93 protein-coding genes and 1 tRNA gene (1 of these 94 only partly in view) are annotated in these 94,608 nt (G+C 71.4%); 48 read left to right on the plus strand and 46 right to left on the minus strand.

Annotated features, from left to right (window positions below; translation table 11 throughout):
- The 4 genes from ACWEF6_RS11100 to ACWEF6_RS11115 all read right to left on the minus strand — a co-directional run.
- Positions 1 to 69: the 5' end (the start) of an ATP-binding cassette domain-containing protein gene (locus ACWEF6_RS11100; RefSeq protein ID WP_449682768.1), read on the minus strand. Its footprint begins 888 nt before the window's first position; the window shows 69 of its 957 coding nt (coding positions 1-69); the start codon lies at positions 67 to 69; its stop codon lies off the left edge, out of view.
- 26 nt (positions 70 to 95) lie between these two features.
- Positions 96 to 938, minus strand: a complete 843-nt coding sequence (locus ACWEF6_RS11105; protein ID WP_449682769.1) for a DUF4097 family beta strand repeat-containing protein — start codon at positions 936 to 938, stop codon at positions 96 to 98.
- 55 nt (positions 939 to 993) lie between these two features.
- Positions 994 to 1,482, minus strand: a complete 489-nt coding sequence (locus ACWEF6_RS11110) for a hypothetical protein (protein ID WP_449682770.1) — start codon at positions 1,480 to 1,482, stop codon at positions 994 to 996.
- Between the two features lie 81 nt (positions 1,483 to 1,563).
- Positions 1,564 to 2,247: a FadR/GntR family transcriptional regulator gene (locus ACWEF6_RS11115; protein ID WP_449682771.1), complete on the minus strand. Its 684-nt coding sequence runs from the start codon at positions 2,245 to 2,247 to the stop codon at positions 1,564 to 1,566.
- A gap of 47 nt (positions 2,248 to 2,294) precedes the next feature.
- Here ACWEF6_RS11115 and ACWEF6_RS11120 point away from each other — a divergent pair, with 47 nt between their 5' ends.
- The 3 genes from ACWEF6_RS11120 to ACWEF6_RS11130 all read left to right on the plus strand — a co-directional run bounded on the left by ACWEF6_RS11120 (position 2,295) and on the right by ACWEF6_RS11130 (position 6,069).
- Complete coding sequence (locus ACWEF6_RS11120; RefSeq protein WP_449682772.1) at positions 2,295 to 3,512, plus strand: CynX/NimT family MFS transporter; 1,218 nt, start codon at positions 2,295 to 2,297, stop codon at positions 3,510 to 3,512.
- 52 nt (positions 3,513 to 3,564) lie between these two features.
- On the plus strand, positions 3,565 to 4,464 hold the full coding sequence (locus ACWEF6_RS11125) for an XRE family transcriptional regulator (RefSeq protein WP_449682773.1): 900 nt from the start codon (positions 3,565 to 3,567) through the stop codon (positions 4,462 to 4,464).
- Between the two features lie 78 nt (positions 4,465 to 4,542).
- A complete protein-coding gene (locus ACWEF6_RS11130) occupies positions 4,543 to 6,069 on the plus strand; it encodes a proprotein convertase P-domain-containing protein (protein WP_449682774.1) in 1,527 nt (508 codons plus the stop codon).
- A gap of 38 nt (positions 6,070 to 6,107) precedes the next feature.
- Here ACWEF6_RS11130 and ACWEF6_RS11135 read toward each other — a convergent pair whose 3' ends face one another.
- Entirely contained in the window at positions 6,108 to 7,502 is a 1,395-nt protein-coding gene (locus tag ACWEF6_RS11135) for a mycothione reductase (protein WP_449682775.1), read from the minus strand.
- Positions 7,503 to 7,598: 96 nt separating this feature from the next.
- On the minus strand, positions 7,599 to 8,453 hold the full coding sequence (locus ACWEF6_RS11140; protein ID WP_449682776.1) for a M15 family metallopeptidase: 855 nt from the start codon (positions 8,451 to 8,453) through the stop codon (positions 7,599 to 7,601).
- Positions 8,454 to 8,615: 162 nt separating this feature from the next.
- On the opposite strand from ACWEF6_RS11140, the gene ACWEF6_RS11145 reads away from it, so the two are divergent.
- A complete protein-coding gene (locus ACWEF6_RS11145; protein ID WP_449682777.1) occupies positions 8,616 to 9,431 on the plus strand; it encodes a S1 family peptidase in 816 nt (271 codons plus the stop codon).
- Positions 9,432 to 9,448: 17 nt separating this feature from the next.
- Positions 9,449 to 9,880 (plus strand): GNAT family N-acetyltransferase, encoded by a 432-nt coding sequence (locus ACWEF6_RS11150; RefSeq protein WP_449682778.1) that lies wholly within the window; start codon positions 9,449 to 9,451, stop codon positions 9,878 to 9,880.
- A 7-nt stretch (positions 9,881 to 9,887) separates the two neighbouring features.
- Here ACWEF6_RS11150 and ACWEF6_RS11155 read toward each other — a convergent pair whose 3' ends face one another.
- From ACWEF6_RS11155 to ACWEF6_RS11165, 3 genes are all read right to left on the minus strand, one after another.
- Positions 9,888 to 11,063, minus strand: a complete 1,176-nt coding sequence (locus ACWEF6_RS11155; RefSeq protein ID WP_449682779.1) for an 8-amino-7-oxononanoate synthase — start codon at positions 11,061 to 11,063, stop codon at positions 9,888 to 9,890.
- Positions 11,064 to 11,163: 100 nt separating this feature from the next.
- Positions 11,164 to 12,747, minus strand: a complete 1,584-nt coding sequence (locus ACWEF6_RS11160; protein ID WP_449682780.1) for a DEAD/DEAH box helicase — start codon at positions 12,745 to 12,747, stop codon at positions 11,164 to 11,166.
- Between the two features lie 323 nt (positions 12,748 to 13,070).
- Positions 13,071 to 14,030, minus strand: a complete 960-nt coding sequence (locus tag ACWEF6_RS11165) for a serine protein kinase RIO (protein ID WP_449682781.1) — start codon at positions 14,028 to 14,030, stop codon at positions 13,071 to 13,073.
- 274 nt (positions 14,031 to 14,304) lie between these two features.
- On the opposite strand from ACWEF6_RS11165, the gene ACWEF6_RS11170 reads away from it, so the two are divergent.
- From ACWEF6_RS11170 to ACWEF6_RS11190, 5 genes are all read left to right on the plus strand, one after another.
- The gene (locus ACWEF6_RS11170; RefSeq protein ID WP_449682782.1) at positions 14,305 to 15,840 is read left to right on the plus strand and encodes a phytoene desaturase family protein; all 1,536 of its coding nucleotides are present in this window, start codon (positions 14,305 to 14,307) and stop codon (positions 15,838 to 15,840) included.
- Between the two features lie 165 nt (positions 15,841 to 16,005).
- Complete coding sequence (locus ACWEF6_RS11175) at positions 16,006 to 16,269, plus strand: hypothetical protein (protein ID WP_449682783.1); 264 nt, start codon at positions 16,006 to 16,008, stop codon at positions 16,267 to 16,269.
- Positions 16,253 to 16,402 carry a hypothetical protein gene (locus ACWEF6_RS11180; protein WP_449682784.1) on the plus strand — a complete coding sequence of 50 codons (150 nt, stop codon included), beginning with the start codon at positions 16,253 to 16,255 and terminating at the stop codon, positions 16,400 to 16,402. The genes ACWEF6_RS11175 and ACWEF6_RS11180 overlap by 17 nt, the downstream gene beginning before the upstream one ends.
- Entirely contained in the window at positions 16,399 to 17,172 is a 774-nt protein-coding gene (locus ACWEF6_RS11185; protein WP_449682785.1) for a hypothetical protein, read from the plus strand. Before ACWEF6_RS11180 ends, ACWEF6_RS11185 begins: the two co-directional genes overlap by 4 nt.
- Entirely contained in the window at positions 17,169 to 18,071 is a 903-nt protein-coding gene (locus ACWEF6_RS11190; RefSeq protein WP_449682786.1) for a hypothetical protein, read from the plus strand. Before ACWEF6_RS11185 ends, ACWEF6_RS11190 begins: the two co-directional genes overlap by 4 nt.
- Here ACWEF6_RS11190 and ACWEF6_RS11195 read toward each other — a convergent pair.
- Positions 18,061 to 18,951, minus strand: coding sequence for an MBL fold metallo-hydrolase (locus tag ACWEF6_RS11195; RefSeq protein WP_449682787.1), 891 nt, complete (start codon positions 18,949 to 18,951; stop codon positions 18,061 to 18,063). The two genes, ACWEF6_RS11190 and ACWEF6_RS11195, sit on opposite strands and share 11 nt — an antisense overlap.
- Before the next feature lie 82 nt (positions 18,952 to 19,033).
- Between ACWEF6_RS11195 and ACWEF6_RS11200 the strand changes: the two genes are divergently transcribed.
- The 3 genes from ACWEF6_RS11200 to ACWEF6_RS11210 are packed head-to-tail and all read left to right on the plus strand — an operon-like array spanning position 19,034 to position 21,276.
- Positions 19,034 to 19,885 carry a LysR family transcriptional regulator gene (locus ACWEF6_RS11200; protein ID WP_449682788.1) on the plus strand — a complete coding sequence of 284 codons (852 nt, stop codon included), beginning with the start codon at positions 19,034 to 19,036 and terminating at the stop codon, positions 19,883 to 19,885.
- A 56-nt stretch (positions 19,886 to 19,941) separates the two neighbouring features.
- Positions 19,942 to 20,745: a class I SAM-dependent methyltransferase gene (locus ACWEF6_RS11205; protein ID WP_449682789.1), complete on the plus strand. Its 804-nt coding sequence runs from the start codon at positions 19,942 to 19,944 to the stop codon at positions 20,743 to 20,745.
- On the plus strand, positions 20,746 to 21,276 hold the full coding sequence (locus ACWEF6_RS11210; RefSeq protein WP_449682790.1) for a TetR/AcrR family transcriptional regulator: 531 nt from the start codon (positions 20,746 to 20,748) through the stop codon (positions 21,274 to 21,276).
- Here ACWEF6_RS11210 and ACWEF6_RS11215 read toward each other — a convergent pair.
- The gene (locus ACWEF6_RS11215) at positions 21,273 to 21,827 is read right to left on the minus strand and encodes a suppressor of fused domain protein (protein ID WP_310974353.1); all 555 of its coding nucleotides are present in this window, start codon (positions 21,825 to 21,827) and stop codon (positions 21,273 to 21,275) included. The two genes, ACWEF6_RS11210 and ACWEF6_RS11215, sit on opposite strands and share 4 nt — an antisense overlap.
- An 83-nt stretch (positions 21,828 to 21,910) precedes the next feature.
- On the opposite strand from ACWEF6_RS11215, the gene ACWEF6_RS11220 reads away from it, so the two are divergent.
- Positions 21,911 to 22,999, plus strand: a complete 1,089-nt coding sequence (locus ACWEF6_RS11220; protein WP_449682791.1) for an NAD(P)/FAD-dependent oxidoreductase — start codon at positions 21,911 to 21,913, stop codon at positions 22,997 to 22,999.
- Here ACWEF6_RS11220 and yaaA read toward each other — a convergent pair.
- Complete coding sequence (yaaA, locus tag ACWEF6_RS11225) at positions 22,986 to 23,732, minus strand: peroxide stress protein YaaA (protein ID WP_449682792.1); 747 nt, start codon at positions 23,730 to 23,732, stop codon at positions 22,986 to 22,988. The two genes, ACWEF6_RS11220 and yaaA, sit on opposite strands and share 14 nt — an antisense overlap.
- Before the next feature lie 55 nt (positions 23,733 to 23,787).
- On the opposite strand from yaaA, the gene ACWEF6_RS11230 reads away from it, so the two are divergent.
- Positions 23,788 to 24,753 (plus strand): GNAT family N-acetyltransferase, encoded by a 966-nt coding sequence (locus ACWEF6_RS11230; RefSeq protein WP_449682793.1) that lies wholly within the window; start codon positions 23,788 to 23,790, stop codon positions 24,751 to 24,753.
- Here the strand turns inward: ACWEF6_RS11230 and ACWEF6_RS11235 are convergent.
- The 3 genes from ACWEF6_RS11235 to ACWEF6_RS11245 form a co-directional block, all read right to left on the minus strand.
- Entirely contained in the window at positions 24,734 to 25,636 is a 903-nt protein-coding gene (locus ACWEF6_RS11235) for a 2-hydroxyacid dehydrogenase (RefSeq protein WP_449682794.1), read from the minus strand. The genes ACWEF6_RS11230 and ACWEF6_RS11235 overlap by 20 nt on opposite strands.
- Positions 25,637 to 25,652: 16 nt before the next feature.
- Positions 25,653 to 27,455, minus strand: a complete 1,803-nt coding sequence (locus ACWEF6_RS11240) for a S1 family peptidase (protein ID WP_449682795.1) — start codon at positions 27,453 to 27,455, stop codon at positions 25,653 to 25,655.
- Positions 27,456 to 27,969: 514 nt separating this feature from the next.
- A complete protein-coding gene (locus ACWEF6_RS11245) occupies positions 27,970 to 28,320 on the minus strand; it encodes a VOC family protein (RefSeq protein ID WP_449682796.1) in 351 nt (116 codons plus the stop codon).
- 122 nt (positions 28,321 to 28,442) lie between these two features.
- Here ACWEF6_RS11245 and ACWEF6_RS11250 point away from each other — a divergent pair, with 122 nt between their 5' ends.
- Complete coding sequence (locus ACWEF6_RS11250; RefSeq protein WP_449682797.1) at positions 28,443 to 30,191, plus strand: proline--tRNA ligase; 1,749 nt, start codon at positions 28,443 to 28,445, stop codon at positions 30,189 to 30,191.
- Between the two features lies 1 nt (position 30,192).
- Positions 30,193 to 31,008 carry a hypothetical protein gene (locus ACWEF6_RS11255; RefSeq protein WP_449682798.1) on the plus strand — a complete coding sequence of 272 codons (816 nt, stop codon included), beginning with the start codon at positions 30,193 to 30,195 and terminating at the stop codon, positions 31,006 to 31,008.
- Here ACWEF6_RS11255 and ACWEF6_RS11260 read toward each other — a convergent pair.
- Positions 31,005 to 34,955, minus strand: a complete 3,951-nt coding sequence (locus ACWEF6_RS11260) for an NACHT domain-containing protein (protein WP_449682799.1) — start codon at positions 34,953 to 34,955, stop codon at positions 31,005 to 31,007. The genes ACWEF6_RS11255 and ACWEF6_RS11260 overlap by 4 nt on opposite strands.
- On the minus strand, positions 34,952 to 35,422 hold the full coding sequence (locus ACWEF6_RS11265; RefSeq protein ID WP_449682800.1) for a DUF4231 domain-containing protein: 471 nt from the start codon (positions 35,420 to 35,422) through the stop codon (positions 34,952 to 34,954). Before ACWEF6_RS11265 ends, ACWEF6_RS11260 begins: the two co-directional genes overlap by 4 nt.
- A gap of 76 nt (positions 35,423 to 35,498) precedes the next feature.
- Here ACWEF6_RS11265 and ACWEF6_RS11270 point away from each other — a divergent pair, with 76 nt between their 5' ends.
- A complete protein-coding gene (locus tag ACWEF6_RS11270; protein WP_449682801.1) occupies positions 35,499 to 36,173 on the plus strand; it encodes a hypothetical protein in 675 nt (224 codons plus the stop codon).
- Here the strand turns inward: ACWEF6_RS11270 and ACWEF6_RS11275 are convergent.
- Together ACWEF6_RS11275 and ACWEF6_RS11280 are read right to left on the minus strand one after the other, a co-directional pair.
- Positions 36,151 to 38,214, minus strand: a complete 2,064-nt coding sequence (locus ACWEF6_RS11275; RefSeq protein ID WP_449682802.1) for a bifunctional lysylphosphatidylglycerol flippase/synthetase MprF — start codon at positions 38,212 to 38,214, stop codon at positions 36,151 to 36,153. The two genes, ACWEF6_RS11270 and ACWEF6_RS11275, sit on opposite strands and share 23 nt — an antisense overlap.
- A gap of 174 nt (positions 38,215 to 38,388) precedes the next feature.
- Positions 38,389 to 39,084 (minus strand): HAD family hydrolase, encoded by a 696-nt coding sequence (locus ACWEF6_RS11280; RefSeq protein WP_449682848.1) that lies wholly within the window; start codon positions 39,082 to 39,084, stop codon positions 38,389 to 38,391.
- 159 nt (positions 39,085 to 39,243) lie between these two features.
- Between ACWEF6_RS11280 and ACWEF6_RS11285 the strand changes: the two genes are divergently transcribed.
- Positions 39,244 to 40,245: an ABC transporter permease gene (locus ACWEF6_RS11285; protein ID WP_449682803.1), complete on the plus strand. Its 1,002-nt coding sequence runs from the start codon at positions 39,244 to 39,246 to the stop codon at positions 40,243 to 40,245.
- Here ACWEF6_RS11285 and ACWEF6_RS11290 read toward each other — a convergent pair.
- Positions 40,183 to 40,593, minus strand: coding sequence for a secondary thiamine-phosphate synthase enzyme YjbQ (locus tag ACWEF6_RS11290; RefSeq protein ID WP_449682804.1), 411 nt, complete (start codon positions 40,591 to 40,593; stop codon positions 40,183 to 40,185). The two genes, ACWEF6_RS11285 and ACWEF6_RS11290, sit on opposite strands and share 63 nt — an antisense overlap.
- Before the next feature lie 10 nt (positions 40,594 to 40,603).
- The gene (locus tag ACWEF6_RS11295; RefSeq protein WP_449682805.1) at positions 40,604 to 41,815 is read right to left on the minus strand and encodes an MFS transporter; all 1,212 of its coding nucleotides are present in this window, start codon (positions 41,813 to 41,815) and stop codon (positions 40,604 to 40,606) included.
- 72 nt (positions 41,816 to 41,887) lie between these two features.
- On the opposite strand from ACWEF6_RS11295, the gene ACWEF6_RS11300 reads away from it, so the two are divergent.
- Complete coding sequence (locus tag ACWEF6_RS11300) at positions 41,888 to 42,547, plus strand: TetR/AcrR family transcriptional regulator (RefSeq protein WP_449682806.1); 660 nt, start codon at positions 41,888 to 41,890, stop codon at positions 42,545 to 42,547.
- Here the strand turns inward: ACWEF6_RS11300 and ACWEF6_RS11305 are convergent.
- Complete coding sequence (locus tag ACWEF6_RS11305; RefSeq protein ID WP_449682807.1) at positions 42,532 to 43,176, minus strand: response regulator transcription factor; 645 nt, start codon at positions 43,174 to 43,176, stop codon at positions 42,532 to 42,534. The genes ACWEF6_RS11300 and ACWEF6_RS11305 overlap by 16 nt on opposite strands.
- A gap of 9 nt (positions 43,177 to 43,185) precedes the next feature.
- The gene (locus ACWEF6_RS11310; protein ID WP_449682849.1) at positions 43,186 to 44,457 is read right to left on the minus strand and encodes a sensor histidine kinase; all 1,272 of its coding nucleotides are present in this window, start codon (positions 44,455 to 44,457) and stop codon (positions 43,186 to 43,188) included.
- 159 nt (positions 44,458 to 44,616) lie between these two features.
- On the opposite strand from ACWEF6_RS11310, the gene ACWEF6_RS11315 reads away from it, so the two are divergent.
- Together ACWEF6_RS11315 and ACWEF6_RS11320 are read left to right on the plus strand one after the other, a co-directional pair.
- Complete coding sequence (locus tag ACWEF6_RS11315) at positions 44,617 to 45,147, plus strand: hypothetical protein (RefSeq protein WP_449682808.1); 531 nt, start codon at positions 44,617 to 44,619, stop codon at positions 45,145 to 45,147.
- A 43-nt stretch (positions 45,148 to 45,190) separates the two neighbouring features.
- Positions 45,191 to 45,967 carry a hypothetical protein gene (locus ACWEF6_RS11320; RefSeq protein WP_449682809.1) on the plus strand — a complete coding sequence of 259 codons (777 nt, stop codon included), beginning with the start codon at positions 45,191 to 45,193 and terminating at the stop codon, positions 45,965 to 45,967.
- A 54-nt stretch (positions 45,968 to 46,021) separates the two neighbouring features.
- Here ACWEF6_RS11320 and ACWEF6_RS11325 read toward each other — a convergent pair whose 3' ends face one another.
- The 3 genes from ACWEF6_RS11325 to ACWEF6_RS11335 are packed head-to-tail and all read right to left on the minus strand — an operon-like array spanning position 46,022 to position 48,406.
- Entirely contained in the window at positions 46,022 to 46,222 is a 201-nt protein-coding gene (locus ACWEF6_RS11325; protein WP_310974321.1) for a hypothetical protein, read from the minus strand.
- A gap of 7 nt (positions 46,223 to 46,229) precedes the next feature.
- A complete protein-coding gene (locus tag ACWEF6_RS11330) occupies positions 46,230 to 47,336 on the minus strand; it encodes a fatty acid desaturase family protein (protein WP_449682810.1) in 1,107 nt (368 codons plus the stop codon).
- Between the two features lie 11 nt (positions 47,337 to 47,347).
- Positions 47,348 to 48,406 (minus strand): ferredoxin reductase, encoded by a 1,059-nt coding sequence (locus tag ACWEF6_RS11335; protein ID WP_449682811.1) that lies wholly within the window; start codon positions 48,404 to 48,406, stop codon positions 47,348 to 47,350.
- A gap of 94 nt (positions 48,407 to 48,500) precedes the next feature.
- Between ACWEF6_RS11335 and ACWEF6_RS11340 the strand changes: the two genes are divergently transcribed.
- The 5 genes from ACWEF6_RS11340 (at position 48,501) to ACWEF6_RS11360 (ending at position 52,817) form a co-directional block, all read left to right on the plus strand.
- Positions 48,501 to 49,160, plus strand: a complete 660-nt coding sequence (locus tag ACWEF6_RS11340; protein WP_310974317.1) for a TetR family transcriptional regulator — start codon at positions 48,501 to 48,503, stop codon at positions 49,158 to 49,160.
- A 123-nt stretch (positions 49,161 to 49,283) separates the two neighbouring features.
- On the plus strand, positions 49,284 to 50,396 hold the full coding sequence (locus tag ACWEF6_RS11345) for a Re/Si-specific NAD(P)(+) transhydrogenase subunit alpha (RefSeq protein WP_449682812.1): 1,113 nt from the start codon (positions 49,284 to 49,286) through the stop codon (positions 50,394 to 50,396).
- Positions 50,397 to 50,401: 5 nt separating this feature from the next.
- Positions 50,402 to 50,704, plus strand: coding sequence for an NAD(P) transhydrogenase subunit alpha (locus ACWEF6_RS11350; protein WP_449682850.1), 303 nt, complete (start codon positions 50,402 to 50,404; stop codon positions 50,702 to 50,704).
- On the plus strand, positions 50,701 to 52,089 hold the full coding sequence (locus ACWEF6_RS11355; RefSeq protein ID WP_449682813.1) for an NAD(P)(+) transhydrogenase (Re/Si-specific) subunit beta: 1,389 nt from the start codon (positions 50,701 to 50,703) through the stop codon (positions 52,087 to 52,089). Before ACWEF6_RS11350 ends, ACWEF6_RS11355 begins: the two co-directional genes overlap by 4 nt.
- Positions 52,086 to 52,817 carry a lipoate--protein ligase family protein gene (locus tag ACWEF6_RS11360; protein ID WP_310974312.1) on the plus strand — a complete coding sequence of 244 codons (732 nt, stop codon included), beginning with the start codon at positions 52,086 to 52,088 and terminating at the stop codon, positions 52,815 to 52,817. Before ACWEF6_RS11355 ends, ACWEF6_RS11360 begins: the two co-directional genes overlap by 4 nt.
- Positions 52,818 to 52,833: 16 nt before the next feature.
- Here the strand turns inward: ACWEF6_RS11360 and ACWEF6_RS11365 are convergent, their stop codons facing one another.
- Positions 52,834 to 53,202: a histone-like nucleoid-structuring protein Lsr2 gene (locus tag ACWEF6_RS11365; protein ID WP_449682814.1), complete on the minus strand. Its 369-nt coding sequence runs from the start codon at positions 53,200 to 53,202 to the stop codon at positions 52,834 to 52,836.
- 139 nt (positions 53,203 to 53,341) lie between these two features.
- Here ACWEF6_RS11365 and ACWEF6_RS11370 point away from each other — a divergent pair, with 139 nt between their 5' ends.
- Positions 53,342 to 54,730, plus strand: a complete 1,389-nt coding sequence (locus ACWEF6_RS11370) for a dihydrolipoyl dehydrogenase family protein (protein ID WP_449682815.1) — start codon at positions 53,342 to 53,344, stop codon at positions 54,728 to 54,730.
- Between the two features lie 3 nt (positions 54,731 to 54,733).
- Here the strand turns inward: ACWEF6_RS11370 and ACWEF6_RS11375 are convergent, their stop codons facing one another.
- Positions 54,734 to 56,722, minus strand: coding sequence for a hypothetical protein (locus tag ACWEF6_RS11375; RefSeq protein ID WP_449682816.1), 1,989 nt, complete (start codon positions 56,720 to 56,722; stop codon positions 54,734 to 54,736).
- 273 nt (positions 56,723 to 56,995) lie between these two features.
- Here ACWEF6_RS11375 and ACWEF6_RS11380 point away from each other — a divergent pair, with 273 nt between their 5' ends.
- Together ACWEF6_RS11380 and ACWEF6_RS11385 are read left to right on the plus strand one after the other, a co-directional pair.
- The gene (locus ACWEF6_RS11380) at positions 56,996 to 57,499 is read left to right on the plus strand and encodes a DUF3145 domain-containing protein (RefSeq protein ID WP_191315073.1); all 504 of its coding nucleotides are present in this window, start codon (positions 56,996 to 56,998) and stop codon (positions 57,497 to 57,499) included.
- A gap of 31 nt (positions 57,500 to 57,530) precedes the next feature.
- Entirely contained in the window at positions 57,531 to 58,127 is a 597-nt protein-coding gene (locus tag ACWEF6_RS11385; RefSeq protein WP_449682817.1) for a hypothetical protein, read from the plus strand.
- A gap of 51 nt (positions 58,128 to 58,178) precedes the next feature.
- Here ACWEF6_RS11385 and ACWEF6_RS11390 read toward each other — a convergent pair whose 3' ends face one another.
- From ACWEF6_RS11390 to ACWEF6_RS11420, 7 genes are all read right to left on the minus strand, one after another.
- Positions 58,179 to 59,429 (minus strand): beta-ketoacyl-[acyl-carrier-protein] synthase family protein, encoded by a 1,251-nt coding sequence (locus ACWEF6_RS11390; protein ID WP_310974303.1) that lies wholly within the window; start codon positions 59,427 to 59,429, stop codon positions 58,179 to 58,181.
- Between the two features lie 28 nt (positions 59,430 to 59,457).
- The gene (locus ACWEF6_RS11395; RefSeq protein WP_004559006.1) at positions 59,458 to 59,703 is read right to left on the minus strand and encodes an acyl carrier protein; all 246 of its coding nucleotides are present in this window, start codon (positions 59,701 to 59,703) and stop codon (positions 59,458 to 59,460) included.
- Between the two features lie 74 nt (positions 59,704 to 59,777).
- Positions 59,778 to 60,761, minus strand: coding sequence for a beta-ketoacyl-ACP synthase III (locus tag ACWEF6_RS11400; protein ID WP_449682818.1), 984 nt, complete (start codon positions 60,759 to 60,761; stop codon positions 59,778 to 59,780).
- Entirely contained in the window at positions 60,758 to 61,681 is a 924-nt protein-coding gene (locus ACWEF6_RS11405) for an ACP S-malonyltransferase (protein WP_449682819.1), read from the minus strand. The genes ACWEF6_RS11400 and ACWEF6_RS11405 overlap by 4 nt, the downstream gene beginning before the upstream one ends.
- Positions 61,682 to 61,863: 182 nt before the next feature.
- Positions 61,864 to 62,319: a nitroreductase family deazaflavin-dependent oxidoreductase gene (locus ACWEF6_RS11410; protein ID WP_449682820.1), complete on the minus strand. Its 456-nt coding sequence runs from the start codon at positions 62,317 to 62,319 to the stop codon at positions 61,864 to 61,866.
- 20 nt (positions 62,320 to 62,339) lie between these two features.
- Positions 62,340 to 62,777 (minus strand): VOC family protein, encoded by a 438-nt coding sequence (locus tag ACWEF6_RS11415; protein ID WP_449682821.1) that lies wholly within the window; start codon positions 62,775 to 62,777, stop codon positions 62,340 to 62,342.
- A 74-nt stretch (positions 62,778 to 62,851) separates the two neighbouring features.
- The gene (locus ACWEF6_RS11420; RefSeq protein WP_449682822.1) at positions 62,852 to 64,066 is read right to left on the minus strand and encodes a PucR family transcriptional regulator; all 1,215 of its coding nucleotides are present in this window, start codon (positions 64,064 to 64,066) and stop codon (positions 62,852 to 62,854) included.
- Positions 64,067 to 64,184: 118 nt separating this feature from the next.
- Between ACWEF6_RS11420 and ACWEF6_RS11425 the strand changes: the two genes are divergently transcribed.
- From ACWEF6_RS11425 to ACWEF6_RS11445, 5 genes are all read left to right on the plus strand, one after another.
- Positions 64,185 to 65,093 carry an ABC transporter ATP-binding protein gene (locus tag ACWEF6_RS11425; RefSeq protein ID WP_449682823.1) on the plus strand — a complete coding sequence of 303 codons (909 nt, stop codon included), beginning with the start codon at positions 64,185 to 64,187 and terminating at the stop codon, positions 65,091 to 65,093.
- Positions 65,090 to 66,307, plus strand: a complete 1,218-nt coding sequence (locus ACWEF6_RS11430; RefSeq protein ID WP_449682824.1) for an ABC transporter permease — start codon at positions 65,090 to 65,092, stop codon at positions 66,305 to 66,307. Before ACWEF6_RS11425 ends, ACWEF6_RS11430 begins: the two co-directional genes overlap by 4 nt.
- A 257-nt stretch (positions 66,308 to 66,564) precedes the next feature.
- Positions 66,565 to 67,341: a mechanosensitive ion channel family protein gene (locus tag ACWEF6_RS11435; RefSeq protein ID WP_310974269.1), complete on the plus strand. Its 777-nt coding sequence runs from the start codon at positions 66,565 to 66,567 to the stop codon at positions 67,339 to 67,341.
- Positions 67,342 to 67,521: 180 nt separating this feature from the next.
- On the plus strand, positions 67,522 to 68,226 hold the full coding sequence (locus tag ACWEF6_RS11440) for an MOSC domain-containing protein (RefSeq protein ID WP_449682825.1): 705 nt from the start codon (positions 67,522 to 67,524) through the stop codon (positions 68,224 to 68,226).
- Between the two features lie 54 nt (positions 68,227 to 68,280).
- On the plus strand, positions 68,281 to 68,919 hold the full coding sequence (locus ACWEF6_RS11445) for a nicotinamide mononucleotide transporter family protein (protein WP_449679364.1): 639 nt from the start codon (positions 68,281 to 68,283) through the stop codon (positions 68,917 to 68,919).
- On the opposite strand, the gene ACWEF6_RS11450 is transcribed toward ACWEF6_RS11445, so the two are convergent.
- Both ACWEF6_RS11450 and ACWEF6_RS11455 read right to left on the minus strand, forming a co-directional pair.
- Positions 68,900 to 70,510, minus strand: a complete 1,611-nt coding sequence (locus tag ACWEF6_RS11450; RefSeq protein ID WP_449682826.1) for an L-lactate permease — start codon at positions 70,508 to 70,510, stop codon at positions 68,900 to 68,902. The genes ACWEF6_RS11445 and ACWEF6_RS11450 overlap by 20 nt on opposite strands.
- A 118-nt stretch (positions 70,511 to 70,628) precedes the next feature.
- Positions 70,629 to 71,219 (minus strand): TetR/AcrR family transcriptional regulator, encoded by a 591-nt coding sequence (locus ACWEF6_RS11455; RefSeq protein WP_449682827.1) that lies wholly within the window; start codon positions 71,217 to 71,219, stop codon positions 70,629 to 70,631.
- A gap of 82 nt (positions 71,220 to 71,301) precedes the next feature.
- Here ACWEF6_RS11455 and ACWEF6_RS11460 point away from each other — a divergent pair, with 82 nt between their 5' ends.
- Positions 71,302 to 72,045 carry an SDR family oxidoreductase gene (locus ACWEF6_RS11460; RefSeq protein ID WP_449682828.1) on the plus strand — a complete coding sequence of 248 codons (744 nt, stop codon included), beginning with the start codon at positions 71,302 to 71,304 and terminating at the stop codon, positions 72,043 to 72,045.
- On the opposite strand, the gene ACWEF6_RS11465 is transcribed toward ACWEF6_RS11460, so the two are convergent.
- Together ACWEF6_RS11465 and aceE are read right to left on the minus strand one after the other, a co-directional pair.
- Positions 72,042 to 73,253 carry an alpha-hydroxy acid oxidase gene (locus ACWEF6_RS11465; RefSeq protein WP_449682829.1) on the minus strand — a complete coding sequence of 404 codons (1,212 nt, stop codon included), beginning with the start codon at positions 73,251 to 73,253 and terminating at the stop codon, positions 72,042 to 72,044. The genes ACWEF6_RS11460 and ACWEF6_RS11465 overlap by 4 nt on opposite strands.
- A 73-nt stretch (positions 73,254 to 73,326) precedes the next feature.
- The gene (gene aceE / locus ACWEF6_RS11470) at positions 73,327 to 76,122 is read right to left on the minus strand and encodes a pyruvate dehydrogenase (acetyl-transferring), homodimeric type (RefSeq protein WP_449682830.1); all 2,796 of its coding nucleotides are present in this window, start codon (positions 76,120 to 76,122) and stop codon (positions 73,327 to 73,329) included.
- 417 nt (positions 76,123 to 76,539) lie between these two features.
- Between aceE and ACWEF6_RS11475 the strand changes: the two genes are divergently transcribed.
- The 3 genes from ACWEF6_RS11475 to ACWEF6_RS11485 all read left to right on the plus strand — a co-directional run bounded on the left by ACWEF6_RS11475 (position 76,540) and on the right by ACWEF6_RS11485 (position 77,625).
- Positions 76,540 to 76,971: a DUF3052 domain-containing protein gene (locus ACWEF6_RS11475; RefSeq protein ID WP_003084504.1), complete on the plus strand. Its 432-nt coding sequence runs from the start codon at positions 76,540 to 76,542 to the stop codon at positions 76,969 to 76,971.
- 73 nt (positions 76,972 to 77,044) lie between these two features.
- Positions 77,045 to 77,509 (plus strand): peroxiredoxin, encoded by a 465-nt coding sequence (locus ACWEF6_RS11480; RefSeq protein WP_449682831.1) that lies wholly within the window; start codon positions 77,045 to 77,047, stop codon positions 77,507 to 77,509.
- Positions 77,510 to 77,550: 41 nt separating this feature from the next.
- Positions 77,551 to 77,625: transfer RNA gene (locus ACWEF6_RS11485), tRNA-Val, on the plus strand.
- A 53-nt stretch (positions 77,626 to 77,678) separates the two neighbouring features.
- On the opposite strand, the gene ACWEF6_RS11490 is transcribed toward ACWEF6_RS11485, so the two are convergent.
- Positions 77,679 to 78,083 carry a hypothetical protein gene (locus ACWEF6_RS11490; RefSeq protein ID WP_449682832.1) on the minus strand — a complete coding sequence of 135 codons (405 nt, stop codon included), beginning with the start codon at positions 78,081 to 78,083 and terminating at the stop codon, positions 77,679 to 77,681.
- A gap of 130 nt (positions 78,084 to 78,213) precedes the next feature.
- Between ACWEF6_RS11490 and ACWEF6_RS11495 the strand changes: the two genes are divergently transcribed.
- Entirely contained in the window at positions 78,214 to 79,092 is an 879-nt protein-coding gene (locus tag ACWEF6_RS11495; protein WP_449682833.1) for a class I SAM-dependent methyltransferase, read from the plus strand.
- Here ACWEF6_RS11495 and ACWEF6_RS11500 read toward each other — a convergent pair.
- Positions 79,064 to 80,524, minus strand: coding sequence for an MFS transporter (locus ACWEF6_RS11500; RefSeq protein ID WP_449682834.1), 1,461 nt, complete (start codon positions 80,522 to 80,524; stop codon positions 79,064 to 79,066). The genes ACWEF6_RS11495 and ACWEF6_RS11500 overlap by 29 nt on opposite strands.
- 263 nt (positions 80,525 to 80,787) lie before the next feature.
- Between ACWEF6_RS11500 and ACWEF6_RS11505 the strand changes: the two genes are divergently transcribed.
- Positions 80,788 to 81,654 (plus strand): hypothetical protein, encoded by an 867-nt coding sequence (locus ACWEF6_RS11505; protein WP_449682835.1) that lies wholly within the window; start codon positions 80,788 to 80,790, stop codon positions 81,652 to 81,654.
- A gap of 43 nt (positions 81,655 to 81,697) precedes the next feature.
- Here ACWEF6_RS11505 and ACWEF6_RS11510 read toward each other — a convergent pair whose 3' ends face one another.
- A complete protein-coding gene (locus ACWEF6_RS11510; RefSeq protein WP_449682851.1) occupies positions 81,698 to 82,192 on the minus strand; it encodes a carboxymuconolactone decarboxylase family protein in 495 nt (164 codons plus the stop codon).
- Positions 82,193 to 82,317: 125 nt separating this feature from the next.
- Between ACWEF6_RS11510 and ACWEF6_RS11515 the strand changes: the two genes are divergently transcribed.
- Positions 82,318 to 82,782 (plus strand): MarR family winged helix-turn-helix transcriptional regulator, encoded by a 465-nt coding sequence (locus ACWEF6_RS11515; protein ID WP_449682836.1) that lies wholly within the window; start codon positions 82,318 to 82,320, stop codon positions 82,780 to 82,782.
- 90 nt (positions 82,783 to 82,872) lie between these two features.
- Here ACWEF6_RS11515 and ACWEF6_RS11520 read toward each other — a convergent pair whose 3' ends face one another.
- Positions 82,873 to 87,180, minus strand: coding sequence for a wHTH domain-containing protein (locus ACWEF6_RS11520; protein WP_449682837.1), 4,308 nt, complete (start codon positions 87,178 to 87,180; stop codon positions 82,873 to 82,875).
- Between the two features lie 185 nt (positions 87,181 to 87,365).
- Between ACWEF6_RS11520 and ACWEF6_RS11525 the strand changes: the two genes are divergently transcribed.
- Complete coding sequence (locus ACWEF6_RS11525; RefSeq protein WP_449682838.1) at positions 87,366 to 87,521, plus strand: hypothetical protein; 156 nt, start codon at positions 87,366 to 87,368, stop codon at positions 87,519 to 87,521.
- On the opposite strand, the gene ACWEF6_RS11530 is transcribed toward ACWEF6_RS11525, so the two are convergent.
- Entirely contained in the window at positions 87,522 to 87,938 is a 417-nt protein-coding gene (locus tag ACWEF6_RS11530; RefSeq protein WP_449682839.1) for a cupin domain-containing protein, read from the minus strand.
- A gap of 63 nt (positions 87,939 to 88,001) precedes the next feature.
- Here ACWEF6_RS11530 and ACWEF6_RS11535 point away from each other — a divergent pair, with 63 nt between their 5' ends.
- The 3 genes from ACWEF6_RS11535 (at position 88,002) to ACWEF6_RS11545 (ending at position 91,097) form a co-directional block, all read left to right on the plus strand.
- The gene (locus ACWEF6_RS11535) at positions 88,002 to 89,138 is read left to right on the plus strand and encodes an acyl-CoA dehydrogenase family protein (protein WP_449682840.1); all 1,137 of its coding nucleotides are present in this window, start codon (positions 88,002 to 88,004) and stop codon (positions 89,136 to 89,138) included.
- A gap of 40 nt (positions 89,139 to 89,178) precedes the next feature.
- Complete coding sequence (locus ACWEF6_RS11540; protein ID WP_449682841.1) at positions 89,179 to 90,129, plus strand: SDR family NAD(P)-dependent oxidoreductase; 951 nt, start codon at positions 89,179 to 89,181, stop codon at positions 90,127 to 90,129.
- A 146-nt stretch (positions 90,130 to 90,275) separates the two neighbouring features.
- Entirely contained in the window at positions 90,276 to 91,097 is an 822-nt protein-coding gene (locus ACWEF6_RS11545) for a S1 family peptidase (protein ID WP_449682842.1), read from the plus strand.
- Here ACWEF6_RS11545 and ACWEF6_RS11550 read toward each other — a convergent pair.
- A complete protein-coding gene (locus ACWEF6_RS11550; RefSeq protein ID WP_449682843.1) occupies positions 91,094 to 92,263 on the minus strand; it encodes an aminotransferase class V-fold PLP-dependent enzyme in 1,170 nt (389 codons plus the stop codon). The two genes, ACWEF6_RS11545 and ACWEF6_RS11550, sit on opposite strands and share 4 nt — an antisense overlap.
- A gap of 46 nt (positions 92,264 to 92,309) precedes the next feature.
- Here ACWEF6_RS11550 and ACWEF6_RS11555 point away from each other — a divergent pair, with 46 nt between their 5' ends.
- Positions 92,310 to 92,936, plus strand: coding sequence for a GntR family transcriptional regulator (locus tag ACWEF6_RS11555; protein WP_449682844.1), 627 nt, complete (start codon positions 92,310 to 92,312; stop codon positions 92,934 to 92,936).
- Positions 92,933 to 93,685, plus strand: coding sequence for a metallophosphoesterase (locus tag ACWEF6_RS11560; protein ID WP_449682845.1), 753 nt, complete (start codon positions 92,933 to 92,935; stop codon positions 93,683 to 93,685). The genes ACWEF6_RS11555 and ACWEF6_RS11560 overlap by 4 nt, the downstream gene beginning before the upstream one ends.
- A 5-nt stretch (positions 93,686 to 93,690) precedes the next feature.
- Here the strand turns inward: ACWEF6_RS11560 and ACWEF6_RS11565 are convergent, their stop codons facing one another.
- The gene (locus ACWEF6_RS11565; RefSeq protein WP_449679380.1) at positions 93,691 to 94,413 is read right to left on the minus strand and encodes a hypothetical protein; all 723 of its coding nucleotides are present in this window, start codon (positions 94,411 to 94,413) and stop codon (positions 93,691 to 93,693) included.
- Positions 94,414 to 94,608: the final 195 nt, after the last annotated feature.

Below are 94,608 nucleotides of genomic sequence, written 5' to 3' on the forward strand. Positions count from 1 at the left end.
CATCCCGTCGAGCGCGGTGACCTTCCCGTACTTCTTGACCAATCCCTCGGCCACGATGGCGTCCGGCATGGATTTCCCCTGTCTGTGTGGAGTCTTCAGGCGCGTCGGATGACGATGTCGCCGGTGTAGGTGTGGGCCTTGACCTCGACGGTCTCGGTGGTGCCGCCCGGCCCGTCGGACGGCGTGAGGGTGTTGCGCACGGACCCGGTCAGCGAGTTCAGCTCGAGCCACGCGGCACTGCCTTCGCGGATGCCGACCTCGATCTCGCCGACGGCGGTCTCGAGGACGACCCGGTCGCGGATGACCTCGCCGAGCCGGATGTCGCCGGCGGCGGTCTTCGCGTTGACGGCGGCGTGGGCGACGTCGACCAGGATGTCGCCGTTGGCGGTGCTGACGCGCAGGTCGCCGGTCACCTCGCCGACACGGGTCTCGCCGTTGGAGTTCTTGAGGACCGCGGTGCCGTCGATCTCGCGGATCCGCAGCTCGCCGGAGCCGGTGCCGACCTCGGCGTGCCCGGTGGCCCGGTCGACGAAGACGTCACCGGTCGCGGTGTTCGCTTCGAGCCGCGAGGTTTCGTCGAGGTGGATGTTGCCCACGGACGTCTTGAGCCGGCTGTCGCCCAGGCGGCCGGTGACGTGGAAGTCGCCCATCGCCGACGTCGCCTTGACGCGGGAGCCGGCCGGCAGTTCGACCGTGACGTGCAGCGCGCCGCCCTTGCCCCACAGCTTCGTCGTGTACTTCGGGCCCTTGACCAGCAGCTCGCCGTCGGCGAACTCGACGCGGGTCTTGGCGGCGGCTTTGACGTCCTCGTTGTCGCCGGGGTCGGCCGGCTGGACCTCGACGGTGGTCTCGGTGCGGTCGCCGGCGACGATCCGGACGTCGGCCATGCTGACGTCCAGCGTGGCCGTGATCGGCTCGGGGGTGGCGAAAACTGGCATGGCTGCGCCCTCCTGGGGTGCTTTGGGAGTGTTTTGGCTGGTCAGAACGGGCGGGTCAGCGAACCCAGCCGGTGTACTTCTCGCCGTAGACGGACCGGCGGTGCGCGGGCCGGCTCGCGTCGGCGCCGAGTGCGGTGTTCGCGGCCCGGACGAGCCAGGCGTTGATGGAGAGCCGGTCGCGGCTCGCCGCCTCCTCCACTCGCTGTTTCAGCTGGTCGGGGAGCCGCAGGTTGATCCGGGAGACGGCGCCGTCGTCGGCCTCGGGCGGCGGCGGGGCCTCCGCCGGAGCCGGTTCGGGCGCCGTGGGCACGGAAACCGCGAACTCCGCTTCGCGGCGGCGAAGGCGTACTTCGACGGATCCGGGAGCGAGGTCGCGGGTGATCTCGTCGGCCGCGGCCGACAGCGCGTCGAGCAGGGTGAGCCGGATGGCGGACTCCAGCGGGGAGGCCAGCCGCTCGGCCAGGGTGACAGCGTCCTCGCCGGCCGCCTCGGCGGCTACCGCGAACTCGCGGCGGAGGCTGTCCACGAAGGGTGTCAGGTCCATGGCACAAATATGGCACCACGGTGGTGCCACAACAACCCTGAAATGGCACCCTTAGGGGTCATCGATCGATAAAAATGCAGGTCAGGCCCGTTCGACGCGCTCCAGAAGTTCGTCGAGGAACCCGCAGGCCTCGGCGGCCGCGCGGTCCGGGTCGCGGTCGGCGATGGCCTCGGCGAGACCTTCGTGCCCGATCTCCGGCACGTGGTCCGCGCCCGGCGCGATGCTGGACGTCGTCGCGATGCTCGCCGCGATGACCTCGGTCAGCCCGCGGTAGAGCTCGGTGAGCAGCCGGTTGTGCCCGGCGGCGACCACCGCGCAGTGGAACTCGGCGTCCGTGCGGGCGAAATCCTGCCACTGGCCGGCTCGCAGGTCGGTTTCGCGGCGCGCGAGCAGGGCACGCAGCTCGGCGACCTCGTCTTCGGTCCGCTCGACGGCCGCGAGCCGGGCGCCTTCGACTTCGAGGGTGCGCCGGACCTGCAGGACTTCACGCAGTTCCGTGCCGCAGAGCCGGCGGATCGCGCCGGACACCTCGCTCGTGGCGCGCACGTAGGTGCCGTCGCCCTGCCGGACCTCCAGGAGCCCGGTGTGCGCGAGCGCGCGCACGGCTTCGCGGACGGTGTTGCGTCCGACGCCGAGCTGCTCGACGAGCTCGGCCTCGGTCGGGATGCGTTCGCCGATCGGCCATTCGCCCTGCGTGACCGCGGTCCGCAGCTGGTCGATGACCTGGTCGACGAGGCCTGCTCGGCGCGTGGTGGCCAGAGGCACAGGATTATCCCTTCATCCAATCATCCTACGTATGCGATAGTAGCGCCATGCCCGTCGAACACCGTGAACCCGAACTGGACGGCGCCATCGAAGTCCGGACGCCCGGCGTGGTCGCCGCCGGCGCGCTGCTCGCGGTCGCGGTGGTGCTGACCGCCCTCAACTTGCGTCCGGCGATCACCGGCGTCGGGCCGATGCTCGCCGAAATGCGCCAGGACCTGGGCACTTCGGTCGTCTGGGCCGGGCTGCTCACGACGTTGCCGACGCTCTGCTTCGCCGGCGCCGGGCTCGCCGCGCCACTGCTGGCGCGCCGGGCCGGGATCGGCGCCGCCATCGCGATCGCGCTGGCCGCCCTCGCCGCCGGGCTCGTGCTGCGCGTGCTCGACGGCCCGGCCGTGGTGCTCGGCGGGACGCTGGTCGCGACCGCCGGGATCGCCCTGATCAACGTGCTGATCCCGGTCGTCATCAAGGACTCCTTCCCGGCTCGGATCGGCGTGCTGACCGGCGTCTACACCGCCGCGCTGCAGGGCGGCGGCGCGCTCGGGTCGGCGGTGACCCCGCGGCTGGGCGACACCCTCGGCGGCTGGCGCCCGGCGCTGGGTGGCTGGGCGGTGCTCGCCGTCGTCGCGCTGCTGGCCTGGATCTTCGCAGCCCGCGGCACCGGCCGGGCACCGCGGCCCGCCGAAGGCGCCGAGGGTGGCCGGTCGCTGCTGCGCAACCGGCTGGCCTGGATCGTCACCGGGTTCTTCGGCCTGCAGGCGTTCTACGCCTACGCGGCGATGGGCTGGTTCCCGCAGGTGCTGATGGACGCGGGCGTCCCGCGCGAGGACGCCGGGCTGCTGTTCGGCCTGGTTTCGCTGATCGCCGTGCCGATCAGCCTCGTCGTCGCGCCGATGGCGGCCCGGCAGCGCGGGCAGAGCCCGTGGATCGTCGGGCTCGGCGTCTTCGGTGTCGCCGGGACCATCGGGCTGATGCTCGCGCCGTCGTGGTCACCGCTGCTCTGGAGCATCCTCGTCGGGCTCGGGATGAGCACGTTCTCGCTGGCCCTGACCGTGATCGCGTTGCGCGCGCGGACCGGCGCCGACACCGCCCGGCTGTCCGGGATGGCGCAGGGCTTCGGCTACCTGTTCGCCGCGCTCGGGCCGTTCTTGTTCGGCCTGCTGCACGACCTCGCGGGCGGCTGGACCGTGCCGCTGGCGATGCTGCTCGGCCTGCTCGTGGTCCAGCTGGCGTTCGGCGCCCTCGCCGGCCGCCACCGCTTCGTCTGATTCTTGATTGTTAACGGCTTTCGCCCCGGTTGCCGCGACTTAAGATCACCGGGTGGCCGTGCCGGTGCCCGACCTCGGGACGTTGCTGCGCGAGGGCCCCTTCGACGCGGCTCTGCGCGCGGCCATCCGCGCCCGCGGGCTGAGCCTCGACCGGCTCCGCGAGCACCTGCGCACCCGCGGTGTCTCGGTCACGACGGCGACCTTGAGCTACTGGCAGTCCGGCCGCAGCCGTCCCCGGCGGCGTGACTCGGTGCACGGGCTGCGGCAGCTCGAAGCCGTCCTCGAGGTGCCGGCGGGCTCGCTGGTCGCGCTGCTCGGCCCGCCGCGGGCCGGCCGGTCCGCGCCCGCCGGGATCGGCCGGTTCTGGCCGGACGGGCCGCGCATCGAGGCCGCGGTGTCCGATGTGGACACCCGGTGGGACGAGCGGCTGACCCGGCTCAGCCAGCACGACGTCGTCCTCGTCGGCCCGGATCGCGAGGAGCTGGAGATCCGGTCGCGGCAGGTGCTGCGGGCCGAGGCCGACGGCCCGGACCGGTGGGTGGTGATCCTGCACCTCGACGAGCACGACCGGCCGCTGCCGGAGCTGCGTGCGCTGCGCGGCTGCCGAGCGGGCCGTAGCGTGCTGCAGCCCGAGGACGGCCTTCTCGTCGTCGAACTGCTCTTCGGCAGGCCGCTGCTGCGCGGCGAAACGGTGATCACCGAACACACGCTGGTGAATCGCGCGCCGCACCCGGTCGCGCTGAACTACGAACGGAAGTTCCGGCTCCCGGTCCGCGAGTACGTGCTCGAAATCCGGTTCTCCCCGGAGGCGGTGCCGCCGGTGTGCCGCCGGTTCGCCGAGCCCGGCGAAAACGCCGACGTCGTGCCGGAATCCGGTGCCGTGCACGGGGTCGCGCTCAACTTCGGGCCCGGCCGGTACGGCTTCGCGTGGGACTGGCCGGTTAACAGTTAAGGACTTGCGGATCTGCACCGCGGGCCGTCCGGCGGCTTACCGTCTGCGCACTCCACTCGCCGATCCGAGGAGAAACCGATGCGCAGATTCGTTTCCGCCGTCAGTGTGGCCGCGCTGGCCACGCTGGGACCGGGTGTGATGCCCGCCGAAGCGGCGCCGGGCCATCCGGACGCCGAAGTGGCGGGTGTCGCCGCGGCGTTCGGGCTGTCCGCAAACCAGGCCCGGACCCAGCTCGCCGCCCAGGATCGCGCGCACCGGCTGGCCGGGACCCTGCCCGCGGCCGTCCGTGCGCAGGCCGCGGGACAGTGGTTCGATGCCGCCGCCGGGAAGCTGACCATCGCCGTCACCACCCCGGAAGCGGCTGAGGAGGCCCGTGCCGCGGGGGCGGCGGCCCGGGTCGTGGCCCGAAGCCGGGCCGAGCTCGACCGCACCGCCTCGGCCGTCCGCGACCTCGTCGGCATGGGCGTCCCCGGCGTCTACGGCTGGGGCGTCGACGTCCGCGCCAACGACGTCGGGGTGGACGTCGACCGGACGAAGAAGACCGCCGCGACCGACAGCTTCCTTTCGCGCGTGCGGGAGCTGGGGGTCCGGATCACCGAGACCACGACGTCGCCGCGGCAGCAGTCGGGCACGATCCAGACCGGCAACCCGTGGTGGCCGGGCAGCGAGAGCAACTGCTCGGTCGGCTTCCCGGTGACGGATTCCGCCGGTGCGAAGCACTTCCTGACCGCGGGGCACTGCACGAACGACCGCGACCAAGCCGCCTACGGCGCTTCGGGGCAGCAGAACCGGATCGGCACGTCGAACGTCGGCGGCACGCACAGCGTCAACGCCCGCGAAGGCGACATGGGCGTTGTCGCGGTGACGGAGGCCGGGTGGAACCTCTCGGCGTCGGTGAACACCTGGGGCCGGCCGGCGATCACGCTGTCCGGCGCGGCCGAGGCGATGGTCGGCGACCGCGTCTGCCACTCCGGCAACACCTCGCACTGGCAGTGCGGCGAGGTGAAGTACACGCACAAGTCCGCCGACTACGGCGGCGGCCTGGTCATCGACGACCTGACCTGGACGACGGCGTGTTCCCTCGGCGGCGACTCCGGCGGCGGCTGGCTGCTCGGCGACAAGGCCACCGGCCTGCACGACGGCGGCCCGGCGCAGTGCGTCCAGAACCCTTCGGACGGGGATCTGTCCCTCTTCCAGCCGGTGGCCGAGGCGCTCGCCAAGTGGCGGCTCACCCTGGTGACCGGCAGCGGCCCGGCGCCGGGCGGCCGGACCCTGACCAACGACACCGACTACCCGATCCGCGACCACCAGCAGGTGTTCAGCCCGATCACGTCCACGCTGACCGGCCAAGCGGCGACGCCGCTTTCCGTCGCGGTGACGCTGCGGCACACGTGCGCCGAGGACCTCGGCGTCACCCTGCTCGACCCCGGCAGCAAGGCGTACCCGCTCAAGTACAGCGGTGGCGGCACGTGCACGGCGTGGAACGGCACCCGGACGTTCACGGTTCCGGCGTCCGCCCCGGCCGGCGGCCGCTGGCAGCTGCGCGTCACGGACTACGGGCCCGGCGACACCGGCACCCTCGACACCTGGTCGATCACCCTGTGAGCCGCCGCGGGCCGGGTGCGTCCCGGCCCGCGGACGCCTCAGTCCAGGGGCAGGTTCAGCAGCGCGTTTTCGATCAGCTCCGGCATCGCCGGGTGGATCCAGTACTGCCCGCGGGCCATGCTCCGCGCGTCGAGGCCGAAGCTCATCGCTTGGATGAGCGGCTGGATCACCGACGACGCCTGCGGGCCGATGATGTGCGCGCCGAGCAGCTGCCCGGTCGCCGGGTCGGCCAGGAGCTTCGCGAAGCCCGTGGTGTCCTCCATCGCCCAGCCGTACGCGATCCCGGCGTAGTCCTGCTTCGAGACCACGTAGGACACGCCCAGCTCGCGGGCCTTCTGCTCGGTCAGCCCGACCGAGGCCACCTGCGGGTGGGTGAAGACCGCGTGCGGCACGAACCGGTGGTCGGCGGTGATCCGCTCGTCCGGGTGCAGGAGGTTGTGCTGCACCACGCGGGCTTCGTGGTTCGCGACGTGCTTGAGCTCGTGCGGTGACGACAGGTCGCCGAGGGCGTAGATACCCTCGACCGCGGTCTGCTGGTAGTCGTCCACCACGACGTGCCCACTGTCCAATGTGGTCACCCCGGTGGCGGCGACGTCGAGCAGGTCGGAGTTCGGCTTGCGGCCGGTGGCGATCAGCAGGACGTCACCCTCGACGGTCTCGGCGCCCTGCGGCCCTTCGAGGTCCAGCGCGATGCCGCTCTCGGTCTGGCGCGCCCGCACGGTCTTGCGCTCGAGGCGGACGTCGAACCGCTCGGCCGCCAGCTCGGTGAAGCGTGCGCTGACGTCCTCGTCCTCCGAGCGCAGCAGCCGCCCGGACCGGTTGACCAGCGTGACCTGCACGCCGAAGGAAGCGAAGACGTGCGCGAACTCGGCCGCGATGTACCCGCCGCCGAGGATGACGATCCGCTCGGGCAGCTCGTCGAGCCGCATCACGGTGTCGGAGGTGTGGTAGTCGACGCCGTCCAGGCCCGGGATGTCCGGGATGACCGGACGGCCGCCCGCGGCGAGCACGAACTCGTCGGCGGTCAGCACCTCGTCGGGGCGCCCGTCGCCGAAGCTGACGCGCAGCTCCTTGTGGCCGGTGAAGCGGCCCGTGCCCTCGTAGACGTCGACGTTCGCGTTGTCCTCGTGGTGGCGCCGGTACTCCGCGCCGCCCTCGGCGATCGGATCGATGCGGCCGAAGATCCGGTCGCGGATGTCGCGCCAGCGCACGCCCTTCAGCTCTTCGTCGACGCCGTACTTGGCGCTGTGCGAAGGCGTGTACGCGACGTCGGCGGCGTACACGAACATCTTCGTCGGGATGCAGCCCACGTTGAGGCAGGTGCCGCCGAAGGTGCCCTTTTCGACGATCGCCGTCTTCTTGCCGGCGAAGTCCGGGCCGAGGATCGAGTTCCCCGATCCCGTCCCGACGATCACCAGGTCGTAGTGGGGCACTGCATCCTCCGCGGGTCCGGTTCCGGTCGTTTCACCCTAGCCAACCCTGCCGTGGAGGCTGGTGTTCCCCGTTGTGCTTAACGTCGTATTACGTGGTCAGTGGCCGGTCGCGGTGAAGTGCATCCGGTCTTTCGGGCTGGTCCAGGCGCCGCCCCAGCTCCACCCGATCGCCGCGAACGCGCGTACGGTCGCGTCGCCGGCCAGCACCATGCCGGCCCGCTTGCGCGAGCGCTCGACGTACGCCGAGGCCAGCTCGGGCAGCACGAGGTCACCCTGGGTGTAGGGGTTGCAGAACGGGTTGACGTCGACCGCGAGCCCGGAGGCGTGCGCCGACCAGGTCGTCTGCCCGCGCACCGGTCGGCAGACGAACGCGCTGGTCGAGTTGCCGTCCCCGGTCGGCGGCGCGGTGAGCTCGGCCGGGCCGGTCACGCGCATCTCTTCGAGCGGGAAGCGGGCGGCGAAGAGTTGTCCGAAGACTTTCGTGATGCCCGCCGCGCCGCGGGCGTTGACCAGCATTTCGCCGGTGTGGGCGCGGCCGTCGAAGCCCCAGAAGGACATCGTCAGGTAGCGGAGGTCGCCGGCCTTGACGGGGCAGGCGGGCTGCCACGTGCTGCGCGCGAGGACGTCGGCGGGCACAGCGCTGATCGTCGACGCGTAGGCGGTGCCGGCGGGCGGCGGGAGGAGGTCTTTTGTCGGAAGTGCCCGATTCACCAGTTCGGGTGGCGTCGGCTCGACCTCGCCGAAGCCGTCGGGACGGCGGGGGAGCGGCCGGGCACCCACCTGCCAGGTGACGGCGGGTGCGCTCGACGTCGGCGCCGGCTTCGCCACCGTGGTCGTCGCCGTTGCCACTGGTGTCGCCGCAGGTGCAGGCGGGGATGGTGGCGGTGCTTCCGCCGAGCATGCGCACAGGGTGAGGGCCAGTGCTGCCCATGCCGCCGCCGTCCGCCACATCCGGTCAGCTTGGCAGAGGCGGCCGGGCGCGGAGACCACCCGTTCCAGTGACACCGTTTTGGGCCCCCTCGGCTTAGGGTATTGAGCGCACGTCGTTCACGCACCGGAGTCGTCCGGATGCCGAGTGCTTAGCTCCGTGCTGCGCCGAAAAGGGGAAGACCCATGTCCGTGAAGTTCCGCCGATCCCTGCTGTTCGCGAGCGGCGCGCTCCTCGCGGTCGCCGCGGTCGCCGTCCCGGTCGTGGTGGGCACGGCGGTGGCCGGCCCGGCTTCGGCCAACCAGCCGCGGATCGTCGGCGGCGAAAAGGCGTCGCTGTCGGAGCACCCGTACGCGGTGTACCTGACCGACGCGGGCGGCAACCAGTTCTGCGGCGCGGTGATCGTGAGCTCGACGTCGGTCGCGACGGCGGCGCACTGCGCGAAAGCGGTGGCGAAGCAGGACATCCGCGTGGTGGCCGGCCGCGAGGACAAGCGCACGGGCGACGGCCAGGTCCTCGGCGTCTCGAAGGTCTGGGTCGCCCAGGGCTACAGCGACCCGACGAAGGGCGGCGACGTCGCGGTGCTGACCGTCCGCGGCCAATTCGACTACCGGCCCGCGAAGCTGCCGGACACCGGTGACGCGGGGCTGTACGCCAAGGGCACCCAGGCGACAGTGCTCGGCTGGGGCCGCATCGCCGACGGCGGTGCCCGCTCCGACTACCTGCGCAGCGCCGACGTGCCTGTGGTCTCGGACAGCGAGTGCCGCACCGACTACGACGTCTACGACCAGCGGACGATGGTGTGCGCGGGCTACGCCGAAGGCGGCGTCGACGCCTGCCAGGGCGACTCCGGCGGCCCGCTCGTGGTCGGCGACACGCTGATCGGCATCGTCTCCTTCGGCGACGGCTGCGCGAAGGCGAACAGGCCGGGTGTCTACACGCGCGTCTCGGCGTACGCCAACGACATCGAAGCCCAGGCCAGGCCCCGCCTCCTCGGCTGAGCGTGCTAAGCAGGGGTATGCCGACCCTGCACGACACGACCGGTCCCGAGCTGACCGCCGCCGAGCTGCACGACATCCTCCGCCTGCGCGTCGACGTGTTCGTCGTGGAACAGAAGGCCGCGTACCCGGAGCTCGACGGCCGCGACCTGCTCCCGGACACCCGCCACCTGTGGTTCGAGGACGACGGCGCGGTCCTGGCGTACCTGCGGGTCCTGCTCGACCCGGGTGGCGTCCGCCGCATCGGCCGCGTGGTGACGGCGGCGCACGCCCGGGGCGCCGGCCTGGCGGCCCGCCTGATGGACGCGGCCCTGACCGTCCCGGGCGAGTACGTCCTCGACGCCCAGACCTACGTCCAGGGCTTCTACGCGCGCTACGGCTTTGTCGCGGAAGGCGACGAATACACCGACGACGACGGGATCCCCCACATCAGGATGCGCCGCCGCCCGTGACACCCGCTCAGGCGAGCGCGCCCCGCGGGGCCGTCGCGGTGATCACCTTCACCGCACGGTCCACATCGGACTCCGTGAGGTCGGCCCGCGCGGTCAGCCGCAGCCGCGAAATCCCGTCCGGCACCGACGGCGGCCGGAAGCACCCGACGCGGATGCCCTGCTCGGCACACGCGCCGGCCCACGCCACCGCTGTCTCCGCGGACGGCGCCTGAACCGAGATCACGGCCGCATCCGGCACGCTCGCCTTCAACCCGTTCGCCTTCAGCGACATCGCCAGGTTGCCCGCGTTCTCCAGCACCTTCCCGGCCAGCCCCGGCTCTTCCTTCAGCGCGTGCAACGCCGCCAGCGCGGCCGCGGCGCTCGCAGGCGCCAGCGCGGTGTCGAAGATGAAGCTGCGTGCCGTGTCCACCAGGTGCTTGATCACCCGGCGCGGCCCCACCACGGCCCCGCCCTGCGCGCCGAGGGACTTCGAGAGCGTCAACGTCGTGACGACATCGGGCGCACCCGAAAGCCCAGCGGCGTGCACCGCCCCACGGCCGCCTTCGCCCAGGACGCCGAAGCCGTGCGCGTCGTCGACCAACAGCGCGGCGCTGTGCGAACGGCAGATCCCGGCCAGCTCGTCGAGCGGGGCGAGGTCGCCGTCGACCGAGAACACCGAGTCCGTCACCACCAGCGCCCGCGGCTTGCGCCGGGTCGCCAGCGCGTGCTTGATCGCCGACGGCGTCGAGTGCGCGACCGCGGCGACGTCGGCCCGCGAGAGCCGGCAGCCCTCGATCAGCGACGCGTGGATGTACTTGTCGGTGACGATCGCCGACTCGGCCCCGGACAGCGCCGTCACCGCACCGAGGTTCGCGGCGAAGCCGGAGGAGAACACGAGCGCCGCCTGCGCACCGCAGAACCGGGCGAGCTCCAGCTCCAGCTCGGTGTGCAGCTCGGTCGATCCGGTGACCAGCCGGGACCCGGTCGACCCGGCGCCCCAGCGCAGCGCGGCGGCCGCGGCGGCCCCGGCGACCCGCTTGTCGCGCGCCAGCCCGAGGTAGTCGTTGCCGGCCAGGTCCAGCTCGTCGGCCTGCGCGGGACGCGGCCGCAGCTGCCGCACGAGTCCCGCGTTCGCCCGCTTCTCCGCCTCGGCGTCGAGCCAGTCGAAAACCTCGTCGGGCGGGAGCGTCGGCGGCGTAGTCACGTCCCGCAGTCTCCCATCCGGGTCCCGGCGCCCGGCCAAGCGGGGCTGGAAACGCCGGAAGCCCCGGACCACGTGGTCCGGGGCTTCCGAAAGAGGACGATCAGCTGTCGTAGCCGCGACGCGGGCCACGGCTCGGGCGGCCGTAGCCACCGCCGTTGCCCGAGCGGGGCTGACGGCCGCGGCCGCCGAAGCCACCGGGACGGCCTTCGCGGTCGCCGCCGCGGTAACCACCACGGTCGCCGCCGCGCTCGCCGCCACGGTCACGGTCGCCGTAGCTGCGCTCGCCGCGGTAGGAACCGCCGCGCTCGCCGCCCCGGCCGCCGCCGAAGCCGCGGTCTCCGCGGAAGCCACCGCCGCCGCGGCGCGGGTTCTCGCGCCGCCGCTCGACGACCGGCTCACCGCTGGGCTCCTGGGCACCGGTGATGCGGGACAGCTCGGCGTCGCCCGGGCGGACCGTGGTCGACTCCGCGCGCACGCCGGCGCGGTCGGTCAGCCGGCGGACCATCCGGCGCTGGTCGTGCGTCGCCAGCGTGACGACCACACCGGACGCCCCGGCGCGGGCCGTGCGGCCGGCGCGGTGGAGGTAGTCCTTGTGGTCGGCGGCCGGGTCGACGTGCAGGACCAGCGAGATGTCGTCGACGTGGATGCCGCGCGCGGCGACGTCCGTGGCGACCAGCACCGGGGTGTGGCCGTCCTTGAAGTCGGCGAGGACGCGGTTGCGCTGCCCCTGGGTCTTGCCGCCGTGCAGCGCCGCCGCGTGCACACCCTGCTCGCGCAGCCGCTCGGTGAGGCGGTCGACGTGGTGCTTGGTGCGCACGAACATGATCGTGCGGCCTTCGCGGGCGCCGATCTGCGTGATGACGTCCTGCTTGTCCTGGTGCGAGACCTGGAGCACGTGGTGGTCCATGGTCGTCACGCTGGCGGTCGACGGCGCGACCGAGTGCGTGACCGGGTCGGTCAGGTACTGCTTGACCAGGCGGTTGACGTCACCGTCGAGGGTCGCGGAGAACAGCAGCCGCTGCCCACCCGGCGGGGTCAGGTCGAGGATCTCGCGGACCTGCGGCATGAAGCCCATGTCCGCCATCTGGTCGGCCTCGTCGAGTGCGATGAAGTTGCAGTCGCCCAGGTGCGCGGTGCCCTGCCGGACGTGGTCCGACAGCCGGCCCGGGGTGGCGATCAGCAGGTCGACGCCGCGGGACAGCGCGTCCGCCTGGCGGGCGAAGGCCATGCCGCCGACGGCCGTGCGGCACCACAGGCCGAGCGCCTTGGCCAGCGGGGTCAGCGAGTCGGCGACCTGCATGGCCAGCTCGCGGGTCGGGACCAGGATCAGCGCGCGGGGGCGCTTCGGGCGGGCCTTGCCGCCGTCGAGCCGGGCCAGCATGGCCAGGCCGAAGGCGAGGGTCTTGCCGGAGCCGGTCTGGGCGCGGCCCAGCACGTCGCGGCCGGCCAGCGCGTCCGGGATGGTCGCGGACTGGATCGGGAAGGGCTGGTTGATGCCCGCGTCGGCCAGCGCGCGGAGCAGCGGCTCCGGCAGGCCCAGCTGGGCGAACGTCTTGGTGACCACGGTCTCGACGGCGTCGTCGCGCAGCATGTCGCCGCCCGCAGGCCGCTGGCGCGGCTTGTGGTCGGGACGGCCCGCGCGGGCGGACGTCGAGGAGTGGCCGGAATTGAACGTGACTGTCACAAATGCCTCTCGGACGTGGTTCGTCGCAAGGGAGGCCCGGGCTGCCCGCGCGCAGGCAGGGCAAGATGGTGTGCGATGGGCGTTCACAGGGACGGACCCGGCACACCGTGTCATCGCTTGCCGACACTGCGCGCCGCTTGGGTTACGGATTACCGCGAGCCATTCGGTGGCTCTGGAGGCGACGGACACCAACTCATCCACGCCGCCGGTTGCGGTCTGTGTTCACTGTACCCGAGCCGGAGCTGGGACTACGCATCGAGGTCACCGGTTGTGGGCGGGGTCGCAGGCGTGTTCCACACCACACCTGCGACACCGCCCCGGAATCAGTCCATGCCGGCCGCGGAAACGAGCTCCGCCAGCAGTTCTCCGGTGTTCGTGACGTGCTCGCCGAGGCCCCGGCCGTGGAACCAGCCGGCCAGGTTGCGCACGTCCCGGACCAGGAACTCGACGCCGCCGGGGTTGGCGACGACGTCGACGACCTGGGGCAGGTCGATCACCATCAGCCTGCCCCGGTGCACCAGCAGGTTGTACGCCGAGAGGTCGCCGTGCGCGAGCCCTTCGGAGGCGAGCAGCTCGAGCGCCGCGGTGGCCTGGAACCACAGGTCCGTCAGCTCGTCCGGGTCCGGGCGGACCTGGGCCAGCCGGGGCGCGGCGGTGCCGTCGTCCTCGCCGAGGAACTCGAGCAGCAGTTCCGTCCCCTCCCGCTGCACCGGGTAGGGCACCGGCGCGCCGAGCGTCCACAGGCGACTCAGTGCGGCGAACTCGGCCGCCGCCCACTGCTCGGCGATGAGGTTGCGGCCGAACGCGCTGCGTTGGGCCATCGCGCGCATCTCGCGGGACCGGCGCATCCGCCGCCCTTCGAGGTAGCCCGCGTCGCGGTGGAACAGTTTGTGCTCGTCGCTGCGGTAGCGCTTCGCGGCGAGGAGCGTGCCCGGCGTGCCGGGCAGCCCGCGCCGCAGCAGGTGGACGTCGGCCTCCTTGCCGGTTTTGAGGACGCCGAGGTCGGTGTCGACCGCGGCGAGCTCGGTGACGACCCAGTCCGGCCGGGGGAGCGGGCCGTGCTCGGCGTCGTCCCAGGTGGACCAGCGGTCGGCGCCGTCGGGCAGCTGGTTTTCGGTGTAGGCGTCGTCGCGCAGCTTCGCGAGGCGGACGCGCTCGGCTTCGGTCAGCCGGCCGCTGCGGGTGGGTTCGGGTTCGTCGAACCGGCCGCGCCGCGGGCTTTTCCGGCGGCGGGTGGGCTGGTCGTCGAACAGGTCGAAGTCTTCGTAGTCGTGCTGGCGCACTGGTGGGTTTCTCCTTGATCAGGGATGCCCCACCGGGCGCGTGGTCAGCCTCGGGGGGCGGGTGGGTGAGGGCGCGAAAAGGCCCGGACAGTCCGCACGTCAGGCACCTCCCGTTCTCACCACACCGGCTCCCTGCCGGGTGCGCACAGGATGCCGGACTCCTCCGCCGCCGCGCAACCGAATAGCGCGAACGGTCCATTCGTGACGTTTCCTTGAATTCGCCCCGGCGCCGTGGTCACGATGAACGGGCAGGCCGAACTAGGAGGGGCGGCAGATGGACAGCTACGACGTGGTGATCGTCGGCGGTGGGCACAACGGCCTGGTGGCGGCCGCGTACCTGGCGCGGGCGGGCCGGTCGGTGCTCGTGCTCGAACGGCGGGAAGAGACCGGTGGCGCCGCCGTCTCGTTCCGCGCGTTCGAGGGCGTGGACGTCCGGCTTTCGCGCTACTCCTACCTGGTCAGCCTGCTGCCGAAGAAGATCGTGGCCGACCTCGGCCTCGACGTGGAACTGCGACGGCGCCGGATGTCGTCCTACACCCCGTCGGGCGGCTCCGGTCTCCTTGTCGACAACGACGACGCCGTCCGGACGGCGTCGTCGTTCCGGGCGGTCACCGGGTCCACTTCGGACTTCTCGGCCTGGCAGCGGTTCTACGAGCTGACCGAGCGCGTCGCCGGGCGTGCGTTCGGGACGCTCACCGAACCGCTGCTGTCCGAAGTGGACTTCCGCGAACGCGTCGGCGATGCCGAGGCGTGGTCCTTGCTGTTCGAACGGCCGATCGGCGAAGCGCTCAGGTCGTGGTTCGGCCACGACACGGTGCGCGGCGTGGTGCTCACCGACGCGCTGATCGGCACGTTCGCCCCGGCGGACGGCGAGGACCTGCGGCAGAACCGGTGCCTGCTCTACCACGTGATCGGCAACGGCACCGGCGACTGGGACGTCCCGGTCGGCGGCATGGGCGCGGTCACCCGTTCGCTCGCGGCGGTCGCCGCCGCGGCGGGCGCGCGCCTGGTGACCGGGGCCGAGGTGCTCGCGATCGACCCGGACGGCGAGGTGCGTTACCGGCGTGACGACACCGAGTTCGTCGTCCGGGGCGGGCACGTCCTCGCGAACGTCGCGCCGGCGACGCTCGCGCGGCTCCTGGCCGAGGATCCGGCGGAGCGTCCGGAAGGCGCACAGCTGAAGGTGAACATGGTGCTGACGCGGCTGCCGAGGCTGCGTGACCCGGACATCGATCCGGCCGAAGCGTTCGGGGGCACCTTCCACGTCAACGAGACCTTCAGCCAGCTGGAAACGGCGTACCGCGAGGCGGCGGCGGGCGGGATCCCCACGTTGCCGCCCTGCGAGATCTATTGCCACTCGCTGACGGATCCGTCGATCCTCGGCCCGGCCGAACGCGCGGCCGGCACGCACACCCTCACCCTGTTCGGCCTGCACATGCCGGCACGCCTCTTCCAGGGGCGCAACGAAGAGGCACGCGAAGCGGCGTTGCGCGCGACGCTCGCTTCGCTGAACAGCGTGCTGGCTGAGCCGATCGAGGACTGCCTGCTGATCGCACCGGACGGCAGGCCCTGTGTGGAAGCGAAGACCCCGCTGGACCTGGAAGCCGAGCTGGGCCTTCCGGCGGGACACATCTTCCACCGGGACCTGTCGTGGCCGTACGCGGAAGACCCGGCCCAGGCCGGCCGCTGGGGCGTCGAGACCGCCCACGAACGCATCCTGCTGTGTGGTGCGGGTGCCGCGAGAGGAGGTGGTGTCAGCGGCATCCCCGGCCACAACGCGGCAATGGCGGTGCTCGGCGCCCGAGCGTAATCGGTGACCCGGAATTGCGCACGGCCCACACCCGGTGAAAAAGAAACGGTTCCCGGGAATCGACGCTGCCCCATGCAGGTGCATCGCGCGGGGCAGCGTTGACACCCGCTTTCGCCGGGTGCTCCCATGGAAAGACCGGCGGCGGTGGGGCGTGGAGGGGTCAGGATGGGTGACGAAGCTGTGTTCACCGATTTCCCGGTCGAGATCAGAAGGCGCGCCGCGAGCTACCTCGGCGTGACTTCCGCGGCCGGAATTCCCGAAGTGTCCCGCATCGGGTCCGAAGGAACGGAGAGTTCCGAAAACACCGAGCGCTCCGAAGGAAAGGAAGGCACCGAAGGCAGCGAGACCACCGAGCGTTCCGAGATGACGGAAACCAGCGAGAACACCGAGACCAGCGAATCGATGGAGCGGTATGCCGGGTTCCGCTGACGACGACGAATCCGTCCCGATCGGCGACCCGTTCATCCCGGCCGAAGCGCGGCCCGCGGTGGTCGACGAGCTGGCGCGAACCGCTTGGCAGGTCGCGGCGGCCCTCGAAGTCTGGGAAACCAGCGGCCGATGACGTTCCTGGTCATCGCCGCGGACACGGACGAGACGGCGGCCCGGTTCGCCGCTTTCGCGACCTCGCAAGGGGTTGCGGCGGTCATCGCGCACGAGTTCGGCCGGGTCGGCGTCTCGGTGCGGTCGACTCGCGAGCGGATTTGCCGGGCGCGGCTGACGTTCGACGGCGCCGAAGTGGCCGGGATCCTCAACCGCGGGACCGGCGGCTGGGGTGACGAGCAGGATCCGGACCGCGCCTTCGCCGCGGCCGAGACCTACGCGGCGTTCTGGTCGGCGGTCGCCCTGTGGCCGGGGCCGGTGGTCAACCGGCCGTCGGAGCACGGGTTCTTCGCGCGCCTGGACCCACTCGAACTCGCGAGTGCCGGGGTGGTCGAGCCACCGCGCACGGTGATCCTCAACGACGGTACGGCGCCGGGACAGGAGGTGTACCGGATTCCCGAGTGGACAGTGCTGGACCCGGACGCCCCGCGCAGCCGGTTCGATGTCGTCCAGATCGGCGACCCGGGCCGCACCCGCCGGTTCGTCGTCGCCGGAGCCGAGACCTTCGAGGCGGGTGACGCGCGAGCACGGCCCGACGCGGAGACGGCGGATCGGGTGGCCCCGATCGTCGCCTGGATCCGAAGGCGGGGAACGATGTTCGCCGACTTCCGGGTGGACCTGGAGGTGGGAATCCCGCGGCTGGCCGACGTCTCGTGCTGGCCGGGGCACCACCTGTTCCCGGACTTCGAGGACCAGGTCTACGCGGCCCTGCTGGCCGGGCTAACCTCATGATCCTCTGCCTCGGTGTCGCCGCCGACCCGACCTTCACGGCCGGGCTGCGGGCGCTGCGCGGGGCCGGGGTCGCGTTCCGGCCGGTCGACCTGCCCTCGCTGGCCATGCGCGGCCGCATCCGGATTCCCTTGGACAGCCCGGCCGATACCCAGCTGTCGCTGGACGGCGAAACCCACCGCGCCGGTGATTTCGCCGCCGTCTGGTGCCGGCTCGTGGACGTCGCCTCCGCGGCTCCGACGCCCGAACTCGCCGCGGCCTCCGCGGGCCAGATCGAGGCGCTGGCGCGGATCCTCGAATTCCTGCCCGGCAAGGTGATGAACCCGCCGCTGCGCGAAGCGTCCGGGTTCACCAAGCTGCTGCACGCGGTGACCCTCGGCGAAGTCGGCGGGTGGCAGGTCCCGGAAACCTGCCTCACCTCGGACCCGCAGGAGGCGCTGGACTTCGTCCGCGGCTGCCGGGCCGGGGCGATCTTCAAGGGCGCCAGCGCCACGAAGACGTGGGCGACGGTCTTCGAGCCGCACCACGAGTCCCGGCTGCCGCGGCTCGTCGACTTGCCGGTGCTGTTCCAGGAGCGGATCACCGGGCCGGACGTGCGGATCCACGTCGTGGGCGACCGGTCGTTCGGCGAGCTGATCGACTCGCCGGTGCTCGACTACCGGACCGTCCGGGGCGTCAACGACTACCGGCCGCTTGTGCCGCCGCGAGAGATCGCCGAAGGCTGCGCGCGGCTGACCGCGCACTGCCGCGTCCCCCTGCTGGGCGTCGACTTCAAGATCGAGCGCGCCACCGGGGAATGGTTCTTCCTGGAGGCGAACTCGATGCCGTGCTTCGAGGGCTACGACGAGCGGGCCGGCGGCGCCATCTCGCGCGCGATCGTCGAGTGGCTCGTCACGCCGTGACGCCGTGCTCCGCGCAGAGGCACCCGATGCCCGGCTCGATCCACTCTCGGCCGGCCCACTCGGGGTGGCGCTCGACGAGCAAAGCGCGCACCTCGGTGGTGAGCTCGTCCACGCCCATCGCCGAATCCCGGCGGCGCCAGGTTTCGTCGCGGAGTTCGCGCAGGTAGTCGCGGACGTCGGTGAGCACCGGCAGCCCTCCGAGGGCGCCGTGGCCCGGTACGACCACTCGCGGTCCGGCCGCGATCAGCCGGTCCAGCACCGCGAGCCAGCCCACGCCCGAGACGTCCGTGTCGTGCGGCGGGAACCACGGGAAGATCGCGAACTGCCCGGTTTCGGCCAGGTCGCCGGTGAACAACACGCCGGCGTCCGGGACCTCGACGACCTGGTCGCCGGCGGTGTGACCCCGGCCCGTGGGCCGCAGCCGGACGGTCCGGCCGCCGAGGTCGAGCGTGTGCTCGTCGTAGACCACGTCGGGGGTGGGCACGCTGACGCCGTCGAGGCGGCGGGCGATCGTCTCGCCCAGGCCGCGGAACATCTCCAGGTAGCCGGGGCCCCGGGTGTCGAGGTCTTCGGCCTGGCCACGGTTGACGAGGTAGGTGGCTTCACCGGCGAACACCTGCGCGCCGAACGCGTGCTCGGGGTGGAAGTGGGTCGTGGTCAGATAAAGGCGACGGCCCTTCGCCACTTCGCGCGCGAAGGCCAGCACCTGCTCGGCGTTGGCGGTGCCGATGCCGGTGTCGACGACCAGGACGGCCTCGGTGCCGCCGACGACGCCGATGTTCGGCACCAAATCGACGTGGTCGTTCGGGATCACCAGCAGGTCGGGGGCGATCTCCCGGGCGCCGGCGACACGCACGGCGGGATCGTTCAGCTCGGTCATGCCCCGATTCCACCGCCGCTCGTCCGCCGCCGTCCAAGACCGGTTCGGTGGCGCCGATACCGGGCGCCTATCGTCGCCGGTCATGGAGTTGCGCACGCTGCGGTACTTCGTCGCGGTCGCCGAGGAACTCCACTTCGGCCGGGCCGCGGCGCGGCTGCACATGAGCCAGCCGCCGCTGAGCCGGGCGATCAAGCAACTGGAAACCGACGTCGGGGCCGTCCTGCTGCTGCGGTCCGCCGCGGGCGTCGCGCTCACCCCGGCGGGAACGGCGTTGCTGGCCGAAGCGCGGGCGCTGCTCGACCAGGCCGACCAGGCTCGCGTGCGCGTCGCCGCGGCGGCGGGCACACCGACCCTGACCGTCGGCATCCTCGGTGACGGGGCCGACCCCGCCGCGACCCGGCTCGCCGAGGCCCACCGGGCCCGGCACCCGGACGTCGAGGTCCGCGTCCGCGACGCCGACCTCACCGACCCGACCTGCGGCCTGCGCGCCGGGCTCGTCGATGTCGCGCTGACCCGCGGGCCGTTCGACCAGACCGGCCTGACGGTGCACGAGCTGCGCGCCGACCCGGTGGGCGCGGTGCTGCGGGCCGACGACCCGCTGGCCGGCCGCGATCACCTCGCGCTCGCCGACCTGGCCGGACGGCGCTGGTTCCGGTTCCCGGACGGCACCGACCCGGTCTGGCAGGCGTACTGGCACGGTGGCGAACCCCGCGAGGGGCCGGTGGTGCGGGCCGTCCAGGAATGTCTGCAGGCCGTGCTGTGGAACGGCACGGTCGGGCTGATGCCGCTCGGGCACCGGCCGCCGGGGGAGCTGGCCGTGGTGCCGTTGCCGGACATGGCCCCGAATCCGGTGGTCGTCGCTTGGCAAGACGGCGACGCGAACCCGCTGATCCGCTCGTTCGCCCGGATCGCGGCGGCCGCCTACCGGGCGTGAACGGCGACAGACTCGTGCCCGATGAAAAATGAACGTTCATTCGCTATGCTGGCCGCATGCGTTCCGCCAGCCGAACCGCCGAGCACGTCGCCCTGTTCCGCGCCCTGGAGACCCGGCGCCGCGACCGGCTCTTCGCCGACGACCTCGCCATCCGGTTCCTGCCGGCCCGCTACCGCTGGCTCGTGCGGGTCGCGGCCGTCCGGCCGCTCGGGCACGGCATCGCGCGCGCGATCGACCACTTCTACCCGGGCGGGCCGCGCATGTCGGCGGTCGCCCGCACCCGGCTGATCGACGACCTGCTCATCGAGGCCGAGCCGGACCAGGTGCTCCTGCTCGGGGCCGGGTACGACAGCCGCGCCCACCGCATCCCCGGCGGGTTGCCCACCTACGAGGTCGACCACCCTCTGACCCAGCGGGCCAAGCGGCAGCGCGTCGCGGACCGGCCGCACGTGCACTACGTCCCCGTCGACCTCGGTACCGACAGCCTCGTCACGGCCCTCGACGGCTTCCCGCGCAAGCGCACGGCCGTCGTCTGGGAAGGCGTCACCAACTACCTCACCGAGCAGGCCGTCGACTCGACGCTCCGCGACCTCGCCGCCATCACCGCGCCGGGCAGCACGATCATCTTCACCTACGTCGACCGGGCGGTGCTCGGCGCCGACGTCGCCTGGCAGCGGAAGGTCGCGCAGGTCGGTGAACCGTGGACGTTCGGCTTCCGGCCCGCCGACGTCCCCGGGTACCTGGCCGAACGAGGTCTGGACCTCAAGGGCGACCTGTCGGCGAAGGACGCGGCCGCCCGCTACCACCGGGGCGAGCCGGCCGCCGAGTTCTACCGGATCGCGTGGGCGGTGGTCCGGTAGATGCCCAAGGTCAGCGAGGAACACCTGGCGAGCCGCCGCCGTCAGATTCTCGACGCCGCGGCCGGCTGCTTCGCCCGCGCCGGGTTCCACCGCACTTCGATGCAGGACATCGTCAAGGAGTCCGGCCTGTCCGCCGGGCTGATCTACCGGTACTTCACCGGTAAGGAGGACATGATCCTCGCGATCGTCGGCGAATGGCACACGGCCCGGGCGACCGGCCTGGGCGACGCCGACGATCCCCTGGCCGGCTACCTCGGCCTGTTGCGGGAGATCGCCGGGCCGGACGCGGCACAGCAGCGGAACCTCGGGCTGCAGGCGTGGGCGGAAACCGTCCGCGAACCCCGGATCCGCGCCCTGGCCCGTCAAGGCGTCGACGACCAGCGGGAGGCGTTCGGCGACGTCGCACCGGACGCCGTGATCCGGGTGCTCGTGGCCATCTACCAGGGTTTGCTGCTGCAGGCTTCGTGGGACGACGAGCTGGACGCCGAGGCGTTCGTGGAGGCGGTCCGGGAGCTGGTGCAGCGTCGCTAGACCACCGGTGGGCGGCGGACGTCGTAGAGATCCCAGTCCAGCTGCCAGAACGCGTCGATGCCGTGCTCGCGGATGTACTTCCGCTCGGTGTCGTGCACCGGGTAGCAGCCCGCGATGCTGATCGGCGCGCCACCGATGTCGATCAGCGTGTACTGGTGCGCGTCGAGGCCCGCGGGCGCCGAAACCGCGAACGCCGTCATCGACGACTCCGGGGCGATCGGCTGGCCGAAGTCGATGGTGTCGCCGTAGACGAACGGGCACGTCCCGCGCAGCTGCTCGGCCAGGTAACCGATGGCCAGGGCCCAGACCGGGTCGTCGGACCGGACGCTGATCCACAGCTCGGGCCGGACGCCGTGCCAGTCCGGGTGGTCGGCCAGCGAGAGGCCGTAGGTCGCGCCGGTGAGGTAGCGCGGCTCGGGTTCGTCGGCGTAGACGAACGAGATGACGTCGTCGAGCCCGGGCTGCGTCGACGGGATGGGCTGCAGCCGGGGCGCGGCGGACCCGGTCAGGGTGTCGAGATGGGCGAAATACCGCTCGGCACGGCTCGGCATGGCGCGCAGCATACGACCGGCCGGGCGTCTGCGTGGGTTATCCCGTTGGCCCGGGCGCGGCAAGATCGGGCAGGGTGGGAAGCATGCGAGTGCTTGTGATCGGCAGCGGAATCGGCGGCGCGGCGACGGCCTGGCACCTGGCGGGCCGCGGCGCGGAAGTGATCGTCGCGGACGCGGCGCGCCCGGGGACGGCGACCGAAGCCGGCGCCGGCATCGTCAGCCCCTGGACATCGCGCTGGGACGACGCGGTCTACCCGCTCGCGGCGGCCGCGGGCCGGTACTACCGGGAGTTCACCGCGGAGCTCGAAGGTTCGTCGTTCGAGGTGGTCGGCGGAATGGTGGTCTCGGCCGACGACGCGGAACTGGCCGAAGCCCACGAGCGGCTGACGTCGCGGGCGGCGGACGCGCCCGAGATGGGCGAGGTCCGGCTTCTCGACCCGGCGCAGGCCCGCGAGCTGTTCCCGGCGCTGGCGCCCGGGCTGGGCGCGGTGCACCTGGCGGGCGCCGGGCGCGTCGACGGCCACTCGCTGCGCCGCGCCTTGCTGGCGGCCGCCGAGGCGAGAGGCGCGAAGTTCGTCGAGGGCGAGGTCGCGTTCCGCGCGGACGGCACGGTGGCGACCCCGGACGGCCCCCTGGACGCGGACAGCGTGGTGGTGGCGGCCGGCGCGTGGAGCCGCGAACTGCTGGCCCCGCTGGGAATCGACCTGCCGGTGACGCCGCACCGCGGCCAGATCAGCCACTTCGACCTGCCGGGCACGGAAACCGCGGCCTGGCCGGTGGTCCTGCCCCGCACCAGCCACTACCTCCTGGCCTTCGGCGGCGGCCGGGTGGTGGCGGGCGCGACACGCGAGGCGGAGGCGGGCTTCGACTACCGCGTCACGGCGGCCGGGCAGCGCGAGGTGCTGGAGAACGCCCTGACAGTGGCACCGGGTCTCGCGGACGCCACCCTCGCGGAGACCCGGGTCGGTTTCCGCCCGGGAACACCCGACGGCCTGCCGATCCTGGGGACGATCCGGCCGGGCCTGGCGGTGTCGACGGGTTTCGGCGCCGGTGGGCTGACGAACGCGCCGTTCGCGGGCAAGCTCGTGGCGGCCCTGGCCCTGGGGGAGGACCCGGGCTTCGACCTGAGCCCGTTCGCCCCGGACCGGTTCGCGGGCCTCAGCCCTCGGTGACCAGCTCCAGCGCGTGCTCGCCGGTGCGCTCGACCACCAGGCCCGCCTTGGTGATCACCTTCACCAGCTGGTCCACAGTGGACGGATCCGCGCGCGTGGCCGCCAGCACGTGCGCCAGGCGGCCCTTGTACGCCTTGTTGAAGTGGCTCACCGTCACGCGCTCGCCGCGGGCGTTCTCCGTCACCACCCGGACGGTCACCGCGTCCGGGCGCAGCTTGGCGAACGCCGAGTACGTGCCCGAGCGCAGGTCGACGACCAGGCCTTCGACCGCCTGCAGCACCGGCTCGAGGACCGGCTTCCACAGCCCGCGGACCGTGCCCAGCGCCGGCAGCGAGTTCCCGCCCGAGAGGCGGTACGCCGGGATCGGATCGGTGGCCGACACCACGCCGAACAGCGACGACGTCACCGCCAGCCGCCGGTGGGCCTTCTCCAGCCCCGCCCTCGTGAAGCTCTTCACGTCCAGCGCGTCGTACAGGACGCCGGTGTAGCGGCGCAGCGCCGGCATCGTCGGGGACGTCCACAGCTGCGCGTTGCGCGCGACCTCGCCCGCCTGCCGCTCGGTGAGGCTTAGGGCCGCGATGCTCGCCGGGACGTCGGCGGCCAGCTCCACCAGCGCGTCGGCCAGCTTCGTGCGCGTCGGGTTCAGCTCGGGGAACGACAGCCCGTCGAGGTGGAGCGGGCCGCCGCGGCCGCCGTCGGCCTTGGTCTCGGAAGGGGGGAGGAGCACCAGCACGCCCCGAGCGTAAATCGGGGTGCGTGGGCGCCGCTGCCCGGCCTAGCCTCCCGGCATGGACCTGACCTGGCGACCGTTGGCCCTCGACGACGCTTCCGCCCTCGCCCGGCTGTACGCGGCGGCCGAGGAGGTCGACCGGACGGGTGAGCACTTCAGCGCGGAGGACCTCCGCGAAGAGCTGGCGGGCCCCAACGTCGACCTGGCCCGCGCCACCGTCGGCGCCTGGGCCGGCGACCGGCTGATGGGTTACGGCCTGGTCCGCCGCCGCGACGCCGCCGACCCCGTGCACATGATCCGGCTCCAATCGATCGTGCACCCGGACCACCGGACCGACGCCGTCGGCGCTCACCTGGTCGAGTGGTTCGCGCGCACCAGCCGCGAGGTCCACGAGCGCGTCTTCCCGGGCGCGCCTCTCGAACTGCACTACGGCAGTCACGAGAACGAGCGCTGGATCGCGGGTGTCCTCACCCGCGCGGGCTACACGAACAGCCGGACGATGGTCACCATGCGCGTCGGCCTCGCCGACCTGCCGCCGCAGCCTCCGCTACCCGACGGGTTCGCGGCGGTGCCGTTCGACTTCAAGTACGACCTCGCCGCGCTCGACGCCCGCAACGACACCTTCGCCGACCACTGGGGCAGCACGAGCTACGAGCCGGACGCCTGGCGCCACCTGGTCACCGGCTCGAAGGACTTCCGCCCGGAGCTGTCGTTCCTCGTCCTGGACGGCGACAAAGTGCTGGCGTTCGTGCTGAGCCACCACTACGTGTCCGAAACCGAGGCGACCGGCATCCGCGAGCTCTACGCGACCTGGGTGGGCACCCGGTCGGCCCTGCGCGGCCGCGGCATCGCGTCCGGCCTGCTGGGACACACCCTCCTGGCGGCGAAGGAGGCGGGATTCGACCGGTCGGCCCTCAACGTCGACGTCGACAACGCCCACCGCGCGCTGGGTGTCTACGAACGCTGCGGATATCGCGTCGTCGACGAATGGCACGTGTACGTGCTCAAGCCTGGACGAGGTTGAGCAGCTCCTCGCCCTGCGCGTACCGCCGCAGCTGCTCCGCAGCGAGCTTTTTCGCGCGCGGGTAGAACGACGCCGACCCGCCCGCGATGTGCGGGGTGATGACCACGCCGGGAACCGTCCACAGTGGATGGTCCGCGGGCAGGGGTTCGGGGTCCACGACGTCGAGACCGGCGCGGAGGCGCCCGGTGCGCGTCTCGGCGAGCAACGCGTCCGTGTCGATCGCCGTGCCGCGGCCGACGTTGACCACCAGGGCGTCGTCGGGGAGGGTGGCGAGCTCGGCGGCGCCGATGAGGCCGCGCGTCGCGGGGGTGTCCGGCAGGACCAGCACGACGATGTCGGCTTCGGGCAGCAGCGCGGGCAGCTCGGCGACGCCGTGGACGCCCTCGTCCGGGCGGGGACGGCTCGCCACCCGCGTCACCACGGCCTCGGCCGCGACGAGCTGGCGTTCGATGGCTTGCCCGATCGAGCCGTACCCGACGAGGAGGACCCGGCTGTCGGCCAGCGACCGCGTGTGCTCCCGCACCCACTCGCCGCGGGTCTGCTGCGCGAACCAGCGCGGCAGGTCCCGCTGCGCGGCGTGGATGAGCGCGAGGGCGTGCTCGGCGACGCTCAGGTCGTGCAGCCCGCGCCCGTTCGCGAGACGCACGCCCTCGGGCAGCAGCGGCACGATCGCCTCGACGCCGGCCGACAGCGACTGCACCACCCGCAGCGACGGCAGTTCCCGGATCAGTTTCGGCGGCTCCGATCCTCGGTCGTAGGGCAGCACGTAGAACTCGACGTCCCCGAGATCGGCCGGAGGAGCGCCGGCGCCGTCGTAGTACGCGGCGCCGAGCCCCTCCGGCACGTCGATGTCGGTCCACGGCAGCAGTACGCGAGCGCTCATGCCGCCTTTCTACCCGCTACCGCGTGTAGTAGCCCTGCAGGTCGACGACCAGGTGCGTCGAGCCTGCAGAGTTGAGCACGTCGAAGCGCGCTCCCGAGCCCAGCCGGACCGTCGCGGCGTTGGACGTGTTCTCGCCCGCCATGACGTTCACCGTCGAGGGCACGCCGCTGTAGGGCAGGTCGTGCGACCAAGCGGCCAGGAACGTCGTGGCGCTCGGCTGGACGCCGGTGACGTTCACCGCCGCGGCGGTCGCACCGGACGGCAGGCCGGCGGCCGGCACCGTGACGATCCCGCCCGGGCCCAGCGGCGCCGCCGTGCCGGTGCGGGTGTCGACCAGGCGGGTGGGCGTGCCCAGCGCCGCGTACCGGCTGCCCGCGTCACCGGGGACGAACGAGCCGACCAGGGACAACAGGACGTGGCTCTGGCCGTGGTGCAGGAAGATGCGGATGGCGCCGTCGTCGCCGATCCGCACCAGCGACTGGGTCGCGCGGTGCTCGTTCGGCACGATGTTCAGCGTCGACGGGCCGGGCGTGCCCTGGGCGAAGACGCTGAAGAAGGTGTCGGAGTCGCTTTCGGTCCCGGTGAGGTTGACGGCCACCGCGACGGCGTCGGCGGGGACGCCCGCGACGCCGCGGACCGGCACCGTCACGACCTCGCCCGGGGTCAGCCGGCCCGGGTGCCCGCCGAGCGACGTGCGGGTGTCGAGAACCAGGTCGGGCTTGTCCTTCGGCTGGTAGGTCGACTCGCCGGAGGCGCTGTAGTAGCCGAGGTAGTCGACGATGACGTCGATGTTCCCGGCGTTGTTGCGGACCTTGATCCGGCCGTCCGCACCGACCGGGACGATCGCCATGCCGGCGGCGGTGCGGCCGCCGGTGATGTTGACGTTGGACGTCGTGGGCAGGGCGTCGCCGTAGGCGGTCAGGAAGGTGCTCGCGGTGCCACCGGTGCCGACCAGGCTGACCGCGACCGCGCTCGCGGCGGCGGGCAGGCCGGGGACGGCGACGGACACGGATTCGCCGGCCGCGACGGGCTTCTTGTGGCCGCCGGTGTCGGTGCGGGTGTCGAGCACGCGCTGGGCGGCGGGCAGGGCGGTGTAGGCGTCGCCGCGGAGGCGGAGGCCGATCCAGCCGGCGATGTCGTCGACGCGGGTCTCGACGGTGCCCTGCCGGGTCTCGGTCGAGCCGAGGCAGCCGGCCTGCCAGGAGGCGTGGTGGATGCCGGCGAGCTCGACGACGCCGTTGCGCTCGCGCAGGAGGGGACCGCCGGCGTCGCCCTGGCAGGTGGTGGCGGCCGCCGGGTCGCCGAGGACGGCGAGGGTGGTTGCGGTGACGCTCTGCACGGAGGCGGGGACGGTGTGGAGCTGGTCGGGGACCCATTCGGTGGCGGTCCGGCCGTAGCCCGCGATGCGCAGGGTCTCGTTCGGCGCGGGGGCGGCGGTGCCGATGGCGACGGGTGTGACGCCGGTGACCGGCGCGGCCAGCTTGGCGAGGGCGAGGTTGCGGTCGGCCCGGAAGAGGAGGTCGACGACGGCGCGTTCGGTGCCGACGGCGCCCCGCTGCCCGACGATCGCCTTGGTGGCGAGCTTCGGCGCACCGGCTTGGCCGCCGTTCTCGGGGAAGCAGCCGGCGGCGGTGACGACCCACTGCGGCGCGACCAGGGCACCGCTGCACCCGTGCAGCCCGCCGACGTCGATCTTGGTGGCGAAGGTGTAGGCGCCCTCGGCGGCCGGGCTGCCCCCGGTGACGGCGGCCGAGGGAACGGCGGCGAGAAGGCCGGCCACCGCAACGGCGGCGAGCGTGACCCCGGCTCTTCCGGGCATGGCGAAGGCACCCCTGACGGGCGGCATGGATCCCCCTGTGATTCGGAAACTTCGTCGCGAACGGGAAATGTCGCGGTCACCCCGCACCAAGGACCCCCCGTTCCTGGTCGCGCCGATGCTAGCCGGTTGTGTTGGCGGCGGGCCAGTAGTCGGAAGACGGGTGGGGAGGGGGTTGGGCCGAACGGACGATCATGGGGCCGGCCGGGGCTCGGTGGGGCGGGAATCGGTGTGGGACAGGGGATTCCGGCACACGGCTCGCCCGGGGCAGTATCGGTCGGCGGGGGTGCGGTGGGCGCGGTGCGCGGGTCGCTTCGGGCCGGGTTGGGTGGGTGTGGCAGCTGGCGGCTGGCGGGGGTGCGGTGGGCGCGGTGCGCGGGCTGGTCGCTTCGGGCCGGGCTGGTTCGGTGCGGCAGCCGTCGGCCGCGCCGTCGCGGGGCCGGCCAGGCAGCGTCGGCCGGTGTGGGCTCGGTGAGCGGGCCGGTCGGTTCGACGCAACCCGCCCTCCCGGCCGAGCTCAGTGCGCGCCCGCCGATACGCAGAACTCGTTGCCCTCCGGGTCCACCAGGACCGTCCAGGCCAGGCCCGGGACCTCGTGCTCCGCCACCTCCTTCGCGCCCAGCCCCACCAGCCGGGCCACCTCGGCCTTGCGGTCTTCGCAGCCGAAGTCGACGTGGACGCGGTTCTTGCCCGCTCTCGGCTCCGGGACTCGCTGCAGCCCCACCGTCAGGCCGCCCTCCGGTGGGGCCAGCATCAGGAAGTCGCCGTGGTCCTGGGCCACCTTCGTGCCCAGCGCCGCCGTCCAGAACTCCGCCAGGCTCTTCGGGTCGGCGCAGTCGATCGTGATCATGCCCATTTGCATCGCCATGCCCCGAAGCTAGCGGCCACCACCGACAAAACCGGCCGCCGAGTAACCCGTTGGAGTCACGGCGGGGGGATTGACTACCCTGAGCGGGACTTTCACACCCGCCCGGCGCAGGGAGCCCCGCAGTGATCACCAGGACTTCGTCGTTGTTCCTTCGCACGTTGCGCGAGGATCCGGCGGACGCCGAGGTACCGAGCCACCGGCTCCTGGTACGTGCCGGCTATGTCCGCCGGGTCGCTCCGGGCGGGTACTCCTGGCTGCCGCTCGGCCTGCGGGTGCTGCGCCGCATCGAGGCCGTCGTGCGCGAGGAGATGAACGCCATCGGCGCGCAGGAGATCCAGTTCCCCGCGCTGCTGCCGAAGGAGCCCTACGAGGCCACCGGCCGCTGGACCGAGTACGGCGACGGCCTCTTCCGCCTCAAGGACCGCAAAGGCGCCGACTACCTCCTCGGCCCGACGCACGAGGAGCTCTTCGCCCTCACCGTCAAGGGCGAGTACAGCTCGTACCGCGACTACCCGGTCACGCTCTACCAGATCCAGACCAAGTACCGCGACGAAGCGCGCCCCCGGGCCGGCATCCTGCGCGGCCGCGAGTTCGTCATGAAGGACTCCTACTCCTTCGACCTCGACGACGACGGCCTCGCGCGCTCCTACCAGGCCCACCGGGACGCCTACACGAAGCTGTTCGACCGGCTGGGCCTCGAATACGTCGTCGTGAAGGCGACGTCGGGGGCCATGGGCGGCTCGGCGTCCGAGGAGTTCCTCGCGGTCGCCGAGACGGGCGAGGACACCTACGTCCGCAGCACCGAGTCCGGCTACGCGGCGAACGTCGAAGCCGTCGTCACGCCGGTGCCCGCCGCGCAGCCGATCGAGGGCCGGCCCGAGGCGCAGGTGCACCACACGCCGAACACGCCGACCATCGAGACGCTCGTCGACTTCCTCAACAACGCGGGCCTGGGCCGCACGTTCACCGCCGCGGACACGCTGAAGAACGTCATGCTCAAGACGCGTCAGCCGGGCTCGGCCGAGTGGCAGCTCGTCTGCGTCGCCGTCCCGGGCGACCGCGAAGTGGACATGAAGCGCCTCGAAGCGTCGCTGGAGCCGGCCGAGGTCGCGCTGCTCGACGAGGCCGACTTCGCGAAGAACCCGTTCCTCGTCAAGGGCTACATCGGCCCGAAGGCGCTGCAGGACAACGGCGTGCGCTACCTCGCCGACCCGCGGATCGTCCCCGGCACCGCCTGGGTCACCGGGGCCGACAAGGTCGACCACCACGTCGTCGACCTGCTCGCCGGGCGCGACTTCACCCCGGACGGCACCATCGAGGCCGCCGAGGTCCGCGAGGGCGACGCGTCGCCGGACGGGCACGGCACCCTGGTCGCCGCGCGCGGCATCGAGATCGGGCACATCTTCCAGCTGGGCCGCAAGTACACCGACGCCTTCGAGGTCGACGCGCTCGGCCCCGACTCGAAGCCGATCCGGATCACCATGGGGTCCTACGGCGTCGGCGTCTCGCGGCTGGTCGGCGTGCTCGCCGAGCAGAACCACGACGACCTCGGCCTGATCTGGCCGCGCGTGGTCTCGCCGTTCGACGTGCACATCGTCATCGCGGGCAAGGACGAGGCGGTCGCGGCCGGCGCCGAGAAGATCGCCGCCGAGCTGGACGCGGCCGGCGTCGAGGTCATCCTCGACGACCGGAAGGCCACCCCGGGCGTCAAGTTCGCCGACGCCGAGCTGGTCGGTGTCCCGACCATCCTGGTCGTCGGGCGCGGCCTGGCCAACGGCGTCGTCGAGGTCAAGGACCGGCGTTCCGGCGAGCGCGAGGAGATCGCGGTCGACGCCGTCGTCGAGCACCTGGTCAAGCTCGTCCGGAGCTGAGATGAACCGGCGCTCCGACGATGAGACGCCGGGGTACGAGGACAACGCGGCGCTCCGCGGGTTCGGCGGTTACGAACCCGCGGACGCCCCGCGCGCGCAGCCGAAGCGGATCCGGCCGAAGCTGAAACCGCTGAAGTGGCGGCGGGCGCCGTGGTTCGGCCTGGTGTTCATCGCCCTGGTCGCCGGCGTGCTGAACGCGCTGGGCGTCGGCAAACCGCACCCGGCCTCGTCCTCGCCGTCACCCGCGCCGCTGGTGGTGACACCCTCGCCGCGTGCGGTGGTGCCGGCGGCGGTCGAGGGCTGGCAGTCCGTGGCCGGTCGCGACGGCGCGTACGCCTACGACGTCCCGCCGAGCTGGCAGCCGGCGCCCGACACCCAGCACGGCTGGGCCGGGATCAGGCTGATCACCAGCGCCTTCCCGGGCAAGTGCGGCGGGGGCGCCGGCCTCACCACGGAGCCGCTGGCCGACCTCGATGCGGCAGCCCGCAAGGCGGCGACGGACCTGGCGAACGGCGCGTATGGTGCGGTGCCGGAGATCGGGCCCGGCGCGGACGCGCAGGTTCCCCGGGCCGACGGCGCGGCGGTTCCCGCCCGGGTGCTGGTCGCTTCGGTGACCCCGGCGCAGACGGGGGAGTGCGCCGTCCCGCACGCGCAGCTGGCGGTGCTGGCGTTCGGTGGGGATTCGGGGACGTCCGGCGTGCTGGTGGCGTACGGGGAATCGGCGCCCGACGACTTGGTGCGGATCGTGCGGAGCTACCGGTTCGTCCCGGCGGCGGACCGGGCGACGACGACCCCGCCGCCGACGACCGTCCGCTAGAGCGGCCGGCTTTCGTACGCTTCGAGGTCCCCGACGATCCAGCCGTGCGTGAATTCGTCTTCCGCGGCGGTCGCGCCGACCACCGAGCGGACGAAGAAGTCCTCCTGGGTCACGTCGAGGTCGTCGTCGAGCATGGCGATCGAGTCCGGCCAGGCGTCGGGGACGTGCTCGGTGAGGATCTGCATCGGGGCGTTGCGGAGATTTGCGTCGATGCTGGAGCCGGCGATGTCGAGGTCGATCTCGCGGGGGAGCTCCTCGATGATGCCGAGGGCTTCGTCTTCCAGGGCGATGCAGTTGGTGAAGTCGACGTGTTCGAGAGCTTTGAGCCAGGGTAGCTGGCTGATTTCGATGAGGGAGACGCAGCCGCCAAGGGCGATGCTGCGCAGGCCGGTCATGGCGCCGACGCCGTGGAGGCTTTCGAGTTCGGAGTCCGGGGCGTCGAGGACTTCGAGGTTGCTGCAGCCCGCAAAGGTTTCGAGGTCGGTCAGTGGCCACTCGGGGATGCGGAGCCAGCGCAGCGCGGGCAAGGACAGCTGAACGGTCTCGCTGTTCGACAGCCGGAAGTTTTCGATCTCCAGGATTTCGAGTTCGTCGAGCGAGCTGAGCGCGGCGAGGTTGGTGAGCTCGACTTCTCCTACGGCGCTGATGCGCAGGTCGGTCAGGTTGGGGGTGGCCAGGAAGAAGGCGCAGTCCAGCAGCAAGGGATCGATCGGATTCCAGAACTGCAGGTCGAGGGTCGTGATGCTCTCGTTGCGCGGCAGTGAGCTCGGGTCGGTCGGCTCATCGAACAAGATGTCCGCGAAGAGGGTTTGCAGACCTGGTAGGCCCAGGAGATCGGCGAAGTCGGCGACGTAGATGTCGGATTCGATGCTCACCCCGGTCAGCCGTACCGTCGCGTCCAGCCCGTCGGCCATCCACTGCATATCCGGGGAAATCACGTGCACCAGGTAGTCCCGCCCGAGCTGTCCTGTGAACGGAATCCGGGTGGTGTCGAGCAGGTGCACCGCGGTCGGGGCGTGCAGCTCGGTCAGCACCTGCGCCGCGTACTCCGCGGGCGGGAAAAAGGACCATGCCTCGATCAGGCTCTGGGCGAGTGACCGCCGGAGCGTCGCCGGAAGATCGATCAGGACGCCGAGCGCGCGGGTGGTGCCAATCCGGCCCAGCGCCTCGACGCACCGCTCGAGGGCGAGGTCGTCGGCATCGAGCAGGAATCGCTCGATCAGGCCGACACTCGTGTCCCCGCCGGCGACGAGCTTCAGCATCGCGTCGCTGTTGAGCGGCGGGACCAGCGACTCGAGGTACGACTCCAGCCTGCGGGTCACGCTCTCGTCCACCCGCAGGCACGCGTCGACGCAGTTCATCACCAGGCTGTAGGCGTACTCCTGGTCCCCGCCCGAGGCGGTTTCCGCGCGCGAGAGCAGGTTCCCGAGCAAGCCGGTCGCTTCGCCGGGGCGGGCCATCCCGACCGCCAGGGCGATGACTCCACCGTAGGACGGGTCGCCGGACCACTTCAGCAGCGCGCCGAAGTCCCCTTGGTCGCTCATCCAGCGCGCCCCGAGGAACTCCAGGAAGGTCCGGTGGGCGAAGTCGATGACGTCCGTCGCGGGTTCGCGCAGGATGGACCGCTCGACGAGGTCCTGCAGCGCCGCTTCGGCGGTGATGGTGTCCTGGCGGAGCGTCCGGAGCGTCTGCCGGACGTGGCTGAGGGCCTTCTCCTTCGCGATCTCCGACTGGTCGTTGCGGATCAGCCACTGGGCCAGGTCTTCGAGCAGGGCCAGCCGTTCCTCGGGGTCGAGTGGCGAGCCCGCGATACTGCGTTCGGTGTCCCGCCGCCCGGCCAGCATGACGAGCGCCGTTTCGTACAGCTCGAGACGTCGGCGCGGGAGGCTGCTGACGCCCTTCCTCGCGTACGCCAGCGCACACAGCGCCGCGCAGAGCAGCGGCGTGCGGGCCAGGTCGAGCAGGGCCGGACTGGTCAGGATGTGCTCGGCGACGAGCTTTCCCTTGGCGCGGTGGCTTTCCTGCTGTTCCTTCGGCAGGGTGGTGCTCGTCGACAGGTGCCAGTGCCGCACCAGGGCCGAAATCTGGTCCGGCCCCATCGGTTCGAGCTGGGCCATGCTGTACCGCCCCAGCCGGAAACCCGGGTGCCGGAGCGCCGCCGGGCGTCCGCTGATGATGAACACGTTCTCGGGGAAGGCACTCAGCAGTTCGTCGAGCCAGTTCTGCACCGCCGGGCGGCGGGAGACCGGCAGCTCGTCGAGGCCGTCGATCAGCACGATCGCCCGGCCACTGGCCAGCAGGGCCGTGCACCAGCGGGACGGCTTCCGGGCGCTGAGGCTCGGCGCCAGCTCGTCGGTGAGCGACTCGACATCCGGCAGTGGCTGCTCCACGTAGCGGCGGAGCCACACCATGAGCGGGATCCGGCCTTTCCAGTGCTCCAGCTTCGGCGGCAGCTGGTCGCGAGCGGCGGTCACGGCGATCCACTGCAGCAACGTCGTCTTGCCCGAGCCGGCCTCGCCGATCAGCACCTGGCGCGTGGCCGACGCGAGAACGTTGACCACGTCGTTGCGGCGGCCGCCCGACCACGTGCGGTCGTCGTCCCACTGGCCGCTGGCCGCCGACAACGCCACGAACGCCGGGGTCAGGGCGTACCGCTCCACCGAGCGGGCCAGGTCGATGCCGAGAATTTCCAGGTGGTCGAGGCGGTTGCTGATCGCGCGCAGGTAGTCCGTCGTGTAGGCGGCGGCCGAGAGCTGGTCGTGCTCCGTCTCGTCGCGGGCTCGCTGCTGCCGGGGAACGCTGCTCAGCGCCGTTTCCAGCGCCTTCGGCAGGTCCGTCTCGCGCTCGAGCGCCCCGGACAACGCTTCGCGGCGCAGGTCCGGGACGCCCAGGTACGCCCCGACCAGGAACGCCGTGACGTCGGACAGGAAGTAGCCCTCGGCCGGGGTGCTCGCGTCGCCGAGGAGTGGCCGGAGGGTCGCCGCTTCGACCGCGTGGGACCTGGCGACCAGCCGGAGGCGGGACGTCACCAGCCGGAAGAACCCGGCATCGTCGATCCCGTAGGCGTCAGCGGCTCGTTCGAGGTGCTCCAGCAGCACCTCCTCGAGGTCCTCCAGGAGCCGCTGTGCCTTCCGCTTCTCCTTGCGATCCCGGCCCAGCGCGAGGACTTCCTCACGAGAATCCCACCGGTGGAGCCGGAGCAGGGCCGACAGCAGGGCATCGGCGACGTGCTCCGGGGAGTACGTCGTCCGGTCGATCGCGTCGAGCAGCGCGAACGCGAACTCGGCCGCGTGACCCGCGGCGGCCTCCTGCCAGCCGGCCCGATCCGACTCCGCCTTGCCCGACAACAGGTCGCTGATCCCGCGGATGACCCCGACCGCCACCCCGGACCGGGCCGACGCCGCTTTGACGAACCCCAGCCCCTCCTGTTCCGTCGCCACCACCTGGCTGTAGTGGCGTTTGATGACCTCCGCGGTGGGGGCCGAGGCGTCCGCGACCACCTTGCCGCCCGCGGCGATCGGCTCGACGACGACCGCGAAACCGGTCAGCTCGTGCCGCAGGTACCGGGCCGCCTGCACGAGCTCGTAGGACGCCGTGCCGACCTGGCCGCGCGGGACGAACGCGTCGAAGACTTCCTTGCCGTACTCGTAACCGTGCACTTCGGTGGCGAACACGACGTCGCCCAGCGAGACGTCCTTGACGCCGCCCGCCACGCCGACGAACAGCGCGACCTCGGGGGAGAAGTGCTGGAGCGCGCGTTCCGTCGAATAGCTCGCCTCTTCGTTGCCGCGGCCGATTTCCGCGACCGCCACCGTCCAGGCGCCGGAACTCCCGACGAGGTAACGGCTGCCCTGATCGTGCGTCTGCCAGGTTTGGCCCGCCAACCGGTCGGCGACCGCTGCGAACTCGACCGGCAGGGCGGTGAGGACGACCGCCGTCCGGGTCATTCCTTGGAATCCGTGCCGGAAGGTGCGCGCAGGCGGTCCCAGTTCCTGCTGTCGCGCTCGATGGCGCGGTTGAGTTCGCCGTAGATCCGCTCGACGTCCTGCTTCAGTTCCTCCGGCGAAAGGTCCTTGCTGGTGCAGTACCGCAGCTCCCGCGAGATGTTTTCGAGGTCGCGGACGGTCTGCGTGCGCAGGATCCACAGTTCGCGGTGGGAGAAGAAGGCATCCGCCGCCGCGAGGACGGTGATCAGCGCGCCCAGCCCGAGCGCGATGTTGGCGAACAGATCGGCGTGGCCGTCGACGTTGCGCAGCCCGAGCAGGACGCTGATCGTCGCGGACAGCAGCACCGTCGACAGCCGCAGCCCGAACGCCTTCCGCTTGTCGCGCTTGCGGCGCTTCGAGTACCGCCGCAGCTGCTGGTCGAGTTCGGAGCGCAGGAAGGCCAGCTCGCCGGTGGGCTCTTCGGACACGACGTCGAATGTAGCACCGGCGCCGAGGGGGTTTTGCCGCTTCCGTTGAGCGCGGGAATTCGGCAGGCTGCGGGGCATGAGTGGGGATGCGGGCAGACGGCTGGGCCGGATCCGGGCCGTCGCGTTCGGGGTGCTGGCCGTCTCGGGGGTGCTGCTCCTTTTCGGACCGCTGCTGGCCAAGGCCTGGAGCTGGCTCGTCGAGCCGCGGGATCCGGACTGGTGGGGCGCCTCCGGCCAGTGGGTCGGGGGCATCGGCACGATCGCGGCCGTCGTGGTCGCGCTGTGGATCGCCATCCGCGACGGCCGGCTCGCGCGGGCCGACCGCCGGGAGCGGGACCTGCGCGAACGGCAGGAGCAGGCCGCGAAGGTCACCGCGTGGATCGAGTACGCCGGCGGCCAGGGCTTCATGGTCGTCTCCAACGCGAACGCCGAAGCGGTCAACCACGTCGTCGTCTCGTTCGACCTCGTGCACAACCTGCCGATGACCGGGTCGACCCTGCACCGCGGCCCGGAGATCGAGGACGACGAATACCTCTACGCCATCCTGCCGCCCGGGAAGTGGCGGATGCCGTTCCGCGAGGAGTGGCAGCGCCCGGACATGACGCCCGGGGTGATGCTCGCCTTCACCGACTCGCGGAACGGCCACTGGCTCCGCCTGACCGACGGACGCCTGATCCCGAAGGACCAGAACGTCGTCACCCGGCGCAAGATCCGCTTCCCGCAGCGGATCAGCGTGCCCGAGAGCTACTGACCAGCTTCGCCAGCTGCCGCAGCCGGACGTCCGGCAGGTAGGCCCGGCTCAGCGCCAGCCCGACGCGCGGGAGGTCGGCCTCGTCGCGGAAAGCCAGGTACAGCGGGACGTGCCGCGGCTGGAACTTCGCCTTGAACGCGTGCAGGGAACGGAATCCGTAGTACGGCTCCATCACGCGGCCCAGCGACTCCAGGGCCCGGTCCACCGGCCGCGCCGCGAACCCGTCGCCGCTGCGGGCCAGCGGCGCACCCGACAGCGAGACGAACCGCGCGCCTTCCTCGCGGAAGGCCAGGCACGCCGAGGCGATGAGGAACTCCATCACCGGGCGGAAGCCGTGGGCGCTGCGGCGCATGACGTCCAGTGTCCAGCCGCCGATCTTGCCCGCGCCGGTGTGGACCGGCAGCCACGACGTCACGCCGTGGACCGTGCCCTCCGCGTCGACCGCCAGGCCGACCCGGGTCGCCGGGTCCATCGCCTCGTCGAGGCCGCCGAGGGTGAAGCCCATCTCCGGCATGGCCTTGCCGGACATCCACTCCTCCGACAGCGCCCGGACCTGGGCCAGGATCGGCTCGGGCTGGTCGGCCAGGCGGACCAGCCGGAATTCGATGTCCTGCTTGGCCGCCTTGTTCAGCGCCGAGCGGACGTCCTGCCACGCCTTGCCGCGGAACTCGAGGCCGTCGAGGTCGAGCACGTTGTCCTCGGCCACCTGGACGTGCTGCCAGCCCAGCTCGCGCGTCGCCGCGACGGTGGCTTCCGTCGCCGAGAACACGCACGGCACCAGCCCGGAGTTCTCGCACATCGCCGCGAATTCGGTGACCGTGGCGGCCGCCGTGTCGTCCGGCGCGATCGGGTCGCCCAGCGCCACCGCGACCCCCGCGTGGCGGCGGTAGGCGAGGTAGGACAGGCCGTCCTCGCGGACGAAGTAGGTGTTGCGCGGCCAGGTCGTCATCCACGACAGCGTGCTGCCGCCGTGGCGCCCCAGCAGGTTGCGCGCCAGCGCCGGCCCCGGGCCCTGCGCGTGCCGCCGCAGCCGGCGCCGCGAAGGCACCCGGAAGGCGTGGCGGGCCGCGATCAGGACGGCCAGTTCGACCGTCCACAAGAGATTGTCCACGAAGAACAGCGGCAGGCCCGTGACGTCGTAGTCGCCGCCGAAGATGTCGGCCACTCCGAGCAGCGTCGCGACGGCCAGCCCCTGGACCGTGACGAACGCCGACAGCCCGGCCGCCCAGCGCCACGCGACGCGGCTGCCCTTGCGCAGCCCGTTGAGCATCGGCACCACCACCAGCACCAGGATGCCGAGCTCCGGCGCCGACAGCGAGACGCCGTCGTCGGACCCGAACGGGCCGTCGCCGGGCACCAGGAACATCACGATCTCGGCGATGGTGAGCAGCAGCAGGCCGGCCACGGCCAGCACCCGCCACTCCCGCAGGTTCGGGGCCGCCTGGGCGCCGATCCGGCGGGTGCCGACCAGGCGCTTGCCGAGCGGAAGGGCCAGCAGCAGCGCGAAGAAGTGCACGAGGTCGGCCAGCGTGCCGACGTAGACGATCGCGACCCCGGCGTACACGCACAGCCCGGCCCGCAGCCGCAGCGCCCACGGCGGCCGCAGCGTCGCGCTGGCGATGGCCACCGCGGCGAGCGCGCCGCCGGAGAAGCCGACGTCGAGGCTGCCCGCGACCCGCTCGGCCCACAGCCAGCCGGAGTTGCGGGACAGCGCGAGGAACTGGGTCGCGGCGAGCACCGCGACGAGCTGGCCGCCGATGGTCACCGCCATCGCGCGCCGCGTCCCCAGCTTCCACTCGGCGAAGCCGGCGAAGAGCGCGAAGCTGCCGACCATCGGGAGGTAATACCAAGGGATGACGGCAAAGAACGGCCCGGTGAGCATCGTCCACCACCGGCCCGCCTCCAGCGACGGCAGCCCGTAGGCGACGAACGGGTAGACCGCGCGGTCTTCGGCGGCGTTCCACAACGCCCCGGTCGCGACGGCCAGCACCAGCATCGCGAGCGTGACACCGCTGGTGAACGGCAGTCGCTGTCTCAACACCGCAACCGTGCTCCGGATGCGGCCCCCTCCGGCGGTTCCGGCCGCCGCCCCTGCGTCAGTCATGGGGAGAAGTCTGTCGAGTTCCCGCCACCGCCAACATCGGGCAAGGGAACGAGATTTCCCCTAGGGGTGTCGTCCTTTCGGCTGAGGGATGTCCCCCTCTGCAGGACGACGTCAGCCGAGGACGGCGCGCCGGACCGCGTCGGTGTCGGTCAGGTCGGGCAGCACCGTGTGGGCGCCCTCGGCCTGCAGTTCTTCGGCGGAGTAGTGCCCGGTGGCCACCGCGACGGAGACCGCGCCGTTGGCCACCGCGGCCCGGACGTCGTTCGGCGTGTCGCCGATGACGACCACCGAGCCGGCGTCGAATTCCGTGCCGTGCTTGGCCGCCGCCAGCGCCATCGCGTGCGGGACCAGGTCCGGGCGGTGCACCGAGAGCGTGCCGTAGCCGCCGATCTCGAGGTCGAGGTGCTCGTCCAGGCCGAACGGGGCGAGCTTGTGCCGGGAGATCTCCGGCAGGTTGCCGGTGACGAGCGTCTGGACGACGTCGCCGCCGGCGGCGAACGCGGTCAGCGCCTCGGCCGCGCCCGGCAGCGCGCGGGCCGTCTCCGCGAAGGTGTGCCGGTGGCGTTCGGACTCCGCCACCAGGGCCTTGAACAGCGCCTGGATCGTCTCTTCGGCGGCCTCGAAGCCGTTCGCGGTGAGCAGGTCGGTCGTCGTCGCCCGTTCCGTGCGGCCGCCGAACACCGGGTGCACGCGCAGGGGCGCGCCGGTCGCCGCGGTGAACGCGGTCCCGTACCAGACCGCGCCCAGTTCGGAGAAGTCCACGAGCGTGTGGTCGATGTCCCAGAGCACCAGCCGCTTCTTCTCCATCCATGCCCCCGCCGCCACCCTCAACGGAGGCGCTTCGCGCCCATTCTTTCCCATGGGTCCGAGGCTACCGGGACCGCTATTCAACGCGCGTTGACTTTCGGGTGGCGAGGTCGTACCTTGAGGCGTAATTCAACGAGTGACGAATAAGTGGAGGCAGTGATGACCCGTCCCGCAGGGGCGCTCGCCCTGGTCGCCGCCCTGGCCGGCGCGCTGGTGGCGGTGGTGCTCGGATTCCTCACCTTCGGCGCGCAGGCCACCGTCGCGCCCGACGGCGTCCCGGTCGCCGTCGCCGCACCGCCGGAGATCGCGCAGCGCATCGCCGCCCACGGCGGCGGCCAGCTCGCCTGGACCGTCGCGACCCCGGCCGAAGCGCGGCAGCTGCTGGAGGACAAGAAGGTCTACGGCGTGCTCGAGCTCGGGCCGGGACCGTCCGCGACCGTCGTGACGTCGGGCGCGGTCAACCCGGCCGGCACCCAGGTCGCGCAGCAGGCGCTGACCGGCGCCGCGACCGCGCTGGCCGGCCCGCCGAAGCAGGAGGTCCTGCACCCGGCCGGGCTCGCGGGCCGGGTCGCGCCGCTGGCCGCGAGTGCGCTGGCGTGGATCGGCGCGCTCATCGCGGGTCTCGCGCTGACGCAGCTCGCGAAGCGGACCGGCCGGAGCGTCGGGGCCGGCGCCCGGGTCCTCCAGGTCGTCGGCGCGGGTGTGCTGATCACGGCGGTCGTGGCCGGGTTCTTCGCGCTGTGGGACGCGATGCTGCCGCTGACCGCGGGCGTCCTCGGCTTCGTCTTCCTGGCCGCGACGGCGTTCGCGGCCCTGCAGGCCGGGCTGCTGCGCCTGCTGGGCCTGCGCGCGATGGCCGTCCTCGCGCCGCTGTACCTGGTCGCGCCCGCGGTGGCCGGGCAGGTGCCGGAGCTGCTGAACCCGGCCTACCGTGCGCTGCTGTGGTCGTGGACGCCGTTCCGGTTCTCCACCGAAGGCCTGCGCAGCCTGCTGCAGGGCGTCCCGGGCGCGCCCGACGTGACGACCGCGCTGTGGGTGCTCGGTGCCCTGCTGGCCGCGGGCCTGCTGGTGACGCTGTGGCCGGCCCGCTCCGCCCGCTCAGCCGGCGAGGAGGCTGAACCGCACCTTGCGGACGGGGTTGTCGAGGTTGGTGTCCACTAGGCAGATCGACTGCCAGGTGCCCAGCGCGAGGACCCCGCCGAGCACCGGGATCGTCGCGTAGGGCGGCACCAGCGCCGGGAGCACGTGGTCACGGCCGTGACCCGGGCTCCCGTGCCGGTGCCGCCAGCGGCCGTCGCGGGGCAGCAGCTCGTCGAGCGCGGCCAGCAGGTCCTCGTCGCTGCCGGCGCCGGTTTCCAGGACGGCCAGCCCGGCGGTGGCGTGCGGGACCCAGACGTGCAGCAGCCCGTCGGTCGCGTCGGCGTCGCGCAGGAACGCCTCGGCTTCGTGGGTGAGGTCGTGGACGACGGCTTCGGCGCCGGTGCGGACCTCGATCTCGGTGGAATACATGCGGCCCAGCCTAGGGAGCGACGGGCTCCTTCGCGGGGCGGCCGGTGCGGGTGAACGCGAACGCCGTCAGGGCCGCCAGGAGCACCGCGCCGGTGAGGTAGGGGACGACCGGGTCGATCTCGTACAGGCCGGTGCCCAGCAGCGGCCCGCCCATGAACGCCAGCGCGCTGCTCGACCCCATCAGCCCGGCGACCGCGCCCTGCTCCTCCCGGGTGGCCAGCAGGGTCGGCGCCGACATGAACCCCGGCGTCGCGAACCCCATCCCCGCACCGAGCACGCCCACGCCGGCGCCGAGCAGGAGCCCGTCCGAGCCGGTGGCCACCACGAGCATCCCGGCGGTCATGACGACCGCACCCACTCGGATCAGCCGCAGCGGCGTCCAGTCCAGCCGCGGGACGGCGAGCACCTGGACCAGGATGATCATCCCCGCCCCGGCCAGCATGACCAGGCTCGTCACCCGCCCGGTGTCCTGCGCGGCCAGGTGCAGGCGGTCCTGCACCAGGAAGCCGATGGTCATCAGGACGATCGCCAGCGCGAGGTAGAGGCCGAAGCCGAGGGTCAGGAACGGCCACAGGCGCTTGTCGAACGGGCTGACCTTCACCGTCTCCGGGCGCGTGACGCGCTTCGGGGGCTTCGGCAGCGCGAAGGTGATCACGACGGCGATCGCGGCGAGGACGACCGGTGCGGCGTAGACCGGGACGAGCAGGTTCCCGGTGAGGCTCAGCAGCCCGCCCAGCGCGGGCCCGACGGCGAGCGCGAGGCCCTGGGCCGCACCGAAGACCGCCATGCCCCGCACCCGGGCGGCCGGGCCGTCGGTGACGTCGGCGATGTAGGACTGCGCGGTCACCGGCGTCGCGGCCCAGGCCAGCCCGAACGCGACGCCGCGGGTGAGCAGGACGGCCGTGAACAGCACCGGCACGGCGAGCGCCTTCGCCAGGCCGAGCTGGGCGACGAAGGCGAAGCCGAGCAGGCTCGCCATCGCGCCCAGCAGCGAAAGCAGCAGGACCGGCCGGTGTCCCCAGCGCGCGGTCCGGCGGCCCCAGAACGGGCTGGCCAGCACGACACCGGCCCCGCCGATCGCCCACACCGAGCCGAGCGCGAACTCGCTGAACCCGAATTCGCGGGCCAGCGGCGGCAGGAGCGGGTTGAGCATCTGCTGGCCGGCCATCAGGCCGAAGACCGCCAGGCACACCACCAGCACGGGTCGTCTTTCCGTGGTCATGATCGTTCCCCAGTTCCGTCCGATGACTTTTCGAACATGTTCCGAAAGTAGCACGGCGGGCATGATGGGGGAATGCCACGACCCGCCGGCCGCATGGGACGGCCGCCGACGACGTCCCGCGAGCAGATCCTCGAAGCGGCGCGGGTGATCCTCGACCGGGACGGCGGGGAGAAGCTGACGATCCGCCGGCTCGCCGCGGAGCTGGGCGTCGGCGCGACGACGCTGTACCACCACGTGCGCGACAAGGACGACCTGCTGATCCAGCTGCTCGAGCACTACGCCGGCCGGCTGCCGCGGCCGGCCCTGCCGGACGACCCGCGCGACCGCATCGTCGCCGCGGCGACCGTGATGCACGACGCGCTGGCCGCCTGGCCGCAGGTCGTGGAGGTGCTGACGGCCGACGACCTGCTGGGCGAGCCGGCGCTGTGGATGGTCGAGGGCATCGTCGGCGGGGCGCTCGGCTGCGGCTGCGCGCCGGAGCGGGCCGTCGAGCTGTACCGGAACATCTGGTACTACACGGTGGGCGAGATCCTCGTCCGCGCTCGCGCCGGCCGGCGGGCCGCCGAGGGCCGGCCTCGCTACCGCGATGCGGTGTTCGCGAACCTCGACGAGGCCCGGTTCCCCGGCCTGGCCGGCATCGGGGAACGCTGGCCGGAGCTGGCCGCGCGCGACACCTACCGGGCCGGGCTGCGCGCCTTCGTCGACGGGCTGCTCGCTCAGGAATCCAAGTAGCGCAACACCGCGAGCACCCGGCGGTTGTCCCCTTCGGACGGTGGCAGGCCGAGCTTGCCGAAGATCGACGTCACGTACTTCTCCACCGAACCGGGGGAGAGGAACAGCTCCGCCGCGATCGCGGAGTTCGACCGGCCTTCCGCCATCAGGCCCAGCACCTCGCGTTCGCGCGGGGTGAGGCCGCCGAGCGCGTCGGTCTGGCGCGTCGCCGAGAACAGCTGGCTGACGACCTCGGGGTCGAGGACCGTTTCGCCGTCCGCGACCCGGCGCAGCGCATCGAGGAAGTCCGACACCTCCGCGACGCGATCCTTGAGCAGGTAGCCGACGCCGCCCGCGCGGTCGGCCAGCAGCTGGGCCGCGTACTTCGTCTCGACGTACTGGGAGAACAGCAGGATCGCGCAGCCGGGGAACTCGCGGCGCAGCGCGATCGCCGCCCGCAGGCCCTCGTCGGTGTGCGTCGGCGGCATCCTGATGTCCACAATGGATACGTCGGGAGTGTGGCCGTTGACCGCTTCGCGCAGAGCTTCGGCGTCCTTCACCGCGGCGACGACCTCGTGGCCGCGGAAGGTGAGCAGCTCGACGAGACCCTGGCGCAGGATGGTGGAGTCCTCCGCGATGACGATCCGCATGCCGCGACCCTAGCGGGGCAGCGGCACCCGCGCGGACACTTCGGTCGGACCGCCGGCCGGGCTGGTGACGGTCAGTTCGCCGTCGACCGTCCGCAGCCGCTCGGCGACGCCGGCCAGCCCGCCGCCCGGCACGATCCGGGCGCCGCCGGGGCCGGTGTCGCGCACCCGCAGTAGCAGCACGTCCGGGGTTTCGGTGACTTCGACGAGCGTCATCCCGCCGTGTTTTGCGGCGTTGGTGAGCAGTTCGGCGGCGCTGAAGTAGACGATCGTCTCCAGCGACGGCGGTGGGCGGCGTGGGAGGTCGACGGCGACCTGCGCGTCGATCCCGGAGGTGGCGACGAGCGTGGCGAGGGCGACGTCGAGGCCCGCGTCCAGGGCGGCCGGGTGGATGCCGCGGGCGAGGTCGCGCAGTTCGGTAAGGGCCTGCTTGGCGTTGGCGTGCGCGGCGGTGACCAGCTGCTTGACCTGCGGGAGGTCGACGTCGGCCAGTTCGTCCTTGGCCAGGCCGAGCTTCATGGCCAGCGCGACGAGCTGGGCCTGCGCGCCATCGTGCAGGTCGCGTTCGATGCGCCGCAGCCGCAGGGCGGCGTCCTCGACGGCGGTCGCGCGGCTCGCTTCGAGGTCGCGGACGCGGGCGGACAGGTCGCGCTCGCCGAGCAGCCCGACGACCAGCAGCCTGTCGAGCGCGACGAAGGCGTGCGTCACCCGCGGCAGCGCGATCAGCACGAGCAGCCCGGACGCCGACCAGGCCAGCGCACCCGCCCAGTGCTCGGCGCGGATGTCGAAGACGGGCAGCTGCCGTTCGCCCATCGGGAACCAGAAGAAGCAGTAGGTGGTGGCGGCGAAGCTGTAGAGGGTCGCGGTGAGGACGCTGGCGAGCCCGACGAGGGTCAGCGGCAGCCGCAGCAGCAGGTAGCCGACGGCCCGCCAGCCCGCGGGATCGCCGACGCGCGCCTTCACCCAGCTCCACAGCCCGGGTTTGAGCTCGGGCCGCCGTGGGGCGGGGACGCTGACACCGAGCAGGGCCTTCGCGAGCCTCCGGTGGGCGGCCCCGATGCCCCGGGCGTAGAAGACGGCCCCGGCGAGGACGAGGAACCCGAGCAGGACGGGGGTGAGCCAGAGGCCGACCGCCAGCACGACGAGGAAGGTGAGCAGGGCGAAGACGGTGAGCGGGGCGGCGAGCCAGAGCCAGAGGTACTCGGCCCGGAAGTCCCGCGTGGCCAGGGGGCCGAAGACGCGGCGCAGCGGGTGGGGTGGGTCGAGGGTGGTCACGGGATCCAGTGTTGCCCGCGGTCGGCGGGGTTGCCCATGGGGTTTTCCCCCGGCTTCGTTACGGAACACCGCAGGGGTACACCGTCGGCAACGATTTCGTCACCGGGTTAACGAATCGGACAGCCTCGGCGACCCCGTTGTACGCGGTGTCGAAAGGAGGCGGCCGCCATGACGATCTTCTTTCACTGGGCCTCAGTGCACTGCGTTCAAGTGGTCGGCTGGGTTCTTTTTGCCGGCCTCGGGTGCTTGCTGGTGTGCGTCCGCCGGATTCCGTTCAGTGCGGCATACGTGAAACATATTTCGCATATCCCGGTCCTGGATACGAGGATCGGGTTCGGTGTCGCTGAGCGTTCCGCGATGGTGACGGCACTCGGCGAGCAGGGGCGACGGCATCACGCGTACTTCCAGATCGCCGATATTGGGTTCATCCTGGTTTACGTAGTGGCCCTGCCCGGAGGTCTCTTCACCTTGTTCGGCAGCGCGATACCGGCGATGGTCCCGGTGGCCGGGGCGGTGGCCGACCTGGTGGAGGACTCCGCGATTCTCGTTGCACTGCAGAAGTTTCCCAAGCCTGCGCGGCCTGCCTTGGCGGTGGCCGGGGTGGCCGGCACCGTGAAACACCTTTGCTTCTGGCCGTCGCTGATCGTTGTGGTGGCAGGCGGAGGTTTCGTACTGATCCGGAGGCTTTTCGATGTCTGAAAACGATGACTACGCCAGGGGGACTTACTTCACCCTTCGCTTCATGCTGATCGTTCTGGTGCTGCTGCTCGCCGCCTCGATCGCTCTGCATCTGGTCGTGAACAACATGTGCCTGCAACACTCGATCAGCGGGTACTATTACACGTCTTCGCAAGCGACGTTCGTTGGCATGTTGTGCGCGATCGGCGCGTGCCTCATCATCTATCAGGGAGCCGAAGTCGAGAATGCCCTTCTCGACTTCTCCGGCTTCATGGCCTTCATCGTCGCCTTCGTTCCCACCGGGGTGGACAACACCTGCAAGGTGGGCAGCGTCGCGGACATCGAGACCACGCCCGAAGTGGTAACGACCTTGCCGCCCGTGCTCGCCGCCGCCGTCGGTGCCGGGATCTGGGCCTTCGTGAAGCGGCCGCAGGGCAAGGCGGCCGGACTCGCCAGAGTGGTGAAGGGCGTGACGCTGTTCGTAGTGGCCGCCATGGCCTTTTGGGCGGGGGTGTTCCCCGGAGAGTTCGGAGCGCGCGGACACCTGTTCGCTGCCGGGTCCATGTTCGCCGGGATGGTCCTGGTCGTGGGGTGGAACTACTGGGATACGTCGCGCGAGCGGTATGGCGTGGTCTTCTGGGGCATGGTGGGGGCCCTGGTCGCCTGGCTGGCCGCCTTGAAGTTCGTGCCCTTCCCCCATTTGACGCTCGGAGTGGAGGCGGCGCTGATCGCCGGGTTCGCCTGGTTCTGGATCTGGCAGACGGTAGAGCTCAAAGGACGTGCAGACCGCCCCGTGGCGGACTCCAAAACTCATGCGGCCGCGGAGGCGGCTGGTCGGTAGGGGGTGAACGGCCTCCTCTGCAGCTTCCCGAGGAGGCCGTTCACGAAACCCGCGTCACGGCGTGTCCGGGTCGTCCTCCCGGGCTCGCTGGGCCGCCTCGCGCATCTCGATCACGTCCGTGAGCCACTCGCCCGTCTCGCGGGCGACGTCGCGGATCGCTCCCGTGATGATCGACGCTATGTTGCCGACGTGCGTCGCCGCTGATTCGGTGATCACCTGCAGGGTGTCCTTCTCTCGTTCGAACTGGCCCACCATGTCACCCTCACGCTGCTCGGAGCTGCCGGTCGGGTTCCACGGTAGCCGGGGACTGCGGGGCGGGCAGGGCCAGCTTCACGATCTTCTTCGCCACCGACCAGAGCTGCCGGCGCAGCGGGCCCGTGTGGTACGGCAGCCCGTACTTCTCGCAGATCGCGCGCACTTCGCCGGCGATCTGCGGGTAGCGGCGCGCCGGGATGTCCGGGAACAGGTGGTGCTCGATCTGGTGGGACAGGTTGCCGCTGAGGATGTGGAACAGCGGCCCGCCCGTGATGTTCGCCGAACCCAGGATCTGGCGCAGGTACCACTGGCCGCGCGATTCCGAAGCGGTTTCCTCTTCGGTGAAGCTTTCGACGTCCGCCGGGAAGTGGCCGCAGAAGATGATCGCGAACGCCCACAGGTTGCGGGTCAGGTTCGCCGTCGCGTTGCCGAGGAACGTCAGCGGCGCCAGCGGTCCCGTCAGCAACGGGAACAGCACGTAGTCCTTGCCGATCTGCCGCGACGCCTTCCGCACGATCTTCCGCAGCACCGGCACGTTGTCCGCCCAGGTCCGCGTGCCCTTGACGACGTTCTCCACCTCGAGGTCGTGCAGCATCACGCCCCACTGGAAGAAGATCGCCAGCAGCGTCGCGTACACCGGGTTGCCCAGGTAGTACGGGTGCCACTTCTGGGCGGTGTCCATCCGCAGGATGCCGTAGCCGACGTCGCGGTCCTTGTCGACGATGTTCGTGTACGTGTGGTGGATGTAGTTGTGCGAGTGCCGCCAGTTCTCCGCCGGCGCCACCGTGTCCCACTCGAACCGCTGCGAGCTCAGCGCCGGGTCGCGCGTCCAGTCGTACTGGCCGTGCATGACGTTGTGGCCGATCTCCATGTTGTCGAGGATCTTCGCCAGCGACAGCGCGCCGACGCCGGCCAGCCACGCCGGCGGGAAGAACCCGGCGAACAGCAGCGCCCGCCCGGCGACCTCCAGGCCGCGCTGGGTCTTGATGACGTTGTGGATGTAGTCGACGTCCTCCTGGCCGAGGTCGTCGACGATCCGCTGCCGCAGCGCGTCGAGCTCGCGGCCGAACTCCTCGACCTGTGCCGGGGTCAGGCGGTCCTGCAGACCGGTCATGACAATCTCCTCTAAGCGTCGATCTCGACGTCCCCGACCGGGACGGAGATGCAGAGCTGGATTTCTTCGTCTTCGTCGCCGGAAACCTCGCCGGTGCGCGCGTTGCGGACGCGCCCGGCCGTCTTCAGCTGGGTGCAGGAGAAGCAGATGCCCATCCGGCAGCCGTGCTCCGGCGTCAGACCGGCTTCCTCGGCCTGCTCCAGCAACGGCTTCCCCGAGTTGGCGCATTCGCGGCCGCTGCGGCGGAACCGCACCCGGCCCTCGGCGTCCGCGGTGTCGAACGTCAACGCCGGCGGCGTGAACTCTTCGGTGTGCACGCGTTCACCGAGCTCCGCGCGCACGGCGTCCATGAGTGGCTTCGGGCCGCAGACGAACGTCTCCGCGTCGCGGAACCGCGGCTCGATGTGCTCGACCGAGAAGAACCCGGTCAGGTCGCCGCCCTTCGAGTGCGTGTAGGCGTGCACGACCCGCAGTCCCGGGTGCCGGGCGGCGAGTTCGGCCAGTTCGGTGCGGTACAGCGCGTCGGCCGGGCCGTTCGAGTACTGCACGAACACGATCTCGCCGGGGTGACCTTCGTCGACCAGGGTGCGCGCCATCGCGAGCACCGGCGTGATCCCGCTGCCGCCCGCGATCAGCAGCACGCGGTCCGGCCGGGTGGCCGGCAGCGTGAAGCCGCCGTCCGGAGTGGACAGGTTGACGACCGAGCCGACACCGATCGCCCGGTTCAGGTGCCCGGAGACCAGGCCCTGCTCCTTGACCGTGAACTCCAGTTCGCCGTCGTACTGCGAACCGGACGGCGAATAGCAGCGCGTGCGCCGGACGCCGTCGATCTCCACCTGCACGCGGACGTACTGGCCGGCGGTGAACCCGGGCCACGCGCGGCTCGGCCGGACGGTGAGGGTGACGCTGTCCGGCGTCTGCTTGCGCACCGCCGTGACCAGCCCGCGGATCTCGCGGCGGACCAGCATCGGGTCGACGAGCTCCAGGTACCGGTCCATCCCGTGCGGCGTCAGCAGCGCCTCGGCCAGCGAGGCGAGGCCGCGCACCCGCCGGGGGATGAGCGCCGTCATCTCCGAACCTCCTCGGTTACAGTGAACGACTGTGCACTCAATAGTGCACTGCAGGAGTGGACGCCCTGTCAACGCGAGACGCGAAGGATGTGACGTGAGCAACGCGGTGGACACCCGTACGCTGGAACCCGTGTCCGAACCACTGACGCCGGTGAGCCGCCAGGAGCGCAAACTGCGCACCCGCCAGGCGTTGCTGGACACCGCCCTCGAGCTGCTGGCCGACCGCCCGTTCGCCACGCTGTCCCTGCGCGAGGTCGCGAAGGGCGCCGGCATCGTCCCGACGGCCTTCTACCGGCACTTCGCCACGATGGAGGACCTCGGCGTCGCGCTCGTCGAGGAGGCGACGCGCACGCTGCGCGGCATGATGCGCTCCGCCCGCACCGATCCGGACACCTACCAGGGGATGATCAGCGCCTCGGTGGCCACGGTGCACCAATTCGTCCGGGCGAACGAGGACCATTTCCGGTTCCTCACCCGCGAGCGGTACGCCGGCGGCCCGCTCGCCCAGGCGATCGGCGTCGAACTGCGGATGTTCTCCGGCGACCTCGCGATCGACCTCGCGCGGTTCGCGCCGCTGCGGTCGTGGAGCACCGAAGACCTGCACATGCTGGCCGACTTGATCGTTTCCGTGATGCTGACGACCATTGTCGAACTGCTGGAAGCCCGCCCCGGTGAAGACGCGAAAATCACCGGAACGGCGGAAAAACGGCTGCGCCTGGTCCTGCTGGGCGTCCCGCACTGGAAAACGACCTGAACGTTTCCCGCACGACACTCGTATTTCCCGGCACAACCGGCGGACTTGCGACCCAGGTCACTGGGGACTGTCGGTCCGGCGTGGTACAACCCTCGGATCGTGCCTCGCCGATGAGGAGGTCGTGTGACGGACAGCGAACAGAGTCAGCAGCTCACCGTGGGTGTGGTGGCCGAATCACGCCCCGGGGAGCGGCGGGTGGCGATGGTGCCCAAGCTCGTCGGGCGGCTGGCGCAGCGCGGGCTGCGCGTCGTCGTCGAGCCGGGCGCCGGATCCGGCGCGCACCTGAGTGACGATGCGTACACCCAGGCCGGCGCCGAACTCGGCGACGCCTGGGGCGCGCCGATCGTCGTGAAGGTCAACCCGCCTTCGCCGGGGGAAGTCGCGAAACTGAGCCGGGGCGCCGTGCTCGTCGGTTTCCTCGATCCGCGCGGCAACCCGGAAGGGCTCGCGAAGCTCGAAGAAGCGGGGTTGCGCGCCTTCGCGATGGAGGCGGTCCCGCGGATCTCGCGGGCGCAGGCGATGGACGCGCTGTCGTCGCAGGCCAGCATCGGCGGTTACCGCGCGGTGCTGCTCGCCGCGCAGAAACTCCCGCGGTTCTTCCCGATGCTCACCACCGCGGCCGGCACCGTCCCGCCGGCCAAGGTGCTCGTCCTCGGCGCCGGCGTCGCCGGCCTGCAGGCGCTCGCCACGGCGAAGCGGCTCGGCGCGCAGACCACCGGCTACGACGTCCGGCCCGAGGTCGCCGAGCAGGTCAAGTCGCTCGGCGCGCAGTTCCTCGACCTCGGCATCGAGGCCGTCGGCGAAGGCGGGTACGCCCGCGAGCTGACGCCGGAAGAGCGCGAGGAGCAGCAGCGGCGGCTCACCGAGGCCATCACGAAGTTCGACGTCGTGATCACCACCGCGCTGGTGCCGGGCCGCAAGGCGCCGACCCTGGTCACCGCGGACGCCGTCAAGGGCATGCCCGCCGGGTCCGTCGTGGTCGACCTCGCGGGCGAGACCGGCGGCAACTGCGAGCTGACCAAGCCGGGCGAGGACGTCGTGGAGCACGACGTCACCATCTCCTCCCCGCTGAACCTGCCCGCCGAAATGCCTTCGCACGCCAGCGAGCTCTACGCACGCAACGTCGTCGAGCTGCTGGAGCTGCTCGTGACGAAGGAAGGCGCGCTGGAGCTGAACTTCGAAGACGAGATCGTCGCCGGTGCCTGCGTGGCCGGGCGCGAAGGGAGCGCGTCGTGAGCCCACTGGTGCAGAACCTGGCGGTGCTCGTGCTCGCCGGGTTCGTCGGCTTCGCCGTCATCTCGAAAGTGCCCAACACCCTGCACACCCCGCTGATGTCGGGCACCAACGCCATCCACGGCATCGTGCTGCTGGGCGGCCTGGTCGTGCTCGGCCTCGGCGTCGACGGCGTGTTCAACAAGATCCTGCTGGTCATCGCGATCGCCTTCGGCACGATCAACGTCGTCGGCGGGTTCCTCGTCACCGACCGGATGCTGTCGATGTTCAAGGCGAAGAAGCCCGTACCCGGTGAGGAGGAGGAGAAGTGACCGACTTCATCGCGATCCTCTACATCATCGCGTTCGCCCTCTTCATCTACGGCCTGATGGGCCTGACCGGCCCGCGCACCGCCGTCCGCGGCAACTGGATCGCCGCGGTCGGCATGGGCATCGCCGTCGTCGCCACCCTGCTCACCCCGGGGATGGGCAACTGGGTGCTGATCGCGCTCGGCGTCGGGATCGGCGTCGTCGTCGGCGTGCCGTCGGCGCGCAAGGTCAAGATGACCGCGATGCCGCAGATGGTGGCGCTGTTCAACGGCGTCGGCGGCGGCGCGGTCGCGCTCATCGCGTGGGTCGAGTTCAACTCCACCGACGGGTACGCGCACGAACCGGCGTACATCGCGATCGCCTCGCTGTTCGCCGCCATCATCGGCTCGATCTCCTTCTGGGGCTCGAACGTCGCGTTCGGCAAGCTCCAGGAGCTGATCAGCGGCCGCCCGATCACCCTCGGCAAGCTCCAGCAGCCGGTCAACCTGCTGCTCCTGGCGATCGCGGTCGTCTGCGCGGTGCTCATCATCACCGGGAACGACAGCGAGCTGCTGATCATCGGGCTGCTGGTGGCGGCGGGCATCCTCGGCCTCACCGTCGTGCTGCCGATCGGCGGCGCGGACATGCCGGTGGTGATCTCGCTGCTCAACGCGTTCACCGGGCTGTCGGCCGCGGCGATGGGCCTGGCGCTGGACAACACGGCGCTGATCGTGGCGGGCATGATCGTCGGCGCGTCCGGCTCGATCCTGACGAACCTGATGGCCAAGGCGATGAACCGGTCCATCCCGGCGATCGTCGCGGGCGGCTTCGGCGGCGGCCCGGCGGTCGCGGCCGGCGGCGGCGCGAAGGAAGCCCGTCCGGTGCGCTCGACCAGCGCGGCCGACACCGCGATCCAGATGGCCTACGCCAGCAAGGTCGTCGTGGTGCCCGGCTACGGCATGGCCGTGGCGCAGGCGCAGCACACCGTCCGCGAGATGGCGAAGCTGCTGGAGAAGAAGGGCATCACGGTCGCGTACGCGATCCACCCGGTGGCCGGCCGGATGCCGGGGCACATGAACGTGCTGCTCGCCGAGGCCGACGTGCCGTACGAGCAGCTCAAGGAGATGGACGAAATCAACTCCGAGTTCGCCCAGACCGACGTCGCGCTGGTGATCGGCGCGAACGACGTCACGAACCCGGCCGCGCAGACCGACCCGAGCTCGCCGATCTACGGGATGCCGATCCTCAAGGTCAACGAGAGCCGGTCCGTGATCGTCTTGAAACGCGGGATGAGCTCGGGCTTCGCCGGGATCGACAACGACCTGTTCTACGATCCGAAGACCAGCATGCTCTTCGGGGACGCCAAGTCGTCGGTGGGCGAGATCGTGGAGGAACTCAAGGCGCTATGACGACCGGGTCGGATGTTCGTGCGGCGTTCACGGATCCGGCCGAGAATCTCGCTTTCGACGAAGCGCTCCTCCGGGTTGCGCCCGAGTCACCGGTGCTGTGGCTCTGGCGCAACCCGGTTTGCGTCGTGGTGGGGCGCGGGCAGCGGATCGCCCGCGAAGTGCGTGTCGACGAGTGCGTCCGCGACGGCGTCCCGGTGCTGCGGCGGGCCAGCGGCGGCGGCACCGTGTTCCACGATCCGGGCAACCTGAACGTCACGTTGGTCCTGCCCGGCCCGGCGGACCGGCCCCTGGAGGCGCTCGGCCAGGTGATGAGCGCCGCCGTCGACCAGCTCGGGCTGGTGCCGCGGATCGGCGACCGCGGGCTGTTCATCGGCGACGCGAAGCTGTGCGGGTTCGCGGTGTTCCGCACGAAGACCGGCCTGCTGGCCCACTCGACGCTGCTGGTCGAGACGGCGGCCGGGCTCGTCGGCCGCTACCTGACCAGCGCGCCGCCGGACCCGCGGCCGCTCGACTCGCACCGCAGCCCGGTGGCGTCGCTGGCCGAGCACGGCCTGCGGCCCGGGTTCCCGGCGGTCGAGGCGGCGGTGCGGGCGGCGGCGTCGCAGCTGCTCGGGACGTTCGTGCCCCGCCCGCCGTCGGCGGCCGAGCTGGCGCGGCAGCGGGCGCTGCTGCACACCCGCTACCGCTACCCGTCCTGGCACGCCGACGGCGCCCAGCGCGCGGCCTGAGCCGTCTACTGTGGACTTACTCGGCCGCCGAGAACATGACGGTCGGCACCTTGCGGCCGGTGGTCTTCGGCTCCGCGGCCTTCCTGGTGCGCGCGGGTTCGGCCTTCTTCTCCGGGGCGGCCTTCGGCTTGGTGGACTTCGGTTTCGGGGTGGTTCTCTCGGCTTCGGTCTTCTTCGCGCCGGGGACGGCCCGGGGCCGGTTCTTGCGGCCTCCCGTGCGGCGTCCGGCGTCGGCGTAACGCTGCAGGAGTTCGCGCAGCGCTTCGGCGTTGGCGAAGGAGAGGTCGATGTCGTAGTCGATGCCGTCCAGGCCGAACCCGACGGTCTCCGCCGCGGGCTCGCCGGTCAGATCATCCAGCACCTGCACAGCCGTGTTCCTGGCCACGACAAACCTCCCGTGCTCGAACTCGTGTGTTCGCGCGCACCGGGCCCGACGGCATCCGGTGCCGCCGACAACTTGCAGCTTCCTGACGGAGGATAGCCGCTGGCTTGCGTGATCCCGCGTAGTGGTGTGACCTGAACCCATGCCTGGAGAGACTTTTGACGTAGTGGTGATCGGCGCGGGTCCGGTGGGGGAGGTGGCCGCGGAACGGGCGGCTCGCGGAGGCCTGAAGGTCGCCCTCGTCGAGCACGAACGCTTCGGTGGCGAGTGCTCCTACTGGGCCTGCATCCCGAGCAAGGCGTTGCTGCGGCCGGGAAATCTGCTGGCCGCCGCCAAGCGGGTGCCGGGCGTGCCGGTCGGCGACCGGGTCGATCCGGCGGCGGTGTTCGCGCGCCGTGACTGGTTCACCGGCAAGGGCGACGACTCGGGACAGGTCGACTGGGCCCGCGGCGCGGGCATCGAGCCGATCCGCGGGCACGGCGAGATCACCGGTGAGCGGGAGGTGACGGTCGGCGGCGACCGCGTCCTGACCGCGCGGCACGCGGTGATCGTCTGCACCGGCAGCGTGCCCAGCACGCCGCCGATCCCGGGGCTCGACACGATCCGGCCGTGGGGTTCGCGGGAAGCGACGTCGGCGTCCTCGGCGCCCGGGCGCCTCGGCGTCCTGGGTGGCGGCGTGGTCGGCGTCGAGATGGCGCAGGCGTTCGCGTCGCTGGGTTCGGAGGTCCACCTGGTGATCAGCGGTCCGCGTCCGCTGCCGCGCAACGCCTCCTTCGCCGGTGACCTGGTGCTGGCGGGGCTGCGCGAAGCCGGCGTGCAGGTGCACACGGATTCGGGGGTGTCCTCGGTGGCCGCGGGTGACGCCGGGACGACGTTGACGCTGAAGGACGGTTCGACGCTCGTCGTCGACGAGTTCCTGGTGGCGACCGGCCGCCGTCCGGCGACCGCCGGGCTCGAGCGCTTCGGTATCGAGCCCGGGCACCCGCTGGAGACCGACGACACCGGCCGCGTGTCCGCAGTGGACGGTGGCTGGCTGTTCGCGGCGGGCGACGTCACCGGCCGGGCGCCGCTGACCCACCAGGGCAAGTACGGCGCCCGCGCGGCGGGTGACACGGTGGCGGCACTGGCGGCGGGCACGTTTGCGGAGCCGTCGCCGTGGAGCCGCTTCACCGCGACGGCCGACCACCACGCGGTGCCCCAGGTGGTGTTCACCGACCCGGAGGTGGCGGCGGTCGGCCTCGCGGACGCGCGCCCGGGCTCGGCGGACCGCGTCGTCGACATCGACATCGCGGTGGCGGGCTCGTCGTTGCACGCGGACGGCTACACGGGCAAGGCCCGGATGGTGGTCGACACGGAGCGGAACGTGCTCCTGGGTGTGACGTTCGTCGGCCAGGACGTCTCGGAGCTGCTGCACTCGGCAACGATCGCGATCGTGGGAGAGGTGCCCCTGGACCGCCTGTGGCACGCGGTGCCGTCGTTCCCGACGATCAGCGAGGTTTGGCTGCGGCTGCTGGAGGCGTACGGCCTCTGACGGTCACCGGGCGGGCAGGTCGAGGGCGGCTTTGGCCGCCCTGACCAGGCCGGGATCGTCCGCAGTGGACGGTCCCGGCACCCAGACGGCCTGCACGAGCCGCACGGAGGAGCCATCGAGCTTGCTGGCGTAGGCGGCGTTCTCGAAGCGCGGCGTCGGGGTGGCGCCCCACTGGCGGGTCTCGGTGGCGAGGTCGAGGACGCCGCCCCCGCCGGGAGTATCGGCAACGGCCTTGAAGGCGGCGGCCTGGGCGGCATCGGGGAAGTCGACGATCCCGACGGTGACGGCCCCGCCGCGGCCATCGATGGTGGCGGCGTAACTGGCGCGTTTGACGCCGGAGCAGCTGGTCTGCTGGAGGCTGGCTTGGGCATCGCCGAAGGCGTGCGAAGCACAGCCCTGATCCCCACCGGCGGCGCGAAGGGCGAACTGGAGGCTGCGCGCGGGGGTGGGCGGAGCGGTCTTGGAGGTGGCGGGGGGAGTCGGGGCGGGCGCGGCGGCGGTGCCATCCCCGGTGGTGGCCACGGCAATGGCGGCGACGGCGAGGAGGACGAGCGCACCGATGGCGCCGAGGGGCAGCCACCGGACGGTACGGGGGGCCGGGGTGGTGGGTTCGGGCTTTGGCCGGGGGCGGGGGAAGGGCTGCGGCGAGGGCAGCGGCGGCTGGGCCGCTTGCCGCGGCTGGGCCGCTTGCGGCGGCTCGGGGTCGGGTTCGGGGTCGGGACGTGCGGCGGTGGGTTGCGCGGCTTCGGCTGGTTGGGGAGTGCCGGGCCCGGCTTGGGTGGGGGTCGGCCCGGTTTCGGTTGGCTGTGGAGGGGTGTCCGGTTCGGCCTCAGTGGGCGGCGGGTCGAGCTGCTCTGGCCCGGTGGGCTGGGAGTTGGCATCCGCAAGTTGCGGTGCGAGGGATTCAGGCGCTGGCCCGGCATCGGCGGAGGCAACGGTAACCGCGGTCTGCTCGCCGCTCGGTGACGGCCGGCGGAGGTTTTCGGTCCGCTCGGCATCAACCGCCGCGGATTCAGCCGGTTCCGGACCATCCGAACGGGTGGCGTTGGCGGACCCCGACGGTTCCGTGCCGGGGAACACCGGGCGCGCCTCGGGATCGGCGGGGCGGTCCGGCTTCGCCTGCGCGGGCGGCCGGGGTACCTCGGTGGGTTCGGCCGGCGGCGAAGTGGCGCCGGGGAACACCGGGCGCGCCTCGGGATCGGCTGTTCGGTCCGGTTCCGCCTGCGCGGTCGGCTGGAGCACCTCGGCGTCGGCGGGTGGTGTGGCCTCCGCCGGGGTCTCCGTCCGCCAGCCGGTCACACCCACCGAACCAGCGGAAGCCGGAGCAACCGCAGCAGGAGCGACCGCCGGGGGATCGTCCCAAAGGGACTCCGGGGGTGTGTCGTCCGTCAACCTGCTGAAGCCTTCGCCCAGCAGCACTTCGTCCGAAAACTCCGGTGCCGCCGGCGCCAGGCCGCGGATCAGTGCCCGCACCTGGTCCACCGAACGGGGCCGGTGGGCCGTGCACAACGACACCGTTGCCGCCAGCATCGTCGTCGGGGTCGGGTGCAGCACTCGTACCGGGCCCGCCAGGTCCGGCGCCGGCTGGTCGACCGTCTCCACGTACGGCCCCACCGCGATGATCGTGCCCACCGGGGCCGTTCCCGGGACCAGTTCGGCGATTCGCCGTTCGCAAGCCTGCGAAACGTCCAGGGCCTCCGTCGCCGGGTTCACCGAATCGTCGTCCGCGACCAGGGGCCAGCCGTCCGCCTTCCAGGGGCCTCCCAACGGGGCCTCCAGGCGCAGGGCCGGGTCCGGGAGATCCACGCCGATCACGATGATCACGCCGTGGGGGAGCAGGACCACGGCGTCGATCGGGCGGTCCGTCACACCCCCGACACCCACCAGGGCGATGCCGCCGATCACGGTGCTGCCGCGGCCCAGGGATGCCAGCGCCGCCCGGATGTCGTCCGCCACCCGGGACTGCTGCCTCTCCAGGCGCACCAGTCGCACCGAAAGCCCCTTTCCGCTCGTCGTTCCGGGTCAACACGCTAGCGCGCGCAGCCCAGCGAACCGCGCGACACGGGGACGGCACGGCGCGGTGCCCTCCGAAAGTGGGGCGGCGGGTGACTTGTGGTGTTCATGTGGCCAAACGGCACGGTTGGGGTGCAGAATGTGCTACAACGCATCGGAGGCGGCATTCGGGAGCCGCGCTGAGGCCGCACCGCAGCTCGAGTCAGGGCGTAGGGGAAGACGTCCCTCGTCGAGCAACAAGCGGAGGTAGCAGTGAGCACCCGTGGCAGCACCCGAGGTGTGGTGTACGTCCACTCGTCGCCGTCTGCGGTGTGTCCGCACGTCGAGTGGGCCATTTCGGGCACCCTGGGTGCCCGCGTTGACCTGAAGTGGACGGCGCAGCCGGCCAGTCCGGGTCAGCTTCGCGCCGAGTGCGGATGGCGCGCGCCCGCGGGCACCGGCGCCAAACTGGCGTCCGCCCTCAAGGCGTGGCCGATGATTCGGTTCGAAGTCACCGAAGAGCCCAGCGCGGGCGTCGACGGCGAACGGTTCTGCTTCGCGCCCGGCCTCGGCCTGTGGCACGGCCGGACCAGCGCCAACGGCGACATCGTGGTGGGCGAGGACCAGCTGCGCGCGCTCGTCAGCATGACCCGCGGCGGCGAATCCCTCGCGCACAAGCTGGACGAACTCCTGGCCGCGAGCTGGGACGAGGCGCTCGAGCCGTTCCGCCACGCCGGCGACGGCGCGCCGGTGACCTGGCTGCACCAGGTCGGCTGAGCCCCGGGACGGGGGCCGGTACGCTCTCCGCGTGACCACCCCCGCCCCCAGCTCTCGCCAGCGCTGGCTGGTGCCCGTCGTGGTCGTGGTGCTGTCCGTGACCGTCGGCGGCGGCCTGCTCGCGCGCGAGCTCTACCGCCGGCCCGACCAGCCCGTCGACGACACCTCCGTCGCGGTCACGACGCCGTCGCCGTCCAGCGTCGGCGCGCCGGCCGCGGTGGGCGACGACGTCCGGATGACCGACGACGCCAAGCGGCACCCGCAGGGCGACGCCGTGCGCCGGGTGCTGCAGAAGTACTTCGCGGCCATCAACAGCAAGCAGTACCAGCAGTGGGTCGCCGTGGTCACCGACGAGCGGGCCGCCGGCCAGTCGCAGAGCGACTGGAAGAAGGGCGTTCGCACCACAGAGGACAGCGACGCCCTCGTCTACCGGATCGAGCGCTCGTCCGGGAATTCGCTGCGCGTCCTGGTCGGGTTCACCAGCAGGCAGAACGTCGAGGACGCCCCGCTGTTCTTCCGGGAGCCGTGCATCAAGTGGCGGCTCGTCATCCCGATGGTGGCCGACGGCAAGACGCTGAAGGTCGCCGCCATCGACGGCGGGCCACCACCCGAACACGAGAAGTGCTGAAACGGACGAAGGGCCCGGCCGAAGCCGGGCCCTTCCTCAGTTCCGGGGCGGTCAGGCCGCCGGGGTGAACAGCAGCGCGGTGTTGTGGCCGCCGAACCCGAACGAGTTGCTGATCGCCGCGGTCAGCTCGACCTTGCGCGGCTCGCCCGCGACGACGTCCAGCTGCACCCGCGGGTCCAGGTCGGTCAGGTTCCGGGTGGCCGGCACCAGACCGTGGTAGAGCGACAGGATCGTGATGATCCCCTCGACCGCGCCGGCCCCGCCGACGAGGTGGCCGAGCGAAGCCTTCGGCGCCGTCACGATCACGTGGTCGCCGACCGCCTTGCGGATCGCCGCCGCCTCGCCGATGTCACCCACCACAGTGGACGTCGCGTGCGCGTTCACGTGCCCGACGTCCGCCGCGGTGACCCCGGCCATCTTCATCGCCGCGCGCATGGCGGCGATCTGGCCGACGCCCTCGGGGTGGTTGCCGGTGATGTGGTAGGCGTCCGAGGTGATGCCGTGTCCCGCGATCGTCGCGTAGACGCGCGCCCCGCGGGCCTTCGCCAGGTCCGCGCGCTCCAGGATGACCACGCCGGCGCCCTCGCCGAGGACGAAGCCGTCGCGGTTGGCGTCGAACGGCCGCGACGCGCTCGCCGGGTCGTCGTTGCGCGTGGAGACCGTGCGGGCCTGGGCGAACCCGGCCAGCGTGATCGGGTGGATGCACGCTTCGGCGCCGCCGGCGATCACGACGTCGGCGCGCCCGGAGCGGATCATCTCCACGCCGCTGGCGATGCCCTCGGCACCCGAGGCACAGGCCGAAGCCGGGGAGTGCACCCCGGCCCGCGCCTTGAGGTCGATGCCCACGTGCGCGGCCGGGCCGTTCGGCATCAGCATCGGCACGGTCAGCGGCGACACCTTGCGGAGACCCTGCTGGTGCAACAGGTCGTTCTGGGTGAGCAGGGTGACCGGGCCACCGACCCCGGTGCCGATCGACACGCCGAGGCGGTCGGGGTCGACGTCGGTGTGCTCGTCGGTCGGCTCGGTGTACCCGGCGTCGGCCCACGCCTGCCGGGCGGCGATCAGCGCGACCTGCTCGCAGCGGTCCATCCGGCGGGCCTGGACCCGGGGCAGGACCTCGGTCGGCTCGACGGCCAGCTGACCGCCGATCTTGACCGGCAGCTGCAGCTCCTCGACCCAATCGGCCTCGATCGCGCGAACCCCGCTCGCCCCGGCCAGCAGACCGTCCCAGGTGGACGTGACGTCCCCGCCGAGCGGTGTGGTGGCGCCGAGACCGGTGATCACGACGTCGATGTTGCTCATGGGAGTCTCCTCAAGGAGGGAAGAGGACTTACTTCGAGTTGGCCGACACGTAGTTCACCGCGTCGCCCACGGTCTTCAGGTTGGCGAGCTCGTCGTCCGGGATCTTGACGCCGAACTTGTCCTCGGCCTGCACGGCGATCTCGACCATCGACAGCGAGTCGATGTCCAGGTCGTCCACGAACGACTTCTCGGCGGTGACGTCGTCCTGAGCCACACCGGCGACCTCTTCGACGATCTCGGCGAGGCCGGCGAGGATCTCAGCGTTGTCAGCCATGGGGTAGTTCCCTTCTCGGTCTTTCTGGGGGTCTGTTTCCCTCGGGCGAGTGCCCGCGGGGAGCGTAACGGTGATCAGGGGCAGATGAACGCCTGCCCGGCGTAGGACAGGCCCGCGCCGAACCCGACCGCCAGCACCACGTCGCCGGTCTTCGCCGTCCCGGCCTTGCGCATGTGGTCCAGCGCGAGCGGGATGGACGCCGACGAGGTGTTGCCGGAGTACTTGATGTCGTCGGCGACGACCATGTCGTCGCGGGCGCCGTTGGCCCGCAGCTTCTTCGCGATCGCCTCGACGATGCGCAGGTTGGCCTGGTGCGGGATCAGCACGTCCACATCGGACGGCTTCAGCCCGGCGACCTCGAGCGCGCGCAGCGCGATCGGCGCGATCTGGGTGGTCGCCCACCGGAAGACCGACTGGCCCTCCTGGTAGATGTACTTCTGGTCGCGCATGTAGATCAGGTCGACCAGGTCGCCCGCGCTGCCCCAGGAGACCGGGCCGATCTCCGGCTCGTCGGAGGCGCCGACCACCGCGGCGCCCGCGCCGTCGGCGAAGATGATCGCGTTGGCCCGGTCGACCGGGTCGACGGAGTCGGTGAGCTTCTCCGCGCCGATGACCAGGACCTTCTTCGCCGAGCCGGCCCGGATCAGGTCGGAGGCGACACCCAGGCCGTAGCAGAACCCGGCGCACGCGGCGTTGAGGTCGAACGCGCCGGGGCTGGGGATGCCGATCCGGGCCGCCACCTGCGCGGCGGCGTTCGGGATGAGCGTCGGCATGGTGCAGTTCGGCAGGATGACCGTGTCCACTTCGGACGGATCGACCCCGGCGTCCTCCAGCGCGGCCTTGCCCGCGGCGACGGCGAAGTCGGTGAGCAGCTCGTCCTTCTCGGCGAACCGGCGCTCGACGATCCCGACCCGGGTCTGGATCCACTCGTCGCTGGTTTCCATGATCTGGGACAGGTCGTCGTTGGTGACGATCTTCTCCGGCTGCGCGCTGCCGATGCCCAGCACGCGGCTGCCGCGGGAGCCGGTGGTGAGGCTCAGGGCGGGTCGGTCGGTCACGAGGCGTCCTCCTGGCGCAGCGCCGCCAGCTCGGCCGGCGTCTTCAGCGCGGTGATAGTGGTGACGACGCCCTTGAGCTGCCGCTTGACCAGGCCGGTCAGGGTGCCCGCGGGCGCGAGTTCGATCGTGCGGGTGACGCCGAGGGAGACCAGGCCGTCCATCGTCAGGTCCCAGCGGACCGGGCGGGTGACCTGGGAGACCAGCCGCGCCAGGTACTCGGCCCCGCTGGTGACGACGGCACCGTCCGCGTTGGACAGCAGCGGGCGGGTGGGGTCGGCCGGGGTCAGCTCGGCGGCGTGGGCGCGCATCGCCTCTTCGGCGGGCGCCATGTAGTGCGTGTGGAACGCGCCGGCGACCTTGAGGGCGCGGATCTTCGTGCCTTCGAGGGGCTCGGCGACGATCTTCGCGATCGCGTCGGCGGCACCGGAGGCGACGATCTGACCGGCGCCGTTGCGGTTCGCCGCGGTCAGGCCCTGCTCTCCGAGCCACGCGACGACCTGCTCGGGGTCCCCGAGCATGACCGCGGCCATCGACGTCGGTTCCAGCGCGCACGCCTTCGCCATCTCGGCGCCGCGGACGGCGGCGAGCGCGACAGCGTCTTCGGGCTTCAGCACCCCGGCGATCGCGGCGGCCGCGAGTTCGCCGACGGAGTGGCCGGCGACCGGTGCGTCCGCGGGCACCGGCGCGGTGGCCTGGAGGTGCTCGAAGGTGAGCAGCGACAGCGCGACGATCAGCGGCTGGGCGATCGCGGTGTCCTGGATCTCGTCGGCGTCCGACTCGGTGCCGAGGCGGAGCAGGTCGAGCCCGGCGCGCTCGGACCACTGCGCGACGCGCTCGCGCGCGCCGTCGAGGTCGAGCCAGGGCGTGAACATACCGGGGGCCTGGGACCCCTGGCCGGGAGCGAGGACTGCTGCTGTCACCCTTCAAGACAACACGGCGGAGGGCGTTCCCCGGGATGCCGACGTTCACAGTGTCTGTGCGGCGTCTTTGTCGGAACCCTCCAAAGACGCGCCGCAGAAGCTCGCGCGTAACCCGGAAGCCTTGTCGGGTTCAATCACCTTTCGCTGTTAAGTCCATCACGTGACGCCCGTCTCGGGAAGGCTCACCCCTGCGGGGTGAGCACGACGACCGGGATGACGCGATCGGTCTTGCGCGCGTACTCGTCGTAGAGCGGGAAGATGCCCGCCATCGTGGTCCACAGCGGACCGCGCTCGGCCGCGGAGGCCGGCCGGGCGCGGGCGGTGAACCGGCGCGGGCCGACCTGGACGCCGACGCTCGGTTCGGCCAGGAGGTTCTTGAACCACGCGGGATCCTCGTCGGCGCCGCCCTTGGACGCGACGACCACGAAGTCGTCGCCCGCGGTGCCGTAGATCAGGCAGGTGCGCCGCGGCACGCCGGTCCGGCGGCCGGTCGTGGCGAGGATGAGCGTGCGCAAGCCGTTCGACTCGTGGCCTACGGTGCCGTCCGAGGCCAGGTAGGTGCGGGTCTGCTCGGCCACCCAGGCCCACTGCGGGTCGGTGGAGTCGGTGGCGCGGTCGAGGTCGTCGGCGACGGCCATGAGGTGTCCTTTCCCAGTGGTCAGCGGAGGTTCTCGGCGAGCGCGACGAGGAGGCCCTCGGGCCCGCGGACGTAGGCGAGCCGGTGGCTGCCCTCGTATTCGACCACCTCGCCCAGGAGCTCCGCGCCGTGCCGGCGCACGCGAGCGAGAACGGTGCCGAGGTCTTCGACGGCGAACATGATGCGGCGCATCCCGAAGGCGTTGACCGGCTCGGCGGTCCCGGCGGCCGGAGCCGCCGGGGTGTGGAACTTCATCAGCTCGAGCCGTCCGTGGCCGTCCGGCGTGCGCACCACGGCCAGGTCGCACCGCACCCCGTCGAGCGCGACGAGGCTGTCGACTTCCGGCCCGCCGACCGTGGCTTCGCCCTCGACCTCCAGGCCGAGGGCGACGAAGAACGCCGTCACCGCCGCGAGGTCGTCGACGACGACGCCGACGTTGTCCATTCGCTGGATCGTCATGGGTTTCTCCCCGGGGCACGCGGCCGGGTGGCCGCTCCTGCCCTCGAGACGAAGCCGGCGCCGGGTTCTCGACATCACCAGAGGCCGCGAGCGCGCGCCAGCCGTCCGACGGTCAGCGCGATCCGCAGCACCAGCGCGTCGCGCGGGTCGGTCGCCTGGCAGCCGGTCAGGTCCGCGGCCTTGCGCAGCCGGTAGCGGACCGTGTTCGGGTGGACGAACAGCGTCTTCGCGCACGTCTCCAGCACGCCGCCGCTCTCCAGGTACGCCTCCACCGTGCGCTGCAGCGTCGGACCGGCCTCCTCCAGCGGGCGCGCGATCGTGTCCACCAGCAGGCGCTCGGCCTCCGCGTCCCCGGACAGCGCGCGCTCGGGCAGCAGGTCGCCCGAGCGCACCGGGCGGGGCGCGCCCGGCCAGCCGACCACCGCGCGCAGCCCCGACAACGCCTCCGTCGCGCTGTGGTGGGCCTCCGCCAGCGTCGGCACCGTCGGGCCGGCCACCACCGGGCCGTCGGCGAACGCCACCGACATCCGGGTCAGGATCTCCCGCTCCTTCACCCCGCCGTCGGTCGGGCCGCCCACCACGACCACCAGCCGGGAACCCTGCACCGACAGCAGCACCGGACGCCCGACGCGGGCCGCGCGGCTGCGGACCTCGAACACCACCGTCGGCGGGTCCTCCGACGGCGGGTTGCCGACCAGCACCGTCGCCGCCGCCGTGGGGTCCCAGCCCAGCGCCGTCGCCCGGGAGAGCACCGACTCCTCGGCGTCGCCGCGGACGATGCCGTCGACGACCAGCGCCTCCAGGCGGGCGTCCCAGGCGCCGCGCGCTTCCGCGGCCGCCGCGTAGGAGTTCGCCGCCGCGAAGGCGATTTCCCGGCCGTAGCGCAAGATCCCCTCGATCAGCGCGGCCCGTTCCGCTTCGTTCGCGGCGAACTCGGGCAGCTGCTCCTCGAAGACCTCGATGGCCAGCCGCACCATGCCGACCGCCTGGCGCAGGCTGATCCACCGCGACAGCTCGGCCGGCGCGTCGCGGAACGCCTCGGTCGTGAGCTTCAGCGCCTCCTTGGAGTCCCGCAGCCAGTCGACGAACCCGGCGGCCCCGGCCTGGGTGATCAGCAGGACGCTCGCGCGCTGGTCGGCGGGCAGCCGGGCGAACCACGGCAGCCGCCGCTCCATCACCGAGATGCTCGCGCTCGCCAGGCTGCCGGACGCGTGCTCCAGCCGCCGGAGCGTCTTCGCGGACAGTCCGTGGTGCTTCGGCACCGGGCGCGGGGCGGTGGTTCCATCCATGGCGGAGGCGATCCTACGTGCCCGCAACTTTGGTAGCCCCTCGCGGCAACGCGCGAGGGTAGGCGGCGCGTGTACGCACTGCCTAGGATCGGGGCCACACGAGAACGGGGGAACCGGAATGACCGGTTTGGAAATAGACGGGATCTCCAAACGCTACGGCGACGTGGTCGCCCTGCGCGAAATGACCTTCGACGTCCGTCCGGGCGAATTGTTCGGCTTCGTCGGCAGCAACGGCGCCGGCAAGACCACGACCATGCGGATCGCGCTCGGCGTGCTCTCCGCCGACGCCGGCGAAGTCCGCTACGACGGCGCGCCCGTGACGCACGAAACGCGCCGCCACATCGGCTACATGCCCGAAGAACGCGGCCTTTACCCGAGGATGAAGGTGGCCGAGCAGCTGACGTACCTCGCGCGGCTGCACGGCATGCCCGCCGCCGACGCGCAGGCGTCGGTGACGAAGTGGACGGAACGGCTGGGCGTCGCCGGCCGCCGCGACGACGAGGTGCAGAAGCTCTCACTCGGCAACCAGCAGCGCGTCCAGCTGGCCGCGGCGCTGGTGCACGAACCGCGGATCCTGGTGCTCGACGAGCCGTTCTCCGGCCTCGACCCGGTCGCGGTCGACGTGATGAGCCAGGTGCTCAAGGAGAAGGCGGCCGAGGGGGTGCCGGTCGTGTTCTCCAGCCACCAGCTCGATCTGGTGGAACGGCTGTGCGACCGGGTCGGCATCGTCCGCAGTGGACAGATGGTGGCCAGGGGCACGGTCGACGAGCTGCGCGCCGGCGGTGCGCTGCGGCTGCGGGTCGACGTCCCCGAGGCCGGCGACGGGTGGGCCGACGGCCTGCCCGGGGTGAAGGTGCTCGGCCGGACGGGCGCGGTGACCGAGCTCGAGCTGGGCGAGGACGCCGACGACCAGGCCGTGCTCAAGGCGGCGCTGGCCACCGGGCCGGTCCGCGAGTTCGCCCGTGAGCAGCCGTCGCTGACCGAACTGTTCCGCTCCGTCGTGAGCACCGAGGAGGTCCCCGCATGAGCACCCCGGTCCCGGACGTCCGGATGAGCCCGGCGGCCGCGGTGGGCCTGGTGGCCTCCCGCGAGATCAGCACCCGCGTGAAGTCGAAGGCCTACCGCATCAGCACCGCGGTCACGCTGCTGCTGATCGTGGTCGGCATCCTGGCGATCAAGCTGTTCTCCGGTGGCGGCGCCGACTCGAAGGTCGGCTACACCCCGGCGACCGCCGGGTTCTCGGCGCCGCTGAAGGCGACCGGCCAGGCGATCGGCGAGACGGTCGACGTCGTCCCGGTCGCCGACGAGGCCGCCGGGCGCGCCAAGCTGGCCGACGGCTCGCTCGACGCGCTGCTCACCGGCGACGGCAAGAGCGTGCACGTCCAGGTGAAGAAGGACCTCGACGGCAACCTGAAGGACGTCCTGCAGGTGCTGTCGCAGCAGGTGGCGGTCAGCCAGCAGGTGGCGGCGCTGGGCGGGGACCCGGCCCGGTTCGAGGCCGCGGTCGCCTCGGCGAAGTTCGTCGAGGACCCGCCGCTGGAGCAGCCCTACGACTACAACGGCCAGCAGCTCGTGCTGGGCATCATCGCCGGCATCCTGATCTACATGTCGCTGCTGATGAACGGCCAGATCGTCGCGCAGGGCGTCGTCGAGGAGAAGACCTCGCGCGTGGTCGAGCTGCTGCTGTCGACGATCAAGCCGTGGCAGCTGATGGCGGGCAAGGTGCTCGGCATCGGGGCGGTCGGGCTGATCCAGATGGTCGTGATCGGCGTCGGCGGGGTGGTGACCGCGCTGGCCACCGACGTGCTGACGATCTCCGTCTCGGCGGCGGTGGGCACGGTCGTCTGGCTGATCGTCTGGTACCTGCTCGGGTTCTTGATGTACTCGATCGTGTTCGCCGCGCTCGGGGCGCTGGTTTCGCGCCAGGAAGACGTCGGCGGCGTGACGACGCCGGCGCTGATGTTCGTGATCGCCGGGTACGTGATCGGCATTTCGGTGCTGCCGTCGGATCCGGGCAACACGTTCGTCGAGGTGCTTTCGGTGATTCCGGTGTTCTCGCCGACGCTGATGCCGATGCGGCTGGCCATGGGCGGGGTGCCCGTTTGGGAAGCCGTGGTGTCGGTGGGGCTGGTGGTACTGCTGATTCCGGCGTTGATCTGGTTCGCCGCGCGGATCTACCGGAACGCGGTCATGCGCACCGGCGCGAAAGTGAAACTGCGGGACGCCCTGCGCGCCGCCTGACGGTTTCCGGCCCCCGGCGCCCCGGGGGCCGGATTCGTCCGGTAGCGGTGCTTTTTGCGCCAAATGCTCGAGGCCGCCCGGCGCTTGCGGTTTACGCTGCGCCGGACGGCCTCGTCTCCCCGGTCCCCACCGGTAGAACCAGTATGGCCACGGGTGATCTTCGCGCGCCAGTCGTCTCACTCGATCGTGGGGCGCACGAGTTGCCGCCCCTGGGTACTTGATCGACGATCCGGTGCAAATCCGTGGAGGGAGTCGGTATGGGCGAGCAACTGAAGGACGGGCTCGGGCAGGCGTGGGCCATGGTGGCCACGTTCGTCCCGAAACTCGTGGGATTCCTGATCATCCTGCTGATCGGCTGGTTGATCGCGAAAGCCGTCTCGAAAGGACTGGCGCTCGTGCTCGGGAAAGCCGGTTTCGGGAAACTGGTCGAGCGGACCGGGCTGAGCGGAAAGGTCGGCCAGCAGAAGATCGACGCGACCGGGATCCTGGTCAAATTGGTCTACTACTTCATTCTGCTGATCGCGCTGCAGCTGGCGTTCGGCGTGTTCGGGCCGACCAACCCGGTGAGCCAGCTGCTCAACGACATCATCGCGTTCCTGCCGCGGATCGTGGTGGCGCTGGTGCTCGTGGTGGTGGCCGCGGCGATCGCGAAGGTGGTGCGTGACGTCGTCGCGTCCGCGCTGTCCGGCCGGGGCGCGGCCCGCCCGCTGTCGCTGGGGGCCTACTGGCTGATCATGGCGTTCGGCATCATCGCCGCCCTCGGACAGGTGAACATCGCGACGGCGATCACCGGCCCGGTGCTGATCGCGGTGCTGGCGACGATCGGCGGCGTGATCGTGGTCGGCTTCGGCGGCGGCCTGATCAAGCCGGCCCAGGACCGCTGGCGCGGCTGGATGGCGAACATGGAGCACCAGCTGGAGACCCCGGCCCAGCGCACGGGCGAGATGGGCACCGGCCCGGCCGCCCCGCGCGCGGCGGTCGGCGTGGACAGCACCCCGACGCCGCCGGTGGGCACCCCGCGCCCGCAGGTCTGATCGAAGGGGAGTGGCGCGGGCCCGGCGGACGGGGATGCCGCCGGGCCCGTCCGCGCTCGCCTCAAGCGCCCCAATGTGGCGTTCGGTGCGTCTGACGCATCCAATGTGGCGTTCGGTGCGTTGGACGCACCCAACGCCACATTGGGGCGCTTGGGGCTGGGCTGTCGCTACGCTCGCCGCATGGGGGTCGTTGCGGCGCTGTGGCGCTATCCGGTGAAGTCGATGGTGGGCGAACGCCTGGCCGAGGTGCAGGTCGGCGAACGCGGCCTCGACGGCGACCGGCTGTACGCGGTCCGCGATCCGGACGGCAAGTTCGGCAGCGGCAAGAACACCCGCCGCTTCCGGCGGATGCCCGGCCTGAACACCTTCGCCGCTCGCTACGACGGTGACGTCCCGGTCGTGACCCTGCCGGACGGCCGCACCGCCCGGGGTGACGCCGACATCGCGGCCGCCCTCGGCCGGCCCGGCGTCGCCCTGACGAAGGAAGCGGACGTTCCGCACCACGACGAGGCCGCCGTCCACCTGCTGACGACGTCGTCGCTGGCCTGGCTGGCCGAGCGCGCTCCCGGCGCCGGGATCGACGCGCGGCGGCTGCGGCCCAACGTCCTGCTCGACACCGGCCCGGCGCCGGAGCTCGCCGAAGAGGCCTGGCTGGGGCGGCACGTCCGGATCGGCGAGGTCGAGCTGGAAATCCTGCGCAAAGCCGTCCGCTGCGTGATGGTCGACCTGCCCTGGGACGGGCTCCCGGCCGCGCCCGGGCTGCTCAAGACGATCACCGGCGCGAACGGCATGACGCTCGGCGTGCACGCCCGGGTCGTGCGCGGCGGCACGCTGCGCGTCGGGGACGTCCAGTCCATGGGATGTCTCGCCCCTCACACTCCCTAGGGAATTCGCCCGCCGGCGAGCATGTTGGGAGCGGTAGGACGAAAGGGGCGTGACGTGGACTTCCTGCTGCACCACGGGATCACCGTGCTCGGCCAGTGGATTTCGATCGCGGAGCTCGCCGGGCAGGTGTTCGCGCTCGCCGTCGTGTTCCTCGCGCAGCGTCGCACCCTGTGGACGTGGCCGGTGCAGGTCGGGGCCACCGTGCTGCTGTTCGCCGTCTACGTCTCCGCGCACCTCGGCGGGCTCGCCGCGCGGCAGGTCGCCATCCTCGCCATCTCCGTCTACGGCTGGTGGGCCTGGACGCGCCGCCAGGACCCGGTGTTCGGCGTCGTCGTCCGCAAGGGCCGGCTCGCCGAACGGCTCGCGATGATCGGCGCCTTCGCCGTCGGCACCACCGTGATGGCGCTGGTCCTCGACGCCCTGAACGCGTCCTGGGCGCCCTGGCCGGACGCCGCGATCTTCGTCGGCACCCTCGTCGCCTTCGGGGCGCAGGGGCTCGGGCTGGTCGAGTTCTGGCTGGTCTGGCTGGCCGTCGACGCCATCGGCGTCCCGCTGCAGATCTCCTCCGGCCTCTACTTCTCCGCCGCGATCTACATCGTCTTCGCCGGCCTGGTCGTGCACGGCTGGTGGAGCTGGAACCGCTCCGCCCAGCGCGTCGCCGCCCGGCCCGGGGTCACGGCAGCATCCAGCTGAGCACCGGCGTGCTCTGACCCAGGACGATCAGGCACATCACCAGCAGCAGCCCGACGCTCCACGGCAGCACCTTCCGCAGCAGTTTCCCCTCCTCGCCGGGCAGGTTCGCCGCCACGCAGGCGATGGTGAGGTTCTGCGGCGAGACCATCTTGCCGAGGACGCCGCCGGAGCTGTTCGCCGCGGCCAGCAGGTCCGCCGGCAGGCCCGTCTGGTGCGCCGCGGTCACCTGCAGGGCGCCGAACAGCGCGTTCGCCGAGGTGTCGGACCCCGAGACGGCGACGCCGAACCAGCCCAGCACCGGGGAGAGGAACGCCAGCCCGGCGCCCGCGGCGGCGATGAACGTGCCGATCGTGGTCGTCTGGCCGGACAGGTTCATCACGTAGGCCAGCGCGAGCACGCCGGTGACGGTGAGGATCGCGAACCGCAGCTCCTTGACCGTCGCCAGCCACTCCCGCGCGGTGTCGCTCGCCGAAACGGCCAGCAGCGCCGCGGTGATGACGCCCGCCAGCAGCACCAGTGTTCCGCCGGTGTTGAGGAACGGCAGCGAGAACGTGTTGCCGGACACCGGTTTCCCGTTCGGCCCGGCGACGTTCAGCCCGGGCCAGTGGAACTTCCAGGTCGCCTTGTCCAGCAGCCGCTTGACCGGCGGCAGCACGGCGACCGAGAAGATCACGATGATGAGCAGGTACGGCAGGTACGCCTTGACGACGTCGCCGCGCGCGTCCTCCGGCGGCGCTTCGGCGGTCGCCGTCCCGCCGGTGCCGATCCGGACGGCTTCGGGCACCGGGCGCCGGGTCTGGGGGAGGGCGACCAGCGCGGCCGCACCGGCCAGCGCCGCGCCGATGTCGGCCAGCTGCGGGGACACGTAGTTCGAGGCGAGGAACTGCACGAGCCCGAACGCGACCCCGCAGACGAGCGCGGGCAGCCAGGTGTCCTTCAGGCCGCGCTTGCCGTCGACGATGATCACCAGCAGCAGCGGCACGACCAGCGCGAGCAGCGGCGTCTGCCGCCCGACGATCGACGAGACGTCCTGCAGCGGCAGGCCGGTGACCTGGGCGAGGGTGACGACCGGGGTGCCCATGGCGCCGAACGCGACCGGCGCGGTGTTGGCGACCAGCGCGACGACGGCGGCCTTGACCGGGTGGAAGCCGACGGCCACCAGCATCACGGCGCTGATCGCGACCGGCGCGCCGAACCCGGCGAGGGCTTCCATCAGCGCGCCGAAGCAGAAGGCGATGATCAGGGCCTGGATGCGCGGGTCGTCGGAGATCCGGCCGAACGAGCGGCGCAGGACGTCGAAGTGCCCGGTCCGCACGGTGAGCCGGTAGATCCACAGCGCGTTGACGACGATCCACATGATCGGCCACAACCCGAACGCGGCGCCTTCGAGCGCCCCGGAGACGGCCTGCACGACCGGCATCCCGTACGCGGCGACGCCGACGACGAGGGCGACGAGCAAGCCGATGAGGGCGGCGTGGTGCGCCCGCATCCGGACGGCCCCGAGCAGCACGAGGACGGTGGCGAGCGGCAGCACGGCGACCAGCGCGGACAGGCCCAGCGAGCCCAGCGGAGTCAGATCCTGGACGAACACGGACGACCTCCGTTTTCCACGATGCGAAAACGGCCTTTCGGCGGGTGTCCGAGATCTTCGTCACAAACCAGGCGGTCCGTCAAGAAGTTGAGACCAGTTGGCCCAACGAGTCAGTGCTTCACGGCTTCGGCAGCACGGCCAGGGCGGTCTCGGCGATCGCGCGGATCTCGTCCGGTCCGACGCCGCCCTTGCCCAGCGCTTCGAGCCCGCGCAGGACGGCCAGCACCAGCCCGGCGAGGTGGGCGGGGTCGGCCTCGGCGGCGAGGTCGCCCGCGCGCTGCGCGCCCGCGATGCACGCCGTCAGGGATTCCTGCAGGGCGCGGAACGCTTGCCCGGTCCGGGTCGCGACAGCTTCGTCGTGCTCCGAGCACTCGGCCGCGCCCTTGGCCATCAGGCACCCGCGGCGCTCCCGGTCGGCGACGACCGACTCGGCGATGGCCCGCACGTGGTCCCGCAGCCGCCGGTGGGCGGTGTCGTCGGGACCTTCGAGCTGGTGTCGTACGCCGTCGGTCGCTTCGGCGCAGTAGTAGTCGTAGACGCGCAGGTAGAGCGCGTGCTTGTCGCCGAAGGCGCCGTACAGGCTGCCCTTGCCGAGGCCGGTCGCGGCGGCGATGTCGTCGACCTTCGTGCCGGCGTAACCGTGTTCCCAGAATTGATCCCGGGCCGCGCGCAGGACCGCTGTCTCGTCGAAGCTCCGGGGTCTCGCCATGGGATTAGGCTACCCATTCTTGACTATCTCGTCCAGAACGGCGTACGTTCTGGACGAGATAGTCAAGAACTGGAGGAGCAGCGTGAACCTGGAAAACAAGACCGCGGTCGTGACCGGCGGCGGCACCGGCATCGGGCTCGCCATCGCGAAGCGGTTCGCGGCCGAAGGTGCGCACGTGTTCATCACCGGCCGCCGCAAGGAAGTCCTCGACGAGGCGGTCGCCGAGATCGGCCACGGCGTCACGGCCGTCCGCGCGGACTCGGCGAACCTGGCCGACCTCGACGCGCTCTACCGCGTGGTGGGGGAGCGGGGCCGCGGCCTCGACGTCGTCGTGGCCAACTCCGGCGGCGGGGTCTTCGCCCCGCTCGGCGAAATCACCGAAGAGCAGTTCGACACGACCTTCGCCACGAACGTCAAGGGTGTCCTGTTCGCCGTCCAGAAGGCGTTGCCGCTGCTGAACGCGAACGCGTCGATCATCCTCACCGGCTCGACGACGTCGACGCGGCCCGGCTCCGCCTTCAGCGTCTACTCGGCGACGAAGGCGGCGGTGCGCAACTTCGCCCGCAGCTGGGCCCTAGACCTCGCCGGGACCGGCACGCGGGTCAACGTCCTGAGCCCGGGCCCGACGCGGACGCCGGGCCTGCTGGGCCTGGTGGACGAGGACGGGCAGCAGGACCTGGTCGACGGCCTGGTGGCGCAGGTCCCGCTGGGCCGTCTCGGGGATCCCTCGGAAATCGCGGCCGCGGCGCTGTTCCTGGCCTCCGCGGAGTCGAGCTTCGTCAACGGCGTCGAGTTCTTCGTCGACGGCGGCCAGGCGCAGGTCTAACGCAGGGTGGCGTGGCTCGGCGTCAGGTCCTTCAGGGTCCGGACGCCGAGCAGCTGCATCGTGCGGACCAGTTCGGTCCGCAGGATGTCGACGCAGCGCTGGACACCGCGTTCGCCGCCGGCCATCAGGCCGTACAGGAACGCACGGCCGATCAGGACGGCGTCCGCGCCGCGGGCGATCGCGGCCACGATGTCGCCGCCGGACAGGATGCCCGTGTCGACCCAGACCTCCGCGCCGCCCTGGAGCTCGTCGAGCACCGCCGGGAGCAGTTCCAGGGGCGTGGGGGCGCGGTCGAGCTGGCGGCCGCCGTGGTTGGAGAGCAGCACCGCGTCCGCGCCGTGCTTCACGACGTCGCGGGCGTCGTCGACGTTCTGCACGCCCTTGATCACGAGCTTGCCCGGCCAGGTCTGCCGGACCCAGTCGAGGTCGTCGTAGTTGAGCGTCGGGTCGAACAGCTTGTTCAGCAGCTCGGCCACGGTGCCGCCGAACTGGTTGAGCGACGCGAACGTCAGCGGCTCGGTGGTGAGCAGGTTGAACCACCACGCCGGGTGGGTCGCCCCGTCCAGGAACGTCTTGAGGGTCAACGCCGGCGGGATGGTCAGGCCGTTGCGGACGTCCCGCAGCCGGGCGCCCGCGACCGGGGTGTCCACGGTCAGCATCAGCGTGTCGTAGCCCGCGGCCCACGCCCGATTCATCAGATCTTCACCGGCGCCGTGGTCGCGCCAGACGTAGAGCTGGAACCACTTGCGCGCGCCGGGCGCGGCCTCGGCGAGATCCTCGATCGACGTCGTCGCCATCGTGGACAGGCCCATCGGGATGCCGTTGCGCTCGGCGACGCGGCCGACGGCGGCCTCGCCCTCGTGCTGCATCATCCGGGTGAACCCGGTCGGAGCGAAGGCGAACGGCAGCGCCGACGTCTTCCCGAGGATCTCCCGAGTGGTGTCCACATCGGACACCCCGCGCAGGACGTTCGGGTGAAACTCGATGCGCCGGTACGCCTGCCGGGCCCGCAGCAGGCTGTCCTCGAGCTCGGCCGCGCCGTCGGTGTAGTCGAACGCCGCCCGCGGGGTGCGCTTGCGGGCGATCATCCGCAGGTCGGCGATGGTGTGCGCGTTCGCCAGCCGCCGGTCCGTCGGGTTCAGCACGATCGGCTTCGGCCGCAGGATCTGCTGCAGCTCGCTCGGCTTGGGTAACCGGCGCTTCGTCACCTTCATCAACTCCCTACGTGCACGGGACCCGGCAGACATCGGATGTCTGCCGGGTCCCGAACCTAGCAGGAGGTCACGCGTTCCCGGAATCCGACGTCTGCGGCCCGGCGGCCGCGATGTCGTCGAGCCGGTACTTCGTGGCCGCTTCGAGGACCTTCGCCTGGTCGACCTCGCCGCGCTTGGCCAGGATCGACAGCGCCCCGACGGTGATCGACTCGGCGTCGACCAGGAACTTCCGCCGCGCCGCCGGCCGGGTGTCGGAGAAGCCGAAGCCGTCCGTGCCCAGCGTCAGCATGTCGGTCGGGACGTACGGGCGGATCAGGTCCGGCACCGCGCGCATCCAGTCCGACACCGCCACGACCGGCCCGTTCGCGCCCTCGAGCGCCTCGGTGACGTACGGCACGCGCGGCTCGCTGCCCGGGTAGAGCAGGTTGTCGTGGTCGATCTCGACGGCCTCGCGCCGCAGCTCGGTCCACGACGTCGCCGACCACACCGCGGCCCGCACGCCCCACTCCTCGGCCAGCAGCTGCTGCGCCTTCAGCGCGTCCGGCATCGTGACGCCCGAGACCAGGATCTGCACCTCGGGGCCCTCGCCCGCGGGGGCGTCGGCGTACTTGTACAGACCCTTCAGCAGGCCGTCGACGTCGAGGTTCTCCGGCTCGGCGGGCTGCTGGTACGGCTCGTTGTAGATCGTCATGTAGTAGAAGACGTTCTCGCCGTTGCCGTCCGGGCCGGTCTCGCCGTACATCCGGCGCAGGCCGTCCTTGATGATGTGCGCGATCTCGAACGACCACGCCGGGTCGTAGGCCACCGCGGCCGGGTTGGTCGCCGCCAGCAGCAGCGAGTGCCCGTCCGCGTGCTGCAGGCCCTCACCCGTCAGGGTGGTCCGGCCGGCGGTGGCGCCGAGGACGAACCCGCGGGCCATCTGGTCGGCGGCGGCGTACAGGCCGTCACCGGTCCGCTGGAACCCGAACATCGAGTAGAAGATGTAGATCGGGATCATCGGCTCGCCGTGCGTCGCGTACGACGTGCCGACGGCGGTGAACGACGCCGTCGAGCCGGCCTCGTTGATGCCCTCGTGCAGCAGCTGGCCCTTCTCGGACTCCTTGTAGGCCAGCATCAGGCTCGCGTCGACCGACGTGTAGGTCTGGCCGTGCGGGTTGTAGATCTTGGCCGTCGGGAACATCGAGTCGAGGCCGAAGGTGCGGGCCTCGTCCGGGATGATCGGGACGACGCGCTTGCCGATCTCGGAGTCCTTCGCCAGCTCGCGGACCAGCCGGACGAACGCCATCGTGGTGGCGACCTCCTGCTTGCCGGAGCCCTTCCGGATGCCCTCGTAGACCTTGTCGCCGGGCAGCACCAGGGCCTTGGCGGCCTTGGGGCGGCGTTCCGGCAGGAACCCGCCGAGCGCCTTGCGGCGGCCGATCATGTACTCGATCTCGGGCGAGCCGGCGCCCGGGTGGTAGTACGGCGGCAGCTTCGGGTTGCGCTCGAGCTCCTCGTCGCTGATCGGGATCCGCTGCGAGTCGCGGAACAGCTTCAGGTCGTCGAGGGTGAGCTTCTTCATCTGGTGCGTGGCGTTGCGGCCCTCGAACGCCGGGCCGAGGCCGTAGCCCTTGATGGTGTGGGCGAGGATCACCGTCGGCTGGCCGTGGTGCTCCAGCGCCGACTTGTACGCCGCGTACACCTTGCGGTAGTCGTGGCCGCCGCGCTTGAGGTTCCAGATGTCGGCGTCGGAGAGGTCCTTGACCAGGTCCTTCGTCCGCGGGTCGCGGCCGAAGAAGTGCTCCCGGACGAAGGCGCCGTCGTTGGCCTTGTACGTCTGGTAGTCACCGTCGGGGGTGACGTTCATCAGGTTGACCAGGGCGCCGTCGCGGTCGGCGTGCAGCAGCGAGTCCCACTCGCGGCCCCAGATCACCTTGATGACGTTCCAGCCGGCGCCGCGGAAGTACGACTCCAGCTCCTGGATGATCTTGCCGTTGCCGCGCACCGGGCCGTCGAGCCGCTGCAGGTTGCAGTTGATCACGAAGGTCAGGTTGTCGAGGCCCTCGCCGGCCGCGACGTGGATGAGGCCCCGCGACTCGGCCTCGTCCATCTCGCCGTCGCCGAGGAACGCCCAGACGTGCTGGTCGTCGGTGTTCTTGATGCCGCGGTCGCGCAGGTAGCGGTTGAACCGGGCCTGGTAGATGGCGTTCATCGGGCCGAGGCCCATCGACACCGTCGGGTTCTCCCAGAACTCCGGCATCAGCCGCGGGTGCGGGTACGACGGCAGGCCGCCGCCCTCGCCGGCGTGGCTGAACTCCTGGCGGAAGCCGTCGAGCTGCGACTCGCTCAGGCGGCCTTCGAGGAACGCGCGGGCGTAGATGCCGGGGGAGGCGTGGCCCTGGATGTAGATCTGGTCGCCGCCGCCGGAGTGGTCCTTGCCGCGGAAGAAGTGGTTGAAGCCCACCTCGTAGAGCGCGGCCGAGGAGGCGTAGGTCGAGATGTGGCCTCCGACGCCGACGCCGGGACGCTGCGCGCGGTGCACCATGATCGCGGCGTTCCAGCGGATCCAGGCGCGGTAGCGGCGCTCGATGTCCTCGTCACCGGGGAACCAGGGCTCGTTCTCGGTGGGGATCGTGTTGACGTAGTCCGTCGAGGTCAGGGCCGGGACGCCGACGTTCCGCTCCCGGGCGCGCTCGAGGATGCGCAGCATCAGGTACCGGGCCCGCTGCTGACCGCCCCTCGCGAGAGCCTCGTCGAAGGAGTCCAGCCACTCGGCGGTCTCCTCCGGGTCGATGTCGGGCAGGTGCGCCGCCAGTCCGTCACGGATGACGCGTACGCGTGCCGGGGTCTCCTTGCCGGAGGCGCCGTCGTTCTGCGGGGCCAAGGGGTCTCCTTGCGAAAAGTTGTAGCCGGTGGTGCTCGTACGCGGGGGTGTACGACTCTCCATCGTCGTCTTCCGTCCCGGCTTCCGCACCGCTACTTGGCGGTAACATGGGCCGACCCGGTCGAGCCACTCCCTGCGCGCGGTGTATCGCGCGCGCGTTTTCTTCTCCCCCACCCTAGGGGACGACCCTCGGAGGGGTGGCAGAGCGGGGGCGCCAGGCACCCGAAACGCCGTCGCGGGCGGCCGGTGGCGGGCCGTATCCTGCGACACGAGTTGTCAAAGATCCGGTGTGGACGGTTGCGCGCGGAGCTTCACCAGTGTTCGCTATCGGCAACCGGGTAGCCGAGTGTGGCGCCGTCGCACCCTCCGAGGGGCTGGGGGACGCCGCACTCCGTCGCAGTTGGAGGAGTGAAAGCAGTGGTCGCCGCGGGAGACGCTGATCAGAGCAGCGTCGCCGAGAGGCTCGGCATCAAGCCCGAGATGGTGGTCCAGGAGATCGGCTGGGACGAGGACGTCGACGACGACGTCCGCGCGGCGATCGAGGAGCAGATCGGCGGGGACATCCTCGACGAGGACGCCGACGAGGTCATCGACGTGGTGCTGCTCTGGTGGCGCGAGGACGACGGCGACCTGGGCGACGCGCTCATCGACGCCAGGGGCCCCCTGGAGGAGACCGGCGTGATCTGGGTGCTCACCCCCAAGACGGGACAGCCCGGGCACGTCGAGCCGAGCGAAATCGCCGAAGCGGTGCCCGCCGTCGGCCTGGCCCAGACCGCCAACATCAGTGTCGGCCCGAACTGGATCGGCACCCGCCTGGTGTCGCCGAAGTCGAAGTCGAAGCAGCGCTGAACAAGTCCCGCCGGACGGACACGATAGGGTTGTCGTCGCAGGCACGTGTCCGTTCGGGAGAGGAAACGCTGGTATGACTGTCGCGGTCGGTTCTGAGGCCCCCGACTTCACGCTCAAGGACTACAACATGCAGCCGGTCCAGCTGTCGTCCTTCCGGGGCGACAAGCCGGTGCTGCTGGTCTTCTACCCGTTCGCGTTCAGCGGCATCTGCACCGGCGAGCTCTGCCAGCTCCGCGACGAGTTCGCGGACTACGACGGCAAGGGCGTCCAGGTCCTGGGCGTCTCGGTCGACACGCCGTTCTCGCTCAAGGCGTGGGCCGAGAAGGAGGGCTACCAGTTCCCGCTGCTCTCGGACTTCTGGCCGCACGGCGAGGTGGCCCAGGCGTACGGCGTGTTCAACGCCGAAGCCGGCCTGGCGATCCGCGGCACGTTCCTGATCGACACGACCGGCGTCGTCCGGTTCGCCGAGGTCAACGGACCCCGCGACGCACGCGACCAGCAGGGCTGGAAGAAGGCCGTGGCCGAACTGGCAGCCTGAGTCTCCCGCGGCGGCGGTCCGGCACCGGCCCGCCCCCGTGAGGGCGCATAGCTCAGCGGAAGAGCACTCGGCTTACACCCGAGCGGTCGCAGGTTCGAACCCTGCTGCGCCCACCAGCGAAAACGGGGCCCTCGAGCGCGTCGAGGGCCCCGTTGTCAGCTCCGCGAGGTCATTCGACGACGCAGCCGTTCCGGGTGCAGCCACGTTGGCCCAGTTTGTGGTTGTCCGCGTCGTAGAAGCTGATGTGGATGAGCTGGACGCCGCCGACCTTGTCGATCGTCAGGCCGTGGTAGAAGGGGTGGTCCTTCCCGGGGTTGGCGCCGTAGCAAGCGACGGCGGTGGTGCTGGTGCCGTTGACGCCCCAGACGCAGGTCTCGCGGTAGCCGCTGACCGCGTGGACGGTGCCGTCGACGGAGGCCGAGCGCCCGTCCGTCCAGGAGATGGTGCCCGCCGTCACACTCGCGCCGTACTCGATCCGCCAGTTGGTCGTGCTCGCCGCTTCGGCCGGGGCGCTCGCGCCCAAGAGGGCGCCGGCGACCGCGGCGGTGGCCACCAGTGATCGGAGGATGCGCATGAAGGTTCCTTCCCTGAGGTTTCTTCGGCCGCTCGAAGCGATCGGCCGACCCCTCCACGCCCGGCCGGCACTTCCGGTTGGGCCGTAATTCGGTGGATCACCCGATGGCCGCACCACTAGCGTCCGCCGGGTGAGCCACGAAGACCCGCGTGCCTACCTGCTCGGCATCGAGGGCCTGGCGCTGTTGCGGGCGTTCACCGGCGAGTTCGGCCGCGACTTCACGGAAGCCCGGATCGCGGAGATCCGCCGCGTGCTCGCCGACGAAACGCTGGCCGACGCGGCCGTGGCAGTCGACCGGGTCGATGCGGTCACCGGCTATCGGCTGTGGGCACCGACCTACGACCGGCCCAACTCGGCGTTCACCCTCGACGAGCCTCCGGTCGGGGAGATCGCCGGTGCGCTGCCGGCGGGGGTGGCGCTCGACGCCGCCTGCGGGACCGGTCGCTACGCGGAGATCCTGTCCGGGCTGGGTCATCGGGTGATCGGGGTGGACGGCTCGCCCGACATGCTCGCCCGGGCCCGCACCCGGGTGCCGCGGGGCGAGTTCCTGCTCGGTGACCTGCACCGGCTCCCGGTCGCCGGCGCCGCGGTCGACCTGGTCGTGTGCGGCTTGGCGCTGACCCACGTCCCGGCGCTCGCGCCGGTGCTGGCGGAGTTCGCCCGGGTGCTGCGGCCCGGCGGGCACCTGGTCATCGCCGACATGCACCCCGAACGGGTGGCGCAGGGCGCGATCCCGCCCGTGCGCGGTGCCGGCGGCCGGCCGGGCCGGCTGCGCAGCTACCGCCACCCGATCGGGGATTACCTGCGCGCCGCGCTGGCCGTGGGACTGCAGGTGCGGCGCTGCGAGGAACCACCCGTGCCCGCCGGTGACCCGCCCGCCCCGGTCCCGCCGCCGGGGCCGTGGGAGCTGTGGCCGTGGAGCCTGGCCGGCCTGGTGCCCGAAGCGGCACAGGCCGTCAACGCGGGCGCTCCGGCGCTGGTCATCTGGCATTTTCAGGCAGAGCCGTGACCGGCTCGGCGTCGACGGCCTCGGTCCGGCGCATGGTCGTCACCAGCAGTGCCAGCCCCGTGAACAGCACCGCCGCGATCACGCCCGTCACGTTCAGCGCCGTCGTGAACGCCGCCTTCGCCTGCTCCGCCAGCGCCGGCCGGGTGATGTCCACCGCGAGCGTCGTGCCCGCCGGGAAGGCGCCGCGGTACACCGCCGCCGCCGTCAGGCCGATCAGGGCCAGGCCCAGCGAGCCGCCGAGGTAGTTGCCGGTGTCGGCCATCGAGGCCGCCGAACCCGCGCGTTCCGGCGGGACCGAGCCCAGCACCAGGCCGATGCCGAGGGCGAACAGCGGGCCCGTGCCCAGCGTCAGCACCGTGATGCCCAGCACGACCGGGACCAGGCCGTCGGTGACCGCCAGCAGGAGGCTGCCCGCCGCCGACACCGCGAGACCACCCGCGATCGCCGTGGCCGGGGACATCCAGCGGGTCAGCGCCGGCGCCGTCATCGTGCCCGCCGCCACGCCGAGGCCCATCGGGGCGAACAGCAGGGCCGAAACGAGCGGCGAGTGCCCGAGGACGCTCTGCAGGTACTGCGTCACCAGCAGGCCGACGCCGGCCATCGCGACGCCGGCGAACACCAGCGCCACCAGCACCGCGGTGAACGGGCGATTCCGGAACAGCCGCAGGTCCAGCAGCGGCGACGACGTCGTCAGCTGGCGGCGGGCGAAGACCGCGCCGAGCAGCGCCCCGGCGGCGATCGCCGCGAGCGGCAGGACCAGCGAGCCGGTGGCCAGCTGCTTGAGGCCGAACACGATCAGCAGCACGGCGGTCAGCGAGAGCGCCACGCCGGGCAGGTCCAGCCGCCCGGACGCCGGCGCGCGGAACTCCGGCAGCAGGAACGGGCCCGCGACGAGCAGCACGGCGACGGCCGGGACGGCGACCAGGAACACCGAGCCCCACGAGAAGTGCTGGAGCAGGAAGCCGGCGAACACCGGGCCGGCCGCGCCGCCCGCGAACTGGCAGGTGGCCCAGATCGAAATCGCCTTCCCGCGCTGCTTTGCGTCGCGGAACATGTTCGTGATCAGGGCGAGCGTCGACGGCATCAGCGTCGCCCCGGCCACGCCGAGCGCCCCGCGCACGACGATGAGCATGCCGGGGCTGGTCGAGAACGCGGCGACGATCGACAGGAGCCCGAAGGCCCCGCCGCCGGCGAGCAGCAGCCGCCGTCGCCCGATCCGGTCGCCGAGCGTGCCCATGGTGATGACGAACCCGGCGACGACGAAGCCGTAGCTGTCGGTGATCCACAACTGCTCGGTGCCGCTCGCGCCGAGGTCCGCGCTCAGCTGCGGCAAGGCGAGGAACAGCGAGGTCATGTCCATCGCGACGAGCAGGGTGGGCAGCACGAGCACCGCCAGGCCCAGCCACTCCCGCCGTCCGGCCGGCTTCTCCATTTCGGCTCCTTCTCCGTGGTCCGTTTGCCGGGAGGTCGGAGCCGGGGCGGGGGACCGGACACGGGCGCGGGAAGTTTTTGCGGCCGGCTCGTCGTGCCCGCTGATCGGGAAGCTTTGTCAAGATCCGCGCGCGGAACCCCTATCTTGTTGTGCGAAAAGCAAAAAGCGCTCCCCGGGCGTAACGGGTGATCCAGTCCGGCCGACAGGCAGGTCGGCAAGTGACCAACTCACCTGAGGGGGAACCTGTGAAGGGTTCAGGGTTTTTGAAGCGAGCCGTTGTCGTCGCGGTGCCCGTGCTCGCCGTGCTCCTGGGGGCGGTGCCGGCGCAGGCGCAGCCGGTCGCCACCGGAGCGCTGTCGTTCAGCGGGGACGAAGGCGACTACATCAGCGGGGGCGGTTCCTACGCCTACTCCACCGAAGCGAAGGACCGGCTCACGGTCAACGCGTCGGAGGACCGCAACCACATCGCGGTGAGCGTCAGCGGCTTCAACAGCGACTGGTGGACGCTCGACCTGGCCGCACCCAGCGGCACGGGCCTGACCGCCGGCACCTACGACGGGGCGACGCGTTACCCGTTCCAGGGGGCCAACGCGCCGGGGCTGGACCTGAGCGGCAACGGCCGGGGCTGCAACACCCTGACCGGGACGTTCACCGTGCAGAACGTCGTCTTCGGGCCGCACGGGTACGTCCAGGCGCTCGACGCCACCTACGAGCAGCACTGCGAAGGGGGCACGGCCGCCCTGCGCGGTGAGGTGCACATCGCGAACCCGCCGGCCCCGGCGGAGCTGGCGATCGGGCTCGAGGTGGCCACCGATGGCACCGCGAGCACGCTCAACGGCAACGCGTACCTGCACGGCACCGTCGAATGCACCGGCCCGGCCAAGGTCACCTTGAGCGGGGCGGCGACGCAGGTCAAGCGCAACGTCATCATCCGCGGCACCTACTCGGTGCAGGTCGCCTGCACGCCGGGCACGGCGGCGCCGTGGAAGGCGACCGTGGTCTCGACGGGCACCACGCCGTTCCAGAAGGGCCAGGCCGAGGTCGTCACCCAGGCGACCGCGCTCGACCCGAACTACAACACCAACGTCTCGGTCGACACCACCACGGTCGTCACCCTGGCGAAGGGCTGAGTTCCCGGCCGTGGGGCCGCCTGCTCCGGGCGGCCCCACGGCCTCAGGCCGCGTGCCAGGCGTGCTCGGCGAAGACCTCGTCGAGCGGGGCGCGGGTGAGGCGGTTCGCGTACGTCGACAGCGTGTACGTCCCGATGCCCAGCACCACCTCCAAGGCGTTCCGCTCCGTGTAACCGGCGCCGGTGAACGCCTCCAGCGCTTCGGCCGGCGCCTCGCCGCGCGTGTCCATCACCGCGTGGACGAAGACGCGCAGCGCCTCCAGCCGCGGGTCCGGCAGCGAGGCTTCCGCCCGCAGCGCCGCCACGAGTTCCGCCGGCGCGTCCAGGCGGGTCAGCGTGGCCGTGTGCATCGCCACGCAGAGGTGGCACTCGTTGCGCGCCGCCACGGTCATGATCAGCACTTCGCGTTCCAGCGCCGTCAGGGTCGTGGTCTCGAAGATGGCGCTGAGCTTCAGGAATCCGTTGAGCAGTTCCGGTGAGGTCGCCAGCCGCGCGACGGCGGACGGCACGCGGCCGAACTTCTTCGCGGTGGCCGTCATCGCGGGGCGGGCGGCGGGGGGTGCAGACTCCGGGGTGTGATCGGCGAACAAGGCGTCTCCCGAGCTAGGATCGACAACGTGGTTGTCGAAACCGTAAACCAGGTTGTCGAGTTTGGCAAGGTCCGATGACGGACACGCCGGGCTACGAGCTGCCCTTCCTGCTCTTCGGCGGTTTCCGCACGCTCATCGACCGCTTGCACGCCGAGCTCGCCCGCCGCGGCCACCCCGACGTCCGCCCGTCGTACGGCTTCGCGATGCAGGCCATCGGCATCCAGGGAGCGACGGCATCGGAGATCGGCCGCCGCTTGGGCGTGTCCAAGCAGGCGGCGGGCAAGACGGTGGAACGGCTGGAAGCGCTCGGGTACGCCGAGCGCGCCGACGACCCGGAGGACGCCCGCCGCAAGATCGTCCGCCTGACCGCCCACGGCGTCGACGCACTCCGGAAGTCCGCGGAGATCTTCGACGAGCTGCGCGCGGAGTGGGCGCGCGTGGTGGGGGCGGAGCGGATCGCCGCACTGGAGAACGACTTGCGCGCGGTGGTGGGCCCGGCAGCTTATCGGCTGGATGCCGCCGGGTGGCTGGCGGGCTGACCGAGGGTCGGCGCGGGAGTCCGGGTCGGTGCGGGCCTTGGCCGGGAATCGTGGCGGGCCGCACGCGCAGCCCGGCTTATTCCCTTCGGTTCATTGCTCGGGCTTGCTCGCGCGGGGGACCAGTGGAAACAGTCGCTGCAGTTCGTCGTCCAGGTCGGGGAACTCGAAGTGGAAGCCGAGCTCCGTGAAGCGTACAGCGGCTTCGCGAACCGGCATTTCGGCGCGAATGGCGGCTCTGAGCAAGTCGGACAGGGTGACCGGTGTGGAGAGATCGAGCATCTCCCGGAGTGAAACCATATCTTTGCACACCAATGCAAGATCTCTGCTAGACAATTCCTCGATTTTCGGCACGGAGTAACCAAGGCAATGTAGACAGGCGCCGATTTGAGTCGGCTCGACTCTTTCTTCCGCGGCGTGCTTGAGAATCAGTGGCAGTGGAACCTTGATCTGCCCCGACGCAGTCGGCGCGGACAAGCCTGGCGGAATCAATTGTGGGTCCAGGCCGTCGACGTCCGGAAAGCTCTCGGCTGTGAGTCCGAATCTGGCCAGCCGTCGGGCCACGTCTGCGGAACGGTAACCGGATTGCGTCACTGCCTCCGCGAACTCACGCAAGTCCACCGTCGTGGCGCGACCGCTCGGGGAAGTGTGAGGGGAGATCGCTTGCAGTACCGTTCGATCTACGGAGTCCGGTGCCGGCATGAGGCGCGCGGCTTCGCAGACCTCGAAGCCCATGGCTTCGAGCCGGGTTACCGCCTCCTCTGGCGTCAGATTCACGTTCAGCAGAGCTTGGATAAATTCCCGTGGCCCTATTTGATCGGGCAATGTTGACGCGGGGAGCAGGGACAGCAAGGGGGAAGTCGACGGGATCAACTCCTCGTCTGTTGCAGTCAGTTGCTCAGGTGGCTGTTTATCGAGGTGAACTCCGAAACGTGCCAATGTGCGGGCGAGCTCGCCCGGTTGACAGCCGGCCCTCAGTGCATCACGACAGATGTCTTTCGTTCGCGGCTGGTGTCCGTGCTCCTTGGCTCCCTCCATCGCCTCGCGTAGTTGAGACGGGAGCGCTTCGAGGTCTGCCATGGTCACCTCGAAGTCAGGGACGTCGAGTCCCAGTCTCCGCAACCGATTGGCGGCTTCCAGCGGTTCCAAGCCGGTCGCTCGGGCGGCCAGGAGAACATAGAGGGCGGACACGGGTTCTCCGTGACGCAGGCAGGCATTTCCCATTTCGAAGGGCGTTTCGCGGAAGTTGCTGATCAGCCGTACATCCGTGCCGTCGGCGCGGCCCGGAGGCACGATACGTGGGGTGTCGAGGCCGAGTTCGTCGAGTCGCTGAGCGATCTGGGCCATGGACATGTCCAGTTGAGCGCTGGCGATGACCACCTGAGCATGCAGGTCGATCCGGTGCCTGCGTCGTGGACTGTCGGCGGTTTTGAGTGCAGACTCCATCAACACCATGTCGGCCGAGTTGATTTCGGATGGCGGCGGCAATTCTTCGCATTTGGTTACCGAAAAACCCAATTTTGCCAGTCGTTGCATGGCCTTGGTCGGACTGATTCCGAGATGGAAAGCGGCGCGCCAGACCGACGGCGGGACGACTTCCACTTCGAGTGCATCAAAGGAATGTGTGGAGTGCACCAATCTGATCAATGATTGATCGGAGGGGAGAGCCGGAAGCAGTGTTTGGCCGGTGGTGCTTTCGGTGTGGTTTGAATTCAATGCCAGCAATCGCCACAGCAAGAGGTGGGGCGGTACCTCGACGGTCGTGAAGTTCCATCTCTCCCTTTTCAGAGAAGTGTCGTGTGCTAATTCGGGATCCAGTGCCATGATCCCCGCCACGTCGGCGGTGGTGCCGTATTGGCCGATCCTCGTCGGCATGCTTTCGGTGATCGCCACGTTGGCGACGATATCGGCAATTCCGGGATTGTTCTCGGCAATATCCAGAGTCCACTGATATTTAAGAAGAGAACCGGAGTGCCGAAGCTCGTCGGCGGCCTGGTTCAGGAGCACCTCGGCTTCTTTGGAGACATCCTGCAGAACCGACATCCTGTCGACGCTGAGCCTGGGTGAATATCGACCGGTCAGATTGATCACGGCGCCACGCGGATCGGTGTTGCTCTCCGTTGCCGTGAGCACTCCGTGCTGGTTCTCGCAACGCACGTAGATGCCGTCGACGAGCAAGGCGCCTCCGTGCTCGCACCAGATGACCTGGCCGTTTTCGGACGGCGCCGCCCGGTGCAGCCGTCCGTACGCTTCGATGCTGTCCTCCCGGGCGGGGTGCCGGCGACGCGGTTCGAACTGGAACGGGTGCCAGTACTCCGTTTCCTCCTCGCCGTACTGGGCCGTGGTTTCGAATTCCGCGATGCCCAGCAACGCGCGCAAGGTCGCAACGCAGGACGGCGCGCTCGCCCCGTCCCGCAAGTGGAGTTTGACCTCCGTGCCCGGCCCGCGGCCGTCGTCGTCTGGACCGGTCAGCCGGTCGACGCGGAACAGATGGCCCGGCCCCGCGATGACGACCTTGACCAGCGGCAGGGGGTCTCCGACCAGGTTCAGCCGGCGGGTCGTGACTTCGATCCGGTCAGCGAGCATGAAGTAACTCATCACCCCGATGCCGAACCGGCTATTGGGATGGATGTGGACGCCCTCGCTCTTCCACCGGGCGCGTTCCACCGCGAACTCGCGCCGGTCCGCGAACCGGATCCCCGCCTGCGAAAACACCTCGCGCAGCTCGGCCTCGCCCATTCCGACCCCGTTGTCGTGGCAGCTCAAGAAGTGCTGACCGCTCTCCTCCCACTGCCGGAACCGGATCTTCCCGGGCCACGGCAGGTTCCGCGGCCCGCCGCTCCGAGCGACGAGGTATTGGTGCCAGGCCTGGCGGTATCGGCAGGCGTCGAGCGCGTTCTGGTACAGCTCGCGGATGGCCAGCGACCGGTCCCGGTAGAGCTGCTCTCCCATCAGCAGCTCGCGCACGCGGGTCTCGTCGAGCCTGAACTTCGTGGTCGGGATCACGAACTCGAGCCGTCCGTCAGCCCTTCTCGCGGGCCTGACGTCTTCGTCCGAGGCCCGTCCCGGCAATGGCAGCAGCGGCGCTACCGCCGTTTCGTGCGCTGCCACCTCGCGAGCGGTACGGAGCACTTCCGACATGCGCGTCACGTGCTCGGTGAGCACCTCGTACACCGCTTCGTGCCGGCACTCGGCGTCCAGTCGCAGTGCCGTCGAAGTGCGTACCCAGCTGCTTCCGCACAGAGTGCGGCGAAGGCCCGCCAGCTCCACCTGGTGGTCGATGCCCAGGTGCTCGACCAGCGTGCTCGACAATGAGCCCGGCTCGATGGCCATGGTGTGGGCGAGTCCCAGGACGAGAGCGACGAGCCGGACTCGCAGCCGCTGACCACCCGGCCACTCCTCCGCCTGGTCGCGCGAACGCCATTCCTTCAGCTCACCGGGGGACAGGCGGAACACCTGCAAGATCTGCTTCAGCTGCTGTTCGAGCGACGTGGCCTGCGGCGATTCCAGCCCCAGTGACAGCTGCTCGACGGCCGGGGCCTGCCCGGCCGCGCTCTGGTCGAGCCACCGGTGGAACAGCCACCAGCAGATCGCCCGGCGGTCGGGATTCTTCTCCGGGAGGTGCCGGGCTCGCTCGACGAGGCGCTGCTGCTGACCACCGCCCAGGAAGAATTCGAAGTCGGGTTCCCCTTCACGGTCGGGGTGGCGTTCGAGCTGCATCGGGTCGACGCGGGACTGCGCTTCGACGGCGGTCTGCGCCCAGCGGGTGTGGTAGAGCAGCGGCGCGACCGTGAGCAGGAACGCCTCCACCGCGGAGAACTCGAGCGGAGCACCGGAGAGGTATCCGACGAGCTCACTGACCCGCCGCACCGTCCGCTCCGGCAGCTCCTCGTCGAGCCACGGGTCGTCGGCCAGCGCCGCTTCCACTGCCTTGCGACGCTCGCCCTCCAGCTGCCTCAAGGCGGCTAACGCCTGATCTCGCAGCTCCGCCGCACCCTCGGCGTCCGGCCAGATCTTCGCCGCGCGGATGATCCCTTCCCAGCGCGATCCGTCTTCAGGCGGGGCCGGACGCCGCCCGTCGCGCTCTCGTGCCTCCGCCAGCCAATCCAGCCAGCTGCCTTCCGCGACGCCCTTCATGAGCTCCGGATCCGGTCGCTCGATCGGCGGCCGTCGGTCGGCCGCCACCACCTGCATGACCCCCACCAGGACTCTCAGGCCTTCTTCGGACGGCACGTGGTCGCCGCGCAGCCAGTCGCCGATGCTCCGGTCGTTGAGCGGGTGGCGCTTCGCTGCCCCCGGAACGACGTAGGTCTTCGACCGCTCGGCGATCTTCACGTTGGTGAGGCCGGAAAGCTCCCTGAGCGCGCGGAGCCGCTCCACCAGCCTGCTGTGCTTCGCCATCCATCGCCTCCGGTCGGGCCGCACGTCGGTCGGTACCGGACCGGTACTTCGGTTCGTGGGCGTCGACCAGGGTAAAGCCGCCTTCACCCGCCTTTTCGAGCTGACCGGTTTCCGGATGGCCGATTCGATCTGCGGGATGGCCGGGACACCGTGGCCATCACCGAAGAGTCGAGCGGGAGACGAAGATGGTTACCGGAATCTTGGCGGTGCTGGGCGCGATCGTCCTGGTGCTGCAGACGGCGGCCCGGCTGCCGGCCGCCGTGGCGCTGTTCCTGCGGGCGCTGATCCCCGTCGTCCGGGCCCTGCGTGCCCTGCGCGACGAGTGGCGCCGCAACCGCTGACTAGAAGCCGCAGCCCGGGTTCGGGGCGTCCTCCGAGAGCGGGCTGCCCTTCGGGAGCACGTACAGCACCTCCAGCACCAGCGGTGTCGACCCGAGGTTGCGGCCGATGTGCACCTGGTCCGGCTTCTCGGTGAACGCGCGACCGGTGCCGAAGATGCCGTCGATACTGCAGTCGGCCAGGTTGTGCGTCAACGTGCCCGCCTTGACGTACGCGTAGAGCGTGCCGTCGTGGAAGTGCCAGCCCGTGTAGCCGCCCGGCTGGATGGTGATCTCCCTGAGCGTGTAATCGGTGTGGCCGATGGTCTTCTGGGCCAGGATCGTGCCGGCGACGCCGCTGCCGGGCGTCGCGGAGGCGGTGGCGGGCAGGACCAGGGCCGCGGCGAGGGCGGCCGTGACGACGGCGATCGGCTTGCGCATCGGCCCAAGCTACCGCGTCCGGGTGTGCCCTCGGGGGCAGCGATCCGGGTAGCGTGCCGCGGCATGGACGCGGACGTTTTCGGGCAGGTCCTCGGCGCGGTGCGGGACTTCGTGCGCAAGGAGGTCGTGCCGCGCGAGGCGGAGATCGACGAACGGGACGAAATCCCGGCTGGAATCCGGGAGAAGGCCGCCGAGCTTGGCCTGTTCGGGTGGGCGCTGCCGGAGGAGTACGGCGGTCTCGGGCTCGGCATGGCCGAGGACGTCCGGCTGGCGATCGAGCTCGGCTGGACGACGCCGGCCTTCCGGTCGCTGTTCGGCACCAACAACGGCATCGCCGGCCAGGCGATCGTGCACCACGGGACGCCGGACCAGCGCACCCGCTGGCTGCCGCGGCTGGCCGCGGGCCAGTCGATCGCGTCGTTCGCGCTCACCGAAGCCGAAGCCGGCTCGGATCCGGGCGGCCTGACCAGCCGCGCCCTCCGCGACGGCGACCGCTACCGGCTCTCGGGCACCAAGCGGTTCATCACCAACGCGCCGCTCGCCGAAGTGTTCGTCACCTTCGCCCGCACCGACCCGGAAAGCACCGGCAGCCACGGCATTTCCGCGTTCCTCGTGCCCGCGGGCGCCCCCGGCGTCACCGTCGGCCCGCACGACCCCAAGATGGGCCAGGCCGGCGCCTGGACGTCGGAGGTGGTCTTCGACGACGTCGAGCTGCCGGCCGACGCGCTGGTCGGCGCGGAGGGCAAGGGGTTCGGCATCGCCATGGCCTCGCTCGCCCGCGGCCGCCTCCACATCGCGGCGCTGTGCGTCGGCTTGGCCGAGCGGGCGCTCGCCGAAGCCGTCGAGTACGCGCGGACGGCACGCCAGGGCGGCCGCGTGATCGGCGAGTACCAGCTGGTGCAGGCGCTGCTCGCGGAGTCTCACGCCGAGCTCGCGGCCGGCCGCGCGATGGTGCACGAAGCCGCGGCGAAGTACGACTCGGGCGAGGACCGCAAGCTCGGGCCGTCGTCGGCGAAGCTGTTCTGCACCGAGATGCTCGGCCGGGTCGCCGACCGCGCGGTGCAGGTCCACGGCGGGACGGGGTACGTCCGCGGCGTGACGGTCGAGCGGATCTACCGCGACGCGCGGCTGTTCCGGATCTACGAAGGGACCAGCGAAATCCAGAAGCTCGTGATCGCGCGGCAGCTGCTCAAGGGCTGAACTTGCGCTGGAGTCCGCTCCAGGTCCTACCGTCGCGGACATGACCACCGCACAGCACAAGATCGGCTCCGGCTTCGGCGCCACCACGACGGCGGCCGAGGTCGTCGACGGCCTCGACCTGACCGGCAAGTTCGCGATCGTCACCGGCGGCTACTCGGGCATCGGCCTGGAGACCACGCGGGCGTTGACGGAGGCGGGCGCGCACGTCGTCGTCCCGGCCCGGCGGCCCGCCACGGCCGAGAAAGCGTTGCAGGGCTTCGAAAACGTCGAGATCGGCGAGCTCGACCTCGGCGACCTCGAAAGCGTCCGCGCCTTCGCCGAGCGGTTCCTCGCTTCGGGCCGCGGCATCGACGTCCTCATCGGCAGCGCAGGCATCATGGCCCTGCCGGAGACCCGCGTCGGGCCGGGCTGGGAGGCGCAGTTCGCCACCAACCACCTCGGGCACTTCGCGCTGGTGAACCGCCTCTGGCCGGCGTTTCGCCCGGGCGCCCGCGTGGTTTCGGTGTCTTCGCGCGGCCACCACTACGGCCCGGTGCGCTTCGACGACCTGGACTTCGAGCGCGGCTACGACAAGTGGCTCGCCTACGGCCAGGCGAAAACGGCGAACATCCTGTTCGCCGTGCACCTCGACCGGCTGGCCCGCGAGCGCGGAATCCGCGCGTTCGCCCTGCACCCCGGGCGGATCCTCACCGAGCTCGTGCGCCACCTGGACCGCCAGGAGCTCGTCGACGCCGGCATGGTCGACGAGTCCGGCCGGGTCACCGGAGGGGCGAAGACGCCGGAGCAGGGCGCCGCCACCCAGGTCTGGGCGGCGACGTCCCCGCAGCTCGACGGCCTCGGCGGCGTGTACCTCGAGGACTGCGACGTCGCCGAGCCCGCCCCGGCCGACGGCAGCCGCACCGGCGTGAAGGACTACGCGATCGACCCTGCGCTCGCCGAACGGCTCTGGACGGTGTCCGCCGAGCTGACCGGCGTGAACGCCTTCGCCTGAGCCGGACGGCGGAGGGTGGGGCGGACCCCACCACCCGGCGTCGCGTGGCCGCCCCGGCGGATCCGGGGGCGGACCTGGTGGTTCCGGCGGGGACCGACGACGAAGCTGATCTTCACCAGTCCGAAGTCGTCGAACGAAGGAACAGCATGTCGAAAGCGGAATCCGTGCGTCGCACCATGGTCCGGGTGGCGGGGGGCGTCCTGGCCGGAGCCTTCTGCGCGCTGGCGGTGCCCGGCAGTGCCGGCGCCGTGGTCAACGGGGAGGACTCCACCGAACGCTACGGTTTCATGGCCTCGATCCCGGAGGTCGTGCCCGAGCTGGGCAACGCCAAGGGCGTCTGCGGGGCGGTGCTGATCCACCCGCAGTGGGTGGTGACCGCGGCGCACTGCGTCGATCCGGGGCGCAACCCGGCCAGGCCGGAGGGAACCGTGCGGATCGGCAGCGAGCGGCGGAGCTCCGGCGGCACCGTGCGCGCGATCGATCGGTGGGTGCGTCACCCGGGTTACCGGCCCGGGGCGCCGAACGAGAACGACATCGCGCTGGTGCGCCTGGACCGGCCGGTGCCGCACCGGCCGATCCGCGTCGCCGAGCGTCCCGGCCGCCCCGGCACGCCGACCCGCCTGCTGGGGTTCGGCACCACCGTCGACACCGCCGACGTCACCGAGGCGGTGTTCCCGGAGCGGCTCCAGCAGCTCGACACCCGTCGCGGCGCGGAATCGGAGTGTTCGCCCGGCTACGCGGATCGAACCCGGCTGTGCACCGTGAGCCGCAAGCCCGGTGCGATGGCGTGCATGGGCGACTCCGGCGGCCCGCAGATCCGGCGCGGGGCAGATGGCCGGTGGGAGCTGATCGGAGTCACCTCCGGTCCCGGCGACGACGACGTGCCCTGCGCCAACGGACCCGGCCTCTACACCAGCGTGCCCGCCTACGCCGGCTGGATCCAGCGCACCATCCGCGGGCGCGGCTAGAGCTTCTCGACTTCCCGCACGAGCAGGTCGATCTCGTCCTCGGTGTTGTAGTAGTGCACCGACGCCCGCACCATGTCCGGCAGGGCCCGCGCGGTGAAGTCGTACTGCGCCGACGTGCGGGTCGACAGCGACGTGTTGATGTTCGCCTCCGCCAGCCGCGCCTTGATCTCCGTGGCCGGCGTGCCGTCCACGCTGAACGTGACCAGGCCGCACTTCCGCGCCCCGGCGTCGTGGACGCGCGCGCCGGCCTCGGCCAGCCGCTCGCGCAGCAACGCCGCCAGTGAAGCAACGCGCGACTCGATCGCGGGCAACCCCCAGTCGAGGGCGTAGTCGATCGCCGCGCCGAGGCCGCACACCGCGGCGAAGTCGCGTTCCCACACCTCGAAGCGCTTGGCCGTCGGGTCGACGACGTACTCCGTCGGCGACTCCCAGCTCGCCGAGTGCAGGTCGAGCATCGCCGGCTCCAGCCGCTCGCGCAGCCGTGGGTGCACGTACAGGAACCCGGTGCCGCGCGGGCCGCGCAGGTACTTGCGGCCCGTTCCCGACAGCGCGTCGCACTTGAGGCGGGAGACGTCGAGGTCGAGCTGGCCCGCCGACTGGCAGGCGTCCAGCAGGAACGGGATGCCGGCCGCCTCGGCGACCGCGCCGATCTCCTCGGCCGGGTTGACCAGGCCGCCCTGGGTGGGCACGTGGCTGACGGCGATCAGCTTGACGCTGCCGTCGACGCGCCGCCGCAGCTCGTCGACGTCCAGCTGCCCGGATTCGTCGTCGCCGATCACCTCGACGACCGCGCCGGTGCGCCCGGCGACCTGCAGGAACGCGATCGCGTTGCTGGCGTACTCCGCCCGCGAGGTCAGGATCCGGTCCCCGGGGCCGAACGGCAGCGCGTAGAACACCGCCTGCCAGGAGCGGGTCGCGTTGTCGGTGAGCGCGATGTCGTCGTGGCCGGCACCGAGCAGGCGGGCCACCGACGAGTACACCGCGTCCAGGCGTTCCGCGGCCGCGGCGGCCGCTTCGTAGCCGCCGACCAGCGCTTCGTGGCGCAGGTACTCGACGACGGTGTCGGTCACGACGGCCGGGGGCAGCGCCGCGCCCGCGTTGTTGAAGTGGACCACCTCGGCGCAGCCCGGGGTCTCGCGCCGCGCGCGTTCGACGTCGAAGCTCATACGAACTGAATACAGTAGATAGCTATTGTATGCAATACTGCCCGGCATGGCCCGCACCCCGTTGCGCAGCGACCTCATCGAGCAGATCACCGCCCGCGTGCTCGACCGGCGGCTCGCGGCCGGCGCCCGCGTCAACGAGGTGCACCTGGCGCGCGAGCTGGGGGTCAGCCGGACGCCGCTGCGGGAGGCGCTGATCGGGCTCGCCGACCGCGGCCTGCTGGTCGCCGCGCCCGGCCGGGGGTTCCTGGTCCCGCCGTTCGACCTCGACGAGGCCCGCCGGCTCTACCCGCTGGTGGCCGAGCTCGAAGCGCTCGCGCTGCGCTGGACGTCGCCGCTGGAGCTGGCCGGGCTGCCGGACGCGCTCGACGCCGTGGCCGGCGAAATGGCCGTCGCCGACGGCGGTGATCTGTCCGCTTTGGACGATCGCTGGCACGCTCTGCTGCTGTCCCGCTGCCCGAACCCGCACCTGCTGCGCCTGATCGAGCAGACGAAGCCGCTGCTCAAGCGCTACGAGTCGGCGTACTTCGCCCGGCACGACCACGCCGGGGAGAGCATCGGCGAGCACCGCCGCATCGCCGCGGCCCTGCGTGACGGCGACCTGGCCGCCGCGTCCTCGGTGCTCGTCGCCAACTGGGTCAAGGCCTTGGCGTACCTGGGGAAGGACGAATCATGATCATCGCGCACCTGAGCGACCTGCACCTCGACGGCGGCTCGCGGGCGGAGGCCCGCGTCGCGGCGGCGATGGCCTACCTCGGGCAGCTGCCGGTCGACGCGGTCGTCGTCACCGGCGACATCGCCGACCACGGCACGGCCGAGGAGTACGCGCGTGCCGCCGAGCTGCTGAAGCACCCGGCACCGGTGCTGCTGTGCCCCGGCAACCACGACGTCCGGGCGGCGTTCCGCAGGGGACTGCTCGACCTGCCCGCGTCCGACGGACCGATCGACCTCGCGCAGGAGATCGGCGGCGTGCTGTTCGCACTGTGTGATTCGACGATCCCGGGCCGCGGCGCGGGTTTCCTGGCCGACGAAACCCTGGCGTGGCTCGACCGCGTGCTCGCCGGCGGCGACGGCCCGGCGTTCGTCGCCTTCCACCACCCGCCGGTCGAGGTCGGCGTCCCGCTGGTGGACGCGATCCGCCAGGACGGCTCGGAGCGGCTGGCCTCGGTGCTGGAACGCCATCCGCGGGTGGTCGCGCTGCTGGCCGGACACGTGCACACGGGCGCTTCGACGACGTTCGCGGGCGTGCCGCTGCGCATCGCGCCCGGCGTCGTTTCGGGCTCCCTGCTCCCGATCGAGCCGGGCGGCGACAGCGGCTGGACCGACGGCGGCCCGCTGGAGTACGACCGCCCGCCGGCCCTGCTGCTGCACGTCCTCCACGACGACGGCCGGGTGACCAGCCACCACCGCGTGGTCCCGCTCTGAGGCACTCAGCCGGAGATCTTCGCGCTGTAGACCGTCTTCCCGCAGAACGCGCCGCCGTAGCCGGTGACCTCGATGCGGCCGGAAACGCCGCCGCCCGCGGTCACCCGCAGCCGTCCCGACACCGGGAAGAACGGGCACGCCGCGATGCTCGACGACGACGTGAAGACGTTGCCGCCGGTGGCGGCCATGTTCTCGACGGGCTCGACGGTGACCGTGTCCCCGTCCACGTCGACGGTCGCCAGGTCGAGGTGCCCCGCGCCGGCGCCGGGGACGCAGCCGGAGTTCGAGCCGAACCAGATCGCGCCTGGCTGCGGCTGCCCGGCCGGGTTGCCGGAAACCAGGCAGACGTCGACCGGGTTGACGTCGTTCGTGGTGCCGCTCGAGGAGATCGTCTCGACGATGCGGAGGGTGGCGGACCGGCGGAACGAGGTGCCCGAGACCGAGCCGGAAATCGTGACGTCGTAGGAGCCGGACGGCGTCCGTGGCGCTTCTTCGGTCTCCGAGGTGGTCGTTTCTTCTTCGGTGGTCGTGGTTTCCGAGGTGTCCGCCGGGGTCGTCTCGGTCGTGGTCTCCGCCGTGCTGGTCGGGGTCGTCTCGGTGGTCGGCGCCGGCGTTTCGGTCGTCGAGACCGGCGCCGGGCTCGCGACCTGCTCGACGCCGCCGCAGCCGGCGGTGAGCAGCAGCAGCCCGGCGGTCAGCGCGGTGACGATCTTTCGGTTGCTGATCAAGGGAATCCCGATCTGACAGAGGCGGGGCGGTGCTGTCACCGGCGTAGACGCGGGCGGCCGCGGAGACGTTACGGCGGGGTTTGTAACGGCTTGGCCCGCCCGCGCGACTCGTGGACGAGACCCCCGCCCGGGGGTGGTGAACAGTGGTGGGGAGGTGGCCGGCGGTGTGCGTGCGCCGGGGGGGGACGCGCGCGC

Source organism: Amycolatopsis sp. NPDC004772 (genome assembly GCF_053601215.1).

What these genes read in the sequence shown, in the direction of transcription:
- ACWEF6_RS11105 (WP_449682769.1), bottom strand. Translation starts at nt 938, where the DNA reads ATGCCAGTTTTCGCCACCCCCGAGCCGATCACGGCCACGCTGGACGTC.
- ACWEF6_RS11110 (WP_449682770.1), bottom strand. Translation starts at nt 1,482, where the DNA reads ATGGACCTGACACCCTTCGTGGACAGCCTCCGCCGCGAGTTCGCGGTA.
- ACWEF6_RS11120 (WP_449682772.1), top strand. Translation starts at nt 2,295, where the DNA reads ATGCCCGTCGAACACCGTGAACCCGAACTGGACGGCGCCATCGAAGTC.
- ACWEF6_RS11130 (WP_449682774.1), top strand. Translation starts at nt 4,543, where the DNA reads ATGCGCAGATTCGTTTCCGCCGTCAGTGTGGCCGCGCTGGCCACGCTG.
- ACWEF6_RS11140 (WP_449682776.1), bottom strand. Translation starts at nt 8,453, where the DNA reads ATGTGGCGGACGGCGGCGGCATGGGCAGCACTGGCCCTCACCCTGTGC.
- ACWEF6_RS11145 (WP_449682777.1), top strand. Translation starts at nt 8,616, where the DNA reads ATGTCCGTGAAGTTCCGCCGATCCCTGCTGTTCGCGAGCGGCGCGCTC.
- ACWEF6_RS11150 (WP_449682778.1), top strand. Translation starts at nt 9,449, where the DNA reads ATGCCGACCCTGCACGACACGACCGGTCCCGAGCTGACCGCCGCCGAG.
- ACWEF6_RS11170 (WP_449682782.1), top strand. Translation starts at nt 14,305, where the DNA reads ATGGACAGCTACGACGTGGTGATCGTCGGCGGTGGGCACAACGGCCTG.
- ACWEF6_RS11175 (WP_449682783.1), top strand. Translation starts at nt 16,006, where the DNA reads ATGGGTGACGAAGCTGTGTTCACCGATTTCCCGGTCGAGATCAGAAGG.
- ACWEF6_RS11180 (WP_449682784.1), top strand. Translation starts at nt 16,253, where the DNA reads ATGCCGGGTTCCGCTGACGACGACGAATCCGTCCCGATCGGCGACCCG.
- ACWEF6_RS11185 (WP_449682785.1), top strand. Translation starts at nt 16,399, where the DNA reads ATGACGTTCCTGGTCATCGCCGCGGACACGGACGAGACGGCGGCCCGG.
- ACWEF6_RS11190 (WP_449682786.1), top strand. Translation starts at nt 17,169, where the DNA reads ATGATCCTCTGCCTCGGTGTCGCCGCCGACCCGACCTTCACGGCCGGG.
- ACWEF6_RS11195 (WP_449682787.1), bottom strand. Translation starts at nt 18,951, where the DNA reads ATGACCGAGCTGAACGATCCCGCCGTGCGTGTCGCCGGCGCCCGGGAG.
- ACWEF6_RS11200 (WP_449682788.1), top strand. Translation starts at nt 19,034, where the DNA reads ATGGAGTTGCGCACGCTGCGGTACTTCGTCGCGGTCGCCGAGGAACTC.
- ACWEF6_RS11205 (WP_449682789.1), top strand. Translation starts at nt 19,942, where the DNA reads ATGCGTTCCGCCAGCCGAACCGCCGAGCACGTCGCCCTGTTCCGCGCC.
- ACWEF6_RS11210 (WP_449682790.1), top strand. Translation starts at nt 20,746, where the DNA reads ATGCCCAAGGTCAGCGAGGAACACCTGGCGAGCCGCCGCCGTCAGATT.
- ACWEF6_RS11215 (WP_310974353.1), bottom strand. Translation starts at nt 21,827, where the DNA reads ATGCCGAGCCGTGCCGAGCGGTATTTCGCCCATCTCGACACCCTGACC.
- ACWEF6_RS11220 (WP_449682791.1), top strand. Translation starts at nt 21,911, where the DNA reads ATGCGAGTGCTTGTGATCGGCAGCGGAATCGGCGGCGCGGCGACGGCC.
- ACWEF6_RS11230 (WP_449682793.1), top strand. Translation starts at nt 23,788, where the DNA reads ATGGACCTGACCTGGCGACCGTTGGCCCTCGACGACGCTTCCGCCCTC.
- ACWEF6_RS11235 (WP_449682794.1), bottom strand. Translation starts at nt 25,636, where the DNA reads ATGAGCGCTCGCGTACTGCTGCCGTGGACCGACATCGACGTGCCGGAG.
- ACWEF6_RS11240 (WP_449682795.1), bottom strand. Translation starts at nt 27,455, where the DNA reads ATGCCCGGAAGAGCCGGGGTCACGCTCGCCGCCGTTGCGGTGGCCGGC.
- ACWEF6_RS11245 (WP_449682796.1), bottom strand. Translation starts at nt 28,320, where the DNA reads ATGGCGATGCAAATGGGCATGATCACGATCGACTGCGCCGACCCGAAG.
- ACWEF6_RS11255 (WP_449682798.1), top strand. Translation starts at nt 30,193, where the DNA reads ATGAACCGGCGCTCCGACGATGAGACGCCGGGGTACGAGGACAACGCG.
- ACWEF6_RS11260 (WP_449682799.1), bottom strand. Translation starts at nt 34,955, where the DNA reads ATGACCCGGACGGCGGTCGTCCTCACCGCCCTGCCGGTCGAGTTCGCA.
- ACWEF6_RS11270 (WP_449682801.1), top strand. Translation starts at nt 35,499, where the DNA reads ATGAGTGGGGATGCGGGCAGACGGCTGGGCCGGATCCGGGCCGTCGCG.
- ACWEF6_RS11280 (WP_449682848.1), bottom strand. Translation starts at nt 39,084, where the DNA reads ATGGAGAAGAAGCGGCTGGTGCTCTGGGACATCGACCACACGCTCGTG.
- ACWEF6_RS11285 (WP_449682803.1), top strand. Translation starts at nt 39,244, where the DNA reads ATGACCCGTCCCGCAGGGGCGCTCGCCCTGGTCGCCGCCCTGGCCGGC.
- ACWEF6_RS11290 (WP_449682804.1), bottom strand. Translation starts at nt 40,593, where the DNA reads ATGTATTCCACCGAGATCGAGGTCCGCACCGGCGCCGAAGCCGTCGTC.
- ACWEF6_RS11295 (WP_449682805.1), bottom strand. Translation starts at nt 41,815, where the DNA reads ATGACCACGGAAAGACGACCCGTGCTGGTGGTGTGCCTGGCGGTCTTC.
- ACWEF6_RS11300 (WP_449682806.1), top strand. Translation starts at nt 41,888, where the DNA reads ATGCCACGACCCGCCGGCCGCATGGGACGGCCGCCGACGACGTCCCGC.
- ACWEF6_RS11305 (WP_449682807.1), bottom strand. Translation starts at nt 43,176, where the DNA reads ATGCGGATCGTCATCGCGGAGGACTCCACCATCCTGCGCCAGGGTCTC.
- ACWEF6_RS11315 (WP_449682808.1), top strand. Translation starts at nt 44,617, where the DNA reads ATGACGATCTTCTTTCACTGGGCCTCAGTGCACTGCGTTCAAGTGGTC.
- ACWEF6_RS11320 (WP_449682809.1), top strand. Translation starts at nt 45,191, where the DNA reads ATGCTGATCGTTCTGGTGCTGCTGCTCGCCGCCTCGATCGCTCTGCAT.
- ACWEF6_RS11325 (WP_310974321.1), bottom strand. Translation starts at nt 46,222, where the DNA reads ATGGTGGGCCAGTTCGAACGAGAGAAGGACACCCTGCAGGTGATCACC.
- ACWEF6_RS11330 (WP_449682810.1), bottom strand. Translation starts at nt 47,336, where the DNA reads ATGACCGGTCTGCAGGACCGCCTGACCCCGGCACAGGTCGAGGAGTTC.
- ACWEF6_RS11335 (WP_449682811.1), bottom strand. Translation starts at nt 48,406, where the DNA reads ATGACGGCGCTCATCCCCCGGCGGGTGCGCGGCCTCGCCTCGCTGGCC.
- ACWEF6_RS11360 (WP_310974312.1), top strand. Translation starts at nt 52,086, where the DNA reads ATGACGACCGGGTCGGATGTTCGTGCGGCGTTCACGGATCCGGCCGAG.
- ACWEF6_RS11370 (WP_449682815.1), top strand. Translation starts at nt 53,342, where the DNA reads ATGCCTGGAGAGACTTTTGACGTAGTGGTGATCGGCGCGGGTCCGGTG.
- ACWEF6_RS11390 (WP_310974303.1), bottom strand. Translation starts at nt 59,429, where the DNA reads ATGAGCAACATCGACGTCGTGATCACCGGTCTCGGCGCCACCACACCG.
- ACWEF6_RS11395 (WP_004559006.1), bottom strand. Translation starts at nt 59,703, where the DNA reads ATGGCTGACAACGCTGAGATCCTCGCCGGCCTCGCCGAGATCGTCGAA.
- ACWEF6_RS11410 (WP_449682820.1), bottom strand. Translation starts at nt 62,319, where the DNA reads ATGGCCGTCGCCGACGACCTCGACCGCGCCACCGACTCCACCGACCCG.
- ACWEF6_RS11415 (WP_449682821.1), bottom strand. Translation starts at nt 62,777, where the DNA reads ATGACGATCCAGCGAATGGACAACGTCGGCGTCGTCGTCGACGACCTC.
- ACWEF6_RS11420 (WP_449682822.1), bottom strand. Translation starts at nt 64,066, where the DNA reads ATGGATGGAACCACCGCCCCGCGCCCGGTGCCGAAGCACCACGGACTG.
- ACWEF6_RS11425 (WP_449682823.1), top strand. Translation starts at nt 64,185, where the DNA reads ATGACCGGTTTGGAAATAGACGGGATCTCCAAACGCTACGGCGACGTG.
- ACWEF6_RS11430 (WP_449682824.1), top strand. Translation starts at nt 65,090, where the DNA reads ATGAGCACCCCGGTCCCGGACGTCCGGATGAGCCCGGCGGCCGCGGTG.
- ACWEF6_RS11435 (WP_310974269.1), top strand. Translation starts at nt 66,565, where the DNA reads ATGGGCGAGCAACTGAAGGACGGGCTCGGGCAGGCGTGGGCCATGGTG.
- ACWEF6_RS11440 (WP_449682825.1), top strand. Translation starts at nt 67,522, where the DNA reads ATGGGGGTCGTTGCGGCGCTGTGGCGCTATCCGGTGAAGTCGATGGTG.
- ACWEF6_RS11455 (WP_449682827.1), bottom strand. Translation starts at nt 71,219, where the DNA reads ATGGCGAGACCCCGGAGCTTCGACGAGACAGCGGTCCTGCGCGCGGCC.
- ACWEF6_RS11480 (WP_449682831.1), top strand. Translation starts at nt 77,045, where the DNA reads ATGACTGTCGCGGTCGGTTCTGAGGCCCCCGACTTCACGCTCAAGGAC.
- ACWEF6_RS11490 (WP_449682832.1), bottom strand. Translation starts at nt 78,083, where the DNA reads ATGCGCATCCTCCGATCACTGGTGGCCACCGCCGCGGTCGCCGGCGCC.
- ACWEF6_RS11500 (WP_449682834.1), bottom strand. Translation starts at nt 80,524, where the DNA reads ATGGAGAAGCCGGCCGGACGGCGGGAGTGGCTGGGCCTGGCGGTGCTC.
- ACWEF6_RS11510 (WP_449682851.1), bottom strand. Translation starts at nt 82,192, where the DNA reads ATGACGGCCACCGCGAAGAAGTTCGGCCGCGTGCCGTCCGCCGTCGCG.
- ACWEF6_RS11515 (WP_449682836.1), top strand. Translation starts at nt 82,318, where the DNA reads ATGACGGACACGCCGGGCTACGAGCTGCCCTTCCTGCTCTTCGGCGGT.
- ACWEF6_RS11520 (WP_449682837.1), bottom strand. Translation starts at nt 87,180, where the DNA reads ATGGCGAAGCACAGCAGGCTGGTGGAGCGGCTCCGCGCGCTCAGGGAG.
- ACWEF6_RS11525 (WP_449682838.1), top strand. Translation starts at nt 87,366, where the DNA reads ATGGTTACCGGAATCTTGGCGGTGCTGGGCGCGATCGTCCTGGTGCTG.
- ACWEF6_RS11530 (WP_449682839.1), bottom strand. Translation starts at nt 87,938, where the DNA reads ATGCGCAAGCCGATCGCCGTCGTCACGGCCGCCCTCGCCGCGGCCCTG.
- ACWEF6_RS11535 (WP_449682840.1), top strand. Translation starts at nt 88,002, where the DNA reads ATGGACGCGGACGTTTTCGGGCAGGTCCTCGGCGCGGTGCGGGACTTC.
- ACWEF6_RS11540 (WP_449682841.1), top strand. Translation starts at nt 89,179, where the DNA reads ATGACCACCGCACAGCACAAGATCGGCTCCGGCTTCGGCGCCACCACG.
- ACWEF6_RS11545 (WP_449682842.1), top strand. Translation starts at nt 90,276, where the DNA reads ATGTCGAAAGCGGAATCCGTGCGTCGCACCATGGTCCGGGTGGCGGGG.
- ACWEF6_RS11550 (WP_449682843.1), bottom strand. Translation starts at nt 92,263, where the DNA reads ATGAGCTTCGACGTCGAACGCGCGCGGCGCGAGACCCCGGGCTGCGCC.
- ACWEF6_RS11555 (WP_449682844.1), top strand. Translation starts at nt 92,310, where the DNA reads ATGGCCCGCACCCCGTTGCGCAGCGACCTCATCGAGCAGATCACCGCC.
- ACWEF6_RS11560 (WP_449682845.1), top strand. Translation starts at nt 92,933, where the DNA reads ATGATCATCGCGCACCTGAGCGACCTGCACCTCGACGGCGGCTCGCGG.